The 109832-nt window shown below is 63.3% G+C and carries 116 protein-coding genes, 1 tRNA gene and 1 pseudogene (2 of these 118 running past the window's edge); 49 read left to right on the top strand and 69 right to left on the bottom strand.

Going from position 1 to position 109832, the window contains the following annotated elements; genetic code table 11:
- Positions 1-757, bottom strand: partial view of an MATE family efflux transporter gene (locus NKJ09_RS10330; RefSeq protein ID WP_352484348.1) — the 5' portion only. 647 nt of this gene lie to the left of the window's left edge; 757 of the gene's 1404 nt are visible here — the first part of the coding sequence; its start codon is at positions 755-757; the stop codon falls past the left edge of the window.
- A gap of 229 nt (positions 758-986) precedes the next feature.
- Between NKJ09_RS10330 and NKJ09_RS10335 the strand changes: the two genes are divergently transcribed.
- Entirely contained in the window at positions 987-1568 is a 582-nt protein-coding gene (locus NKJ09_RS10335; RefSeq protein ID WP_352495113.1) for a histidine phosphatase family protein, read from the top strand.
- A gap of 14 nt (positions 1569-1582) precedes the next feature.
- On the opposite strand, the gene NKJ09_RS10340 is transcribed toward NKJ09_RS10335, so the two are convergent.
- The 9 genes from NKJ09_RS10340 to gcvA all read right to left on the bottom strand — a co-directional run bounded on the left by NKJ09_RS10340 (position 1583) and on the right by gcvA (position 11698).
- The gene (locus NKJ09_RS10340) at positions 1583-3169 is read right to left on the bottom strand and encodes an FGGY-family carbohydrate kinase (protein ID WP_352495050.1); all 1587 of its coding nucleotides are present in this window, start codon (positions 3167-3169) and stop codon (positions 1583-1585) included.
- Positions 3166-3849, bottom strand: coding sequence for an HAD family hydrolase (locus tag NKJ09_RS10345; RefSeq protein WP_352484350.1), 684 nt, complete (start codon positions 3847-3849; stop codon positions 3166-3168). The genes NKJ09_RS10340 and NKJ09_RS10345 overlap by 4 nt, the downstream gene beginning before the upstream one ends.
- Positions 3850-3864: 15 nt before the next feature.
- A complete protein-coding gene (locus NKJ09_RS10350) occupies positions 3865-5343 on the bottom strand; it encodes a mannitol dehydrogenase family protein (protein WP_352495051.1) in 1479 nt (492 codons plus the stop codon).
- Between the two features lie 70 nt (positions 5344-5413).
- The gene (locus NKJ09_RS10355) at positions 5414-6184 is read right to left on the bottom strand and encodes an L-iditol 2-dehydrogenase (RefSeq protein WP_352495052.1); all 771 of its coding nucleotides are present in this window, start codon (positions 6182-6184) and stop codon (positions 5414-5416) included.
- Positions 6181-7185 (bottom strand): ABC transporter ATP-binding protein, encoded by a 1005-nt coding sequence (locus NKJ09_RS10360; protein ID WP_023722527.1) that lies wholly within the window; start codon positions 7183-7185, stop codon positions 6181-6183. The genes NKJ09_RS10355 and NKJ09_RS10360 overlap by 4 nt, the downstream gene beginning before the upstream one ends.
- Before the next feature lie 50 nt (positions 7186-7235).
- A complete protein-coding gene (locus NKJ09_RS10365; RefSeq protein ID WP_352484354.1) occupies positions 7236-8060 on the bottom strand; it encodes a carbohydrate ABC transporter permease in 825 nt (274 codons plus the stop codon).
- A gap of 208 nt (positions 8061-8268) precedes the next feature.
- Positions 8269-9141 carry a carbohydrate ABC transporter permease gene (locus NKJ09_RS10370; protein ID WP_031195183.1) on the bottom strand — a complete coding sequence of 291 codons (873 nt, stop codon included), beginning with the start codon at positions 9139-9141 and terminating at the stop codon, positions 8269-8271.
- 113 nt (positions 9142-9254) lie between these two features.
- Positions 9255-10565 carry an ABC transporter substrate-binding protein gene (locus tag NKJ09_RS10375; protein WP_352495053.1) on the bottom strand — a complete coding sequence of 437 codons (1311 nt, stop codon included), beginning with the start codon at positions 10563-10565 and terminating at the stop codon, positions 9255-9257.
- A 221-nt stretch (positions 10566-10786) separates the two neighbouring features.
- The gene (gene gcvA / locus NKJ09_RS10380; protein WP_023722531.1) at positions 10787-11698 is read right to left on the bottom strand and encodes a transcriptional regulator GcvA; all 912 of its coding nucleotides are present in this window, start codon (positions 11696-11698) and stop codon (positions 10787-10789) included.
- Between the two features lie 110 nt (positions 11699-11808).
- Here gcvA and NKJ09_RS10385 point away from each other — a divergent pair, with 110 nt between their 5' ends.
- Entirely contained in the window at positions 11809-11994 is a 186-nt protein-coding gene (locus tag NKJ09_RS10385; protein WP_352495054.1) for a hypothetical protein, read from the top strand.
- 75 nt (positions 11995-12069) lie between these two features.
- On the opposite strand, the gene NKJ09_RS10390 is transcribed toward NKJ09_RS10385, so the two are convergent.
- Positions 12070-13029: a sugar-binding transcriptional regulator gene (locus NKJ09_RS10390; protein WP_023722533.1), complete on the bottom strand. Its 960-nt coding sequence runs from the start codon at positions 13027-13029 to the stop codon at positions 12070-12072.
- 258 nt (positions 13030-13287) lie between these two features.
- On the opposite strand from NKJ09_RS10390, the gene NKJ09_RS10395 reads away from it, so the two are divergent.
- Complete coding sequence (locus tag NKJ09_RS10395) at positions 13288-13920, top strand: HAD family hydrolase (protein WP_023722534.1); 633 nt, start codon at positions 13288-13290, stop codon at positions 13918-13920.
- Between the two features lie 282 nt (positions 13921-14202).
- Here the strand turns inward: NKJ09_RS10395 and NKJ09_RS10400 are convergent, their stop codons facing one another.
- The 7 genes from NKJ09_RS10400 to ureC all read right to left on the bottom strand — a co-directional run bounded on the left by NKJ09_RS10400 (position 14203) and on the right by ureC (position 19790).
- Positions 14203-14970, bottom strand: coding sequence for a class II aldolase and adducin N-terminal domain-containing protein (locus NKJ09_RS10400; RefSeq protein ID WP_023722536.1), 768 nt, complete (start codon positions 14968-14970; stop codon positions 14203-14205).
- An 86-nt stretch (positions 14971-15056) separates the two neighbouring features.
- Positions 15057-15698 carry an urease accessory protein UreG gene (gene ureG / locus NKJ09_RS10405; protein WP_023722537.1) on the bottom strand — a complete coding sequence of 214 codons (642 nt, stop codon included), beginning with the start codon at positions 15696-15698 and terminating at the stop codon, positions 15057-15059.
- Positions 15695-16135 carry a DUF3995 domain-containing protein gene (locus tag NKJ09_RS10410; protein ID WP_023722538.1) on the bottom strand — a complete coding sequence of 147 codons (441 nt, stop codon included), beginning with the start codon at positions 16133-16135 and terminating at the stop codon, positions 15695-15697. The genes ureG and NKJ09_RS10410 overlap by 4 nt, the downstream gene beginning before the upstream one ends.
- Positions 16132-16803: an urease accessory protein UreF gene (locus NKJ09_RS10415; protein ID WP_352495055.1), complete on the bottom strand. Its 672-nt coding sequence runs from the start codon at positions 16801-16803 to the stop codon at positions 16132-16134. The genes NKJ09_RS10410 and NKJ09_RS10415 overlap by 4 nt, the downstream gene beginning before the upstream one ends.
- Positions 16796-17380 (bottom strand): urease accessory protein UreE, encoded by a 585-nt coding sequence (locus NKJ09_RS10420; RefSeq protein WP_352495056.1) that lies wholly within the window; start codon positions 17378-17380, stop codon positions 16796-16798. The genes NKJ09_RS10415 and NKJ09_RS10420 overlap by 8 nt, the downstream gene beginning before the upstream one ends.
- A gap of 56 nt (positions 17381-17436) precedes the next feature.
- The gene (locus NKJ09_RS10425) at positions 17437-18030 is read right to left on the bottom strand and encodes a hypothetical protein (RefSeq protein ID WP_352481502.1); all 594 of its coding nucleotides are present in this window, start codon (positions 18028-18030) and stop codon (positions 17437-17439) included.
- 47 nt (positions 18031-18077) lie between these two features.
- On the bottom strand, positions 18078-19790 hold the full coding sequence (gene ureC / locus NKJ09_RS10430; protein ID WP_502895920.1) for an urease subunit alpha: 1713 nt from the start codon (positions 19788-19790) through the stop codon (positions 18078-18080).
- A 179-nt stretch (positions 19791-19969) separates the two neighbouring features.
- Here ureC and NKJ09_RS10435 point away from each other — a divergent pair, with 179 nt between their 5' ends.
- The gene (locus NKJ09_RS10435) at positions 19970-20353 is read left to right on the top strand and encodes a hypothetical protein (protein WP_023722543.1); all 384 of its coding nucleotides are present in this window, start codon (positions 19970-19972) and stop codon (positions 20351-20353) included.
- A gap of 126 nt (positions 20354-20479) precedes the next feature.
- On the top strand, positions 20480-20974 hold the full coding sequence (locus tag NKJ09_RS10440; protein ID WP_023722544.1) for a hypothetical protein: 495 nt from the start codon (positions 20480-20482) through the stop codon (positions 20972-20974).
- A 26-nt stretch (positions 20975-21000) separates the two neighbouring features.
- Here NKJ09_RS10440 and NKJ09_RS10445 read toward each other — a convergent pair whose 3' ends face one another.
- From NKJ09_RS10445 to NKJ09_RS10465, 5 genes are read right to left on the bottom strand one after another with little or no spacing between them, the layout of a single operon-like run.
- On the bottom strand, positions 21001-21306 hold the full coding sequence (locus NKJ09_RS10445; RefSeq protein ID WP_023722545.1) for an urease subunit beta: 306 nt from the start codon (positions 21304-21306) through the stop codon (positions 21001-21003).
- A gap of 8 nt (positions 21307-21314) precedes the next feature.
- On the bottom strand, positions 21315-21908 hold the full coding sequence (locus tag NKJ09_RS10450; protein ID WP_031195187.1) for a HupE/UreJ family protein: 594 nt from the start codon (positions 21906-21908) through the stop codon (positions 21315-21317).
- Between the two features lie 35 nt (positions 21909-21943).
- On the bottom strand, positions 21944-22201 hold the full coding sequence (locus NKJ09_RS10455; RefSeq protein ID WP_023722547.1) for a DUF1272 domain-containing protein: 258 nt from the start codon (positions 22199-22201) through the stop codon (positions 21944-21946).
- A gap of 23 nt (positions 22202-22224) precedes the next feature.
- Positions 22225-22527 carry an urease subunit gamma gene (locus NKJ09_RS10460; protein ID WP_023677011.1) on the bottom strand — a complete coding sequence of 101 codons (303 nt, stop codon included), beginning with the start codon at positions 22525-22527 and terminating at the stop codon, positions 22225-22227.
- 28 nt (positions 22528-22555) lie between these two features.
- Positions 22556-23398 carry an urease accessory protein UreD gene (locus tag NKJ09_RS10465; RefSeq protein WP_502897820.1) on the bottom strand — a complete coding sequence of 281 codons (843 nt, stop codon included), beginning with the start codon at positions 23396-23398 and terminating at the stop codon, positions 22556-22558.
- Between the two features lie 202 nt (positions 23399-23600).
- Between NKJ09_RS10465 and NKJ09_RS10470 the strand changes: the two genes are divergently transcribed.
- The 3 genes from NKJ09_RS10470 to NKJ09_RS10480 all read left to right on the top strand — a co-directional run bounded on the left by NKJ09_RS10470 (position 23601) and on the right by NKJ09_RS10480 (position 25909).
- Positions 23601-23855 carry an acyl carrier protein gene (locus tag NKJ09_RS10470; RefSeq protein WP_023677013.1) on the top strand — a complete coding sequence of 85 codons (255 nt, stop codon included), beginning with the start codon at positions 23601-23603 and terminating at the stop codon, positions 23853-23855.
- A gap of 4 nt (positions 23856-23859) precedes the next feature.
- On the top strand, positions 23860-25068 hold the full coding sequence (locus NKJ09_RS10475) for a beta-ketoacyl-[acyl-carrier-protein] synthase family protein (RefSeq protein WP_352495057.1): 1209 nt from the start codon (positions 23860-23862) through the stop codon (positions 25066-25068).
- Positions 25069-25204: 136 nt separating this feature from the next.
- Positions 25205-25909: a glutathione S-transferase family protein gene (locus NKJ09_RS10480; protein ID WP_352481499.1), complete on the top strand. Its 705-nt coding sequence runs from the start codon at positions 25205-25207 to the stop codon at positions 25907-25909.
- A gap of 20 nt (positions 25910-25929) precedes the next feature.
- On the opposite strand, the gene NKJ09_RS10485 is transcribed toward NKJ09_RS10480, so the two are convergent.
- Complete coding sequence (locus tag NKJ09_RS10485; protein WP_352481498.1) at positions 25930-26055, bottom strand: hypothetical protein; 126 nt, start codon at positions 26053-26055, stop codon at positions 25930-25932.
- Between NKJ09_RS10485 and NKJ09_RS10490 the strand changes: the two genes are divergently transcribed.
- A complete protein-coding gene (locus NKJ09_RS10490; protein ID WP_352495058.1) occupies positions 26042-26329 on the top strand; it encodes a hypothetical protein in 288 nt (95 codons plus the stop codon). The two genes, NKJ09_RS10485 and NKJ09_RS10490, sit on opposite strands and share 14 nt — an antisense overlap.
- A gap of 43 nt (positions 26330-26372) precedes the next feature.
- On the opposite strand, the gene NKJ09_RS10495 is transcribed toward NKJ09_RS10490, so the two are convergent.
- Together NKJ09_RS10495 and NKJ09_RS10500 are read right to left on the bottom strand one after the other, a co-directional pair.
- A complete protein-coding gene (locus tag NKJ09_RS10495) occupies positions 26373-26993 on the bottom strand; it encodes a nucleoside triphosphate hydrolase (protein WP_352495059.1) in 621 nt (206 codons plus the stop codon).
- Positions 26994-27338: 345 nt separating this feature from the next.
- Positions 27339-28445 carry a hypothetical protein gene (locus NKJ09_RS10500; RefSeq protein ID WP_352495060.1) on the bottom strand — a complete coding sequence of 369 codons (1107 nt, stop codon included), beginning with the start codon at positions 28443-28445 and terminating at the stop codon, positions 27339-27341.
- Positions 28446-28694: 249 nt separating this feature from the next.
- Here NKJ09_RS10500 and NKJ09_RS10505 point away from each other — a divergent pair, with 249 nt between their 5' ends.
- Positions 28695-29588, top strand: a complete 894-nt coding sequence (locus NKJ09_RS10505; protein ID WP_352515753.1) for a D-alanyl-D-alanine carboxypeptidase family protein — start codon at positions 28695-28697, stop codon at positions 29586-29588.
- Positions 29589-29622: 34 nt separating this feature from the next.
- Here the strand turns inward: NKJ09_RS10505 and NKJ09_RS10510 are convergent, their stop codons facing one another.
- Positions 29623-30432, bottom strand: coding sequence for an AraC family transcriptional regulator (locus NKJ09_RS10510; RefSeq protein WP_352495062.1), 810 nt, complete (start codon positions 30430-30432; stop codon positions 29623-29625).
- 205 nt (positions 30433-30637) lie between these two features.
- Here NKJ09_RS10510 and NKJ09_RS10515 point away from each other — a divergent pair, with 205 nt between their 5' ends.
- From NKJ09_RS10515 to NKJ09_RS10550, 8 genes are all read left to right on the top strand, one after another.
- Positions 30638-31558 carry a zinc-binding dehydrogenase gene (locus tag NKJ09_RS10515; protein ID WP_352495063.1) on the top strand — a complete coding sequence of 307 codons (921 nt, stop codon included), beginning with the start codon at positions 30638-30640 and terminating at the stop codon, positions 31556-31558.
- Positions 31559-31711: 153 nt separating this feature from the next.
- Positions 31712-31788, top strand: a tRNA-Arg gene (locus tag NKJ09_RS10520).
- A 114-nt stretch (positions 31789-31902) separates the two neighbouring features.
- Positions 31903-32604: a very short patch repair endonuclease gene (locus NKJ09_RS10525; protein WP_352609253.1), complete on the top strand. Its 702-nt coding sequence runs from the start codon at positions 31903-31905 to the stop codon at positions 32602-32604.
- A gap of 241 nt (positions 32605-32845) precedes the next feature.
- Positions 32846-34177: a DNA cytosine methyltransferase gene (locus NKJ09_RS10530; protein ID WP_352495065.1), complete on the top strand. Its 1332-nt coding sequence runs from the start codon at positions 32846-32848 to the stop codon at positions 34175-34177.
- Positions 34178-34216: 39 nt separating this feature from the next.
- On the top strand, positions 34217-36022 hold the full coding sequence (locus NKJ09_RS10535) for a DUF262 domain-containing protein (protein WP_352495066.1): 1806 nt from the start codon (positions 34217-34219) through the stop codon (positions 36020-36022).
- 1 nt (position 36023) lies between these two features.
- On the top strand, positions 36024-38873 hold the full coding sequence (locus NKJ09_RS10540; RefSeq protein ID WP_352515752.1) for a Z1 domain-containing protein: 2850 nt from the start codon (positions 36024-36026) through the stop codon (positions 38871-38873).
- Complete coding sequence (locus tag NKJ09_RS10545; RefSeq protein WP_352515751.1) at positions 38870-39928, top strand: PD-(D/E)XK motif protein; 1059 nt, start codon at positions 38870-38872, stop codon at positions 39926-39928. The genes NKJ09_RS10540 and NKJ09_RS10545 overlap by 4 nt, the downstream gene beginning before the upstream one ends.
- 147 nt (positions 39929-40075) lie before the next feature.
- A complete protein-coding gene (locus NKJ09_RS10550) occupies positions 40076-40309 on the top strand; it encodes a hypothetical protein (protein ID WP_352495068.1) in 234 nt (77 codons plus the stop codon).
- A 100-nt stretch (positions 40310-40409) separates the two neighbouring features.
- Here NKJ09_RS10550 and NKJ09_RS10555 read toward each other — a convergent pair whose 3' ends face one another.
- Both NKJ09_RS10555 and NKJ09_RS10560 read right to left on the bottom strand, forming a co-directional pair.
- Entirely contained in the window at positions 40410-40724 is a 315-nt protein-coding gene (locus NKJ09_RS10555; RefSeq protein ID WP_352495069.1) for a hypothetical protein, read from the bottom strand.
- Positions 40725-40796: 72 nt separating this feature from the next.
- Entirely contained in the window at positions 40797-41315 is a 519-nt protein-coding gene (locus tag NKJ09_RS10560) for a metallophosphoesterase family protein (protein ID WP_352495070.1), read from the bottom strand.
- Between the two features lie 253 nt (positions 41316-41568).
- Here NKJ09_RS10560 and NKJ09_RS10565 point away from each other — a divergent pair, with 253 nt between their 5' ends.
- Together NKJ09_RS10565 and NKJ09_RS10570 are read left to right on the top strand one after the other, a co-directional pair.
- Positions 41569-41898 carry a hypothetical protein gene (locus tag NKJ09_RS10565; RefSeq protein WP_352495071.1) on the top strand — a complete coding sequence of 110 codons (330 nt, stop codon included), beginning with the start codon at positions 41569-41571 and terminating at the stop codon, positions 41896-41898.
- 139 nt (positions 41899-42037) lie between these two features.
- Positions 42038-42531, top strand: a pseudogene (locus NKJ09_RS10570) (DNA-3-methyladenine glycosylase).
- Between the two features lie 32 nt (positions 42532-42563).
- On the opposite strand, the gene NKJ09_RS10575 reads toward NKJ09_RS10570, so the two are convergent.
- Positions 42564-43016 (bottom strand): DUF3606 domain-containing protein, encoded by a 453-nt coding sequence (locus NKJ09_RS10575; protein WP_352762710.1) that lies wholly within the window; start codon positions 43014-43016, stop codon positions 42564-42566.
- Here NKJ09_RS10575 and NKJ09_RS10580 point away from each other — a divergent pair.
- Complete coding sequence (locus tag NKJ09_RS10580) at positions 42994-43494, top strand: EF-hand domain-containing protein (protein ID WP_352495074.1); 501 nt, start codon at positions 42994-42996, stop codon at positions 43492-43494. The two genes, NKJ09_RS10575 and NKJ09_RS10580, sit on opposite strands and share 23 nt — an antisense overlap.
- Before the next feature lie 183 nt (positions 43495-43677).
- Positions 43678-44007 carry a hypothetical protein gene (locus NKJ09_RS10585; RefSeq protein WP_023720480.1) on the top strand — a complete coding sequence of 110 codons (330 nt, stop codon included), beginning with the start codon at positions 43678-43680 and terminating at the stop codon, positions 44005-44007.
- Between the two features lie 31 nt (positions 44008-44038).
- On the opposite strand, the gene NKJ09_RS10590 is transcribed toward NKJ09_RS10585, so the two are convergent.
- The 12 genes from NKJ09_RS10590 to NKJ09_RS10645 all read right to left on the bottom strand — a co-directional run bounded on the left by NKJ09_RS10590 (position 44039) and on the right by NKJ09_RS10645 (position 56396).
- Positions 44039-44872 (bottom strand): SMP-30/gluconolactonase/LRE family protein, encoded by an 834-nt coding sequence (locus NKJ09_RS10590; protein ID WP_352481464.1) that lies wholly within the window; start codon positions 44870-44872, stop codon positions 44039-44041.
- A 13-nt stretch (positions 44873-44885) separates the two neighbouring features.
- Entirely contained in the window at positions 44886-46661 is a 1776-nt protein-coding gene (locus NKJ09_RS10595; RefSeq protein WP_352495076.1) for a CoA-transferase, read from the bottom strand.
- Entirely contained in the window at positions 46658-47443 is a 786-nt protein-coding gene (locus NKJ09_RS10600; protein WP_352495077.1) for an enoyl-CoA hydratase/isomerase family protein, read from the bottom strand. Before NKJ09_RS10600 ends, NKJ09_RS10595 begins: the two co-directional genes overlap by 4 nt.
- Before the next feature lie 2 nt (positions 47444-47445).
- Entirely contained in the window at positions 47446-48651 is a 1206-nt protein-coding gene (locus tag NKJ09_RS10605; protein ID WP_352495078.1) for a CaiB/BaiF CoA transferase family protein, read from the bottom strand.
- Positions 48652-48668: 17 nt separating this feature from the next.
- Positions 48669-49454 carry an SDR family NAD(P)-dependent oxidoreductase gene (locus NKJ09_RS10610; RefSeq protein WP_352481461.1) on the bottom strand — a complete coding sequence of 262 codons (786 nt, stop codon included), beginning with the start codon at positions 49452-49454 and terminating at the stop codon, positions 48669-48671.
- A gap of 1 nt (position 49455) precedes the next feature.
- Positions 49456-50451, bottom strand: a complete 996-nt coding sequence (locus tag NKJ09_RS10615; RefSeq protein WP_352481460.1) for an ABC transporter permease — start codon at positions 50449-50451, stop codon at positions 49456-49458.
- Positions 50452-50481: 30 nt separating this feature from the next.
- On the bottom strand, positions 50482-52014 hold the full coding sequence (locus tag NKJ09_RS10620) for a sugar ABC transporter ATP-binding protein (RefSeq protein WP_352481459.1): 1533 nt from the start codon (positions 52012-52014) through the stop codon (positions 50482-50484).
- Positions 52004-52981 carry an ABC transporter permease gene (locus tag NKJ09_RS10625; RefSeq protein ID WP_352762714.1) on the bottom strand — a complete coding sequence of 326 codons (978 nt, stop codon included), beginning with the start codon at positions 52979-52981 and terminating at the stop codon, positions 52004-52006. Before NKJ09_RS10625 ends, NKJ09_RS10620 begins: the two co-directional genes overlap by 11 nt.
- A 128-nt stretch (positions 52982-53109) precedes the next feature.
- Positions 53110-54141, bottom strand: coding sequence for a sugar ABC transporter substrate-binding protein (locus NKJ09_RS10630; protein WP_023720489.1), 1032 nt, complete (start codon positions 54139-54141; stop codon positions 53110-53112).
- A 23-nt stretch (positions 54142-54164) separates the two neighbouring features.
- The gene (locus NKJ09_RS10635; RefSeq protein ID WP_023720490.1) at positions 54165-55016 is read right to left on the bottom strand and encodes an IclR family transcriptional regulator; all 852 of its coding nucleotides are present in this window, start codon (positions 55014-55016) and stop codon (positions 54165-54167) included.
- Complete coding sequence (locus tag NKJ09_RS10640; protein ID WP_352495079.1) at positions 55016-56158, bottom strand: extracellular solute-binding protein; 1143 nt, start codon at positions 56156-56158, stop codon at positions 55016-55018. The genes NKJ09_RS10635 and NKJ09_RS10640 overlap by 1 nt, the downstream gene beginning before the upstream one ends.
- A 67-nt stretch (positions 56159-56225) precedes the next feature.
- Entirely contained in the window at positions 56226-56396 is a 171-nt protein-coding gene (locus tag NKJ09_RS10645) for a hypothetical protein (protein ID WP_023720492.1), read from the bottom strand.
- 369 nt (positions 56397-56765) lie between these two features.
- On the opposite strand from NKJ09_RS10645, the gene cyoA reads away from it, so the two are divergent.
- The 7 genes from cyoA (at position 56766) to NKJ09_RS10680 (ending at position 62833) form a co-directional block, all read left to right on the top strand.
- Positions 56766-57683: a ubiquinol oxidase subunit II gene (cyoA, locus tag NKJ09_RS10650; protein WP_084642829.1), complete on the top strand. Its 918-nt coding sequence runs from the start codon at positions 56766-56768 to the stop codon at positions 57681-57683.
- Between the two features lie 2 nt (positions 57684-57685).
- A complete protein-coding gene (gene cyoB, locus NKJ09_RS10655) occupies positions 57686-59692 on the top strand; it encodes a cytochrome o ubiquinol oxidase subunit I (protein WP_023720494.1) in 2007 nt (668 codons plus the stop codon).
- Positions 59689-60342: a cytochrome o ubiquinol oxidase subunit III gene (gene cyoC / locus NKJ09_RS10660; protein WP_023720495.1), complete on the top strand. Its 654-nt coding sequence runs from the start codon at positions 59689-59691 to the stop codon at positions 60340-60342. The genes cyoB and cyoC overlap by 4 nt, the downstream gene beginning before the upstream one ends.
- Positions 60339-60767 (top strand): cytochrome o ubiquinol oxidase subunit IV, encoded by a 429-nt coding sequence (gene cyoD, locus NKJ09_RS10665; RefSeq protein WP_023720496.1) that lies wholly within the window; start codon positions 60339-60341, stop codon positions 60765-60767. Before cyoC ends, cyoD begins: the two co-directional genes overlap by 4 nt.
- 273 nt (positions 60768-61040) lie before the next feature.
- The gene (locus tag NKJ09_RS10670; RefSeq protein WP_023720497.1) at positions 61041-62246 is read left to right on the top strand and encodes a DUF3182 family protein; all 1206 of its coding nucleotides are present in this window, start codon (positions 61041-61043) and stop codon (positions 62244-62246) included.
- 9 nt (positions 62247-62255) lie between these two features.
- Positions 62256-62594, top strand: coding sequence for a SpoIIAA family protein (locus NKJ09_RS10675; protein WP_352481452.1), 339 nt, complete (start codon positions 62256-62258; stop codon positions 62592-62594).
- 23 nt (positions 62595-62617) lie between these two features.
- On the top strand, positions 62618-62833 hold the full coding sequence (locus NKJ09_RS10680) for a hypothetical protein (RefSeq protein WP_352481451.1): 216 nt from the start codon (positions 62618-62620) through the stop codon (positions 62831-62833).
- Positions 62834-62875: 42 nt separating this feature from the next.
- Here NKJ09_RS10680 and NKJ09_RS10685 read toward each other — a convergent pair whose 3' ends face one another.
- Both NKJ09_RS10685 and NKJ09_RS10690 read right to left on the bottom strand, forming a co-directional pair.
- Complete coding sequence (locus tag NKJ09_RS10685; protein ID WP_352481450.1) at positions 62876-63199, bottom strand: hypothetical protein; 324 nt, start codon at positions 63197-63199, stop codon at positions 62876-62878.
- A 190-nt stretch (positions 63200-63389) separates the two neighbouring features.
- Positions 63390-63827 carry an Lrp/AsnC family transcriptional regulator gene (locus tag NKJ09_RS10690; protein WP_352495082.1) on the bottom strand — a complete coding sequence of 146 codons (438 nt, stop codon included), beginning with the start codon at positions 63825-63827 and terminating at the stop codon, positions 63390-63392.
- A 129-nt stretch (positions 63828-63956) separates the two neighbouring features.
- Here NKJ09_RS10690 and rocF point away from each other — a divergent pair, with 129 nt between their 5' ends.
- Together rocF and ocd are read left to right on the top strand one after the other, a co-directional pair.
- Positions 63957-64877, top strand: coding sequence for an arginase (gene rocF, locus NKJ09_RS10695; RefSeq protein WP_352481448.1), 921 nt, complete (start codon positions 63957-63959; stop codon positions 64875-64877).
- 3 nt (positions 64878-64880) lie between these two features.
- On the top strand, positions 64881-65948 hold the full coding sequence (gene ocd / locus NKJ09_RS10700) for an ornithine cyclodeaminase (RefSeq protein ID WP_023720502.1): 1068 nt from the start codon (positions 64881-64883) through the stop codon (positions 65946-65948).
- Positions 65949-65964: 16 nt separating this feature from the next.
- Here the strand turns inward: ocd and NKJ09_RS10705 are convergent, their stop codons facing one another.
- Positions 65965-66126 carry a hypothetical protein gene (locus NKJ09_RS10705; protein WP_023720503.1) on the bottom strand — a complete coding sequence of 54 codons (162 nt, stop codon included), beginning with the start codon at positions 66124-66126 and terminating at the stop codon, positions 65965-65967.
- Positions 66127-66397: 271 nt separating this feature from the next.
- Between NKJ09_RS10705 and NKJ09_RS10710 the strand changes: the two genes are divergently transcribed.
- From NKJ09_RS10710 to NKJ09_RS10725, 4 genes are all read left to right on the top strand, one after another.
- Positions 66398-68347 carry a PrkA family serine protein kinase gene (locus NKJ09_RS10710; RefSeq protein ID WP_023720504.1) on the top strand — a complete coding sequence of 650 codons (1950 nt, stop codon included), beginning with the start codon at positions 66398-66400 and terminating at the stop codon, positions 68345-68347.
- Between the two features lie 19 nt (positions 68348-68366).
- On the top strand, positions 68367-69689 hold the full coding sequence (locus tag NKJ09_RS10715; RefSeq protein ID WP_023720505.1) for a YeaH/YhbH family protein: 1323 nt from the start codon (positions 68367-68369) through the stop codon (positions 69687-69689).
- Positions 69689-71227 carry a SpoVR family protein gene (locus NKJ09_RS10720; protein ID WP_023720506.1) on the top strand — a complete coding sequence of 513 codons (1539 nt, stop codon included), beginning with the start codon at positions 69689-69691 and terminating at the stop codon, positions 71225-71227. The genes NKJ09_RS10715 and NKJ09_RS10720 overlap by 1 nt, the downstream gene beginning before the upstream one ends.
- A gap of 78 nt (positions 71228-71305) precedes the next feature.
- Positions 71306-71797, top strand: coding sequence for a DUF1772 domain-containing protein (locus NKJ09_RS10725; protein WP_352481447.1), 492 nt, complete (start codon positions 71306-71308; stop codon positions 71795-71797).
- A gap of 120 nt (positions 71798-71917) precedes the next feature.
- On the opposite strand, the gene NKJ09_RS10730 is transcribed toward NKJ09_RS10725, so the two are convergent.
- Together NKJ09_RS10730 and NKJ09_RS10735 are read right to left on the bottom strand one after the other, a co-directional pair.
- A complete protein-coding gene (locus NKJ09_RS10730; protein ID WP_023720508.1) occupies positions 71918-72163 on the bottom strand; it encodes a hypothetical protein in 246 nt (81 codons plus the stop codon).
- Positions 72164-72212: 49 nt separating this feature from the next.
- Positions 72213-74213: a protein-L-isoaspartate(D-aspartate) O-methyltransferase gene (locus NKJ09_RS10735; RefSeq protein ID WP_352481446.1), complete on the bottom strand. Its 2001-nt coding sequence runs from the start codon at positions 74211-74213 to the stop codon at positions 72213-72215.
- Between the two features lie 300 nt (positions 74214-74513).
- Here NKJ09_RS10735 and NKJ09_RS10740 point away from each other — a divergent pair, with 300 nt between their 5' ends.
- Positions 74514-76925, top strand: coding sequence for a phosphoketolase family protein (locus tag NKJ09_RS10740; RefSeq protein WP_352495084.1), 2412 nt, complete (start codon positions 74514-74516; stop codon positions 76923-76925).
- Positions 76925-78106 carry an acetate/propionate family kinase gene (locus tag NKJ09_RS10745; protein WP_023720510.1) on the top strand — a complete coding sequence of 394 codons (1182 nt, stop codon included), beginning with the start codon at positions 76925-76927 and terminating at the stop codon, positions 78104-78106. Before NKJ09_RS10740 ends, NKJ09_RS10745 begins: the two co-directional genes overlap by 1 nt.
- Positions 78107-78154: 48 nt before the next feature.
- On the opposite strand, the gene NKJ09_RS10750 is transcribed toward NKJ09_RS10745, so the two are convergent.
- Together NKJ09_RS10750 and NKJ09_RS10755 are read right to left on the bottom strand one after the other, a co-directional pair.
- Positions 78155-79237 (bottom strand): sensor histidine kinase, encoded by a 1083-nt coding sequence (locus NKJ09_RS10750; RefSeq protein WP_023720511.1) that lies wholly within the window; start codon positions 79235-79237, stop codon positions 78155-78157.
- A gap of 133 nt (positions 79238-79370) precedes the next feature.
- On the bottom strand, positions 79371-79586 hold the full coding sequence (locus NKJ09_RS10755) for a KTSC domain-containing protein (RefSeq protein WP_023720512.1): 216 nt from the start codon (positions 79584-79586) through the stop codon (positions 79371-79373).
- Between the two features lie 129 nt (positions 79587-79715).
- Here NKJ09_RS10755 and NKJ09_RS10760 point away from each other — a divergent pair, with 129 nt between their 5' ends.
- Positions 79716-80318 carry an alpha-ketoglutarate-dependent dioxygenase AlkB gene (locus NKJ09_RS10760; protein WP_352495085.1) on the top strand — a complete coding sequence of 201 codons (603 nt, stop codon included), beginning with the start codon at positions 79716-79718 and terminating at the stop codon, positions 80316-80318.
- A 55-nt stretch (positions 80319-80373) separates the two neighbouring features.
- Here the strand turns inward: NKJ09_RS10760 and NKJ09_RS10765 are convergent, their stop codons facing one another.
- Positions 80374-80838: an NUDIX hydrolase gene (locus tag NKJ09_RS10765; protein WP_023720514.1), complete on the bottom strand. Its 465-nt coding sequence runs from the start codon at positions 80836-80838 to the stop codon at positions 80374-80376.
- 137 nt (positions 80839-80975) lie between these two features.
- Here NKJ09_RS10765 and ku point away from each other — a divergent pair, with 137 nt between their 5' ends.
- The 4 genes from ku to NKJ09_RS10785 all read left to right on the top strand — a co-directional run bounded on the left by ku (position 80976) and on the right by NKJ09_RS10785 (position 84299).
- A complete protein-coding gene (gene ku, locus NKJ09_RS10770) occupies positions 80976-81809 on the top strand; it encodes a non-homologous end joining protein Ku (RefSeq protein WP_352481441.1) in 834 nt (277 codons plus the stop codon).
- Positions 81810-81902: 93 nt separating this feature from the next.
- Positions 81903-83303, top strand: a complete 1401-nt coding sequence (locus tag NKJ09_RS10775; protein ID WP_352495086.1) for a PAS domain-containing HWE histidine kinase family protein — start codon at positions 81903-81905, stop codon at positions 83301-83303.
- Between the two features lie 75 nt (positions 83304-83378).
- Positions 83379-83750 carry an avidin/streptavidin family protein gene (locus tag NKJ09_RS10780; protein ID WP_023720517.1) on the top strand — a complete coding sequence of 124 codons (372 nt, stop codon included), beginning with the start codon at positions 83379-83381 and terminating at the stop codon, positions 83748-83750.
- A gap of 132 nt (positions 83751-83882) precedes the next feature.
- Complete coding sequence (locus NKJ09_RS10785; RefSeq protein ID WP_023720518.1) at positions 83883-84299, top strand: HD domain-containing protein; 417 nt, start codon at positions 83883-83885, stop codon at positions 84297-84299.
- 31 nt (positions 84300-84330) lie between these two features.
- Here NKJ09_RS10785 and NKJ09_RS10790 read toward each other — a convergent pair whose 3' ends face one another.
- Positions 84331-84741, bottom strand: a complete 411-nt coding sequence (locus NKJ09_RS10790; protein WP_023720519.1) for a DUF427 domain-containing protein — start codon at positions 84739-84741, stop codon at positions 84331-84333.
- Positions 84742-84922: 181 nt separating this feature from the next.
- Between NKJ09_RS10790 and NKJ09_RS10795 the strand changes: the two genes are divergently transcribed.
- The 3 genes from NKJ09_RS10795 to NKJ09_RS10805 all read left to right on the top strand — a co-directional run bounded on the left by NKJ09_RS10795 (position 84923) and on the right by NKJ09_RS10805 (position 87993).
- Positions 84923-85738: an endonuclease/exonuclease/phosphatase family protein gene (locus NKJ09_RS10795; RefSeq protein WP_023720520.1), complete on the top strand. Its 816-nt coding sequence runs from the start codon at positions 84923-84925 to the stop codon at positions 85736-85738.
- A 64-nt stretch (positions 85739-85802) separates the two neighbouring features.
- Positions 85803-87203, top strand: coding sequence for a phospholipase D family protein (locus NKJ09_RS10800; RefSeq protein ID WP_352495087.1), 1401 nt, complete (start codon positions 85803-85805; stop codon positions 87201-87203).
- A 472-nt stretch (positions 87204-87675) separates the two neighbouring features.
- The gene (locus NKJ09_RS10805) at positions 87676-87993 is read left to right on the top strand and encodes a DUF768 domain-containing protein (RefSeq protein WP_023720522.1); all 318 of its coding nucleotides are present in this window, start codon (positions 87676-87678) and stop codon (positions 87991-87993) included.
- Between the two features lie 20 nt (positions 87994-88013).
- Here NKJ09_RS10805 and NKJ09_RS10810 read toward each other — a convergent pair whose 3' ends face one another.
- The 13 genes from NKJ09_RS10810 to NKJ09_RS10870 are packed head-to-tail and all read right to left on the bottom strand — an operon-like array spanning position 88014 to position 99854.
- Positions 88014-88268 (bottom strand): cytochrome C oxidase subunit IV family protein, encoded by a 255-nt coding sequence (locus tag NKJ09_RS10810; RefSeq protein ID WP_023720523.1) that lies wholly within the window; start codon positions 88266-88268, stop codon positions 88014-88016.
- Entirely contained in the window at positions 88265-88891 is a 627-nt protein-coding gene (locus NKJ09_RS10815; RefSeq protein WP_352495088.1) for a cytochrome c oxidase subunit 3, read from the bottom strand. Before NKJ09_RS10815 ends, NKJ09_RS10810 begins: the two co-directional genes overlap by 4 nt.
- Before the next feature lie 8 nt (positions 88892-88899).
- A complete protein-coding gene (gene ctaD, locus NKJ09_RS10820; protein WP_023720525.1) occupies positions 88900-90537 on the bottom strand; it encodes a cytochrome c oxidase subunit I in 1638 nt (545 codons plus the stop codon).
- Complete coding sequence (gene coxB / locus NKJ09_RS10825; protein WP_023720526.1) at positions 90534-91505, bottom strand: cytochrome c oxidase subunit II; 972 nt, start codon at positions 91503-91505, stop codon at positions 90534-90536. Before coxB ends, ctaD begins: the two co-directional genes overlap by 4 nt.
- Positions 91502-92254, bottom strand: a complete 753-nt coding sequence (locus NKJ09_RS10830; RefSeq protein WP_352481433.1) for an SCO family protein — start codon at positions 92252-92254, stop codon at positions 91502-91504. Before NKJ09_RS10830 ends, coxB begins: the two co-directional genes overlap by 4 nt.
- Complete coding sequence (locus tag NKJ09_RS10835; protein WP_352495089.1) at positions 92251-92703, bottom strand: hypothetical protein; 453 nt, start codon at positions 92701-92703, stop codon at positions 92251-92253. The genes NKJ09_RS10830 and NKJ09_RS10835 overlap by 4 nt, the downstream gene beginning before the upstream one ends.
- A complete protein-coding gene (locus tag NKJ09_RS10840) occupies positions 92696-93832 on the bottom strand; it encodes a hypothetical protein (protein WP_352481432.1) in 1137 nt (378 codons plus the stop codon). The genes NKJ09_RS10835 and NKJ09_RS10840 overlap by 8 nt, the downstream gene beginning before the upstream one ends.
- Positions 93829-94362, bottom strand: coding sequence for a c-type cytochrome (locus NKJ09_RS10845; RefSeq protein ID WP_352495090.1), 534 nt, complete (start codon positions 94360-94362; stop codon positions 93829-93831). Before NKJ09_RS10845 ends, NKJ09_RS10840 begins: the two co-directional genes overlap by 4 nt.
- A 2-nt stretch (positions 94363-94364) precedes the next feature.
- A complete protein-coding gene (locus tag NKJ09_RS10850) occupies positions 94365-94892 on the bottom strand; it encodes a DUF3341 domain-containing protein (protein WP_352495091.1) in 528 nt (175 codons plus the stop codon).
- Positions 94889-96256, bottom strand: a complete 1368-nt coding sequence (nrfD, locus tag NKJ09_RS10855) for an NrfD/PsrC family molybdoenzyme membrane anchor subunit (protein WP_352495092.1) — start codon at positions 96254-96256, stop codon at positions 94889-94891. Before nrfD ends, NKJ09_RS10850 begins: the two co-directional genes overlap by 4 nt.
- Entirely contained in the window at positions 96249-98735 is a 2487-nt protein-coding gene (locus NKJ09_RS10860) for a 4Fe-4S dicluster domain-containing protein (RefSeq protein WP_352762724.1), read from the bottom strand. The genes nrfD and NKJ09_RS10860 overlap by 8 nt, the downstream gene beginning before the upstream one ends.
- Positions 98726-99214, bottom strand: coding sequence for a TAT-variant-translocated molybdopterin oxidoreductase (locus NKJ09_RS10865; RefSeq protein WP_352762727.1), 489 nt, complete (start codon positions 99212-99214; stop codon positions 98726-98728). Before NKJ09_RS10865 ends, NKJ09_RS10860 begins: the two co-directional genes overlap by 10 nt.
- The gene (locus NKJ09_RS10870; protein ID WP_502898993.1) at positions 99198-99854 is read right to left on the bottom strand and encodes a cytochrome c3 family protein; all 657 of its coding nucleotides are present in this window, start codon (positions 99852-99854) and stop codon (positions 99198-99200) included. Before NKJ09_RS10870 ends, NKJ09_RS10865 begins: the two co-directional genes overlap by 17 nt.
- 249 nt (positions 99855-100103) lie before the next feature.
- On the opposite strand from NKJ09_RS10870, the gene NKJ09_RS10875 reads away from it, so the two are divergent.
- The 3 genes from NKJ09_RS10875 (at position 100104) to NKJ09_RS10885 (ending at position 103094) form a co-directional block, all read left to right on the top strand.
- Entirely contained in the window at positions 100104-100340 is a 237-nt protein-coding gene (locus NKJ09_RS10875; protein WP_352495095.1) for an FAD-dependent monooxygenase family protein, read from the top strand.
- A gap of 62 nt (positions 100341-100402) precedes the next feature.
- Complete coding sequence (locus NKJ09_RS10880; RefSeq protein ID WP_352481428.1) at positions 100403-101374, top strand: SDR family oxidoreductase; 972 nt, start codon at positions 100403-100405, stop codon at positions 101372-101374.
- Positions 101375-101378: 4 nt separating this feature from the next.
- Positions 101379-103094 (top strand): HAD family hydrolase, encoded by a 1716-nt coding sequence (locus tag NKJ09_RS10885; RefSeq protein ID WP_352495096.1) that lies wholly within the window; start codon positions 101379-101381, stop codon positions 103092-103094.
- Between the two features lie 47 nt (positions 103095-103141).
- Here NKJ09_RS10885 and NKJ09_RS10890 read toward each other — a convergent pair whose 3' ends face one another.
- The 3 genes from NKJ09_RS10890 to NKJ09_RS10900 are packed head-to-tail and all read right to left on the bottom strand — an operon-like array spanning position 103142 to position 107063.
- Positions 103142-105421, bottom strand: coding sequence for a xanthine dehydrogenase family protein molybdopterin-binding subunit (locus NKJ09_RS10890; protein WP_352495097.1), 2280 nt, complete (start codon positions 105419-105421; stop codon positions 103142-103144).
- 3 nt (positions 105422-105424) lie between these two features.
- On the bottom strand, positions 105425-106447 hold the full coding sequence (locus NKJ09_RS10895) for an FAD binding domain-containing protein (RefSeq protein ID WP_352481425.1): 1023 nt from the start codon (positions 106445-106447) through the stop codon (positions 105425-105427).
- A gap of 1 nt (position 106448) precedes the next feature.
- Positions 106449-107063 carry a (2Fe-2S)-binding protein gene (locus tag NKJ09_RS10900; RefSeq protein WP_352495098.1) on the bottom strand — a complete coding sequence of 205 codons (615 nt, stop codon included), beginning with the start codon at positions 107061-107063 and terminating at the stop codon, positions 106449-106451.
- A gap of 176 nt (positions 107064-107239) precedes the next feature.
- Between NKJ09_RS10900 and NKJ09_RS10905 the strand changes: the two genes are divergently transcribed.
- A complete protein-coding gene (locus NKJ09_RS10905) occupies positions 107240-107683 on the top strand; it encodes a PPC domain-containing DNA-binding protein (protein ID WP_352495099.1) in 444 nt (147 codons plus the stop codon).
- A 10-nt stretch (positions 107684-107693) separates the two neighbouring features.
- On the opposite strand, the gene NKJ09_RS10910 is transcribed toward NKJ09_RS10905, so the two are convergent.
- Both NKJ09_RS10910 and NKJ09_RS10915 read right to left on the bottom strand, forming a co-directional pair.
- The gene (locus tag NKJ09_RS10910; protein WP_352495100.1) at positions 107694-108956 is read right to left on the bottom strand and encodes a DUF763 domain-containing protein; all 1263 of its coding nucleotides are present in this window, start codon (positions 108954-108956) and stop codon (positions 107694-107696) included.
- Between the two features lie 201 nt (positions 108957-109157).
- A protein-coding gene (locus NKJ09_RS10915; RefSeq protein WP_031194456.1) for an MgtC/SapB family protein crosses the window boundary here: on the bottom strand, positions 109158-109832 show its 3' portion. It continues 30 nt past the right edge of the window; only the last 675 of its 705 coding nucleotides appear in the window; the start codon falls outside the window, past its right edge — the gene reads right to left on this strand; it ends in the stop codon at positions 109158-109160.

Consider the following 109832-nt stretch of genomic DNA (forward strand, 5'->3'; position numbering starts at 1 on the left):
GCCGCAGCAGGCCCTTGAAGCGCGGCCAATCGGCCCGCCAGAAGCGTCCGAACAGACGATAGCGCCGGAATTTCTTCTCAAGCATCACCACCGCCGCCATGCCGGCGAACATTAACGTGCTGGACAGCGTGGTGGCGAGGCCGGAGCCGGCGATGCCCATCGATTGGATGCCGAGATTGCCGAACATGAACAGCCAGTTGAAAAAGGCGTTGCAGGCGACGGCAACGAAAACGATGATCAGTGCCCAGCCCGGCCGCTCCAGCGCCGAAATGAACGAGCGCAGGACGATGTAGCCGAAAAAGGGCAGCACCGCCCATTCGAGCCAGCGCAGATAGATGCCGGCCTGATGCGCCAGCGCCGGTTCCTGACCCATGGCCAGCAACACGGCCTCGCCGTGCCAGAGAAAGACCCAGATCGGAATGCAAATGAGGATCGCCAGCCACAGACCCTGGCGCACGGTGCGGCGCAGGTCGCGCACCGAGTGGCGGCGACGGCCGAGCTCGGTCGCCATCATCGGCGAGGTCGCCAGCATCAATCCAAGTCCAAAGATCAGCGGCATGAAGTAAAGGTTGGCACCAAGCGCACCGCTGGCCAGCGTGTCCGGCCCCAGCCGCCCCATCATCATGACGTCGGTAGCGGTCATCGCGGTCTGACCGAGATTGGTCAGCACCATCGGCCAGGCGAGCGCCAGCATCGCCCTGATTTCCCGACGCCAAAGGTTTTCCGGCGCGCGAGCGTCGGCTTCGATCGCAGACATTTTTTCCGCCTATCCGATTGCGGCACGTCGGCAAGAGCCGGAAGCCGCGTCTCAGCGCGGAAAATGGCCAAGATCGGCCGGATTCCGCATTACGACGGGTTTGTCTATGAAATGGGCACCGGTGGCAAGAGGCTGACTTGCGGAAGGGTTAAGCCAGTCGGCTCAATGCAGGCTATTGGAGAGGCCATGGAAGCCGCTATGGTCACGGTGGATTCCTTTGAAAGGCAGCCTGATGAGCGCGTTTCCCGAAATCTATCTGGTTCGGCATGGCGAGACGGAATGGAGTGCGTCCGGAAAACATACCGGCCGGACCGACATACCGCTGACGCCGGCCGGCGAGGATGCGGCAAGGCGGGTCACTGAGCGGCTAAAGGGTCTATCCTTCTCGGCGGTGTGGTCGAGCCCGTCGCAGCGCGCCTTCAACACCTGTGCGCTGGCCGGCTTCGGCTCGTCAGGCGTGAAGAAGGACGATCTGGCGGAGTGGGATTATGGTGCCTATGAGGGATTGACCACCAAGCAAATCCTTGCCGAGCGTCCCGGTTGGCGGCTCTTTCGCGACGGCTGCCCGCGCGGCGAGTCCGCCACGGATGTAGGCTCGAGGGCGGACCGGATCGTCAGCCAGTTGCTCGAGGCCAGCGGCAATGTCCTGGTCTTCTCAAGTTCGCATTTCCTGAGGGTGCTAGCCGCACGCTGGCTCGGCCTGCCACCGCAAGACGGCGCGCTTTTCGTGCTGGCTACCGCCAGCGTAAGCGTGATCGGTTATGAGCACGGCCTTGACGAACCGGTCGTCCGGCGCTGGAACCAGAGATAGCCGCCGATCCCGATCTATCGGATCGCGTCCAGCGCCTGCCTTTGCCGATGCATCTCGAGAAACACGCGGTAGTCGCGATCGAACCGGCCGGCGGCAGCCGGATTGGGCTCGCGCGTCCTGCCGCCTTGCTGCATGGCGACGCAAGCGGCGTTCAAATCGGGAAAAAGCCTGGCAGCGGTGGCGGCAATCATGCCGGTGCCGAGCAGCACCGCCTCGTCCGCCAGCGGCTCGACCACCGTGCATCCGGTGGCGTCGGCATAGAGCTCCATCAGCAAGGGGTTCTTGGTGTGGCCGCCGGTGACGTGCAGCGTGTCGATCAGATAGCCGTTCTCGTTCAGCGCCTCCAGCACATGGCGGACGCCAAGCGCGATGCTGACGGCGGTGCGCCAATAGAGCTTGCACAGACTGTCGAAGGACGAATCCAGCGTCAGCCCGCTGATGACGCCTACGGCATGCGGGTCGGCGAGCGGCGAGCGGTTACCGTGAAAATCGGGCAGCACATGCAGCCTGGCGGCGAGGTTGTCTCCTTCAGCGGCGCGCAGCTCGGCGACGCGGCGGGCGATCCTGGCATGCATGGCGGCATCCGGCTCGCCGCCGGCGCCATGCCAGCGGATGATGTGATCGAGCAGCGCGCCGGTGGCTGACTGGCCACCTTCCGACAGCCACAGGCCGGGAAGGGCGGCGCCATAGTAAGGACCCCAAACACCGGCGAAAGGCTGCGGATCGGGCGACATCGCCATGACGCAACTCGACGTCCCGGCGATCAGGGCCAGATGGCGGCCGATATCCTTCGCGTTGCCGGCGAAGCCTCCGAGCACGCCAAGCGCGCCGGCATACGCATCGATGACGCCTGCACCGACCCGGCATTTTTCGGTGAGGCCAAGCTCCGCCGCGGCTTGCGCGTTAAGCGCACCGATATCGGCACCGACCGGGCTTGCCTTTTCCGGCAGATTGCCGTGCTCGAAAAGGTCGCCGAGCCCGACGGCTTCGAAGAAGTCGCGCCGCCAGCCGGTCGCTTCATGGGCAAGATAGGTCCATTTGGCGGTCAGCGTGCATTGTGAACGGGCGAGCGAGCCGGTTGCCTTCCAGGTCAGGAAGTCGGTGAGGTCGAATAGGTAGCCGGCTTCGTTCCATGTTCCGGGCAGGTTGCGCTTCAGCCACATCAGCTTCGGCGTCTCCATTTCCGGCGACATGACGCCGCCGATATAGTCGAGCACGGCATGGCCGCTTTCGGTGCATTCGTCGGCCTCGGCAATGGCGCGATGATCGAGCCATACGATGGTGTCCCAGCGTCTTTCGCCTGATACCGACACGCTGAGCTGGCCGCCATGCCGGTCTCGCACCACCAGCGAGCAGGTGGCGTCAAAGGAGATGCCGACGATATCCTCAGCCTTCACGCGCGCCTTTTCGCGGGCAGCGCGGACGGCCATGCACACCGCCGACCATATATCCTGCGAATCGTGCTCGGCGTGGTCGGCTTTCGGCTGTTGCATGGCGATCGGGTGCTCGGCGCGGCCGAGCAAGGCGCCACCGGTGTCGAGAATGCCGGCACGGGCGCTTCCGGTGCCGACATCGACCGCGCAAACGAAACTGTTGGTCAAGGTGTTCTTGCTCTCGCTCCCAGGCCTGCAATCAGATCGGGCAATTGCAGCATGTCAGCGAATATAAAGTCCGGCTCACTCGACGCAAGCCGCGCTTTCAGTGCCGGGTTGCCGGTGTGCGAGCCCCCGGTGAAGGCAAGGACGCGCATGCCTGCCACCCGCGCCGCTTGGATGCCGGCCGGGCTGTCCTCGACGACGAGGCAGTTTCGCGGGTCCGCTCCCATTTTAGCAGCCGCATGGAGAAAAAGATCGGGCGCCGGTTTGCCCCGCGCCACCATGGCAGCGCTGAACAAATGCGGCTCCAGCAGCCCAAGCAACCCCGTAACCTTGAGCGCATAGCGGATCCGCTCCAGCGTGCCGGAGGAGGCGACGCAGCACGGCACGCCGAGCTTCGGCAGGACCTGTGCCATGCCTGGCATCGGTTTCAGCTCCTGGCGAAACTTGCGCATCAGTTCGGAGCGCATCTCGGTCAGATGCTGGTCGGTGAGATCGAGCCCGAAGTCGCTTGCGAGGATTTCGCGGACGCTCTTCATGCTCTTGCCGAGGAAGTGCTCGTAGGCAACGTCCTCGCTGACGTTGCCGCCGGCAAGCGCGATCATCTCCAGCAATGCCGAGACGGACAGCATCTCGCTATCCACCAGCACGCCGTCACAGTCGAAAATGACCAGTTCAGGCGTCATCGCGCTGGATCGGCTTCAGAGGTCGCCGGCGAGATAGCGCGTCAGTGTCGCGCGCGCGCCGTCCGCCCACAGCGATTTGAGCGCATGGGCGAACGCTTCGGCGAACGGCGGCGAGCGGCCGACATCGCCATAGATGTCCTCCATGGCAAGCCAGGCGGCAGGCATGTCCCTGGCCGCCTTGGCCGTCCCCTGCAACCGGCCCCAGTTCGGGTCGTTGGGCTCGGTGACGGCACCGGAATCCGTGGTGCCGAAGCAGTAGCGACACCAGAGCGCAGATTCCAGCGCCAGGCCGGTGACACTTTTGCCAGCCTTCAGCCGGTCAGCGATGGTCGGAATGATGAATTTCGGCTGGCGGTTAGAGCCGTCGAGGCAAAGCCGGCGTATGGTGTCGCCGATCTTCGGATTGGAGAAGCGGTGCTCGATGAGCTGGTAGTAATCTTCGAGGTCGGTGTCCGGAACCGGCGGCACGGTCGGGATGATTTCGTCATGCTCGAGCTTGTCGAGGAAGCCGCGTACCAGCGGCTCCTGCATCGCCTCATGGACGAAATGGATGTCCATCAGCCCGGCCGGATAAGCGATGGTCGCATGGCCGCCATTGAGGATGCGGATCTTCATCAGCTCATATGGCGCGACATCGCTGACGAACTGCACGCCGACCTGTTCCAGCGGCGGGCGGCCGTCGATGAAACGATCCTCCAGCACCCACTGCTTGAACGGCTCGCAAAACACCGGCCAATTGTCGTCGAGGCCGAACTCGCTGGAGAGAATGCCGCGCTCGCGGTCGGTGGTGGCCGGCGTGATGCGGTCGACCATGCCGTTGGGAAAGGCGACGTTTTCGCTCACCCAGTTTGCCAAACCTTCGTCGATCAGCCGCGCCAGGCCGACGACGCCATCCGAGGTGACGTGGCCGTTATGGGGGATGTTGTCGCAGGACATGACGGTGAAGGGCACGATGCCGTCGGCGCGGCGGCGCAGCAGCCCGGCGAGGATGAGGCCGAAGACGGTCTTCGGCGTCGCCCCCGGGTCAGCGTCGGCAACGATGTCGGGATGTGTCGGATTGAAGACGCCGGAAGCCGGATCGATGAAATAGCCACCCTCGGTAATGGTCAGGGAAACGATCTTGATCGCCGGATCGGCAAGCCGCTCGACGATTGCGGGCGCGTCGCCCGGCATCAGGAAATCGATCATAACGCCGGTGACGCGCGCGCTCATATGGCCGCTGTCCTGCTCGACCACGGTGGTCAGCCAGTCCTGTTCCTGCAGCTTGCCGCGGCCGACCTTCTCGCCCTCGAAGACGCCGGCGCCAACGATGGCCCAGTCGTGGCCGACGCCCGAATTGAAGAGGTCGTCGAGATAGACGGCCTGATGCGAGCGATGGAAATTGCCGACGCCGAAATGCACGATGCCGGCCTTGAGCGCGGCGCGATCATATTTCGGGCCGGCGACCTTGGGCGGCAGCTTGGCGAGTATGGAAGAAGAGAGTTTCACGGACATCTGCTTTACCCTTTAGCGGGACGACTCTTCCCCCCGTGGAGGAGACGGGGAGAAGAGCGCCTTCGCCCCCTCAACTCATCCACTGGCCGCCATCGACATTGTAGGTCTGGGCAACGATGTATTCGGCCTCATCGCTGGCCAGGAACACCGCCATGCCGGTGAGGTCTTGCGCCGTGCCCATGCGGCCATAAGGCACGGCTTCGCCGACCAGCCTCTTCTTTTCGCCTTTCGGCCGGTTCTCGAACTTGGCGAACAGGGCATCGACGTGATCCCAATGCTCGCCGTCGACGACCCCCGGTGCTATCGCGTTGACATTGATGCCGTGCTTGATCAGGTCTAGCCCTGCCGACTGGGTGAGCGAGATGACCGCCGCCTTGGTGGCGCAGTAGACGGCGACCAGCGCCTCGCCGCGGCGCCCGGCCTGGCTTGCCATGTTAATGATCTTGCCGCCCTTGCCGCGGGCAATCATCGAACGGGCCGCAGCCTGAACCGTAAACAGTGTGCCGGCGACGTTGACCGAGAACAATTTGTCGTAGCTCGCCTTGCTGATCTCGACGACCGGCGCCAGGTCGAACAGCGCAGCGTTGTTGATCACGATATCGAGGCCGCCGGCCCTTGTCTCGACCGCCTTGACGGCCGCATCGATCGACGCGAGATCGGTGACGTCCAGCTTCACCGCGTAGGCGTTGCCGCCGATTTCCGAAGCCGTCTTCTCGGCAGCCTCGAGATTGATGTCGCCGATGGCGACGGTCGCGCCCTCCCGCATGTAGGCTTCGGCAAACGCCCTGCCGATGCCGCGCGCCGATCCGGTGATCAGCGCCGATTTACCTCCGAGCCTCATTGCAGCATCGCCTTCCCATCGGCGCCAAAACGATGCAGCTTGGTCTTGTCCGGTGTCAGATAGATTGTGTCGCCGTGATGGGCGGCAAGTTCGCCGTCGGCACGCACCGTCAGCTGCCCGACACCATCCGCCTGGACGTGCAAAAACGTGTCGGAGCCGAGATGTTCGGCAACGCCGACGGTCGCCTTCCAGTCGCCTGACGTCTTCGAAATGTTCATATGCTCCGGGCGGATGCCGACTGTCCTGGCGCCATATTTGGCGGCCGGCTCGCCTTCGATCAGGTTCATCTTCGGCGAGCCGATGAAACCGGCGACGAACAGGTTCTTCGGTGTCTTGTAGAGCTCCATCGGCGAGCCGACCTGCTCGATATTGCCGGCGTTGAGCACGACGATTTTGTCGGCCATGGTCATGGCCTCGATCTGGTCGTGGGTGACGTAGACCATGGTGGTCTTGAGCTGGTGATGCAGCTCGCTGATCTCCAGCCGCATGGTGCCGCGCAGCGCCGCGTCGAGATTGGACAAAGGCTCGTCGAACAGGAAGGCGGAAGGCTGGCGCACGATGGCGCGGCCGATGGCGACGCGCTGCCGCTGGCCGCCGGAGAGCTGGCCGGGGCGGCGATCTAGGTAGTTGGTGAGGTTCAAGATGCGGGCGGCGTCCTTCACCTTCTTGTCGATGGTCGCCTGGTCCTCGCCCGCCATCTTCAGGGGGAAAGCGATGTTCTTGGCCACCGTCATATGCGGGTAAAGCGCATAGGACTGGAACACCATGGCCAGCTTGCGCTTGGCCGGCGCCTCGCCGGTGACGTCGCGGCCATCGATGATGATGGTGCCGCCGCTGGTGTCCTCCAGGCCGGCAATCAGACGCAACAGCGTGGACTTGCCGCAGCCCGACGGGCCGACGAAGACGACGAACTCGCCGTTCTCGATGACCAGGTCGAGGCCGGGGATGATGGACGTCGCCCCGAAGGATTTGGAGACGTTCTTGAGCGTGATGTTTCCCATGATTTCCTCCCCCGAAGGGCTGTTTTTCGTTTTGCGTCAGGCGATGCCCGTTACTTTACCGCCCCAAACGTCAGGCCGCGGACCAGCTGCTTCTGGCTGAACCAGCCCATGATCAGGATCGGCGCGATCGCCAGTGTCGAGGCGGCCGAAAGCTTGGCCCAGAACAGCCCCTGCGGACTGGAGAAGGAGCTGATGAAAGCGGTGAGCGGCGCTGCCTCGGTGGTGGTCAGCCGGATCGTCCAGAACGCCTCGTTCCAGGCGAGGATGATGTTGAGCAGCATGGTCGAGGCGATGCCCGGCACCGCCATCGGCGTCAGCACGTAGATGATCTCGTTCCAGAGCGATGCGCCGTCCATGCGCGCCGCTTCCAGGATCTCGCCCGGGATCTCGCGGAAATAGGTGTAGAGCATCCAGACCACGATCGGCAGGTTGATCAACATCAGCATGACCATCAGGCCGATGCGGCTGTCGAGCAGTCCTGTATCGCGGAAGATCAGATAGATCGGGAACAGCACGGCGACGGCCGGCATCATTTTGGTGGAAAGCATCCACATCAGGATGTCCTTGGTGCGTTTGCTTGGCGAAAACGCCATCGACCATGCCGCCGGAACGGCGACAAGCAGAGCCAGGACGGTCGAGCCGACCGACAGGAACACCGAGTTCAGGAAGAATTTGAAATAACCGTTCTGCGCCTGGACCTCGGAATAGCTCTCCGTGGTTCCCGACGGGAACAGGTTGAAGCCCTGGATGGCCTCCTGCTCCGATTTGAACGAAGTGATGATCGTATAGAGGATCGGGAAGAAGATCAGTAGCGCGACGATCCAGGCGGCCGCGGTCGCAATCGTCTTGTGCTGGGTGGTGACTGCACGTGCCATCGTCAGGTCCTCCCGTATCGGCGATGTTGGCGGCAGGGTCGACCCCCACTCCGGTTTGCTGCGCAAACCACCTCTCCCCCGATCGACGGGGTAGAGGAAGGGTGCGGCTTCGATGCAGGCGTTTCCTCTCCCCCGGGCAGGGGGAGAGGTGTCCCGCGCAGCGGGACGGAGTGGGGGTGGTTCAGCGCACGTGCCATCGTTTCCTCCCTTATTTATCCAAATTCTTGCCGACGGCGCGCATGGCGAAGAAGGCGACGATGTTGGCGAGAATGACTGCGATGATACCGCCGGCGGACGCCTGGCCGATTTTGAACTCCAGCAATGCCTTCTGGTAGACGAGGAAGGGCAGGTTGGTGGAGGCATAACCCGGGCCGCCATTGGTGGTGACGAGGATCTCGGCATAGACCGACAGAAGGAAGATCGTCTGGATCAGGATGACCACGGTTATGGCGCGCGACATATGCGGCAGCGTCAAATAGATGAAGCGGCTGATGAAGCCGGCGCCGTCCATTTCGGCGGCTTCCTTCTGCTCGCCGTCGAGCGACTGAAGCGCGGTCAACAGGATCAGCGTCGCAAACGGCAGCCACTGCCAGGCGACGATGATGATGATGGCCAAAAGCGGGTGCTGCCCGAACCAGTCGATCGGCTGCCCGCCGAAGAAGCGCGCAATATCGGCGAAGACGCCGTATTGCGGATGCATGATCATGTTCTTCCAGACCAGTGCCGCCACCGGCGGCATGACGAAGAACGGCGAGATGACGAGGATGCGGACGATGCCCTGTCCCCACATCGGCTGATCGAGCAGAAGGGCCAGCAAGATACCGCCGATCACCGTGATCAAAAGCACGCTGACGACGATGGTGAGCGTGTTGAGGATCGACTGCAGGAATGCCGGGTTGGAATAGAACAGCGCGTAGTTCGAAAACCCGACGAAGCCGTCGCGCATCGGATTGAGCGGATTGTACTGCTGGAAGGAGAACCACAGTGTGAATGCCAGCGGTACAATCATCCAAACCAGCAGCAGCACCACGGATGGCGCCATCATGAAGCGGGCAAGCGAACGGGTCTGCTGAGTAGCCATGACGGTCACCCTTCGAGGTCAGCCAAGTTTTCAGCGGTGTGAAAGCCGGCCGCCCGAACTGGGATTCGGGCGGCCGTTGCCGGTCGCCATTGGCAACCGGCACCGGGAGGAGCCTACTTGATGTAACCGCCCTCGGTCATCGTCGCGGTGGCGGCGTCCTGCGCCTGCTTCAGGGCGTCGTCGACGCTCGACTGGCCGGCAAGTGCCGCCGAGAAGAGCTGGCCGACAGTGGTGCCGAGGCCCTGGAACTCAGGAATGGCGACGAACTGGACGCCGACATAAGGCACCGGCTTGACGGTCGGATGCGTCGGATCGGCGGAGTTGATCGAGTCCAGCGTCATCTTGGCGAAAGGTGCTGCCTTCTGGTACTCGGGATTGGCATAGAGCGAGGAGCGCGTTCCCGGCGGAACGTTGGCCCAGCCTTCCTTCGAGGCGACGAGCTCGGCATAATGCTTGCTGGTAGCCCAGGATACGAACTTTTGAGCGGCGTCGGCCTTCTGCGTGCCGGCGGGGATGGCCAGCGACCAGGCCCACAGCCAGTTGCCGCGCTTGCCGAGGCCATTGTCCGGCGCCAGCGCATAGCCAACCTTGTCGGCGACGGTGGAGTTCTTCGGATCAGAGACGAAGGAAGCAGCGACGGTGGCGTCGATCCACATGCCGCATTTGCCCTGCTGGAATAGCGCCAGGTTTTCGTTGAAGCCGTTGGATGATGCGCCCTCGGGGCCATCGGCCTTCATCAGGTCGACATAGAACTGCAGCGTGTTCTTCCACTCGGGCTGGTCGAATTGCGGCTTCCAGTTCTCGTCGAACCAGCGCGCGCCGAACGAGTTCGACATGGCGGTCAGGAAGGCCATGTTCTCGCCCCAGCCGGCCTTGCCGCGCAGGCAGACGCCGTTCACGCCGTTGGCGCGGTCGGTCATCTTGTCGGCAGCCTGCTTGATGAAGTCCCAGGTCGGTGCATCGGGCATCTTGAGCCCGGCCTTTTCCATCAGATCCTTGCGGTACATGACGAAGGAGCTTTCGCCGTAGAACGGCGCGGCGTAGAGCTTGCCGTCGACCGACAAGCCGCCGGCAATGGCCGGGATGATGTCCTTGACGTCATAGTCGTCGCCGAGCTTGTCGAGCGGCAGGAGCCAGCTCTGCTTGGCCCAGATCGGCACCTCGTAGGTGCCGATGGTCATCACGTCGTATTGGCCGCCCTTGGTGGCGATGTCGGTGGTGACGCGCTCGCGCAGGACATTTTCCTCGAGCGTGACCCACTGCAGCTGGATGTCGGGATTCGTTGCGGTGAAGTCGTCGGTCAGCTTCTGCATGCGGACCATGTCGCCATTGTTGACCGTGGCGATGGTGATGGATTCGGCATGCGCGGCGAAAGCAAGCGCGCTGGCCGGCAACAGGCCTAGGGTGAACGTGCGAAGTTTCATCAAAATTCCTCCCATGAACCAAGATGAGCATTTGCCTTGGCTGTGAGCAATTACTCACTTGCCGCAAATTATGTCAAGCCGGATTCGTTGCTGCAGCGCAGCACGCGGTCTCGTGCAGCGGCAAGCCTGGGACACTCGCGGTATATGTGGAGAAGGGTTGGGTCGGGCTCATCGCGCCGTCAAAAGCCGGAGCTTTGCTGTCCGGGTGGCCTGGATTCGGCCTACTGGCAAGCGATCTCGTTCAGGATCCAATCACGAAAGGCGCGGATCTTCGGCACGTTGCGCCGCGCTGTCGGGTAGACCAGCCAATAGGCATGGCCGTCGTCACCAACAAGATCGAAGGGCTGAATCAGGCGGCCGTCGGCAAGTTCGGTCTTGAACAGCGCCTTGGTGACGATCGCCACGCCGTGGCCGGCAATCGCGGCATTGGCCTCGTAGGCCTGCGCGCCCATGCTGGTGCCGGTGCGTTTGGCCAATTCCGCGACCGGCAGGCCGGCGGCGGCAAACCAGTCCCGCCACCAGATGTCGCCCGGGTCGAGGATCGGCAGCCGTAGCAGGTCGGCCGGTTCGTTGACGCCGCCGATGCTTGCCGCGAGCTTTGGACTAAGGACCGGCGTGAAGTCGGCCCGGAACAGCATATGGGTCTCGACGCCCGGCCAATTGCCGCCGCCGGAGCGGATGGCGATGTCGATATCCTCTCTGGCAAAGTCGACAACCCTGTTCGAGGTATCGACGCGCACCGCCAGCGACGGATGCGCGACCTGGAACGAGCCGAGATGCTGCGCCAGCCAATTGGAGGCAAAGGTCAGCAGCGTCGAAACGCAAAGCACGCCATCGGCGCCGGTGCGCGCGGCGGCATAGGCGCCGCTCAACAGCGCGAACGCTTCGCTGACCGCGGGCGCCAGGCGTTGGCCAGGTTCGGTCAGCACGATCTGTTTTGGCTGGCGCAGGAACAAGGGTGCGCCGATGCGCTCCTCCAAAAGCTTGATCTGATAGCTTGCCGCCGCCTGCGTCATGCCAAGCTCCTGGGCGGCCTTGGTGAACGAGAGATGCCGCGCCACCGCCTCGAACACCCGGATCGCCTGAAGCGGAGGAAGCTGCGAAACCAGCTGTCGTGAATTGAGCTCCGGCATAAGCCCTCCTTATGGGCAATGATCGACGTTTGATTGGCGGCACCGGCCGGTCCTACCGATATTCCGTGTTGAAGATCAATTACGCCTAGAGATAGCGAAGGCTGACGATCATGACCACATTACAGGAAAAGCTGCTTCTTGCTCCAGCCCATGGCTGGTTTTCACGGCTGGCGCGGGGATTGGCAAGGCACGCGGCGCGGAAACGGGCCTATCTCGACGTCCGGGAACTGCCGCCGCATCTCCAGCGCGACATGGGCTTCCTCGACGGCAACGATCCTTGTGGCCGGCACCAATAATGTCGCTCGTTTTATCGAGGGTTCAGCTGCGTTTCGATTTCACCTGATCGTTTCCGACCGCCAGCGGCTCTGAGATCATGCGCCGGCCAGCAAGGCGGCGGCGGTCCGCTCATCGGTGATGAGGCCGTTGACCAGCCGCCGGTTGACGGCGGCGAAGATGCCCGGCAGCTTGCGGTCGCCCATGGCAAGCGCGATCACCAGCGACTTTTCGCGCGACGGCAGCGGTGCCGACGAGACCCGGTCGTTGGTGATGCCCTCGATCATGCGGCCGTCACGATCGAATACCCAGCCGACGATCTCGGCGACGCCGCCGGCCTTCTGCAGCGCCTTCAATTCACCCTCCGAAATGAAGCCGTCCTCGTAAAGCGGCGCCTTCGGGCCAAGATCGCCGATGCCGACAAAGGTGACGTCGGCCTCGGCCGCAAGCGCCAGCGTCGGCTGGATCATCGGCTGGCTGAGCAGCATCTCGCGCTCCTCCGGCGAGGAGGCGATGACCGGCAAAGGCATCGGAAACGAGCGCGCCTTGACCCTGTCGGCCATGGTGAAGATGACGTTGTAGAAGGCCGCCGAACCGTCTGGCGAGATATTGCCGGTCAGCGACACCACCTTGTGCTGCGGGCATTCCATCGGCGGCAGCTGCTCGATCGCGGCCTTCAGCGTGCGGCCGGTGCCGATCGCCATGACGATCGGTGTGGGCGACCGCAGCCGCCGTTCGATCTCCGCCGCCGCCGCCTCCGCGACCCCGATGACGGTGGAGGACGAAGAAGGGTCGCTCGGCACCACCTCGACCAGATCAAGCGCAAAGCGCGATTTCAGCCGTGCCGCAAGGTCGAGGCAATTGGCGATCGGATGGTCGACGCGCACCTTGATCAACCCTTCGGAGACCGCGAGCGACACCAGCCGCTGCGCCGTCTGCCGCGAGATGCCAAGCGTGGCGGCGATCTGGTCCTGGGTGTTGCCTGCGACATAATAGAGCCAGCCGGCGCGCGCCGCATCGTCCAGCCTGTTGCCGCCGCTATCCTGCCGCGAATTCAAGGTCCTGCCTCCCTACTCCGCCGACCATAAGGGGCGGAGCCTCATAGTTTCGCAGGGAATGAACTTGCGCGCAATTGCCTATTGCAAGAGCAATTGCTTAGGGTCCCGGATCTGGTATTTCAAGCGAGGCGGCCATCGCCGACGCAGTCTCTCAAAATAATCCGGGCAGTGTTGGTCGCACGGGCTCAGTTCTCGCAGCCGCGGCGGTTTATCTCCCACGCTAAACGCTTTAAGGGATTTTGGAGAATGGAGCCTTGCATGACGCTGAAAGCGGTTTTCTGGGATATGGACGGCACGCTGGTCGACAGCGAACCGCTGCACGAGGCGGCGCTGATTGCGGCGCTGCACAGCGTTGGCATCGCCCCGCCAACCGACCTGCATGAGCGGGTGCTCGGCATCGCCGCATGGCCGGTCTACGAGATGCTGCGCGACGAGTTCGGCCTCGACCTGCCTTTCGACGACTGGATCGTGCGCAAATACGATCACTATCTGCCGATGGCGCAAACGCTGAGGCCACGCAGCGGCGCGATCGAGATTTTCAACGAGCTGCGCAAGCTTGGCGTGGAGCAGGCGGTGGTGTCCAATTCGGACAGGCTGATCGTCGACGCCAATCTGCGCGCGGTCGGCCTTTTCTACCCCGGCATGAAGACCATCAGCCGCAACGACGTGCGCGAAGGCAAGCCGCATCCCGAGCCATTCCTGCGCGCCGCCTGGCTGGCCGGCGTCGATCCCGCCGAGGCCGTAGCGGTCGACGACAGCATGACCGGCGCCACGGCGGGGCTGGCGGCGGGAATGAAGACGGTCTTCTGGCCGGAGGCGCCGATGGAAGGGCCGCCGGGCGCGATTGTCATCAACAGCGCCGACGAATTGCGAGCCCATCTGGGACTTTAAGCTTGGCTGAAAAGGCCGCCTCAAGCTAGACTTCCTGCAACGCCGATGATTGGCGAAACCAGCGATGACAGCGTCCTTCTCCCCGTCATTGTACGGGGAGAAGTGCCCGGCAGGGCGATGAGGGGCGGCGCCGAGCTTGACAATTAACGCCCCTTTCCGGGCGCATTGAGATCACTGGCAGGCCGAGTTTTGAGTTCGTCGCAGGCTTTCGGGCGCTTGCGCTGCCCCTCATCCGCCTGCCGGCACCTTCTCCCCGTATAGCGACGGGGAGAAGGGCGCAGCTCAGTACCGGTAGACAGGCTCCTGCTCGTCGAGGATCGCCTTCAGTTCGGAGAGGTGGCGTTCGGCCTGGCCCGGATAATCTTCCTGTTCCCTTGCCGCTTTCTCGGCGATCTCGTCCGACAATACCCGCAGCGGCCGGCCGGTCCACAGCGCCTTGATGTAGGTTTCGGCGGCGCGCTCGAAATAGAACATGCGGTTGAAGGTGTCGGCGACGCTGTCGCCGATGACCAGCACGCCATGGTTGCCCATCACCATCACCTTGACCTTCGGGTCGACAAGAAGCTGCGAGCAGCGCTCGCCCTCTTCCTCGAGGGCCAGCCCGCCATAATGAGCGTCGACGACATGGCGGTTGAAGAAGATCGCCGAGTTCTGGTCGACCGGCGGCAGCGTCGAGTCGGCGAGCGAGGCAAGCACGGTGGCGTGGATCGAGTGGACATGCATGACGCAGCGCGCATGACGCACGTTGCGATGGATGGCGCCGTGCAGGCCCCATGCCGTCGGGTCGGGCGCATTCGGGCCTGTCAGCGTGTCGGGATCATTGGCGTCGATCAAAAGCAGGTCGCTCGCCTTGATGCGCGAAAAATGCACCTGGTTAGGGTTCATCAGGAATTGCGAGCCATCGTCGTTGACCGCCAGCGAGAAATGGTTGGCCACCGCCTCGTGCATGTTGAGCCGCGCCGTCCAGCGGAAGGCGCAAGCGAGGTCGACGCGCTCCTCATAGAACGGCAGGTTGGTCAGCACTTCCTTCTGCAGGCGCGTGATGCTCATCGTATGTCTCCGCGAATGGAGCGAGCATGCCGCGCGGCTGGAACACCCGCAACCGATTTCGTTTGGTGCAGGCGAGCGCTGTCGCCTTACGCCGCCGTGCTGGTGGCGGTGCCGGCTCTCAGCCCGCCCTGTTCGACGATGAAATCGATCACTTCCTGCAGTCCCTTGCCGCGCGACAGGTCGGTGAAGCCGAACGGCCGTTTGCCGCGCATGCGGGCAGCGTCGCGTTCCATGACGTCGAGATTGACGTTCACATAGGGCGCAAGGTCGCTCTTGTTGATGACCAAGAAATCGGACCGGGTGATCGCCGGTCCGCCCTTGCGCGGAATCTCCTCGCCCTGGCAAACCGAGATGACATAGAGCGTCAGGTCGGCAAGGTCCGGCGAGAAGGTGGCGGCGAGGTTGTCGCCGCCCGATTCGATGAAGATGATGTCGAGATCCGGGAATTTTTTGGTCATTTCGGCAATCGCCTGCAGATTGATCGAGGCGTCCTCGCGGATGGCGGTGTGCGGGCAGCCGCCGGTCTCGACGCCGATGATGCGATCCTCGGGCAGCGCCTGGAGGCGCGCCAGCATCATGGCGTCCTCCTTGGTGTAGATGTCGTTGGTGACGACGGCGATCGAGAACTCGTCGCGCAGCGCCTTGCAGAGCTTTTCGGTGAGCGTCGTCTTGCCGGAGCCGACCGGACCGCCGATGCCGATGCGAAGAGGGCCGTTCGGGGATATCATGCGGGGAACTCCGTGAAGGCAAGGATGGCGAAGCCGAGGCCGATCAGCAGGCACAGCGGCGAATAATAACGCAGATCGAGCCGCGCGAAAGGTTGCTCGGGCGTCAGCCGGCGCCACCACGGCGTGAAGCCGGCAATGCCGCGCGCCAGGAAAACCAGCGCGATGAGCAGCGACGTGGCGGCAAGCCCGGCCTTGGGAAAGGGCGTGGCAAAGATGCCCTCGAGCGCCATCGGCCACAGTGTCGCCAGGCCGAGGCAGGCGGCAACGGCGAAGCTGGCGAAGGGTGCCGGCATTTCGTCGACGCCATGAAAGCCGATGACGGCGCGGGCGCAGGAGGCAGCATCCCTGCCCGGCCAGATGCCGCCAATGGCCCAATAGACATGCAGCGCGGTGATCAGCAGCAGGACCAGCGAGAGGGCGAAAGCGAGGACGATCATGAGCGGAACAGCCGCGAATACTGGGTCTCGTGCCTACTCGCCGTGATGTCGGAGATAAAAGCGCAGCCGCCGAGATCGTCGAGCGTCGAGCCGGTAGCGCGGGCCGCGGTCGCCAAGGCCAGCGGCTCGAAGCCGGCGAGCAGCGTCATCGCAGCACTCTGGCCGACGACACCGAGCCGGATCGCTGCCTGGACGAGGTTGGAAAAGAAGGCCTGCAGGAAGGCGCCCAGCGCGTCCCGCAGCATAAATCCGTGGCCGCCGGCGACGGCACCGACGGCGACGCAATAGGCACATTCGGCCGGCAGGCGGTCCAGCACCTGGCACGGCCAGGCCGAGGCCGCCTTCAGGAAGGCGGCGCCCTGCAGCATGGTTTCGGCATGACGCTCGCGCGAGCCGGCTAAGGCCTCGCCGAGCGCAGCGACCTCGACGAGATCGCCGGCTTCGCGCGCCCGGCGCCAGCTTTCGGCAAACAGCACCGCATCGTTCCAGCCGGAACCCATCTCGACCAGCGTTTCCAGCCACGCGGCGAGGTCTTTGCTGTCGGCAACCAGCCCGGCATGCACGGCTTGTTCCAGGCCATGGCTGTAGGAAAAGCCGCCGACCGGGAAGGAAGGCGACAGCCACGCCATCAGCCGCAACAATGCAATGTTGGAAGGCTGGTCAGTCATGGTCATGGTCGTGCGAATGGCTGTGGGAATGCGATTCGCTATGGCTATGAGAATGCGCTTCGGCGTGGCTGTGCGTATGCGCCTCGGCATGAGCATGGCCGTGCCCGCCATGGCCGGAATAAGCGCCGCGCACCGGCTTGAACGGCTCGGAGACGTCGCTCACAATGGCGCCCAATCCCTCCAGCATCGCCTTGATGACATGGTCGCGCAGGATGAGGATGCGCCCAGCTTCGATTGCGGCGGCGAGATGGCGGTTGCCGATGTGCCAGGCAAGCTCGGCCAGATGGACAGGATCGCTGGCCCTGATGTCGTAGAGCGGCTCCTCGGCCGCGATGATCTCGATTTGGCGGCCATCCTCCAGCACCAGCCGGTCACCATGGTTCAACGTCACCGGTTCGGGCAGGTCGACCAGCACCTTGTCGCTACGGGCCGTTTCGATGGCGCGACGGCGCAGATGCCGCTCGTCATGAGCAAGCACTGCGCTGTCATATGGCGTAGTGGTTCCGGCTTCGCCTGCGGCCAGGACGGAGACGGCGCGCGGGAATTTGGTGAAGTCGGTGCGAATATCGAGCTTCATGTAAGACTGCCTTTCGCAAAAAGCCTAGACTATCCGGTCCGCCGCCCCAATGGGGCTCAGACGATCGTGTCGAAGAGCCGCAGGATGAACGATATCTGATAGACGAGCGCGCCGGCGACAAAGGCGATGTGAAAGCGGCGGTCGCGCAGCAGGATCGCAATGACGCAAAGCGCGACGAAAACCGGCGTGCGGATCAGATATTCGATGCCGAAATGGGCGAAATGCTCCGGCCCTTTCAGCAGCGTGTCGATCACGTCGAGCAGATAGGTCGCCGCGAGCAGGCCGAAGAACCAGGCCCGGCGCGAATAGAAGAAATCCTCATAGCTGGTGTAGTCCAGCATCGAATCCGGGAACAGCAGCGCGCAGAGCAGGAACAGCGTGACGGCGTAGAAGATGATGAACAGGTATTTGCCGAAGGTCCAATTCTCGATCTGGAACAGGCCGAACTCCCACCACCAGAAATGCACCAGCATCAGAAGCACCGACGCAACCCAGGCGAGGTGCACGGGATAGAGCCGGTACTGGCCGGGATGCTGGACGATGCGGGCGAGCCCCGACAGCAGCCGTGTGACGCCAAGGCCGATCACCATGCCCAGGACAATGCGGATATGCGGGAAAATGTCGTGGGCGTAAGGGAGTTGCTGGTCCATAGGCCTGGCGCGGCATGTTCTACATCGGTCGTTCTAACGCCTATGGTTCAGAACAGGAAGTAGCGTTGCGCCATCGGCAGCACGGTGGCCGGCTCGCAGGTGAGCAACTCGCCGTCGGCGCGGACCTCGTAGGTTTCGGGGTCGACCTCGACATGCGGCGTGGCGTCGTTGAGCACCATCGAATGCTTGCCGATGCCGCCGCGGGTATTCTCGACCGCCACCATCTGCTTGTCGACGCCGAGCCTGCCGCGCAGGCCGGCGTCGAGCGCGGCTTTCGAAACGAATGTCACCGACGAATTGGTCATCGCCTTGCCATAGGCGCCGAACATCGGCCGATAGTGCATCGGCTGCGGCGTCGGGATCGAGGCGTTGGGATCGCCCATCGGGGCGGCGGCGATCATGCCGCCGATCAGCACCATGTCCGGCTTGACGCCGAAGAACGCCGGATTCCACAGCACGAGATCGGCGCGTTTTCCCACCGCCACCGAGCCAATGTCCTTCGACAGGCCATGCGCGATGGCCGGATTGATGGTGTATTTGGCGATGTAGCGGCGGACGCGGAAATTGTCGTTGTCGCCGGTCTCCTGCGGCAGCGAACCGCGCTGGCGCTTCATCTTGTCGGCGGTCTGCCAGGTGCGGATCGCGACTTCGCCGACGCGGCCCATGGCCTGGCTGTCCGACGAGATGATCGAGAAGGCGCCGATGTCGTGCAGAATGTCTTCGGCGGCGATGGTTTCCTTGCGGATGCGGCTTTCGGCAAAGGCGATATCTTCGGGGATCGACGGCGACAGATGGTGACAGACCATCAGCATGTCGAGGTGTTCGGCCAGCGTGTTGACCGTGTAGGGGCGGGTCGGATTGGTCGAGGACGGAATGACGTTGGGCAGGCCGCAGACCTTGATGATATCAGGTGCGTGGCCGCCGCCGGCGCCTTCGGTGTGGAAGGCATGGATGGTGCGGCCCTTGATCGCCGCCACCGTGTTTTCGACGAAGCCGGACTCGTTCAGCGTGTCGGTGTGGATCATGACCTGCACGTCGTAATCGTCGGCGACCGACAGGCAGCAGTCGATTGCAGCCGGTGTCGTGCCCCAGTCCTCATGCAGCTTCAGCGAGCAGGCGCCGGCGAGCACCATCTCCTCGAGCGCGGCAGGCAGCGACGCGTTGCCCTTGCCCGACAGGCCGATATTCATCGGGAAGGCATCGAAAGACTGGATCATGCGTGCCAGATGCCACGGGCCAGGCGTGCAGGTGGTGGCCAGCGTACCGTGCGCCGGGCCGGTGCCGCCGCCGAGCATGGTGGTGATGCCCGACATCAGCGCTTCCTCGATCTGCTGCGGGCAGATGAAGTGGATATGCGCGTCGAAGCCGCCGGCGGTCAGGATCTTGCCCTCGCCGGCGATGATCTCGGTGCCGGGGCCGATGATGATGGTGACGCCGCCTTGAGTATCCGGATTGCCGGCCTTGCCGATCGCGGCGATACGGCCGTCCCTGAGGCCGATATCTGCCTTGACGATACCGGCGGTGGCATCGACGACCAGCGCATTGGTGATGACGGTGTCGACCGCGCCTTGCGCGCGCGAAACCTGGCTCTGGCCCATGCCATCGCGGATGACCTTGCCGCCGCCGAATTTCACCTCCTCACCGTAAAGGGTGAGATCCTTTTCGACCTCGATGAACAGTTCGGTGTCGGCGAGCCGGACCTTGTCGCCAACGGTCGGGCCGTACATCTGCGCATAGGCGGCGCGGGTGATTTTAGCCATCAGCAATTGCTCCCGAAATACAGCCCGAAAATACCGCTTGTCGAAGCCGGGACCCACATTGCCGCCATCCTATGGTCACGCAATGACCCGCTGAGCGACACTTTCCGATCCCATTTGGCGGTTGAGGTGGGCGGGCCACCCCAAAACGACCATTTGCCAATCGATGGAAAGGAACATCCATGCGCAAAACGACCCTTCTGGCAGCCGCCGCCACGCTGGTGCTCGCAACCGCCGCCAGCGCCCAGCAACAGCCTGCGCAGCAGCCCAGTCCGGCGCCGGCCGCTCCTGCTCCTGCCGCGCCCGGGGCGCAGCCGCAGGCGCCCACCATTCAGGCGATCAATGTCGTCGATATCAAGGATCTGCCGGCGGATACTCAAGCCAAGGTCAACGAGGTGATCGCTAAGCGCAGCGATGCCGATTTGCAGAAGCTGCGCGGCTCGATCGACGCGACACCGGAGGTCAAGTCCGCGCTCGAAGCGAAAGGACTCACCTCGGCGCAGGTGATCGCCGCCAGCATGAGCACCAATGGCGCGCTGACGCTGATCACCAAGAAAGCCAGCTGACGAGGCGAGGCGGCGGGCCGGCGCCCGGTCAGCCCGCCGCATCGCAAAGGGAACCTTCACAGGGGAAGTTACGTTTCGGTCCTGTCGCCCTGACACAAGCCTCGAAAAGGAGCCTGAGAACGAGCGATGGCGATCACCACCTTCTCCGACACCAGATGGCTGCATGGGATTGCTGCGACCGCGTTTCTGGCAGCCAGCATTCCGCACGCCGCGCTGAACGCGCAGAGCCTCGATAGCGCCGAGACCGTCAACCGGATCGTCGGCTCGGAGGTCGGCCAGGAAGAGACCAAGACAAATGCGGAAGCCGGCAAGGTCAGCTCGGCGATCGACCGCACGCGTGAAAACATCGCTGTCGTGCGCAAGACGTCCAAGCTCGACAAGGTCGATATCGTGTTTCTTACCGACGCCGCGCGCACCGAAGGCGGCCCGCCGCCGGCGATCGAAAACAAGGTCAGGCAACATCGGGACGACATTGCCGAGCTGCGCAAGGAGATCGAGGCGAACGCATTGCTGTTCAACGCCATCGACTCGCGGAGAGTGCAAACCGAGGACGTTCTGGCGGTGGAATTCGACGATCCGGGAAAGGTCGTCATCTATGCGGCGGCCAAGCCGCCCGGCTGAGCCGAAACTGCTCGACGCCTTCGATCTCACAGCTTGCCCATGATCTTCTGCTGAAATCCGTAGACCTCGCGCTTGCCGCCGAACGGCACCAGGGTAACGTCACGCTCCTGCCCCGGCTCGAAGCGCATGGCGGTGCCGGCAGCGATGTCGAGGCGCATGCCGCGGGCCTGGTCGCGATCGAATCTCAGCCCTTCATTGGTCTCGAAGAAATGATAATGGCTGCCGACCTGGATCGGCCGATCGCCGCTGTTGGCTACCTTCAAGGTGACGGTCGCCAGACCCTTGTTCAGCTCTATCTCGCCGCTTGCCGTGATGATTTCACCTGGGATCATTGCGGCCCTCACAGGACGCCGAAAGCAAGGCCGGCGCCAATCGTGGCACAGGCGGCCCCGGCGACGCGGGCAAGTCCGCGGAAGCGCCAGCCGAGGTTGAAACCGGCAGTGATGCCGACGGCGTGGAGCAGCGCGGTGGCGGCGGCAAAGCCCGCCATGTAGCCGAGCCCACCCGCATTTTCGGGCACCTCGGTGCCGTGGGCATAGCCGTGGAACAACGCGAACAGGCCGATGACGGCGACGCCGGCCGAGACCGGAAGGTCGACGGCGAGCGCAACCAGCAGCCCGAGCACCACGACGGACGCCAATATGGCCGGCTCGACGAAAGCCATCGGCACATGCAGGATGCCGAGCGCGCCGCCGGCCAGCATGATGCCGACGAAAGCCAGCGGCCATGCCCAGATCGCTTTGTCGCCCTTGAGTGCTGCCCACAGGCCGACGGCAATCATCACCGTCATGTGATCGAGGCCGGAGAGCGGGTGGGTGAAGCCGGCGGTGAAGGACGAAACCGTGCCGTCGCCGACATGGGCATAGGCTGGCCCAGCTGCCGCCAGCAGCAGGACCGCCGACAGCGTTGTGCGTTTCATCGTAGCGGGGATCATCGGCGTACCTTCCATCTTCGAGATCATCATGCCTCTCACGCGGCCTTGCGGGCCGGGCCGCAGCCCTCTGCCTTGAGAATGCGCTGGGTCGAGGCCGGATATTTCTTCAGCATCGCTGCCGGACGGATCGGGCGGGCCGAGAAGTTGCCGCCACAATTCGGACAGGCGCCGCCGAGCACGTTTTGGGCGCAGTCCGCGCAGAAGGTGCATTCGAAGGTGCAGATCACCGCATCTGTCGCATCGGGCGGCAGATCCTTGTCGCAGCATTCGCAGTTGGGACGCAGCTCAAGCATTTTCCTCTCCTCGCCTTTGGTGATTATCTGATCGGTTCGTGCACGGTCACCAGCTTGGTGCCGTCGGGAAACGTCGCCTCGACCTGCACATCGTGGATCATTTCGGCAATGCCTTCCATCACCTGCGCCCGGGTCACGACATGGGCGCCGGCCTCCATCAGCTCGGCGACCGCGCGCCCGTCGCGGGCACCCTCGACGACGAAATCGGTGATCAGCGCGATCGCTTCCGGGTGGTTGAGCTTGACGCCGCGTTCGAGCCGCTTGCGGGCCACGATCGCCGCCATGGCGATCAGCAGCTTGTCTTTCTCCCTCGGCGTCAGATTCATGCTTTTTCCTGCAGTGGCATAATCGAAATCAGAGTGACCATAATTTGGGCAGGCCCGCCCGCCCGTTGAGCAATTCGACAAGCGGCACCAGCCGCTTGCGGAGCTGGTAGCCGTCCTCGGCGAACAGCCTCGCAAGAAGCTTGCCAGATTTCCGCACACTCCAGAAACTGACGCCGCCCTGGCCGCCGACCATGCCCCGGGCCGGCTCGAGCAAAGCCTCTGCCCGCGGCGACACCATCAGCAGCGTCGCCACGGCGATGCCGCCACCGGCCACAGCCGTACGGTTCAAGGTGGCCGCAATGTCGGGCCCGATGCGGAACTCCTCGGCATGGACCAGCGCTCCGTCCTGGCGAACGCGCCAGCGGTCGTGGAAATAGCCTTGCGCTGCCCGTTCGCCCATGGCCAGGCGGCCGAAGACAGTAGCCTCCAGGATCAGCGCCTCGGCTCCGGCGGCAAGCTCCACGTCAAGCGTGCGGGCAAAGACCGAGCGGTCGAAGACGATGGTTTCCTGCGGCAGCCAGGCAATGTGGCCGCCTTCGCCGACGGTCAGTTGCACCCGCACTTCGGCGCGATCGGATGCGGCGCGGTAGATTTTCTCGCAGGCCTGCGTTGTTATGGTTGCTGAGGCGCCGGCACCGACATCGACCTGCCAGGCGAGACGGTCGCCACCGGTCAGCCCACCGGCAGTGTTGATCAGGACAGCTTCGAGCGGATCGGCCGAGACTGCCGGCATGCGGATCTTGGCCGAGCCGTCCTGGTACAGGCGCCGAAGACGCGTGCGGCCTCCGTTCCAGTCGCAGCCAAGCCGCGCGACGCCGGCAACGCGCTGGGCCGGCGGCACCGAGCTCAAGCTATATGCGATCGTATCCACGACACCAACGTTAAGCACTGCGGCGGCTTTGTCGATATATAGCTTGTTGCTTGACAGCGTTTCGGTTTCTATAGAGGGAGCCACCTTGGTACGGTCATCGGCGCCTGGCGGGGGTAAAAGGCGACGATGACGACGTAATCGAGGACAAAAGGGGCGCTGATCAGTTGGCGTCGGGAAACGACAGAGTTGGGGAAGAAACCGAATGGCTGACCAGCTGGCAAACGATATCATCGCCAAGATCAAGGCTCATGCCGAGCCGGGCGGCGAGGAAATCACCACCAGTACCGAACTGACCGCCCTTGGCATCCATTCGCTGGAACTGACGGAAATCATCTTCGATCTCGAGGAAGAGTATGGCATCGAAATCGAGATGAACACGGTCGATGCCTGGAGCAATCTGAAGAATGTCGGCGACATGGTCGAGGCGGTTCGCGCGCTGATCGCGAAAAAAGCCTGACTGAATGCACAAGCGCATCGTCATCACGGGCATCGGCGGATTATGCGGCCTCGGCACCAACGCACCAGCAATCTGGAACGAGATGCGCACCGGCCGTTCGGCAATCGGTGCGATCGTCAATTCCGAGCTGTATGACCTCAAGGTCAGGGTCGGCTGCGAAATCAAAACGCTTCCCGATCACGGCATCGACCGCAAGCAGGTCGTGTCGATGGACCGCTTCAGCCTTCTGGCGACGATCGCCGCGCGGGAGGCGGCACAGCAGGCGGGATTGAACCTGCACGCGGCCAACACCTATCGGATGGGCACCATCGTCGGCGTCGGCGTCTGCGGCTGGGAGGCAATCGAAGAGAGCTATCGCGCCATCCTGCTCGAAGGCAAGAACCGCGCCGGCATCTTCACCGTGCCGAAAGTAATGCCGGGCGCTGCCGCCGGCCACGTCAGCATGAATCTTGGTCTGCGCGGGCCGGTCTTCGGCATCACCTCTGCCTGCTCGTCATCCAACCACGCCATTGCCTCGGCGGTCGACCAGATCAGGCTCGGCCGTGCCGACGTCATGGTCGCCGGCGGCACCGATGCGCCGCTGGTCTGGGGCATCCTCAAGGGCTGGGAGGCCCTGCGGGTATTGTCGCCGGACACCTGCCGGCCGTTTTCGGCCGATCGCCAAGGCCTTGTGCTCGGCGAGGGTGCGGGCATGGTGGTGCTGGAAACCTATGAGCATGCCATGGCGCGCGGCGCCGCCATCCTTGCCGAAATCGCCGGCGTCGGCCTTTCCGCCGACGCCTCCGACATCGTTGCGCCGACCATCGAAGGGCCGGAGGCGGCGATGCGCTTCTGCCTCGTCGATGCCGGGCTCAATCCGGAAGACGTCGACTATCTCAACGCGCATGGCACCGGCACCAAGGCCAACGACCAGATCGAGACGGCGGCGATCAAGCGTGTCTTCGGCGGCCATGCCTACAAGCTTTCTATCTCCTCGACCAAATCGATGCACGCCCACTGTCTCGGCGCGTCCGGCGCGCTGGAAATGATCGCCTGCGTGATGGCGATCCGCGACGGCATCGTGCCGCCGACCGCCAACTATCGGGAAGCCGACGCCGACTGCGATCTCGACATCACGCCGAACGTGGCGCGCGAGCGCGCGGTGCGCACCGCGATCAGCAACAGCTTCGCCTTCGGCGGCACCAATGCGGTGCTGGCGGTCAAAGCCGCCTGAACCGCACCCCTTGCCGGGTTTCGTCGGGGCCGGTGAAACTTTCCATGCGCATATTGATCGCGCCAGGCGTCGCGCCTAACTCTCTGCGACCCGCCGTGACCGCGCCGTTCGGGGCGCCCCCCGACCAGGAGTTTCGATGACCGATCTGTCCGCGTTTCCGATTGCCACGCGCTGGCCGGCAAGCCATCCCGACCGCATCCAGCTTTATTCGTTTCCGACGCCGAACGGGGTGAAGATATCGATCGCGCTGGAGGAACTTGGCCTGCCGTACGAGCCGCATGCCGTCGACATCGGCAAGAACGAGAGCTGGACCCCGGAATTCCTGTCTTTGAACCCGAACGGCAAGATACCGGCGATGATCGATCCGGACGGCCCGGGCGGAAAGCCGATCGGCCTGTTCGAATCCGGCGCCATCCTGCTCTACCTCAGCGACAAGACCGGCAAGCTGGTCCCGGCAGACGCAACGCTGCGTTACGAGACGATCCAGTGGGTGTTCTTCCAGATGGCTTCGATCGGGCCGATGTTCGGCCAAGTCGGGTTCTTCCACAAATTCGCCGGGCGCGAAATCGCCGACAAGCGCCCGCTGGAACGTTATCGCGACGAGTCGCGACGGCTGATCGGCGTCCTCGAAACGAGGCTCAAGGGCCGCAGCTGGATCATGGGCGACGATTACACCATCGCCGACATTTCGATGCTTGGATGGGTGCGCAATCTGATCGGCTTTTATGAGGCACGGGAACTCGTCGGTTTCGACGATTTCCCCAGCGTCGGCGCATGGCTGGAGCGCGGCCTTGCCCGGCCGGCGGTGCAGAGGGGCCTCACCATTCCGGCCAGAGCCTGATCGAAGCCAGACTGGCCCGGCTATTTTGCCTTGGTCCGGGGTTTCGAGCCCTTGCCGACTACGGAAGCGGCAAGCGAGGCCGCACCTTTGGCGGTCGCAAGCACGGCACCGGCGGCGACGTTGGCCGTCGTTTTGACGGTGCGCATTGCGCTGCCTGCGATCGATCCTCTGCTGCTTGCCGGCTTTTTGGGCTTGGGTGCAGCGGCTTTGGCCGCGGCAGGCACCACCTTCTTCGGCGCCGCCTTGCCAAAGCTGGGCTTTGCCGCGTCCTTGGAGCGGGCCGCCACTGCCGGGCCGGCGCTGGTTTTCGCTCGCGTTGCTTTTGATCGTGTTGCCCTGCCCTTGGCGGGCGCAGGCTTTCTTGCCATGGTTTCCATCGAACTGTTCCCTCATGCGGCACGATTGCCGTGTCCGGGATAACGGCCTGAAAGTGTTAAGGTTCCGGCCGAACAGTCCTTACAGATCAGGCCTGTTCACCAACCACCAGGTCGGCGGGCCGCCGACGGGCAAGCACGCGATCGATGTTCGGCATGTCGTTGGAAGCAATCCAGGCGCGCGCGTCCTCGTCGGACCGGCCGTGCTCGTGCCATCGCTCCAGCAGTCGGCGCTCGAGGTCGGCGCGCGGCACATCGACAAAGATCGAGAAGTCGAACAGCGGCGCCAGCCGCGTCCATGGCTCTTCGTCGAGCAGCAGATAATTGCCTTCGACCAGGATGAATTTGGTGTCGGCGGCGATGATCGCAGCGGCGGCGCGCGACAGCTCCATGCTGCGGTCGAAGACCGGGATCGCGATATCCGGCTCGCCGGCGCGGATGCGCTTGAGCAGCGTTTCGAAGCCGGCAAAATCAAAGGTTTCCGGGGCACCTTTTCGTTGGCGAAGGCCGCGTCGCTCGAGCACGACATCATCGTAATGGAAGCCATCCATCGGCACGACTTCCGCCGTGCCTTCCGGCAGCAGGTCGTGCAAGCCTGCCGACAATGTCGATTTGCCGGCGCCGGGCGGACCGGCAATGGCAACGATGAAGCGCGGCGCCTTGCCGGCGCGCTTGAAGATGGCAGCAGCAATATGGGCGATCTCGGACATTGGAGCCTTTCTGGCTGAGTGTTTTCGATCTTGGCGACAATTCGCGGGAATTTCAAACCCGAGATTAGTTTCCTCGCTCAGGGATTTTGACCGTCCGTCGGCAAATCGCAAAGCTTTGAGATTGCCCGAAACGATCGTCCCTTTCGTCATCCTGGGGCGGAGCAAGGAGCGAAGCGACGCAGCGCAGACCCCGGGATCCATGCCGTGACATCAGGGCGCCTCAGCGGCGCAGAATTCTGTTCCGCCGCATTCCTCGACGACGGTCGCGGCGTGGATCCCAGGGTCTCCGCGACGTCGCTTCGCTCCTGCTCCGCCCTGGGATGACGAAGGTGGGGAGGCGAGCTCTCAAGCTGGGGCCGACCTGCCGATCCGCAGGAAGTCGCTGTCGAAGCCAATGTCGCGCACGGCGCCGTCGGCGGCCAGGATGCGCATGCGGCCCGGTAAGCTCGCGACGTCGCGCGGCGGCTCGCCGGATGGCCACGGCAGTGCGCCGATGACATGGCGGAACGAAAAGCTGCGCCCTTCAGAAAGGGCAAACGCGGTCGCCACGCCTTCGCGCTTCAGCCAATTGTCGCCGAGCGATGCGGCGTGGCCGACGGCCGTGCGGCCGTCCTCGATGCCGAGCACGCCGCGGTGGCGGCCGCTCCACGGCGCATAATCGCGCCCGCCATTGCTGACCCACAGCATGGTGACCGGCAGTTCGGCTGGGTTCTTCAGCACCAGCACGAGATCGGCTTCCGCCTGGCGCGCCAGCGCGGTCCAGCCCGGCCCGCCATGATCGGCCTCGACCAGCGTCACGAAGTCCTCACGCTGCTGGTCCATGCGATAGCCGGTCAGGTCGATCGTGCCGCCGCCGGCGGCGGGAAAGCGCGTCAGGTCGGCTGTCCGCGCCGGGTAGGCGAGCAAAGAGCGGCCGCGGGCGGGATCGGGCTCCGGCGCCTCATTAGGCGTCGCGGCAAAGCGCTTCGGCGAGAAGGCCAGCCTGCCGCCGGTCGTCATCACCGTCATCGGGTGGTGGGCGACGGGAATGGCGCCGGCGCCGCCGGAAAAGACGTGCTCCTGATAGAGAAACGGATGATCGTCGCGCAAGGTCAGGATCTTGTCGACGGTCGCGCCCATGACCGGGCGCTGCAGACGGAAGACGGCGCGCCAGCCATCGGCCGTTGCTGCGCTGTCGACGACGTCCCAGCGACTATTGGCCGGCCAGCCATGCAAAGGTGCCGCTTCGACGTCGCTGGTCGAGAACGGCGCGCAGAGGAAATCGCCGGACAGGTGGACCGTCCCTTCAGGCAGATCTTTCGGCAGCGTCTCGCGCGGCTCTTCGACCCAGGGTGCGCGATGCAGCGGCTTCAGCCAACGGCCGTCGATCTCGATCGCCATGTCGGCGAGATGGCCGACGGCAAGATCAACCGATACCGAAATCCCCTTTGCCGTAATCGTGACCGTATCCATGTGCGCACCTACCGATTCTGCCAGCCCGATTCTGGCGGCCCGATTCTGCCGGCGCCAGCAAAGCCCACTCGCCGCCCCTTGCGCAAGCGCGGCGGCCGGCAATTCGCATCGGACGGCTTGGCACAGCCGCCACGTCTGCCTGTGGACAGGGCACCATTCCAGGGCGCGACGATATTAACCAAATGGACTGTGCCTTGGCGTTAAGATAGCTTCGCCTCGTCTCAGAAACAGCCTGCCTTCGGAACTGACTTGTCCGCCTTCCGGTTCTTCCCGCTCATCTACAAATGCATCGCGGTGCTGACGCTGCTGCTGTTTGCGGCCGGCTGCACGACGGTGACGCCGCCCGACAGCGTGCTGGCGGTGCCGGCGCCGCCGCAGAAATATGCCGCGATGGTCATCGATGCCGGCACCGGCAAGACGCTGTTCGAGGTCAATTCGACGGCGCCGCGTTATCCGGCGTCGCTGACCAAGATGATGACGCTGTACCTTCTGTTCGAGGCGCTGGACCAGGGCCGTATCAGCAAGGAGACGCAAATTCCGGTGTCGGACAACGCCGCCCGGCAGCCGCCGACCAAGCTGCGGTTCAGGCGCGGCGAGACCATCGACGTCGATTCGGCGATCCGCGCCATCGTCGTCAAATCGGCCAATGACGTGGCGGTCGCCGTTGCCGAATATCTCGGCGGCAGCGAAGAGGCGTTCGCCGGCATGATGACCGCCAAGGCGCGCCAGATCGGCATGAGCAGCACGGTATTCCGCAACGCCTCGGGCCTGCCGGACGGCGACCAGCACACGAGCGCGCGCGACATGGCGGTGCTCGGCATGGCGCTGCACGCCCGCTTCCCGCAGCATTTCCACTATTTCTCCGAAAGCGACTTCATGTTCCGCGGCAGGCTGGTGCGCGGCCACAACGACATGCTCGGCCGGGTGCGCGGCGTCGACGGCATCAAGACCGGCTACATCCGCGCTTCCGGCTTCAACATCGTCACCTCCTATAATGCGGACGGGCACCGGCTGATCATCGTGGTGATGGGCGCCGACAGCGCGCGCCAGCGCAACGACCATGTCGAGGCGCTGATCCAGCGCAGCCTGTCGACGGGGACGGCGAATGCGACGACGCGGCTGTTGTACGCCGAGCAGCAGTGAGGGGTGACGTCCGGCGGGCGGCGAATCAGGGCGCTCATCGGGCGACAAACGCAGAACCGCCGTTTTGCGCGACACTGCTGAGATACTTTGCCGGCGGCTTGCCAAGCGCTTTCTTGAACATGGTGATGAAGGCGGTGACCGATTCGTAACCGAGATCGGCCGAAACCTGCTGCACGCTGGCGCCGGAGGCCAGCTCGCTCAATGCGACGATCAAATGCATTTGCTGGCGCCAGCGCCCGAAGGTCAGCCCTGTCTCCTTTACCACGAGACGTGCGAGACTGCTCTCGCTGAGCGCGACGCGATTGGCCCATTCCGCCAGGGTGCTGCGGTCGGCAGCATCTTGCGCCAACGCCGCCGCGATACGCCTCAAGCGCGGCTCGGACGAGATCGGCAAATGCAGCTGCTGGACAGGCATGCGCGGCAGTTCGGCGAGCAGTACCCTGGTCAGGAGCTCGCTCCTGGCGTCATCGTCCTCACCGCGATCCGCCAGCTCGATGATGAGCTCGCGCAGCAACGGCGAGATCGAAAGCGTGCAGCACCGGTCCGGCAGCTCGGCAGCTCCCGGCTCGATATAAACGAAGAAAATCCGGGCATTGGCGGTCGCGACATTGCTGTGCTCCATGTTGCCCGGAATCCACACCGCGCAATGGGGCGGCACCATCCACAGGCCGCTGGGGACGCGGCATGTGACGCCGCCGCCGAGCGCGAAGACGAGTTGGCCTTTGCGGTGGTGGTGGTCCGGCACCTCTGCCCTGGTTTCGGTAACGTCAACGCGCACGGCGATTGCCGAGGCGAGGACATCATCCGGATCGAAAGGCCAGGGGTAGCGGAGAGGCTGTCTCATATTGACTGATTTTAGCGATCAACTGCCAAGGTATCTAAATTACTCAAACAGGAAAGTCGATAGTTTAGGGCCTTGAGTAACTCAGAAGACGACAGGGCGGGCTTCCAGATAGTCATACCCTGCTTGCGTTCTGAACGTCGGACCAACAAGCCCGGCGCACGAAAACAGACTGGCGTCCCCCATGCAGCAAGAAAGGACGATACCAATGCTCGCCTTGGTCACATCTTCCGACAGAGCCACCGGGCTGAAACTCGCCGAGCTTGGCGAGCCCGAGCCCGCCCCGGACGAGGCGCTGGTCTCGGTCCGGGCAGTCTCGCTGAACCGCGGCGAACTGCGCCTGCTCAAGATCCGTCCGAACGGCTGGGTGCCTGGCCAGGACGTCGCCGGAATTGTCGAGCGCGCCGCGGCCGATGGCTCCGGGCCGCCCATCGGCACCCGGGTTGCGGCGCTGGTCGACGAGGCCGGGTGGGCCGAGCGTGTCGCCGTTCCAACCGACCACCTCGCCGTGCTGCCGGACGGCGTCAGCTTCGCCGCCGCCGCCACCGTTCCGGTCGCGGGCACGACCGCGCTGCGAACCCTGCGCCTCGGCGGCGACCTGGCCGGCCAGCGGGTCCTGATTACCGGCGCAAGCGGCGCGGTCGGCCGTTTCCAGATCCAGATCGCCCGCCAGCAGGGCGCGTCGGTGGTGGCGGTCGCCGCCACCCGGCATGCCGACGATCTCCGCGGCCTCGGAGCCGAGCGCGTCGTCGAAAGGATCGAGTTGGCCGACGGACTCTTCTCGCTGATTACCGAGTCGGTCGGCGGCGACAGCCTCGCCCACGCCATCGAACGCGTCGCGCCCGGCGGAACCGTCGTCATGTTCGGCTCGAGCAGCGGCGAACTCACGCCCATCGGGTTCCGCCAGTTCGTGCCGGGTCACGAAGGCGCGCGGCTGCAGACCTTCGCCTACTACACTTCCGGTCCGGAGGTTGGCGCCGACATCGGCTCGCTGCTCGCGCTGATCGCAGCCGGCCGGCTCGAAACGCGCGTGGTCCTGACCGTCCCGTGGCGGGACGTCGGCCGGGCTCTGGACGCGCTGCGGCAGCGAAGCATCAGCGGCAAGGCAGTGCTCACCATGACGGAATGAGCAGGCGCGGCCGCCGGACGGGACACCGTCTGGGCTGCTGCGCAATCTGAGCCCGTCCGCGATTGCCCGTTGAAGCCGGCGCCTGCTTCCGCTAAGAAGCCGTGGCTGGCCGGTTTACCGGCTGGTTCGTTTTTGGGATCACCGATCCTGAAGGCACCCGTAGCTCAGCTGGATAGAGCGCTGCCCTCCGAAGGCAGAGGTCACAGGTTCGAATCCTGTCGGGTGCGCCAGTTCTGCCCATTCCACCACGCCAACACCGAAAAAAATACCGCCAATCGCCGCCGGAACTACGCCCGTGGGAAGAGCGGGAAATAGCCAGAAGGCGACAAAGCCTAGTAACGGCGGTGATCGACGGTGAAAAAGTCCGAATCGCTTACGGTCGAATGGCGTATTTGGACCCAAGGCAGAACTCGCATGTTCGTCGTTGGACGACCGTTGTGCGCCTCATGTCGGCCATAGAGTTCAGCTTTGCCGCTGCCCGAAAGCAGACATCGCGGGCGGCGACATCGGAGGTCGCGGTTGCGCCAACCCAGATTGTATGGGAAGCCCGTATCGATGAGTACAGCGTCGTTGAGCAGGGTGGTATCAATGGCTTCTCGTATGTCCGAATCGTAAGGGTAGCCATTCGTCGCATGAACGTGCTGTTTCCCGATGTTCCCGTGATCGTAAGGCGACGCATGGCGCGCATTCGGGGCAAGGCCACGCGCCCAGAGTTGCTTGTCCGCCAGACTGTGCGAGCGCTGGGCATCGGCTATCGGCTTAACCGTCGAGACTTGCCAGGATCACCGGATCTCGTTTTCAAGGGGCGCAAGAAGGTCATCTTCGTGCACGGGTGCTTCTGGCATCAGCATGGATGCAAGCTTACGGGCAAGGCGCCTCAGAAGCGCGCCGAGTACTGGGCCCCCAAGCTCAAGCGGAACGTAAAGAGGGATCAGGAGGCGCAACAGCGCCTAGAAGAACTCGGCTACCGTGCCCTCACGATTTGGGAATGCGAGGTCAGCAGCCCAAGTCTGCCAGAACGGATAGCGAAATTCCTCAAGACCTGAATTCTTCGTGCATTTTGATGAATTTTGGTGCATCCTGGTGTGGGGAGGCTGATATGGCAGGGCTGACGCAACAGAAGCGATTTACAGTTTCGGTAGATCGAGCCGACTACGAAGCTCTTCAAGAGCTCGGCCGGTCTGTGAGCCCGCCGGTCAATCTGCAGTACCTCGTCCGACTCGCAGTTCGGAATCTGCTCGAACAGCACGCATCCAAGCAACTCACCTTTCCTCTGGAGAGGCGGTAATGAGGTTCATCGACCTCTTCGCCGGCCTGGGCGGATTCCACCAAGCGCTCGAGAGGCTCGGACATGAGTGCGTGTTCGCGTCCGAGCTCAATCATGACCTGGCGAACCTTTACGAGCGGAATTTTGGGATCAAACCCCATGGGGATATTCGTGAGGCGTACGAGTTAGTCCCGGCGCACGAAATCCTGTGTGCGGGCTTTCCCTGCCAGCCTTTCTCCAAGGCCGGAGACCAACTCGGTTTTGACTGTCCGCAATGGGGCGACTTGTTCGACTACATGGTCAAGATCCTTCAGCGGCATGAGCCTCGGTTCCTGATTATTGAGAACGTGCCTAATATCATGCGTCACAACGGCGGGAAAACGTGGCAGCGCGTCCGCCAACGCCTCCGCGACGTTGGCTATGACATCGACTCCTCCTTAATGTCACCGCACATGTTCGGCGTGCCGCAGTTGCGCGAGCGCGCGATCATCGTCGGCGCGCGCGATAGCCTCGGCAGCTTCGAGTGGCCCACGGCGACGCATTCGGCCGAGGAGGTCGACATTCGATCAATCCTAGATGACCGGCCAGACGACGCGAAGTCTCTTCCGCCGGCGTTCGTCGCCTACCTTCAGGAGTGGCAGCGGCTGCTGGATGCGCTGCCTGCGGACGCGGAGTTGCCGTCATTCCCGATCTGGGCAATGGAGTTTGGCGCTACCTACCCGGCTCGGACAGGGACCCCTATCGGCCACGGGCTCTCGGAGATCCGCTCCTTCAGCGGCGCATTCGGGAAACCGCTGCGCGACATGACCGACGCTGAGGTCTTAGAGGCGATCCCGCCGTACGCGCGTGACGTGAACCCGACCTTCCCAGAATGGAAGATTCAATTCATCGAGCAGAACCGCCGCTTCTATCAGCGGCATAAGGCGGTGATCGATCCGTGGCTCCCGTCTATCCGATCCTTCGCGCCAAGCTTCCAGAAGCTTGAGTGGAACTGGAAGGGGGGCCCGCGCGACCTCAACCAGTGCATCATCCAGTTCAGGGCGTCAGGCATTAGGGCGAAGCGCCCGACGGCCGCGCCATCGTTGGTGGCATTGACGACCAGCCAGGTCCCTGTCATTCCATGGGAGCGGCGTTACATGACGATGCGCGAGTGCGCCCGGCTGCAAAGCATGGACAAGCTTGCGCATTTGCCTGAGACGCAGACTGCGGCCTTCAAGGCGCTCGGAAATGCGGTCAATGTGGATGTGATCGCGGCGGTCGCAAGCGCGCTGCTCAGCGATAGGGAGCAGAAGGTTGGCAGCCTAAGGCTGCCGCTCGGCCGCCCGCCGACCCCGCTAGAGGCTGCCGCCTGATCGCAGGGACAAAGACCAGGCTTGGAGGGGAACGAGGCGTTGGAAGATCTAGACTTTGACCAGGTTGCGACGCTTCTGTCTGAGCTGTCGCTGCCGAGCGCGATGCCCAAGCTGACCGGCGGCCGGAAGGGTTCGAACGCCTTCGATGCCAATGAGATCGATTTCGCGTCCAGCGCTTGGCTCGCGCGCATCGTCGAGGTCGCGACCTGGCTGAACCTTGACGCCACCTTTGAGCAGGAGGATTCTCCTAAGTCCGTCGCAATCAAGCTGTTCGATGAGCTCTCGCTGGGAAAGGCCGAGGCCAGCTTCCAAATGGAGGACGGGCACGTCCTGCTGACCGAGATGGGCGCGCAAACGCTTGGGGAGCGGCTAAGTCGAGCGGTTAGCAACCGCGCCAACTTTCTCCAGATGCTTGACGAGGAGTTGTCGGTTGCCGCCGCCACCGAGGCTTGGATCGATGCTTGGAACGAGGCGCCTCCGACCGAGCCGCTGTCGATCAACGCCAAGGTCGACAAGTGGCGCATCAACGAGCTTGCCGGCATCGCTGAGCTTGGGGAGCTTGACCTCAACCCGAGCTATCAGCGCGACTTTGTGTGGTCGAACGCGGACTCGCAGATGCTGATCGAGTCGATTCTGCGCGGCATCCCGCTACCCTCGATTATTCTCGCGCGCGTCTCGAATAGCTCCAGCTTCCAGATCGTCGACGGGAAGCAGCGCCTGACTGCCATACTGCGATTCATGGGGAAGCATCCAGAGGGCATGGAGAATGCCAAGCGGATGAAGGAGCCCCAACTCTTCTCGACGAACTTCGGACTGTTCGCGCGTCGCAACAATCTGCGCGCGACCGAGGTCCGCGAGAATTACTTCCCCTTCAAGACTAAGAAATATCCGGCGGACGATCCGCTCGCGCCGCTGGGTGGCAATTATTACTGCGACATAAGGGATCAAAAAGTCAGGATCGCCGGCGAGTCCGTCTCGGTCGGCAATCTGTTTGAGCGAGCGGCGGGAGACTACTTCATCCCGGTGCTGATTTACCGAGACACCCTCGTCCGCGACATCCATAAGGTGTTCCGCCTCTACAATCAGCAGGGCATGAAGCTGAACGCGGAGGAGATCCGCAACGCGGTTTTTAATCACCTGATGATCTCGCGGCTCATGCTCTTCGTCAGCGGCGACCGGCCAGAGCCCGAGATCGCGCCTGAGCTTATCGAGGCCGGCATCGATCCCACGACGGCCCATGAGAACATCAAGGCTCTTGGCTTTGGCATCACGCGCTTTCGTCGGACCAAGGTCCTGCTCTGGACAGTGGCGACGCTGATCCTCAAGCCTGCCCAGGGACCGGATAGTGCATACCGGACGCCGTCGACCGCGAGCCACATCGATGAGTTCCTGCGCTCGATTGATGACAAGCGCTTGGCGCAGTTCCGGTCCAAGGGAACCCTTGAGAACCTTGCCAATGACCTGATCGCCGCGCTGGAGTTGCATCAGCTCTCGTCCGACGCCTGGCATCCGAAATTCCGCCGGAAGGGCAAGAGCGAGATGGCGTCTCGTTGGGAGGAACTGCCCGTCGTTGCCAGCCTGCTTGCCTGCCTGATCCTCGTTATCACCCGCCAAGAGCCCAAGCTCGAGCAGGGAATCGACGAGGTTCGCGATCTTACCTCGAAGATGGTCGGGCCGCAGAGCACGCAGAACAAAACGCAGTGGGCGCATATCGCCAACGCATCGACGAGCATCCTCGAGACGCTCGGCGTCAGCATGGCCGACGCAGACGCGACAGTGAGGGATCGCTACGGCGACAGCGCGATCGATGCACTGCTCGAGATCCGCAAGATTCCGATGATCTGAGATGGCGGTAGGTGATCCCAGTCTCGGCCCGGCTGCGATCGTCCCGGTCGGCGCGACCAGCGACGCGCCCGATCCAAGGGGCGGCTCGGCCATCGGCGGAGAGGCGTGGTGGTCGCGCTATCGCGCGAGCGTCGAGGGCCACCTGTCGCCGACGGCGCTCTCGGTGCTTGAGGCAGATGCGCGCTACATCATCGGGAAGGCGCTTCCTCGTGCGAAGGACAGGCTCGATAAAGCGGCATGGCCAGAATCTCGGGTGCGCACCGGCATGGTTGTTGGCTCGGTCCAGTCGGGTAAGACGGCGAGCATGCTCGGCGTTGCTGCGATGGCGCTCGACGCGGGGGTCGACCTCCTGATCCTCCTTGCCGGCACGCGCGTCAGCCTCTGGCTCCAGACGTACGAGCGGCTGCTTGCTCAACTGGACGGGTCGACTGCCGACAGTGCCTATCGCCGGCGTGCCGAGCGGCTGATCCTGCCCCAGCCTGCCGACATTCTTCACAAACAGCGGGCGGACCCGGCGCGCTACCTACAGCGGCCGCTCGCGCGACAGGCCTTGAGGGCTGGGCGGCCAATCATCTGCGTCATCCCAAAGGAGGACGACCACCTGCTCACGCTCCGGCGCTTCCTCGCTGACATGATTAGCGACGATTACCTGGATGCCTGCGGCCACCCCTACTCCATCCTCCTCCTCGACGACGAGGCGGATGATGCGAGCGTCCTAGACAGCGATCGATCGCAGAAGATCACGCCTAGGCTGATCACTGCCTTGTGGAGTGGCGACACCGACGAGGCGACGACGCGGCACGTCAACATGCTGGCGACATACGTCGCCTATACTGCGACGCCGCAGGCGAACTTCCTCCAGGCAACGCACAACCCGCTGAGCCCCAGGGACTTCAACGCAGCGCTGCGCACGCCAGGCGCGACCGGCGCGGTGGTGCCGCGATCGCTCACATATGTCGAGCCTGCGGGGGTCCGCTCATATTATTGCGGTGGCGAAATCTTTTATGAGTGGCTGCGCAAGGCCGGTGACGGCGCCCTCTGCCACACGGCGTTGTTCCCTGATCTCACGTTCGGCGAGACCGAGACCGAGCTTGCCGGAAGGCGCGACGCCCTGCGCTGGACGATGTTGTCCGATGCCTTGCGCTGCTATCTCGTAGGCGCCGCGGTCCGCAGCCTTGCGCCTGGGTGGGAGCACGCCTTCAATCATGCGCGGGCCTTCACCTCCGCTGAGGAGGCACTGATCGCGGCGCGAGGACCGCATACCATGCTGATCCACCCTTCGGCGCGGAAGGAGGACCATTTCAGCACCGCTGTCGACGTCGTTCGCTGGGCTATGGCGATGCCGGGCCGCGAGGCCGAGGTCGAACTCCACGAGGGGGCTGAGGAGCGGCTGGAGGTCTCGGCAGATGGTCTTGAGCGCCGGCTGTCGCATGAGGAGGCGGAGTGGTCGGCCTGGCTCAGCCGGTTTGAGGCGTCGCGGATCGCGCTCGCCACCCTACCGCAGGTGCCCTATGCGTCGATCTCCGCGGCGGAGTGGCCAAAGGTGCGGACGGCGCTGATCGAGCGAGTCTTCCCGAACGTGCGCCTGCGCGTGCTCAACAGCGACCCAGCATCGGATGATCGGCCACGCTTCGAGATCGCCGAGGACGAGGCAGGCTTCCATGTTCCGGCCGACAGCCTGTCGATCTTCATTGCCGGCAACGTGCTATCGCGCGGGCTAACGCTAGAAGGCCTGACCACGAGCCTGTTCCTGCGCGGCGCGGCGGAGCCAGCGGCGGATACCCAGATGCAGATGCAGCGCTGGTTTGGCTATCGCGGCGGCTTCCTGCCGTTCTGCCGGGTCTTCACCTACGAGGATCAACTGCAGTTGTTCCGACGCTATCACATCAACGACAATGCGCTAAAGACGGAGGTCATGTCGTCGATGGACGCCGGTGAAGATACGAACGGCCCGGCGCTGGTACTGCAGGGCGCGGCGTTCGTGGCGACGAGCAAGGTCGAGGCGCGCAAGGTGCCGCTCTCCCCGGGGCCGCGTCCGTCGATCCGGCTGGTCGAGGCCGAAGATGGCGACCTTGCCCGGCACAATATCGATATTGCGGTCGACCTGCTCGGCGATGGCCAGTGGGTGCCGCTTAGGGATGACAATGGCCTTGAGCGCGGGGTCATCCGAACGGAACCGGTCAGCCTACGGATGCTGGCCGGAACGCTCGACAAGCTGCGCTACTCGCACCACGACCCTGACCCCGGCAATGAACTGAGCCAGCGTTGGGAGCATTATGCGCGGCTTCTGGGCATAGACGATCCGCTGTTCACGCCGCCGATGCACAACTCTCAGGACTATGGCGCTGAGCCGCAGTCGTGTCCCTACTCGATCGCGGCCTACCTCAGGCTCTGGTCGTGTCTCACGGGAGACCACTCGGCACCGGGCTTCTATCCGACCGACCGGCCTGAGGTGCCCTGGAATTACGCAGATACGCTGCGCACAAGCACGCCAGAGTTCTACCTTGCCTTCCGGCACGGTCAGAGCAATGCGCGAGACTCGCGGCTTGCGGCGAAAGGCATCAAGGCGGTGACCCGCGATCGCGTGGCCAATGGTCGAGCGCTGCAGACGCTATGGGGTACGCGCGGCTATGGTGGCAGCTACTTCGGGGATGAACTCATCGATTACTACTTCCATAAAACCGCGCCGGTGCCGAGTATTCAGGGCGGCGCCAGTTGGCGGCCGCGCGGGCACCCAGGACTCGCGCTTCTTCACGTCGTGAGCGCACCCGAACTTCCAACGGACCTGCTCGCCATCGGCTTGGGGCTCCCGCATGGCGGCCCCGACCATATCGCGGCGCTGCGCGCATGAGCGACCTCCATTTCGAGGCTCTGCGCGCCGACCTAGAAGAACTCGGCGTTCCAACTGGCCAAGCCCGCCGAATGCGTTGGGTGGCGACGTCCCTCGCGGTTGGGCGCACGGCGTCGGGCGATTATGAGGTCTTCATCCGTGGGCCCGAGTTGCACGCCGCATCGTCGTTGGTACGTCGGCATGTTCAGCATAGCCAATGGCGCCCCGAGGAGGGAGGAGAGCCCTTCCCTGCGAGCCGGATCGTGCTGCCTGCGGCGCCGCACTTCGGGTCGATCGCAGTGCTAATCGCGATCGAGCTTTTGCGCGCCGGCGTCGCCGGACCGCAAGGCCCGCAGTCGGCATTCACCGACGTCGAGCCGATCATTGAGATGGCGATCCGGCGCGGCGCACTGTCAGAGAGTGTGATCATCGGCCTGGTCGGCGAGTTGGCCGTCTTGCGTCAACTGGTTCTCGCGCGCGGCGATCGTCCGGCGCTAATGATGCGCACGCTCGATTGCTGGCAGGGCTGGCAGCATGGTGGCCGCGACTTCCGGATCGGCGAGCACTCAATTGAGGTGAAGACGACGCAGGCGAGCGCTTCGATCCACGAGTTCAGCGGCCTGCATCAACTTGAGCCGAGGCTACTTCCCTCTGGGTCGATGGAACAGTTGCATCTGATGAGCATTGGCTTGGCCGCCTCAAGCGCGATGGGTGAGACGCTACCATCGATGGTGAGCAGCATCGTAACATTGTTGACGAAAGGGACGGCTGGTCCCGACGTCGCGGACGAGTTCCTGCATCGCGTCTCGCTCTATGGCGGCCAGCCAGGAGGCGGCTACGTGCACGCGACGATGCAGGAATGGAGCGTCTACGGCACGCGATATGCCCACACGTTCCTGCCGCGCCTCTATCGCGTGGATGATCCGGCCATGCGCCTGCTCGGCCGCGATATGCTGGCGGAGACGTTCGTCCAGGCGCAGGGCCTCTCGTTTACTATGCATATCCCCGAGCACGTTTCGGCCTTCAATCCGGCGCCAAGTTGGGAGGCCGAACTAGAGTCGATGGATCTTTCCTGATCAGGATCCCAATTGCCCACCTGAGCGTCTCCGACTGGTGGCGGGACGGACTCCGCCCGCACATGGCACCCTTCCACTCAGCCTTGCCTGGAACCCAATCGGCTTAGAACGATTTGTTTGTGGGTAGATCTTAAAGGGAGAAACCCATTGCCCGCACCACCCGAAATGGATGTCGTCCTCGAAAAGCTGCCTTTGAGGATCGGCGCCTATATCCCCGACGACTTGCTGGAGGACTGGTTTGCGCCGGGGACGGGCATGAATCCGGTCAGCAAGGAGGCGCTTGCCGCCGCGAAGAATTACGGTTGGCGCTTCGAATGCGAGTTCAAGCACTACCCCGACCGCAAGGAGGGCGTGTTCTGGAAGTGGGTGCCGGCGATCTGACCGGCCCTGGAGCGGTTCATCGTTTCACGGAAACGCAGAGAACCGGTCTATGACGCAATTCCGGACGGAAAACCGTTTCACACCTTTTTCCTGGACTTGCTCAGCCTCCGCCGATCGGCGTCGTCACCTTGCCGGTTCCGCCGCATTCGGGGCAGGTGCGGCCGTCGATCATGCCTGACCCCGCACAGCGGCGGCAAATATTCTCGCCAGCGCCGGGAATGCCTGCGGGAACTCCGTCCGCGTTGGTTTGGCCGGCTTGCCCGGGGTTGCCCAGCAGCTTGTTTCTCAGCCGGGCGACCCAGCCTTCGTCGACCTCGAGCGGTTTGCTGCTGTCGTCCGGCAGGCCTTCGCCGGATTGGCCGATGGTTTCATTGCACGGCCGGTCGTTCGCGCCTGTCGTGATCTTCTGAGCCATTGCATTTGCCTTTACGCCTTGCAATTTCGAACGCCTCAGCCCCGCGGAGGTTCCGGTAGCGGCCAGCCGCCTTCAGCCGGGTTTTGTCCGAGCCGCCCTTCGGCCGCGGCTGGCAAGGATGGTGGTTAGCGTGACCGGACGAAAATCCCAGCTGTCGACGCCGACGTCATACTGACGCGTGACCGGGGTGAGCCTGCCGTGCGAATGGCCATGCAGGTCGATCGATTTCCTGCCGATCTGGTTCCAGGTGCGAAAAGGGTAGTGGCAAAGGATCAGCAGACTGCCGTCCAACGTCAGCTCCTTGTAGTGTTGCGTGCTCGCCCAACCCGTGGCGTCGATGGTGGCCGCAGCATCGTTGTTGCCGATGACCAGATGCTTGCTGCCATGAAGAGACGACAGAAGCGACGACACGAATGCGGCCGATCCCCTGGCAAAATCGCCGAGGTGCCAGATCTCGTCGTCCGGCCGGACAGTTTCGTTCCACAACGCAATGAGCGCCCGATCATGCTCCGCCAGCGAGCCGAACGGGCGGCGATCGATGCGCAAAATGCGCGGGTCGCTGAAATGCGTGTCGGCGGTGAAGTAGATCATGCGCGCTCGCTGGGGCCCGTTGTCGAACTGCCGCGCATGTAGGCGCGTGGCGCACCAAGTCCATCTTGCTCTCCCCAATGCTTGCTCAACCCGCTCGATCGTCGGTTGTTCCTGTAAACAGGCCTAGGCGGCTTCCGCTTGTTGGAACTTTAAGAAGGGGGAACTTTAAGAAGGGGAACTTTGAAACGGGGGAACTTTGAAATGAGACGCAGGTTAGAATGCTTGAGGCCGATGCTCTGAAAGGACCTCGACGATGACCGACGCAGCACCTCTTGGGCGAAGCCCGGCTCAAGCGCGGGGCGATATCGACGCCGGGCGCGAAGGGGATAAGACACCGGGGATCGACCCAGCCGCGGCTCCCATGGAAACGGACGCGGAATCAGCCGGCAGCGTTCCGGCAAAGGATCGGTCTGCGCCTCATGAAAAGCCGGAGTTCACCAACCAGGCGAGCTATGCCAATGCGATGCGTCCGCTGAAGGATGAGCCCGACGTCCAGCCGCGCCGATATGGGCCGGTGCTGGTGATTGCCGCCATCGTCGTGCTGGCCGCTGCGGTTTTCATCGGCGCAGCGATGCTGCTCTGAATACAACGCAGTGGCTGGACATTTTGCTTCCGGTCCGGGACCTTGTTGCCGCGCAACGTTCAGGCGCGATCGAGTCTGCTGCACATTGACCACCAACCATCAATTCTTTGCCCGAGACGCTACCATCGTCGCGCGCGACATGATTGGCGCCACGCTGCTCTTGCATGGCGTTGGCGGCATCATCGTCGAGACCGAGGCCTATCGCCCGGATGACCCGGCTTCGCATGCTTTCGGTGGCAGGACGGTGCGCAACGGCGCAATGTTCGGCGCCCCGGCAGCGCCTATGTCTATCGCTCCTATGGCCTGCATTGGTGCCTCAATGCCGTCTGCCTGCCCGGCAGTGCCGTGCTCATCCGCGCAATCGAGCCGCAATCCGGGCTGGACGTGATGCGGGCCAATCGCGGCCTTGACGATCCCCGGCTGCTTTGTTCGGGACCGGGTCGCCTTTGCCAGGCGCTGGCAATCGACAAATCCCATGACGGGCTGCCGCTGGACGCGCCGCCATTCGAATTCAGGCTGCCCGGCGACGCCAGCGCCATTCTTACAGGCCGCCGGATCGGCATTTCCAAGGCTGTCGATGCGGCGTGGCGGTTCGGCCTTCGCGGTTCGGATTATTTGAGCCGCAAGTTCTGACGCCGCGGCAGCGGCAGAGTAGCTGCCACGCATCACTCCTTGTCGAGATGCATGGGCGTTGTCTGTTGGCGGGCTTCCCTGGTCACCTCGTCGGCTCCGGCAGGTGAAATCCCTCGCAACGCCTTCGCGGCTTCGATCAGGCGCCCGCGATCATTGCCGAAGCTCTTGATCAGCTGGCGAACCTGGTCGGCGGTGATGCCGTTCTGTTGGGCAAAATACTCGACTTCACGTTCATCTTCCGCGGAAACGCGATCGCGGTCGCGGAAATCTCGCTTGCTCTTGTCGTCAGCCATTTTTTCCTCCTGGTGAAGCTTCGCATCACTGGCAACGTGGGCAAGCGGCTTTCGTTGCCGCGACCAGGCGGACTTTTGCGCCGTCGTGCCGACTGACCAGGAACCATGAGGCGAGCAGCCGGTTTGGCTTGGATGCAGCGGCCCACAATTCATACCGATGGAGATTACGATGACGCTCGCAAGCAAAACCACTGTAGTTGCCGCGGCGCTGGCCATGTTGGCCGCGCCGGCATTCGGCCAGACGAGCCCGCCCGCGGCGCCGGCGCCGGATCGTGGCGCCGAACAGTCGCCCGCAGTGAACGGGCAGGACGCCATGCGCGATATGATGCGCCAGATGATGACCGAAATGCTGGAGGAGAGAATGCAAGAAGATCGCGCGCCCCGGGCAGAACGGCGAGGTCACTGGCATCGCGACTACAGGATGGGCCCGCCCCACCGAGATTGGGAGACGGGAGGGCGCGGTGGCATGGCACGCGGGATGCATGGCGCGAGGATGCGAATGATGTTCGCCATAGTAGATGCGGACGGCGATGGCGCGCTTTCTCAGAGCGAAGTCCAGGATTTCGTCGGGCGGATATTCAACGCCGTCGATGAGGACGGTGACGGTAGCGTCGACATGCAGGAAATCCGGTCCTTCTTCCACGGAGCAGGCGCCGAGGATCAGGAGTAAGTCTCCTACGGGTCGGCAGGAGGCCTGTCTGGAGCAGCGCGAGCTACGTCGGCCGGGGAGGATGAAAAGTCGCTGGCAACGGGATACCAGGCTGCCAGCCGGGGAGATGCGTTCCTTGGCTGGCCTTGCCGAACGCCGCGGACCAATCAGACCAGCAGGAATTCGTTGACCATGACAGAGAAAGTGACAGAGAAAACCCCGACCATCGCCCGTGTCTGGCGTGGCAGAACCTTGCCTGAGAAGGCCGACGCCTATGAAAGCTACAATTACGAGGCCGGCATCAAGCCGCTGGTCGAGAAGGCGCTGGGCGTGCAGACCTTTCGCGAGGACACGCCGACCCATTCGGAATTCGTGACGATTTCCTATTGGGAAAATGTCGAGGCGATGGCGGCGTTTACCGGTGGCGATCCGACAAAAATCCACCATCTCGAGCGGGACGAAGAGTTCCTGATCGAGCTGCCGTCGCGGGTGCAGGTGTTGCGCATCCGCTCCAGTCACGGCCGCCTGCAATAGCCCTGAGGAGCGCCGCCCTGTTCGGCCCGACCTAATAAATCGCCGTCAGGTCGATTTCGGTAATGTGCCAGCGGCCGAGATTTGAGGTGTAAAGCCTGTCGCCCTTGAAGGCGATGTTGGTGGGATGGGCGAGCGTCGTTGCCGCCGGATCCTCGATCAGCACTTCGAGCCCGCTATCTTTTCGCCAACGATAAATGCGGCTCGGCTCGTAGCATGAGATGAACAGCGAACCGTCCGGCGCGAAGGCAACGCCATCGGGGACGTTGTTCACGCCGTCCACGACGAGCTGGCGAGGTCCTGCCGTGCCGTCGGCACGGATCGGCACATAGCTGACGCAGGCCGCATGGCTTTCCACGACGTAAAGCCCATTCCCACCCGGCGCCATCGCCATGCCGTTGGCGAAGGCCATGGTCTCGCTACACCACAGGCGGCCTTCGCCGGTCTTCAACTCGTAGCGAAAAATGCCGGAGCGGCTGTCTTCGCCGAGGCTGTCGGAAACGTAGAGCCAGCCTCGTGCCTCGTCGACGATCGGATAGTTCGGCACGCGGATGCCAGCCGAGGCGAAGCGCTCCATATGACCCGTTCCGGCATTCCAGCGAAAGATCGCCGAATGCCTGAGATCGCAAGCGAAGCAGTTGTCCGCGCTATCGAAGGCGATGCCGAGCAGAAAGCCCTCTGTGCCGCCCATGTGCTCGACCGAGCTGCCATCGGCGGCGAGGCGCAGCAGGTCGCCGGTTTCGGTGCCGCACCAGATCGAGCCGTCGCGATGGATGGCCACGCCTTCCGGATGGGCGACGCGCGGGCTGGTGAAGATGCCGTCGAAGAAGACCTTCGCGGCCGACATTTCGAGCAACGGCTTTGCCATGCGCCACCCCTCTTCAGCCTGTTGCGGTATGCGACCGCTGCACGGCAATACAGCGCTCGACCATCAGCCGGTCGGCCGCCAGGATCTCGGCGATAAGCGCGCCACGCTCCTTGGCGCTGACGAATTCGAGACGCCGCAGGCCAAGCGGGTCGATGCGGTTTCGCAGGATGTCGAGCGTCTCGTTCGAGGGCAGCGGAACCTCGCGGCAATCGGCATCGAATGTCAGGGCGAAGCCGGTGGCATCCTGGACCTGCTGGCGCGTCACGCCCGGCATGGTCTCGACGATGACCAATTGCCGGCTCTCCCGGTCGAGCCGAAAGATGCAAAGATCGGTGAACACCAGCGCCGCGCCGGTCCGATAGCCCATCGGCTCGCGTTCGGCCTCTGTCAGCAAGCCGCGCGCCGAGCTGGCGATCTCGACGGTGTCGACCAGCGACTGCGGGGAGTGGCGCGGGACGTAGAGCAGATAATCGCGATGCATGTTGGCGACATCAGCCATGCCGCCCTGCCCGGGCAGCCGGATGAGGCTGCCGTCGCGCTTGCGCAGCGCAATGGTGTTGACGCGCCCGCGTCGGTCGACCTGGGCGGCACCGACGATCTCATGCGTCACGGCGCCGGCCTGGTAATAGGTCGAATAGGTGTCGTCGCCGCCGGCATGGGCCACCGCTGTCTCGCAATCGAGGCTCTCGATCAACGACAGGATCATCGGGCTCGGCGCTATGTCGAGATGACCGCAACTCATCGTCGCGATGATCATGTCCGGCGCGTGCGTCGCCTTGGCCAGCCGGTAGGCGACATTGGCGAGCGGCGACACCGCGCCGGCGCTGGCAAAGCTCTCATTGTCGAGCTCGGCGGCGATGCGGGCAGCGATGATCTCGTCGATGGATGCCTTCTTTTCGCCGTGCACGAGCCCGGGCATTGCGAGGACTGTTTCAGCGCGGACTTTCGCAGCGTCTTGAACCCGCTCCGGCACACCTTCCGAAGGCACGCTCAGGCTGTCCGCCAAAGGTATCTCCTTGGCCGCCAACGCTCCCGCCAACGCTTGATAATCCGTCACATAGAATGGCAGGCAGGAGGCGGGATAGGCGCCGCCTGGCGCCAGCGCTATGGCCGACACCTGGTTGCGGGTCAAAATGTTTTGGCGACCAGCATGGCGCAGCGCTCCGACAGGGACGATCTCCTCGACCGTGACCAGCACCTGGCGCGCCGCGCCGGCCATGGCGAAGTCCAGCGCCCGTGGTCCGATGATCTGGACATTGCCGCTCTGGTCGGCACGCTGAGCATGGACGACGAACGTATCGAGCCGCAAGGCCGGGATGACCCCGGTCGTGATTCCGTCGACCGGATCGGGCGCGGCGATCGCGCCGGGCACGCGAGCCAGCATATCCGAACCCTGCGGAAGCTGAAACGGCATTGACGGCAGGTTCTGCTGCGCTGCCCGCAACGCCTGGATCATGGCCAGCGCGGTCCAGTCGCGAATCGGCACGGCATTCGTCTCGGCAGCCGCGCGGAAGCGGGGCGGCAGGCCGAAAATATCGAGGCTGGAAAAGCAGAGGTCGATTTCCGCCACGGCATTCGGTTCGAGAAGCAGTTCGAGCGGCAGGCCGCCGGCCCAGCAGACGTAGCGCAAATCCCGTACGCCCAACCGCGCGATGGCGCGCAGCAGGGCGATCGGCAGCCGGGCAAAATGATGGCCGCCGACGCCGAAGACGTCGCCGCCGCCGACCATCGCGGCCAGCCCCTCGACATCGGTGAAGCGCGGCCGGTTCGGCTTGATCAGAGACGTCATTTCGCAGCCTTGGCCCGTGCCGCGCTCTTTTCAGCGAACGCCTTGACGCGGCGCTGGCCGATCTCGCTGCGGTAGAGACCACCCAGGACATCGCGTTCCATGGCAAGACCGTCGGCCAGATCGCCCGACACGGCATGCGCTGTCAGCCCTTTCAGCCCGTCGATCGCTGCGGCCGGTTCGGCGGCGATCATCTCGGCGAGTTCCAGCGCCCGCGGCATCAGCCTTTCGGCATCGACGATCTCGTTGACCAGACCGGCGCCGACGAACTCGGAAGCCGGCACGATGGCGCCGGTCATCAGCAGCAGATTGGCGCGGTTGCGGCCGAGCTTCTGGACGCTGCGCTGGGTGCCGCCGCCGCCGGGCACCAGCCCGAGCTTGATCTCGGGCAGGCCGAGCTTCGCGAACTGGTTGGCGATGACGATGTCGCAGCACAGCACCAGCTCCATGCCGCCGCCGAGCGCAAAGCCGTTGACCGCCGCGATGACCGGCTGGCGGTTGTTCTCGACCGCCGCATACATGCGTGTGCCCGCCATCTGGAAGGCGTCGAACTCGGCAGCTGTCTGGGCGGCGTATTCCTTGATGTCGGCGCCGGCCATAAAGCCGCGCCCCTCGCCGGTCACCACGATCGCGCCGATACCGTCATCCTGCGACAGCGCCTCGAAAACCTCGGTGATCTCGCTTTGCATCAGCCGGTTCATGGCGTTGAGCTGATCGGCGCGCCGGAAGGTGACGACCGCGACGCGCCCGGATATTTCCAAGGTGAGTGTCTGGTAACCGCTCATCGTCAGGCAGCATCCACGGTCATGTCGCCGGACGCCTCAAGCGCTGCAATCTCATCGCTGGAGAGGCCGAACTCGGCCAGTATCTCGCGGCCATGCTGGCCGACCAGCGGCGCCGGCCGTTCTATGGTAGCCGGCGTCTCGCTCATCTTGACCGCCGGCGCGACCACCCTGACCTTGCCGCCGCGCGGATGATCGTAGCTGGTGATCATGCCCAGGTGCTTCACCTGCGGGTCTTCGGCTGCGCGGCGGATGTCTTTCACCTCGGCACACCAGATGTCGGCCGCCAGCAGCCGCGCCAGCAGATCCTGCGTGGCAAACTTCCTGGTTTCGGCGTTGACCTTGTCGAACACCTCGTCGCGCTTGTCGAACAGCGTCTTCAGATCGTCGTAAACAGCAAGCTGCGGCGCCTCTAGCACCTCGTACAGCGCCTTGAACGGGCTCATGGCGATCGACACATAGCCGCCGTCGTTCGCTTCGTAGATACCGAACGGCGCCTGCATGCCGGGGTGGCCGATGCCTGAATTCGGGCGCACGAAATCCTCGCCGAGATTGAGCACGGCGACATATTCCTGGTTGAGATGCGCCAGCATGCCGGCCAGCAGATTGACCTCGATCTTCTGGCCCTTGCCGGTCTTCTCGCGATAGTAGAGCGCCGACAGGATGCCGTAGACCATGTTCATGGCACCGATCTGGTCGGCGAGGCCGGCGCCGGCCGGAACAGGAGCCTGATCGCCGCGGCCGGTGTTGGAAATCAGCCCGGACAGTCCCTGGATCAGCATGTCCTGGCCGGGGCGCTCGACATAGGGGCCTTCCTCGCCATAGCCGGAGCCCGAGCAATAGATAATGGCGGGATTGACCGCCCTGAAATCCTCGTAGCCATAGCCGAGCCTGGCGAGCACGCCGGGGCGGAAATTCTGCACCACCACATCGGCCTTCTTCGCCATGTCCATGATGATGGCATGCACCTTGCGGCTCTTCAGATTGAGCGCGATGGAGCGCTTGTTGCGGTTCCAGGCGAGGAAATTCGGGCTTTCGGAGCCGCCGACCCATTTGGCGAAGAAGGTCATGCCGCGGAACATGTCGCCGGCGCCGGCACGCTCGATCTTGATGACGTCGGCGCCCATGTCGCCGAGCAGCTGCGTGGCGAACGGCCCTTGCAGCAGATGGCTGAAATCGAGAATGCGGACGCCTTCGAGGGCCTTGTTCATTTTTGTCTCGTTGGTTGTCAAAGCAGGTCGGGTACGTAGCGGGGTGCTGCGGTGAGGCCGCCGTCGACGCGCAGGTCGGTGCCGGTGGTGAAGCCGGCGGCGTCGGAGGCGAGATAGACGGCGGCTTCGGCCACTTCGGACGGTTTGCCGATGCGGCCGAGCGGATGCATCTTCACCCAGGCCTTGGCGAGGTTGCCGCCGATCTCTTTGACCAGTTTGTCGTTCATTGGCGTGTTGATGGTGCCGGGCGAGATCGAGTTGACGCGAATGTTGAGCGGGCCGAACTCGACCGCCATCTGGCGCGTCATCGCCATCACCGCACCCTTGGCGCCGGCATAGGCGGTCCAGCCGTCGAGCCCGATATGACCTTGCGCCGAGGCCATGTTGATGATCGAGCCGGATTTCTGCGCGATCATGTGCGGCAGCGCATATTTGCAGCCGCGGAACACGCTGGTCAGGTTGACCGCGATCAGCCGGTGCCACTGCTCGTCGCTCATTTCGTGAACCGGCATGCCGCCGATGGCGATGGCGGCATTGTTGACCAGAATGTCGAGATGGCCGGTCTTGGCGACGGCTGCGTCGATGAGGGCGGCGATATCGGCCTCCTCCGCCACGTCGCAATGGACGTAGTCGGCGCGGTGGCCGGCGGCGCGCAGTTCCGCCGCGAATTTTTCACCCTTCTCGTCGGCGATGTCGCCGAGGACGACGTGCGCGCCCTCACGCGCCATCGCCTCGCTGATCGCATGGCCGATGCCGTCGGCGGCGCCGGTGACGATTGCGGTTTTCCCTTTGAGACGATCCATATCAGCCTCCAATGGCACGCCGGCGCTTCGCTTCGTCGAAGGCGACGGCGGCAATGATGATCACGCCGGTGATGACCAGCTGCCACTCGGTCGGCAGGCCGAGACCGCGCAGGCCGTTGGACAGGAATTGCAGGATCAGCACGCCAAGCGCCATGCCGGTCAGGCTGCCGATGCCGCCGGCAAGGCTTACGCCGCCAAGCACGGTGGCGGCAACGACCTGGAACTCGAAATTCAGCCCGGCCGTATGTTGCGCAGAGCCGACGCGGGCGGCCAGGATGATGCCGGCAACCGTTGCTAGCAGTGCGCTGATGATGAAGCAGATGAACTTGACGCGGCGCACGTCGTAACCCGCCAGCCGTGCCACTTCCGGATTGCCGCCGACGGCATAGATCTGCCGTCCGAACGGCCGGTGCTGCATGATGTAGGCGAAGACCGCGAGCAGGACGATGGCGATGACCGCCGAATAGGGAATGACATTGAACAGGCGGCCGTCCGACAGCGCAATGAAGCTGTCGAGCGCGGCATCGTCGGGGATGGCGCGCTGGCCGGTGTAGAGATAGACGCCGCCGCGCATGATGAACATCGTGCCCAGCGTCACGATCAGCGAGTTGATGCCGGCATAGGCCGTCAGATAGCCGTTCACGACGCCGATGATCAGCCCGAACAGCAGCGCACCACTGATGCCGAGCAGCAGCGAGTTGGTTTCGTTCATGATGATGATCAGCGGCAGGGCGATGGTCGCCAGCAGCGACCCTATCGAGATGTCGACCTCGCCGGACATGAAGACGATGGCGCAGCCGATGCCGGCGGTGAGCGCCAGCGACGCCTGACCGAGCACATTGGTGATGTTGCGTACCGAGAAGAAGTTCTCTGCCGTCAGGGAAAAGAACGCAATCACCAGGATCAGGCAAAGCAGCAGGGCGAGCTCCTGCCGCGCCAGGAATCGTGCCAGCATGGATGGCCCGGCTTTGATGGACTGGGTGCCTGCAAGACTCATCGCTTGCTCCCTTTGCGAAGCGTCATCATCTTATCCGATCGCCGCATTGAGGATTTTCTCCTGCGTGGCCTCGTCGCGAGGCATGATCGCGGTGAGGCGGCCTTCGCACATCACCGCGATGCGGTCGGCAAGGCCCAGCAGCTCAGGCATTTCGGACGTCATCATGACGACCGCCAAGCCTTCGCCGGCGAGCCGGTCGATGAGCGCGAAAATCTCCGACTTGGCGCCGACGTCGATGCCGCGGGTCGGTTCGTCGACGACGATCACCTTAAGACCGCGCATCAGCCAGCGCGAGATCAGCACTTTCTGCTGATTGCCGCCGGACAGATTCTTGACCAACTGAAACAGGCTGGGCGTCCTGATGCGAAAACGGTCGACATAGTCCTCCACCGCCTTGCGTTCCCTGGCCTTGTCGACGAAGCCCATTCTGGCGAAGGCACCGAGCGAGGCGAGGCTGGCATTCTGGTAGACCGGCAGCTCGCCCATCAGCCCTTCGCTCTTGCGATCCTCGGTGAGCAGTCCGATGCCGAGCCGGACGCCGGTGTGCGTGTCGTGCGGCAGCAGCCGGCTGCCATCGACCGAAATGGCGCCGGAAGTGATCGGGTCGTAACCGACGATGGCCTTGGCGAGCTCGGTCCGGCCGGCCCCCATGAGGCCGAAGAAGCCGAGGACCTCGCCGGCATGCGCCTCGAACGATACGTCCTTCAGTTTCTTGGCGGTGCTGAGCCCTTCAACCGAAAGCGCTACCTTGCTGCCCGGCGCACTGCGCTTGCGCGGGAACAGGTTTTCGATGCGCCGGCCGATCATGTCCTGGATCAGCGTGTCGTTGGTGTGCTCGCCGATCGGCCTGGTCGAGACGTGACGGCCATCGCGCAGCACGGTCACGGTGTCGGCGATCTCGAAGACCTCGTCGAGCTTGTGGCTGACATAGAGCACCGCGATGCCGAGAGCGGCCAGCCGGCGGATGACGGTGAACAGCAGCGAGACCTCGTTCGGCGTCAGCGAGGAGGTCGGCTCGTCCATCACCACGACGCGGGCCTCATGGGCGAGCGCGCGGGCGATCTCGACCATCTGCTGCTGGCTGACCGGCAGCGATCCCGTGCGCGCTGCCGGGTCGACGTTGAAGCCGATGCGCTTGAACAGAGCGGCCGCGTCGGCGCGGATCTTCTTCCAGTCGATCGAGCCGCCTTTGCCGGTCGGATAGCCCTCGAGGAAGATGTTTTCGGCGACGCTGAATTCGGCGATCAGCGCGATCTCCTGGAACACCACCTTGATGCCCGCTTTCAGGCTGTCGCGCGGCGACTTGATGTCGGCCTCGCGGCCGCGCAGGCGGATGGTGCCGCCATCCTTGCCGTAGACCCCGGCCATGATCTTGATCAGCGTCGACTTGCCGGCGCCGTTCTCGCCCATCAAAGCGTGGATCTTGCCGGGTTCCAGGGTTAGATCGACATTGTCCAGCGCCATCACGCCGGGAAAGCGCTTGCCGATGCCGCGCATCTCCAGCGCCGGCACGCTTTTGTCGACGGCCGCGGTTTTGCCGGGATGGAGGAAGTCAACCGACATTGGCTCTGTTCCGGACGATGTCGAGATAGGTCGCCAGGATGATGACGATGCCCGGCACCACCATCTGCAGGTCCTGGTTCCAGCCGAGGATGATGATGCCGTTGTCGATGACCTTCAGCACCAGCACGCACGTGCCGAGCAGCGAGCCGCGGCCGCCAAGCAGGCTGGTGCCGCCGAGGATGACGGCGGCAATCACAGTCAGCTCGAAGCCGCGGCCGGCGGTCGGCTGGCCGGCATTCATCAGCGACGACAGGATCATGCCGGCAATGCCGACGCAAAGGCCGGTGACGACGAAGGCGAACAGTTTCAGGCGTTGCGAGCGCACGCCGGAGAGGCGAACCGCTCGCTCGTTGGCGCCGACCGCGTAAAGATAGCGGCCGAGCGTGGTGAAGCGCAGCGTTGCCGCGGCCAGCGCGAAAATCAGCGCGGCAATCACCACCGGCAGCGGGATCGCGCCGATATAGCCGGCGCCGAGATCGGTGAAGCTTGCAAGCCGGTGGTGGTTCTGCACCGCTTCGCGGGTGAACAGATAGACGCCGCCCTGCAGCATCATCATGGTGCCGATGGTGGCGATCAGCGAGTTCACCTTGAGCCTGGTGACAACCAGCCCGTTGAACAGGCCGACCGCACCGGAAAAGGCGAGCGCCGCCAGCAGGCCGAGCGTCAGGCTGTGCGTTGAATTGAGTACGGCCATGCCGATGCAGCCGACAAAGGCCAGCGACGCACCGACCGACAGGTCGACTTCCGCGGTGATGATCAGCATCGTCATGCCCGAGGCGACGATCAGCACCAGCGCGCATTGGCGCAGGATGGCGATGATGTTGGCCTCGGAATAGAATTGCGGCGCCGCAATCGAAATGGCGATGCAGAGCACGGCCAGGATCACGCCGAGCACCAGCTGGCTGCTGCCCAGCAGCTGGCCGCCGATGAAACGCCTTGGCGCGGAGGATTGCGTAAGCTCGCTCATGTCCATTTCATTTTCGGGCAGCGTCGCCGTTTGGAACTTGCCGGCCAAAACAGGGCGGTTGACCTGTTTTCCCGTCTGCATCCGGTCCGATGCCCTTCCCGCCGCGCGGGAAGGGCTACCCGGAATCCTTACTTCTTCAGGTCAGCGGAAGTTTTCATGCATTTTTCCGGTGGCTGGAGCGCATTGACGGCATCCCATTTGATCGTTCGTGTGGTGCCGTCGTAGTCGTAGAACTTCTTCCAGTCGTCGCCGTTCATCGGCGCGGTCGGGCTGACGATGTGTTCCGGCACCTCTTCGCCGTTGAAGAGCTTAACCGCTGCATCGATGGCGGTGTAGCCTTCCTTTTCCGGGAACATCGCGGCTTCGATGCGATAGGACGGCTCGTTCTGCATGGCATTGATGAAGGCGAGGCCTTCGCCGCCGGTGCCGACCGTCAACAGGCCATCCTGCGACTTGCCGGCCGCTTTCCAGGCCTGGAGGCCGCCGAGCGACGAGGAATCGTTGATGCCGTAGATGATGTTGATGTCGGCGTTCTTGGCAAGTGCCGCCGAAGAGACTTCGAGCGCGCGGTCCGGATTGCCGCCGCCGTCGAGGTCGTGGACCATGACCGCGTCGGGGACGATGGTCTTCAGGCCGTCCATGAAACCCTGCGAACGCAGCACCGTGGCGGACAGCAGCGGCAGGCCGACATTCATCACCTTGGCTTTGCCTTCGAGCTTTTCCTTGGCGTATTTGCCGGCTTCAACGCCGGCGGTGTAGCCGGTGTCGTAGTCGCAGATCGCGACCATGGTGGTCATGCCCTTGACCGGATTGCCTTCGAGCACGACCGGAACGTTGTTGGATTTCGCCTGGCGCAGTAGCGGCACGACGCCTTCCTCGTTGACGGGCGTGACAATCAGCACGTCGACGCCTTTGGCCATGAAGTCTTCGGCGGCGGAAACCTCCTTGGCGATGTCGAGATTGGCGTCCTGCACCTCGAGTTCGATGCCGAGTTCCTTGGCGCGGGCCTGCATGCCCTTGATGACGTTCTGATACCACTCATGCGTGGCGTAATTGGTGACGTAGCCGATGCGCTTCGGCATGTTTTCGGCGTGTGCCGCGGCGGCGCTCAGAGCCAGCGCGGCCGCCGAGACAAACAGCATTGATTTGGACCAGTTCATGTTTCTTCTCCCTGTATTTCTTGTCAGTTGCTGAACGGATAGTCCCGCCGTTCCGGGTCGGCACGTGGAGAGTTGGCAGCTTCGCCCGCGCCCAGCGCCGCCGATATCGTCTCGGCCGCCGCCTTAGTCCGTTCAAAGACGGTGCTGCGATCGAAGCGGGCGGCCTTTTGCGGCAGGAACGGGACAGTGAGCGCGGCAATGACCGCGCCGGTATGGTCGCGCACCGGCATCGAGATGTTGGTGCAGCCCTCGACAGCCAGCGAAGCGCGCATTTCATAGCCGAGCCTTGCGACGTCGTTCAGCCGCGCTTCGATTTCCGCCCGGCTGCCTTGGCCTTCGCCCGCAGCGACGATCCGCTCGACGATACGGTCGCGCTCGGCGCGGCTCGAATGCGCGAGCAGCACCGCGCCGGAGCTCGTCTCGAGGATCGGGAAATGCGAGCCGAGGGCAACCGAATAACGCATCGGCAAAGGCGAATCGATCTGCAGCACGACCAGCGCGCTCTCACCTTCGCGCACGACCAGATGGCAGCTCTGGTCGGCATTGGCGGCGAGGCCGCGCATCACCGGCAGCGCGCATTCGACCAGGCGGTTTACCGGCGGATGCATATGCGCCAGCTCGAATAGCTTCAGCGACAGGCGGAAGCGGTCCGATAGCGTCCGGAAAATGTAGCCGCGCTTCTCCAGCAGCAGCAGGATGCGGTAGATCTCGTGAATGGAGCGCCCCATTCCGGTGGCGATCTCTGTCTGGGTCAGCGGCTCGCCGCTGGCAGCCATGAATTCCAGGATATCGAGCGCCTTCTCCACCGCCGGCACGCGATAGCCGTTGCGGCCGCTTTCGCCTTCGTCGACGATCTGGGCAATATCGGTGGCCATTACGCGACGCTCCGTTGCGGCTGGCCATGCCTGGTCTCGCGATAGAGCCGGTTCAGCCGATCCGCGAGCTCGGCCGCCGGCAATTCGCCGGCGATGGCCGCGGCAGCATGAGGGGCGCATTGGCGGAAGAAGCTGATGAAGCCCGTATGGGTCGGGCGCAGATAGGAGGCTTCGATCGTCGCCAGCGTCGAGGCGAAGAAGCCGCCCGAGAGCGCGTTGACCTCGGCATCCTGCCACGCCGCCAGCGATCCCGGCTGTCCGCCGGATTTCACATAGTCGCCGCGCTGATAGCCGGGCGAGCACAGAAACAGCGCGTAATCGATGGCTGCCTGCTTGTGTTTCGATTGGGCGCTGACGCCGATGCCGGCGCCGCCGAGCAAGGCGCCGGCGGATCGCGGCGTCGGCACATCGGCGAAGCGCAGATACGGCCTGTCTGCCTTGAAGGCATAGTTCACATAGCCGAAGGCGAACGGCACGTAGACCACATCGTCATGCGCGATCATATGATCGTAGCAGCGGATCGGGTTCCATTTCGGCGAATCCGGATGCGACAGCGCCGCAAGCTGGCGCAATTGCCCAACGGCCTGCTCGATTTTTTCCCTGGCAATGAACTCGTCGCCGTCTTCCCGCGGTTCGCCCAGCGTCAAAAGCAGGCACATGGCGTCAGTCGGCACCAACGGCAGCCCAAGCCATTTGCCGTCCTTCAAGGCGCGCCGGCCGAGCTCCAGCACCTCGTCATGGCTGCGCGGCAGCGGCCCGTAGCGCTCCAGGAGATCGGGGCGATACGAGGCAACCTGGCAGGCAGCATCGATCGGCAACGCCCATTGGCGCCCGTCCCTTGCGTAGGATTGCCAGGATGCGCCGACCGAATCCCGTTCGAAGCCGCGGCGCTGCTCAGCCGACAAATCGAACGGCACCATCAGCCCGCCTTCGGCAATATCGCCGATGAACGGATGGTCGAACACGACAAGATCATAGGCGCCGAGCACCGGACCAAGCGCGCCCTCGCCGAACTCGTAGAGGCTGCGGCGGTCCCATTCGATCTCAAGACCGGGATTGGCGGCACAATACGGCCCGATGCTGGCGTCGAGCGGACCCCAGCAGCGTCGGTGATCCCACGCGAGACCGCGCAGTCTTGTCATGCCCGAAATTCCTCCCTGAACCGCCCAGCCGATTAGTAGCAACTATTTTCACCTAGACAAGTAGTTTTTACATACGCAACCAGTCTCGACTTCGTTTGGCAGGGAAACCGCCCCAACCGCCGCTGGTGCGCATCGCATTGTCGCCGGCCTTCAACCAAAGGCTGCGACGGGTCTGGCTTTTTGGAACTTTCGCGACGAACATACGTTCGGTTGGCGCAACCATCTTGAGCAGCATCATTGGGCAGCGTCACTGGATTCAGCGCCGAGTCGTAGGGAGCGGACGAAATGGCCCAACTGTGGGCGCGGCCATGAACCGGTTTGCCGCCTTGGCATTCGCCACGTTTCTGGCGATAACGTCGATCTGGGTACTGTTTCTGGTTTCTTAAGATTTGGCTTTGGTTGCGTGGGATTTGCCGCTGGTTTGTTAGGATTTGGAGGGGTTCTCGACAGGTTGACCGCTTAACGACATCCACGGCATGTGGTTCTGCCAGCCGGAGCCGCGTGCGTGAAGAAACTGTCGCCAGGAGCACACCGGCGCGCACATTCGGGGTTGGCAGCCACGCTGCCTGCAACGTTCCAATCGGTTTTCAGGAAACGGCGAGATCTCATGTTGCTGAGGGCGATCGTTCGAAACTGTGCCGTTCTTGGCCGCGTCGGCGCGACGACGCTACTTGCCGGGCTGCTTGCCGGCTGCCAGGGCGGCGTGCTCGACCCTCACGGGCCAGTCGGCGCGGCGCAGCGCACGATCCTGCTCAATTCGGTTGCCATCATGCTGGCCATCGTCATCCCGACGATCGTGGCGACGCTCGGCTTTGCCTGGTGGTTCCGGGAAACCAACACAAGAGCGCGGTATCTGCCGGAATGGGCCTATTCCGGACGCATCGAACTGGTGGTCTGGTCGATCCCCATCCTCGTCATCCTGTTTCTGAGCGGCATCATCTGGATCGGGTCGCATGACCTCGATCCAATGAAGCCGCTGGATTCCCAGCAACAGCCGCTTGAGGTGCAGGTCGTCTCGCTCGACTGGAAATGGCTGTTCATCTACCCCGAGCAGAATGTCGCGAGCATCAACCGGCTCGTGGTGCCGGCGGGCAGGCCGGTGCATTTCTCGCTTACCTCGGCAAGTGTCATGAATGCGTTCTTCGTGCCTCAGCTTGGCGGCATGATCTACACGATGAACGGCATGACGACGCAGCTTCACCTGCAGGCGGATCAGCAGGGCGAATTTTATGGGCGGTCGGCCCACTTCAGCGGCGACGGTTTTCCAGGCATGCAATTCGTGCTGCATGCTGTCGCGGTCGACGCCTTCGACGCGTTCGTCAATTCGGCGCGAAGCCAAGGACAGGCACTCGACAGGGCCAGCTACCAGGAACTGGCCAGACAGAGCCTGGACGTGCCGCCTTCGACCTATCGCTCGGTCGAGCCGGACCTTTTCCATGAGATCGCGACGCAGGGCGTTCCGCCCGCGCCCGGCCCCCAGGCCGGTCGCCCCGAGCCGAGCGTATCGCCCAAGACAGGAGGCTGACAATGCTCGGAAAATTGAGCTGGGACGTCATCCCGTTCGATCAGCCTCTGCCGATGATCGCCTCGGCGGTCGTCGCCCTGGCAATCCTCGGCGTGCTGGCCTGGGTCTTCCTGGCCGGCCATTTCCCCTATCTGTGGCGCGAATGGATCACAAGCGTCGATCACAAGCGGATCGGCGTCATGTACACGCTGCTGGCGCTGCTGATGCTGCTGCGCGGCTTCAGCGACGCCGTCATGATGCGGTCCCAGCAAGCCCTCGCCTTCCAGGCGCCCGGCTATCTGCCGCCCGACCACTTCAACCAGGTCTTTTCCGCCCACGGCACCATCATGATCTTTTTCGGGGCGATGCCGTTCGTCATCGGCCTGATGAACCTGGTCGTGCCGCTGCAGCTCGGCGTCCGCGACGTTGCCTTTCCGACGCTCAACTCGGTGAGTTTCTGGCTCACCGCCACCGGTGCGTTGCTGGTCAACATCTCGCTGGTGATCGGCGAATTCGCGCGTACCGGATGGCTGCCCTATCCGCCGCTCAGCGAGACCGCCTACTCGCCGGGCGTCGGCGTCGATTATTATCTGTGGGCGGTGCAGATAGCGGGCGTCGGAACGCTGCTCACCGGCATCAATTTCGTCACCACGATCCTGAAGATGCGGGCGCCTGGCATGAGCTACCTCAGCATGTCGATGTTCTGCTGGACTTCACTCGCCGCCAGCCTGCTCATCGTCGCCGCCTTCCCGATCCTCACCGCCACGCTCGCGATGCTGACGCTCGACCGCTATTTCGGCTTTCATTTCTTCACCAACGAAGCCGGCGGCAACATGCTGATGTTCGTGAACCTGATCTGGGCCTGGGGCCATCCCGAGGTCTACATCCTCGTCCTGCCGGCATTCGGCATCTTCTCGGAGGTCATCTCCACCTTCTCCAGCAAGCCGCTGTTCGGCTACCGCTCGATGGTGGCCGCGACGCTCTTCATCTGCATCGTCTCCTTCATGGTGTGGCTGCACCACTTTTTCACCATGGGCGCCGGCGCCGACGTCAACGCCGCGTTCGGCATTGCCACCAGCATCATCGCTGTCGGTACCGGCGTGAAGATCTACAACTGGATGTTCACCATGTATGGCGGCCGCATCCGCTTCGCGACGCCGATGCTGTGGTCGCTTGGCTTCATGGTGACGTTCGTCATCGGTGGCATGACGGGCGTGTTGCTGGCCGTGCCGCCAGCCGATTTCCTGCTTCACAACAGCCTGTTCCTGGTGGCGCATTTTCACAACGTCATCATCGGCGGTGTGCTGTTCGGCGCCTTCGCGGGATATACCTACTGGTTTCCCAAGGCATTCGGATTCCGGCTGCACGAGGGCTGGGGCAAGCTGGCCTTCTGGCTGACGCTGATCGGCTTCTACGCCACCTTCGTGCCGCTCTACACCGTCGGCCTGCTCGGCATGACCCGCCGCATGCAGCATTTCGACGTGCCGGCCTGGTATCCCTGGGTGCTGGTTGCCGGCGCCGGCATGTTAATCACCACCGCCGGCGTGGTCGCCCAGATCATTCAGCTCGTCGTCAGCATCCGACAGCGCGCGGCGCTTCGCGATGTCACCGGGGATCCCTGGGACGGGCGTTCGTTGGAATGGGCCACACCCTCGCCGCCGCCGGTCTTCAACTTCGCCGCGCTTCCGCATGTCGAGGGCGAAGAGCCCTACTGGAGCATCAAGCAGCGGGCACGCGAGCAAAACCGGCTGCGCGACGAGCCTGAATACGAGCCGATCGAGATGCCGCGCAACAGTCCCACCGGGTTCATCTGCGCCTTCTTTGCGACCGTGATGGGTTTCGCCCTCATCTGGCACATCTGGTGGATGGTGGCGCTCGGCGCGCTCGGTGCTTTCGCCACCTTCGTCGTATTCGCGTGGCGCGACATACCCGAATACGTCATTCCTGCCGCCGAAGTCGCCCGGATCGACCGCGCCAACCGAAGTGCCCGCCGCGAGGCGCTGGCCACGTATACGGGGCCAAGGCCATGACCGCGATCGACGTTCGAGAGCGTGACCCCTACCACCTCGGCCATCGCGGGCACGGCCATGCCCCCGGCCATGGCGACGGCGGACCGGCACCGATCCGGATCGTCGTCGGCTACGGCTTCTGGATCTTCCTTCTGAGCGACATCGTGATGTTCTCGGCCTTCTTTGCGGCCTACGCTGTGCTGGCGGGCAAGACGGCGGGCGGACCAAGCGGAGCCGAGCTGTTCGACCTGCGCAACGTCGCGATCGAGACGGCGGCCCTGCTGTTGTCGAGCTTTACCTGCGGTCTCGCCAGCCTCGCCGTGACCGCGCGGCGAAGCTCCTGGTTCTATGTTGCGATGGCTCTCACTTTCGTGCTCGGCGCCAGCTTCATCCTGCTCGAGCTCCGCGAGTTCGCGCATATGATTGCCCGCGATGCCGGACCGACGCGCAGTGCTTTCCTGTCGGCGTTCTTCACGCTGGTGGGATGCCATGGCCTGCACGTGACGGCGGGGCTGCTGTGGCTGCTCACGATGATGGCGCAGATCTTCGCCAAGGGATTCCGCGACGATATTCTTCGGCGTTTCATGTGCTTCAGCCTGTTCTGGCACGCCCTCGACATCATCTGGGTCGCCCTGTTCACGGTGGTCTATCTCCTGGGAGCAAGTCGATGAGCAATGCTGACGACCGCCATGCGCAAAGGCGCGACACCGATGGCCTGGAGCGCTACGACATCGATACGGCGCCGGGTGACGAATACCTCGGCGACGCCGAGGTCGGATCCGGGTTACGCGGCTATGTGATCGGCCTCGGGCTGGCAACGCTGTTGACCATCGCCTCGTTCTGGTTGCTCGGAACCAACCTTATATGGGCACCGGGCATCCCGGTGGCGCTGATTGTGCTGGCGATCGCGCAGATGGGCGTGCATCTCGTCTTCTTCCTGCATATCACGACGGGGCCGGACAACACCAACAACGCCCTGGCGCTTGCCTTCGGCGTGCTGATCGTCGTCCTGGTGATCGGCGGCTCGATCTGGATCATGGCCAACCTCGACCACAATTTGATGCCGACGAATGCGATCATGAACATGAACCGCTAGTGACAGTTCCGGCCGTTGGCCGCAGTTCATGCGACAGCCAGCTCGGTCTCAAGCCCGTTCGAATGTGTCGACGACCTCGGCCGCTCCCAGGGCGCGGGGCGCGGCCTCCTTGAGCACATCCATCACCCTGTCTGAGGCTCCCGCATAAAAACCATGAGCCGCCGATGTTCCGATCGCCGCAACTCGGTCAAACCGGATAGCGCGCCGTTGCCCGGAACATTCGCCGAGGAAGCGGGTTTTTCGGTTCGGACGCATCGCCGCGGAATAACGGCAATGGGCCCGGCAATGGACGAAGGGCGGCGCGACATGACCGGGCTAAGCGGCACACAATCGGGCGGAGCAAAAGGTGTTGTGGTCGCGTTCTCCGCGCCGGGCGGCGAGACCATCTATGCCCACGAATGGGAGACCGTCGCTGCCGTCGCGCGCACGATTGCGGCGTTGAAGGGATTTTCCTTCCGCCAGGGCCTGCGTGACTGGGGCGGTGACAACGGCGGGCTGTATTTCGTGCCGGACGACAGCCTGCTTGCCGCCGATGCGGTCCAACTGGGCATCAACGGGCCCGACGACCTCTTCGGCGGTGTGGTGCCCTGGCGCCTCGCAACCACCAAGGCCATAACCCACGAGCTGGTGGACGGGTCGGCGGCACGGCCAAAAGATTGGCCAACCGGCTTCGGCAGCGCCGTCGGCGCGGCCGTACTGCCAGGCTACACCGCATTTTCACGCGATGACGCGCTGCGCGCAGCGGAACGTCTGCTGCAGCTCGGGCTGGTCCGGTTCAAGCCACCGCGCGCTTCGCGGGGCCGCGACCAGCACACCGCCGCGACGGTCGCCGATATCGAAAGGCTGCTGGAACGATATCCATCCTCCGACCTAAGCGAATACGGGCTTGTTCTCGAAACGGAGCTTCGCGACATTGTCACGCTGAGCATTGGCAGAACCGCGATCGACGGAACATCGGTCAGCTATTACGGCGTGCAGCGGATGACCGCCGACAATGCCGGACAGCCCGTTTACGGCGGATCCGATCTGGTCGTCGTGCGCGGCGGATGGGAAGCGCTCGACAGGCTGCAGCTGTCTCCGGCGCTGACTTTGGCTGTGGCGCAGGCGAGGACCTACGACGCGGCGATGCTTGGCCATCCCGGATTTTTCGCCTCGAGGCGCAACTACGACATCGGCCAAGGTGTCGATTCCTCGGGCATCTGGCGATCGGGTGTGCTGGAAGCCAGCTGGCGGATCGGCGGCAGCAGCACGGCAGAGCTTGCGGCAATGGAGGCCATGACGCGTGACCCCGACGTACAGCTCGTGCATGCGTGCGCGGTCAAGCAATTCGGCAACACCGCGCAGATGCCGCTGAATGCAGAAATCCACTTCCACGGAGAGGACCCCGTGGAGGGCCAAATCACGCGTTATACCGTCGTCACGCAGGCGATCCGAGGACCGGTCAGGAAGCCAGCCGATCGTCATTTTAGGTCGAAGTGAAACACGCTTTTGGCAGGGAACATCCGCGAATGGCCCGAGTTTGTTTCAGGCAGCCAGCCAATCCCGGCCATCGAAGCGAAACTGAGCGACCACAAGGACATCGGCGTCCTGACTGACCTTACCGATTTCGAAGACATGACGGCTGGCGCCTTACGGCGCGACCTGCAGTATGGGCTGAGCAAACTCCGCGAGCTCCACCGCTTCAAACGTGCCGCCGTGATTTCCGACAAGCAGTGGATCAAGGCAGCCACGGAAATGACGGACGCGCTGTTTCCGCAACTCGAGGCGCGGGTGTTCCCGGAAGACGAAAAGGCTCAGGCCCTGAAATGGGTAGCGGCCGTACAATAGCGGCGTTGCCTGGAGGAGTGGCCATGCCCTACGACAAACGACAGGATCCGGAAGGCCTCTGGGAGGTCTATGACAGCGAGAGCGACGAAGCCGTCGTGGTCGGCGGGTTGCCGCTTTCCGGTCTCGACGAGAGCGAAGCCGGTGAAGCGATTGAAAAGCTCAATCGGGGCGAGCTGACGTCGGACAACATCCCCGAGACGGTTCGGTCAGGGTGGCCTCCGACCAAGGACGGATTGTGATGACAACCGGACGGACGTCACCGAGGACGACCGGTCGCGGATCTACGGCGAGGCCTTGACGCCTAACGCGCGGGCCTTGTCCTCGAAGTCGTCGCGAATGTCCTCGATCGTCGGCAGATGCAGGCGTCGCAGCTGGGCGTGCAACTTTTTGGCAGCGTCGGAATTCAGGTCGCGCTTGAAATTGGTCGCGACCTCCTCAGCCGAGCCGTAACGGCGATAGCGCTCGATCTCGGTCTTCGTGGCCTGCTGAACATGTTCGAGCATCTTGCGCTCGGCATCGGATTTTCCGTCGGGTTTGGCCCGCATGACCGGATTGAAGGCTTTGCTGATAACGAATTCGACGAGTTCTTGCTGGGCGTGAGCCATGCTTGTTCTCCCTCGAAGAAGGCCTGTGTGGGCTTGGAACGGTTTCGCGGAAACGCCGAACCGCTCAATCTTTTTGTTTTGACGCAATTCCGAACGGAAAATCGTTCCACGCTTTTCCTGGAATTGCTCTAACCGCGGCAGCAATTGAAGGTTCCGTAGCTTCGTTACCGCTACAGGTCACGGGCGAAGGTCACAGCCGCGCTTTGGTGGTGCGCGGCGTTGCCAGGAGCAGGCTTGTTTCGCTGCCGGTAATTCCGGGGATCAGGCGGATACGTCTCAGCACCGCATCGAACTCGCTCAGCGTCTGGGTTCCGAGTTCTATCACCAGATCCCAACGGCCATTGGTGGTGTGGATCGTCGAGACCTCGGAGAAGCCGCCCAGCGCCCGGATGACGCGATCTGCGGCATGGCCTTCGATTTCGATCATCATGATGCCACGCACCCGCTGATCGACCGCGTCGGCGCGTAGAATGACGGTGTAGCCGACGATGCCGCCTCCTCTTTCAAGTCGCTCGATCCGGGACCTTACCGTTGCCCGGGAGACACCCAGGCTAACGGCAAGGTCGGAAATGCTGCGCCGGGCGTCATGCCGCAAAGAGGTGATGATCTGCTCGTCGAGCCGGTCCATGATTGCTCACAACGGAAGTAGATGCTGCCACTATGGTAAGGCACTTCGACAAATTTACCAATTTGATATGTTCATTCTGCCAGCGATGCGGGGTTCACTAAAGGCATCGTAATTTGGTGGGGTACGAGAATGCACTGCGTGATCGTGGGAGCACCGATCCAGGCCGGCTCTGGCCGGATGGGCTGCGAGATGGGGCCGAGCGCGCTGCGCACGGCCGGTCTGGCCGGCGCGCTGACCGAGCTTGGCCATACGCTGACCGACCTCGGAACGATTGTCCCTGCCGACATGCGCCCTGTCGTACACGGCAACGCGGTGGTGAAGGCGCTGCCGGAAATCGCCGCCTGGACGGCAGCGATCAGCGAAACCGCCTATGCTGCGAGCGCCGACGCAATGCCGATCTTTCTCGGCGGCGACCACAGCATTTCGGCCGGCACGCTCGCCGGCATTGCCCGCCGGGCAGCGAATGCCGGCCGGCCGCTCTTCGTGCTGTGGCTCGACGCCCACCCCGATTTTCATACGCTCGACACGACGACCAGCGGCAATCTGCATGGCGTGCCGCTGGCCTATGCCAGCGGGCAGCCCGGCTTCGAGGGCTATTTCCCCCGCCTCGCGGCGCAGGTGGACCCGGCTCGCATATGCGCGCTGGGAATCCGCAGCGTGGACCTGGCGGAACGGGATGCGTTGCGCAGAGCCGGCGTGACGGTCCACGACATGCGTTCGATCGACGAGCACGGCATCGCGCAACTGCTTCGCGCCTTTCTCGAACGGGTGAGCGCCGCCAACGGCATGCTCCATGTCAGCCTCGATGTCGATTTTCTCGACCCGTCGATCGCGCCGGCGGTGGGCACCACCGTTCCCGGCGGCGCCACCTTCCGCGAGGCGCATCTGGCGATGGAAATGCTGCATGACAGCGGGCTCGTCACCAGTCTCGACCTGGTCGAACTCAACCCCTTTCTCGACGAGCGCGGCCGCACCGCCACGCTTTTGGTCGACCTGACCGCAAGCCTGATGGGCCGGCGGATCATGGATCGCCCGACGAGGGGGTTCTGAGCCATGACCGTCAATTTGAACATCGTTCCGTTCGTCAGCGTCGACCGCATGATGAAGCTGGTGCTTGCCATCGGCATCGAGCGCTTCCTGGTCGAGCTTGCCGCCTATATCGAAGAGGATTTCAGGCGTTGGGAGCTGTTCGACAAGACGCCGCGCGTCGCCTCGCACAGCATTGACGGCGTCATCGAGCTGATGCCGACCAGCGACGGGCAGCTTTACGGCTTCAAATACGTCAACGGGCATCCGAAGAACACGCGTGACGGCCGCCAGACCGTGACCGCTTTCGGCGTGCTTGCCGATGTCGGCAACGGCTATCCGATGCTGCTTTCGGAAATGACCATCCTGACTGCCCTGCGAACGGCGGCCAGCTCGGCGGTCGCGGCGAAATACCTCGCTCCTGGGGCCGCCAGATGCATGGCGATCATCGGCAACGGCGCGCAATCGGAATTTCAGGCTATTGCGTTCAAGGCGCTGCTTGGCGTCGACAGGCTGCGCCTCTACGATATCGACCCGGCGGCCTCGACCAAATGCATGAAGAACCTTGCCGGCATGGGTTTCGACATCAAGCTCTGCGCGTCGGCGCAGGAGGCCGTTGAAGGTGCACAGATCATCACCACGGTAACCGCCGACAAGCGATCGGCAACAATCCTGACCGACAACATGGTCGGGTCCGGCGTGCACATCAACGCGGTCGGCGGCGACTGCCCGGGCAAGACCGAGCTGCATCGCGACATTCTGCTGCGCTCGGATATTTTCGTCGAATATCCGCCGCAGACGCGCATCGAAGGCGAGAGCCAGCAGCTCGATGCGGACCATCCGATCACCGAATTGTGGCAGGTGATGACAGGAAAGGCAGCAGGCCGGACGGACGCCGGACAGATCACGCTGTTTGATTCCGTCGGCTTTGCGATCGAGGATTTTTCCGCGCTACGCTACGTCCGCGATCAGCTTCAGCGGACCGGCCTTTACGAGGAACTAGACCTTCTGGCCGATCCCGATGAGCCGCGTGACCTGTTCGGCATGCTGCTGCGCGCCGAAAAAGTGGCCGGGCTGGCGGTTGCCCGCAGCTGAGCTGCGATCCCGTCGGTCAGTCCTTCTTTTCCTGGTACAGGCGCTCGGTCGCGCGCTCGCTTTCCCTGCGCTCCGCCGGGCCGCGACGGCGCTGGGTGAGCAGGGCGTAGGCGATCAGGATTGCCAGCAGCAGTGGACCGCCTGCAACAACGAGCAACCACAAACTAGTCTCAAACATCGAACCGTCTCCTTTCCCTCACAACCGGGAAGGACCAGAACCGTTCCTCCGTCTTGTCGGAGGTCGCCCGCACCGCGTGGCGTGATTCAGGATTTTGTGCCTCGAGCAGGACGTTCCACGCCTTGTCGGCATGCAGGATGCTCTTATCTAGAGTCTTATCATTCGGTCACAGGCACTCTCTGCAAAGTGAAGGGAACCACAAGGGCTTTCCGACATTTGGTTGTTCAAGAGACAAACGTGCAGCCACACCGGCTCCGGGGCTAGGAATACCATGCGTGAGAATCAATCCGACGTCTTCGATCTGTTTTCCGAGGTTTACAAGAATGCGGCGCAGGAGGAGATAAGCCTCCAGCAATATCTGCTTGCCTGCCGCGAGGACAAGTCGATGTACGCCTCGGCGCCCGAGCGGATGGTCGAGGCGATCGGCGAGCCGACCTTTGTCGATACCAGCAAGGACGAGCGGCTCGGCCGTATTTTTTCGAACCGGACGATCAAGATCTATCCGACCTTCGCCGATTTTTACGGCATGGAGGATACGATCGAACGTATCGCCGGTTATTTCCGCTATGCCTCGCAAGGACTCGAGGAACGCAAGCAGATCCTCTATCTCCTCGGCCCGGTCGGCGGCGGCAAGTCCTCGCTTGCGGAGCAGTTGAAAAGGCTGATGGAGCAGCGTCCGATCTATACGCTGAAGGTCGGCGGCCAGGTCAGCCCGGTCTTCGAATCGCCGCTCGGGCTGTTCGACCCCGACCGCATGGGCGACCTTTTGGAGGACAAATACGGCATCGCCCGGCGGCGGCTGAACGGCCTGATCTCGCCCTGGGCGGCCAAGCGCCTCGACGAATTGTCCGGCGACATCTCCAAATTCAGCGTCGTCAAGCTGATGCCGTCCAGGCTTCGCCAGATCGGCATCGCCAAGACCGAGCCGGGCGACGAGAACAACCAGGACGTTTCGGCCCTGGTCGGCAAGGTCGACATCAGGCAGCTGGAAAACTTCAGCCAGTCCGATCCGGACGCCTATTCCTATAGCGGCGGCCTGAACCGGACGACGCAAGGACTGCTCGAATTCGTCGAGATGTTCAAGGCGCCGATCAAGGTGCTGCATCCGCTGCTGACCGCGACCCAGGAAGGCAGCTACAACGGCACCGAGAATTTCGGCGCTTTCCCCTATCAGGGCATCATCGTTGCCCATTCCAACGAATCGGAATGGCTGCAGTTCAAGAACAACAAGAACAACGAGGCGTTCCTCGACCGCATCCTGGTGGTCAAGGTGCCGTATTGCCTGCGCGTCACCGAAGAGCGGCAGATCTACGAGAAGCTGTTGCGCGAAAGCGAATTGGCCTCCAGCCCCTGCGCTCCGGAAGTGCTCGATATCCTCAGCCGGTTCACCGTTTCGACCCGCCTGGCCGAACACGACAATTCGCCGCTCTACACCAAGATGCGCGTCTATGACGGCGAGAACCTCAAGGAAACCGATCCCAAGGCGAAGTCGGTCCAGGAGTACCGAAACGCGGCCGGTGTCGATGAAGGCATGACCGGCGTCAGCACCCGCTTTGCCTTCAAAATCCTGTCGCAGACCTTCAACTACGACACCGAAGAGGTCGCCGCCGATCCGGTGCATCTGATGTACATCCTGGAAGAGGCGATCAAGCGCGAGCAGTTCCCGAAGGAAACCGAGGCGGACTATCTCGATTTCATAAAGTCGGAGCTCGCCACCCGTTATGCCGAGTTCATCGGCCACGAGATCCAGAAGGCCTATCTGGAATCCTACAGCGAATACGGCCAGAACCTGTTCGACCGCTACATCGCCTATGCCGATGCCTGGATCGAGGATCAGGACTTCAAGGATACCGATACCGGCCAGATCCTCAATCGCGAGGTTTTGGACAACGAACTGTCGCAGGTCGAAAAGCCGGCCGGCATCGCCAATCCCAAGGACTTCCGCAACGAAGTGGTGAAGTTCACGCTGCGCGCGCGGGCCAGAAACCACGGCCGTAACCCGTCATGGACAAGCTATGAAAAGCTGCGCGAAGTCATCGAGAAGCGGATGTTCGGGCAGGTCGAAGATCTGCTGCCGGTGATCAGCTTCGGCTCCAAGCAGGACAGCGTGACGGAGAAGCGGCATACCGAATTCGTGCAGCGGATGATCCAGCGCGGTTACACCGAGCGCCAGGTCCGCCGGCTGGTGGACTGGTACATGCGGGTGAACAAGGCGGGTTGAAGCCAGCCCGGGGTAACATATGCCGATCTTCATCGATCGCCGACTGAACCCGAAGGACAAAAGCCTCGGCAACCGGCAGCGTTTCCTGCGGCGGGCGCGCGAAGAGTTGAAGCGCACCATCCGCGATCAGATCCGCACCGGCAAGATCGCCGACGTGGACGCCGAGCATGCCGTTTCGATGCCGGCGCGAGGCACCGGCGAGCCGAGCTTCAACGATGCCCGGAACAGCGGCAGCCGCCAGCACGTCCTGCCCGGCAACAAGCATTTTGCCCCAGGCGACCGGCTGCCCAAGCCGGGCCAGGGCGGCGGCATGGGATCCGCCCCGGGGAGAACCGAATCGGAGGACGATTTCCGTTTCGTGCTGTCGCGCGAAGAGGTGCTCGACCTCTTCTTCGAAGACCTCGAACTGCCTGATATGGTCAAGCTCAACCTCAAGGAGATCCTCGCCTTCAAGCCGCGCCGGGCCGGCTTCGCCGCGACCGGCTCGCCGACCAACATCAATGTCGGACGCACGATGCGCAACAGCCATGGCCGCCGCATAGCGCTCAGGCGTCCCAAGCAGGAGGCGGTCGACGCTGTCGCGCAGGAGATCGCGACGCTGGAGGCCAAGCCGCAAAACGCCGAGATGCGGCAGCGCATCGTGGCGCTGCAGGAAGAGCTTGAGCGGCTGGAGCGCCGCCGCAAGCGGATCGCCTTTGTCGATCCGGTCGATATCCGCTTCAACCGCTTCGACGCCCAGCCGGTGCCGAACGCCAATGCGGTGATGTTCTGCCTGATGGACGTGTCCGGTTCGATGGGCGAACGCGAGAAGGATCTGGCCAAGCGCTTCTTCGTGCTGCTGCACCTGTTCCTGAAGCGGCGCTATGACCGGACCGAGGTCGTCTTCATCCGCCACACGCACGAGGCGCAGGAGGTGGACGAGGAAACCTTCTTCTACAACACCCAGAGCGGCGGCACGGTGGTTTCCACGGCGCTCGAGGAGATGCACCGCATCGTCGAGCAACGCTATCCCAGCCGCGAATGGAACATCTATGTCGCCCAGGCCTCGGACGGCGACAATTTCGTCACCGATTCCGAGCGCTGCATCGCCCTTCTCGACGAACAGATCATGCGGCTTTGCCAGTATTTTGCCTATGTCGAGATCCTCGACGAGCGTGAGAGCCACATCTTCGGCGCTACCGACAACGGCACGTCGCTGTGGCGTGCCTACAGTGCGGTCAAGCTGAGATGGTCGAACTTCCAGATGAGCCGCATCGCCACGGCGGCCGACATCTACCCGGTTTTCCGCCAACTCTTCGCCAGACAGCCGGGTTATCAAAAGAGCGGTGAAAGAGGGGGCTGATGGCGAGCAAATCCGGGTTGCTGTTTTCCGGTTCCGACTGGGATTTCAGGACGCTGTCGCGCGCCTACGAGACCATCGAGGCGGTCGCCACCGAAGAGCTCCACCTCGACGTCTATCCGGTGCAGATGGAGATCATCTCGTCCGAACAGATGCTCGACGCCTATTCCTCTGTCGGCATGCCGCTGATGTACCGGCATTGGTCGTTCGGCAAGCACTACCTCTACCAGGAATTGCTCTACCGCAAAGGTGGGCGAGGGCTGGCCTACGAACTCGTCATCAATTCCAATCCCTGCATCGTCTATCTGATGGAGGAAAACACCATGGCCCTGCAGGCGCTGGTGACGGCGCACGCGGCGCTCGGCCATAACCATTTCTTCAAGAACAATTATCTTTTCCGGCAGTGGACGGACGCCGGCGCCATCCTCAGCTATCTCGACTTTGCCAAGGGCTATATTGCCCGCTGCGAAGAGCGGCACGGCGTCGATGCGGTGGAAGAGATCCTCGATGCCGCACATGCGCTGATGGAACAGGGCGTGTTCAGATATCACCGGCCGCCGAAGCTGTCGTCGGAAAAGCAGCGCGAGGGGATTCGCGAGCGCCTGGAATACGAGGAACGTTCCTACAACGATCTGTGGCGCACGCTGCCGCCTTCCAAGGACGGCACCAAGGTCCGCGAAACGGATACCATGACGGAGCGCAAGAAATCGCTCAAGCTGCCCGAGGAGAACCTGCTTTATTTCCTGGAGAAGAACAGCCTGATCCTGGAACCGTGGCAGCGTGAGGTCATCCGGATCGTCCGCGTGATCGCGCAGTATTTCTATCCCCAGCGGCAAACGCAGGTGATGAACGAGGGCTGCGCCACCTTCGTGCATTACACGCTGATGAACCTTTTGTTCGACCGCGGCCTGATCGGCGAAGGTGCCATGCTGGAAATCCTGCGCAACCATTCGAACGTGATCTTCCAGCCAGGGTTCGACGATCCGCGCTTTTCCGGTATCAATCCTTACGCGCTGGGTCTCGACATGATGCAGGACATCCAGCGCATCTCGACCGCGCCGACGGCTGAGGACCGCGACTGGTTTCCCGATATCGCCGGCAATGGCGACTGGCGCCAGACCTTGCTGGACGCCTGGGCCAACCATCGCGACGAGTCCTTCATCCGCCAGTATCTGAGCCCTACCCTGATACGGAAATGGCGGTTCTTTGTCCTTGCCGATGCCGCCAACGACCCGCATTACGAAGTCGCCTCGATACACAATGAGCGCGGCTACGAGAGCGTCCGCGCCGCACTCGCCCACAGCTACGACATCGGCGCCAGCCGGCCGGACATCCAGGTGGTGGACGTGGACCTGCTCGGCGACCGGCATCTGCGCCTGCAGCACAAGGTCAAGGACGGCATCGTGCTGGAAGGCGGCAGCCGTGACGCCACGCTGCGCCATATCCGCAAGCTCTGGGGCTACGAGGTCAGCATGGTCGCGGTCGACGCGCAGACCGGCGCCACACTCCACGAACGGTCGACCAGCCAGATCGGGGAATGACCGAACCGGCCTGCAGGGAAGTCGGGTGGCGTCGCCTTTACCGGATCACCAACCACGCTGTGGTCAGGGAGCAGGAACATGCGCGTATTGATGATCGCCGCCCTTCTTCTGGTCGCTGTCACGATGGCGCTGTCGCTTGCGCACGCTTTGGAGTTGCCGGGCAAGTTGCGCCTCAAGGAGGCTACCTACAAATCAGTGCAGGCGATCTACTATCCCGGCTTCACGATCGGCGGGTTTGCCGAGATCGGCGGCATCATTGCACTCGCCATCCTGCTCTACCTGACGCCTTATCCAAGCGCTCGATTCTGGTGGACCTTGGCGGCGCTTGTCTTCCTGCTGGCGGAACATGCGACCTATTGGTTGGTCACGCATCCCGTCAATAATTTCTGGGTGCAAGACGTTGCCATGCCGCAATCAGCCGCGACGTTTTTTTCAATGTTTTCTCGAAAGCAGACCGGCGACTGGAGAGATTTGCGCAACGTCTGGGAGACTTCGCATGTCGCCAGGGCAGGCCTGGCGATGCTGAGCCTCGTCTCAATTGCTGTCGCCGCGACATTTTTTGCTGAATAGCGCCGAGGGGATCAAGACGGCGCCCTCGTCCGCCAATTTGCGGCCACGAACGCTGCATCCGTCAGATCGGGGAACGGGAACCGGCGCCATACTGTCTTAACGTTAAGCGATCCCGCCGTTTCAGCGGTCGGCGCGATGCTTGTTGTGGGCGCTTTCCTGGTGCTCGCCGCGGATGATGTTGCGGTCGTCGGGATCGGCAATGTCCTTGGGGTCCGATCTGAGCTCGGCACCGCGCCGGAACGCCTCGCGCTCTTGCCTGGTCTTTTTCAAATCCGCTTCCGCGTCGAAATCCTTGCCAGCGTTTTTCGTGTTCTCGCGCTCTTCGATGATGCGCAATTGCTGCTCATGAGTCTTCTTTCCGGCCATTGGTGACGTCCTTCTTTCGATTTTCCGCTTCCCCCAGGGTCCAAATTCGCTACAGCCCGAAAGGATAGGTCTCGGGAAGGCCTGTCCCCGCATGTTCCGGCCCAAGCGGCGTCACGGCACTGGTTTCATCGAACCAGACGAAAGCATCGAACTGGCGGGCGAGCGAGGCATCCGCATAGTGGCTGTGCAACTCGGTCTCCGGCCGGTAGATAACGCCGATAAAGCGTTCCAGCCGGCGCTCCAGAAGCCGTTGGCGTAGCGTGTCGTCGCGCTCGAAATCGAGCAGGAAAGGCGAGACGCCGCTGTCATGGCAAAGCCGCTCATAGCTGTCGTTGTGGGAAGGACGAACCGGTTTCACTTCCATGTCGCCGTCCCAGTCGGTGGCGGCGGCCACCGTCCCGGAATGCGTGCTGAGCCCAATCAAGGCAACCTCGTCGCCAAAACGCTGGCGGCAGAGCTGGCCGATGTTCACTTCGTCCCTGACGATCCCCATCTCGGTATAGCGGGCATCGCCGATATGGGAATTATGTGCCCACACCACCGCCTTGGCGGCCGGGCCGCGGGCCTGCAGCAGGTGCTCCAGTGTTTCGAACATGTGGGTGTCGCGCAGGTTCCAGGACTGCGCGCCGCCGTAATACATGGTGCGGTAATAGCGTTCGGCGGAGGCGACCAGGCGGGCGTTTTGGGTGGCGTCGAGGAAATCGATGCCGTCCTGCTGCGCATAGTCGAGCTCTCTGGAAAGCAGTTCCCGGCATTGCTCGAGCACGGCCTTCTCGCATTTCTGGTAGCCGGAGGTGAGTGCGACACGGCCATAGGTGGCCGGGTCGTTCTGCCACGGCGTCAGGCAGCCATAGCGCTCGCGTGCGATCCTTGCCGCCTGCGGATCGATCCGGTCGAGATATTGCAAGACCGCCGCGATCGACCCGCCCATATTGTAGATGTCGAGGCCATAGAACCCGGCCCGCCGGGAGGATATCCTGATCCGCTCATTATGCTCTCGCATCCAGTCGACGAACGCCGCGACGTCGGTGTTGCGCCACATCCAGGTGGGAAAGCGCTGGAACGGCGGATCGGCGCCCGGCCGCGGTGGCCGGTGACGGACGTAGCGGTCGATCGCCGCGGCATCGGGCCAGTCGGCCTCGACCGCGACGATGGTGAAGCCATGCTTCTCGATCAGCCTGCGAGTGATCGCGGCGCGCGCGCGGTAGAACTCCGACGTGCCGTGGCTGGCTTCGCCGAGCAAGACGACGCGGCGGTCGGCAAACCGGTCGAACAGCGCACCGAAGGCGGGATCGTCGAAATCCGGAAGCGGTTCGGCGGCGGTCGCTATCATCTGCGGCAGGCTGCTTCTGCGCTGATGCCGGTGCGGAAGATCGGCCGCTATTTGGCTGTCGCTGCCTGGCTCGCCCCAGCCTTGCTCGCCGATCAGTGGAACAAACCGCACGCCGCCGAAATCCTCCTCGGTGTAAGTTGCTGCGCCAGTCCGGGTGACTTTGAGCAGGCGCTGCGAGTCGAATTCGTCGCCGACCGGGATGATAAGCCGGCCGGCGACGTCGAGCTGTTCTTGCAGGGCGAGCGGTGCGCCGGGCCCGGCGGCCGCAACCAGGATCGCATCGAAGGGTGCCGCCTCGGGCCAGCCCTTGGTGCCGTCGCCGGTGCGGACTTCGATATTGTCGTAGCCAAGCTTTTTAAACCGCTGCCTTGCCGTTTCAGCCAACGCGGCGTGGCGCTCGATCGTGTAGACGCGTTCGACGATCCGGCTCATTACGGCAGCCGCATAGCCCGAGCCGGTGCCAACCTCGAGGACGTGGTCACCGGCTCCGATCTCCGCCATTTCGATCATCAACGCAACGATGTAGGGCTGCGATATCGTCTGACCTTCGGCGATCGGCAGCGGCCCGTCCTCATAGGCAAATTCTTCAAAACCAGGCTCGACGAAAGCCTCGCGCGGCACCTCGCGCATCGCCTGAAGGACATTGCGGTCGCGAATGCCACGGCGGCTTAAGTGAATGTCGACCATTTGGTTGCGGGCATGGGAGAGATCGAGCATTTTTCTGCTCCTCCTATGGGCCTCCGCCACAATCGCCCAAGCTGCTCAAACGGCACTTTGGCCGGTCCATGTCCCAGGGCCTCGGCAGTCCGCCTGGATTCATACAATGCGGTGCACCTTCCTAACCGTTGGCAAGCCCCGAGGTTCCCCAAAGACCGACCCGCTTTTGTCGGGCTCGCCAGGTTGCAGGATCGGCAAGCGGCGCTGGCGGCCGCCCAAACTTATTTCGAGGCAAATCCTTTCTCCGGCGCGACGCCACCCCAGATAACGACGGACGAGGGGTATTCCGGAGGCATTTCTATGAACGACGAGGCCCGCACCACTGCGCAAACAACCGGCCTTGACCAGATCGATGTGATGGACCGCTACTGGCGCGCCGCGAACTACATTTCGGTTGGCCAGATCTATCTGCTCGACAATCCGCTCTTGCGCGAGCCTTTGCTGCCCGAGCACATCAAGCCGCGGCTGCTCGGCCATTGGGGCACGACACCCGGCCTCAATTTCATCTATGTGCATCTGAACCGGATCATCCGTGAACGTGGTCTCGATGTTCTGTTCATCTGCGGTCCGGGTCACGGCGGCCCGGCAATGGTCGCGAACACCTGGCTCGAGGGGACCTACAGCGAGATCTATCCCGAGGTCGGCAAGGACGAAGACGGCTTGCGAAAGCTGTTCCGGCAGTTCTCGTTTCCCGGCGGAGTGCCGAGCCACGCGGCTCCGGAGACGCCCGGCTCGATCCACGAAGGCGGAGAGCTCGGTTATGCACTGGTCCATGCCTTCGGCGCCGCCTTCGACAATCCGAACCTTGTGGTCGCCTGCGTCGTCGGCGACGGCGAAGCCGAGACCGGTCCGCTCGCCGCGGCCTGGCATTCCAACAAGTTCCTGAACCCGGCATCCGACGGCGCCGTCCTGCCGATCCTGCATCTCAATGGCTACAAGATCGCCAGCCCGACGATCCTCGGCCGCATGGAAGACGAGGCGTTGCGCAGCCTGTTCCTCGGCTATGGCTACGAAACCTTCTTCGTCGAAGGTCATGAACCTGCTGCGATGCATCGGGAGATGGCCCGCACGCTCGATACCGTGCTCGACCGGATCCACTCCATCCAGGAGCCTGCACGAGCCGCGGGCTGGAAGGGAGAGCGGCCGCTGTGGCCGATGATCGTGCTGCGCAGCCCAAAGGGCTGGACTGGGCCGAAAGAGGTCGACGGTAAGAAGGTCGAGGATTTCTGGCGTTCGCACCAGGTACCGGTATCGAACGCACGCGGCGATGCGGCGCACCGCCAGATCCTCGAAGACTGGATGCGCAGTTACGAGCCGGAAAAACTGTTCGATAAAGGCGGCCATCTCCTGGCGGAGCTCGCGGCGCTGGCACCTACGGGGTCACGACGCATGGGCGCAATCCCCTACGCCAATGGCGGCCTGCTGAAACAGGACCTCGTGCTTCCCGACTGGAAAGGCCTGGCGCTCGACGTACCGCGTCCGGGCGGCACTGTGGGAGAGGCGACGCGCACGGTCGGAAGCTATCTTCGCGACGTGGTCCGCTTGAACGCCGAGGCCAGGAATTTCCGGCTGATGGGACCGGACGAGACATCCTCCAACCGCCTCGACGACGTGTTCGAGGTTACGGACCGCGTCTGGATGGAGCGGATCGAGCCCTACGACGTCCATCTTTCCCGTGACGGCCGCGTCATGGAAGTGCTCAGTGAACATCTTTGCCAAGGCTGGCTGGAGGGCTATCTGCTGACCGGCCGCCATGGCCTGTTCTCGTGCTACGAGGCGTTCGTCCACATTGTCGATTCCATGGTCAACCAGCACGCCAAATGGCTGAAGACCTCCGGCGAACTTGCCTGGCGCAAGCCGGTCGCCTCGCTCAACTACCTGCTGACCTCGCATGTCTGGCGGCAGGATCACAATGGTTTCAGCCATCAGGACCCGGGCTTTGCCGATTTCGTCGCCAACAAGAAGGCCGACACGGTCAGGCTCTATTTCCCGCCCGACGCCAACACGCTGCTGTGGATCACCGACCATTGCCTGAAAACCTTCAACCGCATCAACGTCATCGTCGCCGGCAAGCAGCCGGCGCCGCAATGGCTGTCCGCCGAAGACGCGGAAGCGCACTGCAAGGCCGGTGCCGGCATCTGGGAATGGGCCGGGACGGTTGCCAAGGGCGAAGATCCGGATGTGGTTCTCGCTTGCGCCGGCGACGTGCCGACGCTGGAGACGCTTGCCGCAGCCGACATCCTGCGCTCAGGCATTCCGGACCTGCAGATCCGCGTCGTCAATGTCGTCGACCTGATGATTTTGCAGTCGAATTCCGAGCATCCGCATGGCTTTGCCGACGACAGATTCGACGCGCTGTTCACCAAAGCCAAGCCGGTCATCTTCGCCTATCACGGCTACCCCTATCTCATTCACCGCCTGACCTACCGGCGCGCCAACCACGACAACATGCATGTGCATGGCTTTCGCGAGGAAGGCACGACGACGACGCCGTTCGATATGGTGGTGCTCAACCAGCTCGACCGCTATCATCTGGCGCTCGCCGCGATCGCGCGCGTGCCGGGGCTGGCCGAGCGGGCGAAGGATCTTGCCGCGGCGCTGCATGGGAAATTGGCTGAGCACACGGCCTATGTCCGCGAACATGGCGAGGACATGCCCGAGATCCAGAAATGGTCCTGGCCACAGGACAGCGCGACGAGGGCCGGCGATTGATGCGACGATCGATCCTTGCGTTGAATGCCGGCTCGTCGAGCATCAAGTTCCGACTTTACGATCTTGCAGCGTCCGCCGAGCTGGATCTTGCCTCGCGCGGTTCACTGGATCTGGGCGATGCGCCAAGGCTGACCGCGAAAGCCGCCGATGGGGAGCTGCAGTGCGATCGGCCACTTGCCGCAGACGCATCACGCGACATGGGCATCGGCCAGATGCTGCAATGGATCGAGAACGAACTTGGCGGAAGGAAACTGATCGCCGCCGGACATCGCATCGTCCATGGCGGACGCGAGTTCGTCGAACCTGTCCGCCTGATGCCGACAATTATCGAGGCTCTCGACAGGCTGACGCCGCTTGCGCCACTGCACCAGCCGCGCAGCCTCGCGCCGATCCGGGCGCTTGCCGCGTTGCGACCCGACCTGCCGCAGGTCGGATGCTTCGACACGGCCTTCCATCGGACCATCGAGCCTCTGGTCAGCCGTTTCGCGCTGCCGCGCCACTATGAGGCAGACGGCATCCACCGCTACGGCTTTCACGGGCTTTCCTACGAATATGTCGCCGGCCGGCTCAAGCAGATATCGCCCGATCTGGCGGCGAAAAGAACCATCGTCGCCCATCTCGGCAACGGGGCGAGCCTGTGCGCCATGCGCGACGGGCGAAGCGTCGATACGACGATGGGCTTTTCGGCGCTTGACGGCCTGGTCATGGGCACACGCTGCGGCGCCATCGATCCGGGCGTGCTTTTGTACCTGCTATTGGAAAGAGGGATTTCGGGAGAGGCGCTGCAAGACATGCTCTACGAGGAATCCGGCCTGCTCGGCGTGTCCGGCATTTCCGGCGACATGCGCACGCTGGAAGCCAGCGACGACCGCCGGGCGCGCGAAGCGGTGGAGCTTTTCGCCTTCCGCGCCGCCAGGGAGATTGCCGCCCTCGCCAACACGCTGGGCGGGTTCGAATGCCTGGTGTTCACCGGCGGCATCGGCGAGCACTCGGCTCCGGCCCGCAAAGCGATTTGCGACAGGCTTGGCTGGCTCGGCGTGGCGATCGACGAGGCAGCCAACAGCTCCCATGCCGCGCTGATGAGCCAGGCGGAGAGCAAGGTCGAAGTCCGCGTCGTGGCGACCGACGAAGAAGGTGTCATCGCCCGCCACACGCGCAAGGTAATGGAGGGGCCCGGCTGATGCGGATGGCCTCGAATGACCCCGCTTGCGGCAGCCCTGCTCGTGCGGCTACGAAGCGAGCGCGGCCGATCTGTTGAAGACGATGGTCACTCGCGTTCCTTTGCCGGGGGTCGAGTCCACCTCGAACCGGGCTTTGGCGTTCTCGGTCAGCGATTGCGCGATCAACGCTCCGAGCTTGCCGGGTTTCGGCCAGGTCTCGCCTTCGGGCAGGCCGATGCCGTCATCGGCGACAACGATGCGAAAGCCGTCGCCGTCGACAACACTGCGCAGCGTGATTGTCCCGCCTTCGCGACCCAGAAAGGCGTGTTTCAGCGCGTTCGTCAAAAGCTCGTTGACCACCAGGCCGGTTGGCATCGCCACGTTGATGGACACGGGATAGGTGTCGACCTTCATATCCAGCCGGATGCCTTGCACGGCGTGCGACGTCATCACTGCGGAAGCGATCTGGCTGAGATAGACGCCGAGGTCAACTTCGGCCTTCTGTTCGTCGGCCGACAGCGCCTGATAAAGAATTGCGAGTGCATCGACGCGGCCGGCGAGACGCTCGAAGCGTTTCTGATCGGGTGACGCCGCGCTGCGGGCCTCCAACCTGATGAGAGCCGTGATCATCTGGAGATTGTTTTTCATCCGATGCTGCAATTCGCGCAGCAGCATGTCCTTTTCACGGATGCGTTGTTCGAAGGCCTCGCTGTCGCTTGCCTTGTGCGCGGTGACATCGACAAGGGCGACCAGTCGAAAGGACCGTCGCCCGCGCTCGTCCTCGATCAGGTTCGAATAAACGTCGACCATGACCGGCTCTGTGCCGGCACGTTGCATCCTGAAAGTCCCCGCGCGATCGATATCCTCGACGATGGCCCGGGCCAGCGGCCGGTCCTTGTATTCGCCCAAGCCTTGTCCGCTCAGCGCAGCCCAGTTGCGGCGCTCCAGCTCTGCGACGGAAACGCCTGACAGTTTCTGGAACTCGGAATTGACGTAAACAACACGTTCATCGCCGCCCAAATCGGAAATTGCGATCGCAATCGGCAGCTGGTCGAGGAACCTTTTATAACTGTCACTGTCCAGGGCGCCCGCCAGGTCGAGGTTGTCGAGCAATTGCTGGAGCTGCTCGGTTTTTTCGGCTTCGGCGGACATTCCAGGCTTTCGATGTTTCGGGTAGGACCATGGTCAATATCAGGTCGCTCGCCAACTGCGAAGTCCGCTCGTTGCCACCGCGCGGCGAGGCGTGGCGGAAAGCCGAGATCGTGGTTGAGAAGCGGCTGAAGGCTCAGCTCGAATGGCTCTGCTCGACCAGATGGTATTTGTACCGGTCGCGAATATGCTCGTTGAAGAACCGGCCCTTCGCCGAGGCTTTGCGGAACGCGGCGTGGACTTGCGGCGGCACGTCCTCGTAATCATAGCGGCTTCCGCTCGGGACGAACCATACGGAGAGTACCCTCGTCGCCGGCTGGTAATCGATGTTTCTGATCGCAGTTGAAGGCATCCTCGACAGGTCCAATGCTCGGCAGTGCTCAATTCCATGCCGTCGTGGGAATAACCCTGCACGGAGAGCGAGGTTCCTTGCTGCCGAAGCAGCCTTGCCGCTACGGGCTGGCTTCACCAAATACGGTTGATGCCATCGCCCAAGACATCGGCTGCAGCCCGCCAGGGCGATCTCTTTGCCGCCGCCGCCGACCTGCCGGAAGGATTCCGCTACCGGCCCGAACTGATCACGCCGGACGAAGAAGCAGCGTTGGCAAGCCAGCTCGCAAGCCAGCCATTTCAGGCTTTCGACTTTCATGGCCATCTGGCAAACCGGCGGATAGTCGGCTTCGGGCTGCGCTACGACTACGACCGGCGCGCAGTCGTCGAGGCACCGCCGATACCCGGCTTTCTGCTGCCGCTCAGGGAAAAGGTTGCAGCCTTTGCCCGCCTGCCCGCCGAGACCTTCGTGCAGGTGCTGATCAACGAGTACCGGCCGGGCGCCGGTATCGGCTGGCACCGCGACAAGCCTCACTTCGAGGCGGTCGCCGGCGTTTCCCTGCTGGCCGCGTGCAGCTTTCGCCTGCGCCGGAAAAACGGCACGCGATGGAACCGCAAGACGGTCACCGTCGAGCCAAGATCGGCCTATCTGATGACGGGCGCCGCGCGCAGTGAATGGGAGCACAGCATCCCGCCGGTTGCCGAGCACCGCTATTCGATCACGTTGCGCACGCTGCGGCCGCAACGCGCTTAAAGCAGAGCGGTGAGGAAGCCCAAGCACTGCCCTTAAGAACTGGGCTGAAACAAATTCATCCGTCGCCATGCCGACTGGCAAAGTCCGCCAACATGGCGCGCTGGCCTTTCAGGATCTTATGGTTGGCTTCAGGCAGGGAGAACCAGCCCGCTCTGTCGACTTCGGCGAATTCCTTCATCGAGCCGGACCTTGGCGGCCATTCCATGACGAAGGTGTTGCTGCTGATGGCGTCGCTGTCGAAATCCGCCTCGACGCACCATGCGATGACGAGCTTGCCGCCCGGCTGCCGGTAGCTGCCAAGGTGTTCGAAACCTCCATCGATGGCGACGCCGAGTTCCTCTTCGGCCTCGCGTTTTGCCGCCGCTAGCTCGTCCTCGTTCTCGTCGATCAAGCCCTTCGGGATCGACCATGCGCCGTCGTCCTTCTTCGCCCAGAATGGGCCGCCCGGATGCACCAGCAAGACCTGGAAATGTCCTTCGCTTCGGCGAAAGATCAGCAACCCTGCGCTGCGTTTGGCCATTGCGCTATTCCCCTGACGAAAATGAAACGAACGTTCTCGTCCGGGCGGGCCTATGGAATAGCCTGCCACGGCGGAACGATTTCCGCTCGCAGCCGTTCCGTCCGTTCGGCAAATGAGTGATCGACTGAGTGATCGACATGGCGACGCCACGAGCTGCCTGGAAGGGCTTTATGAAAGTCGGATCTGTTTCCTGTGGCGTCAAGATCATCGGCGCCGTCAGCGAGGCCGAGAAAGTGCATTTCAGGATCCTGAACCGCAAGGACGGTCTTCCGGTCAAGAGCGCCTATATAGACGAGGAGACCGGCGACACGGTCGAGGCGGCCGAGCAGGTAAAGGGCTACGAGGTCGAAAAGGGCGAGTTCATCCGCATTGAGCCGGACGAAATCAAGAAACTGAAGATGGTATCGCAGCATACGCTCGAGATCGGCGAGTTCGTGCCCACCGCCGAAATCGACGCACGCTACCTCGAAAAACCCTACTATCTCGTTCCGGCCGACGCGCCCTCCACGGAGGCTTTCGCGGTGATCCGGGACGCCATGGCCAGGAAAAAGGTAGCAGCCCGCTCCTGCGTCGTACTGTACCAGCGTGGCCGAGAGGTGCTGATCCAGCCGCTGGGCAAGGGCATGGTGATGACTGAATTACGCAACCACAATGAAGTGGTCGCGGCGGACGCGGTGTTCGAAGGGCTGAAGGATCGCAAGGTCGATCCGGAGATGCAGGAAATCGCGCAATTGCTGATCGACAAGAAGCCGGCCAAATTCGACCCGTCGAAGTTCGAAGATACTTATGAACAGGCGCTGGTTGCGATGATCGAAGCCAAGCGCAAGGGCAAGAAACCGCCCAAGCCGGCACCCGAGCCGAGGACGAACGTCGTCAATCTCGCCGATGTTCTGCGCAAGAGCCTGGCGCAAGAAGGCGGCAAGGCTCCGAGCAAAGGTCCGGGAACGGCCGCGAAACGCAAATCAGCCTGAATGTCCGAAAGCAGCCCGAACGGAACCGAAAACGCTCGCGCGCATTTAGATGACGACGCAATCCGTCGGCAAGCCAAGCGGAGCGGGGGACTGGTGGACGTCGTTGAACTAAAGACTGGCGGAATCCCGCAAGTTTCCTCCGCCGATCTGATGCAGGCGTTGCCTGTGGCCGTCTACACCACCGACAGACAAGGCTACATCACCTTCTTCAACGAAGCCGCTGCCGATCTTTGGGGATATCGTCCGGTTATCGGCCAGGACCGCTGGTGCGGTTCATGGAAGCTTCGCCACCTCGACGGGGGACCGATGGCGCACGACGAATGTCCGATGGCCGTTGCCTTGCTGGAAGAGCGGGACGTTCGTGGGGGCCGGGCGATCGTCGAGCGGCCGGACGGCCAGTTCATCCCGTTCAGCGCGCACCCGGCCCTGCTTCGCGATGCGACCGGCGAGGTCGTCGGCGCCATCAACACCTTGCTCGACCTCCGCACGCAGGCGCTGGCTGACGACGTCGGCATAAGGCTCGCTGCCATCGTCGAATCCTCGATGGACGCGATCGTGTCGAAAGACCTGAACGGCATTATCACCAGCTGGAACGACGCCGCACAACGCCTGTTCGGCTACACGCCCGCCGAGGCGATCGGCCGCCCGGTGACGATCCTCATCCCGCCCGACCACCTGGATGAGGAAGCCATGATTATCAGCCGCATTCGCGCCGGCGAACGGATTCCCTCATACGAGACTATCCGGCAGCGCAAGGACGGCACCCTGGTACCGGTTTCGCTCACCATCTCGCCGATACGCGACGGCATCGGGCGTATCATCGGCGCCTCCAAGATCGCGCGCGACATCAGCCCGCATAAGGAGAGCGAACGGCGCATCCGCACACTCATGCGCGAAGTCAACCACCGCGTCAAAAACCAGTACTCGGTGATCGTCTCGATGATCCGCGAGACCAGCAAGCTGGCGGGGACGCCAGAGGCTTTCCTTTCACAGGTCCGGGAACGCATCATGGCGCTTTCGGAATCGCACGATCTGCTGGTCGATGCCGAATGGCGCGGCGCGACTATCGGCGAATTGATCCATGCCCAGACCAAGGCCTTCGCGACACAGGCCCGTCTGTCGATGAGCGGGCCGATGATCATGCTGCAGCCGAACGCCGTGCAATATCTCGGCATTGCCTTTCACGAGCTGGCCACCAATTCGGTAAAGCACGGAGCGCTGTCGCGCCATGACGGACGGGTCGAGGTCGAATGGACCGTGATGCCAGCCGCCGATGGCAGCGACGGCTTCCGCCTTGTCTGGCGGGAACTGGACGGGCCATTGGTGGATGAAAACACGCGACGCGGTTTCGGAACGGTTGTGCTCAAACGCGTCACGCCGCAGGCGCTCAGCGGCACCGGACGCCTGGAATTCGACAGGAGCGGCATCACCTGGACGCTGGAGGCGCCGCTGCACTTCGTGCAGATGTCGATGACTGGCATCGCGGCTGATTGAAGGCCGCTACACCGGCCGCGGCTTGGCGGCCGTGTGGCAACGCAATCCCTGTGGAGGCAATCAGGAGGAGCAACGATGAGTTGGCTGGGCACCTGGCGGAACCAGTACGGGTCGGTGGTCGAAATAACCGGCGAAGAAGGCGGACGGATCAGCGGAACCTTCAGGACGGCGCTGGAGGACAGCGCCTTCTTCGGCATGACGGTGCCGCTGTTCGGTGCCTGCCATGGAGACGTCATCGGATTCACCTGCGCGGCCGAAGGGCGGGTCGGAGCCGCAGCGGTGAGCTATACCGGCATACTCAGGAACGGGAAGCTGGAGATGCTGTGGCACACTGTTGCCGATGCCGCTTTGTCGGCGGAAAAGGAAGGGGCGCCGGCCCGAGCCAGGAAACTCCCCGCCTGGCGCGCCTTTGGAACCAGCCTCGACAGTTTTGAACGCGTCTCCTGACGTGTCGCGCCTGCTGCGGCGGCATTCAGCACGCAAGTGAGGGAGCAGGGCGTCCCGTTGTGCATCGGAACTCGCGCTGACTATGGCGCGTTGGTGCGCCAGGAATGCGCTGTTCGTTACGGGGTCGATCCGATGAGCGTGCTGTATCGCGCGGCAAAAATCGCCGAACAGGCCCATGCCGCACAGGCGGACAAGACTGGAAGGCCTTATATCGAACATTGCCGCCGGGTCGTCGATGCCGTCGAAACGCTCGACCAGAAAGCCATCGCCTATCTTCACGACGTCATCGAAAAAGGCGACGGCTGGAACCGCGACCGGCTTGAGGCGGCCGGGTTTGGACCGTCCATCGTATCTGCCGTCGATGCCATGACGCGGCGGCCGAACGAGGACGATGCCGCCTTCGTTCGCAGGGCCGCGGCTAACCCGCTGGCATTGCCGGTCAAGCGCGCCGATCTCGCCGACAATCTATGGCAGGCACGGCAGATCGGTGCCTCGACGGCGAAATACGAAGACGGCCTGCGCATCCTCAAGGAAGAGTTCCCGAGCTGACGGAAAGCTGGCGGCTATCGCCGATGTGGGTCTACTCGGTGACGTGCGGCGTGTGCCGCTTGTCTTCCGCGGGATCGGCCTCGATCCGCGCCCGGTCGGGATCGAACGCACCATGGCGGGCGATCGCCAATGCCGGGGTGTCGGGCGTCTCGTAGGCCCACATGAAGTCTTCTGCCGACGAACCGACCGCATGAACACGCCAATAGCTTGCCGTGCCCTTCAGCGCGCCGTGGCTCGTTGTGTTCGTCTTCTCCAACAGGTCGAAATAGATGTCCTCGAAGGGGATGTAGAAAACCGGATCATGGCCGTCTTCATAGAGCAGCTTTGCCCGCTCGCTCGACGCGATAATGGCATCGGAGAACCGAACGGTCACAGTTCCATCGAACGGGACAATCCTGAGCGGGCCTGGGCGGGGGGCGGAATCTGCGGCTAAGGACTGCATTCGACTTCTCCGTTGACTGCGCTGCCTTCCCGAAACGTGTTGTTGCCCGTCTGAGTTCCAGACCGCGGGCGCGCCGAGGCCGGTGGTGGAACGGTTTTGCAAGGTCGTCGTTGTTTCAGACCTCCGCACGCGCCATAATCGCAATGGCCGCCACTCGCCGACTCAACCGCAAATGGACCACATGCTGGATCGATCGCCTACCCTCCCAAGGTCGCTTGGCGCTGCGCTGCGAAGGGAAGTGCCGCGGTTTACGGCACCCGGCAGTGAAATTTCATGCACCACGGTCGCATCCTACAATGTGCATAAATGCGTCGGCACCGACGGCAGGTTCGATCCGGAGCGGGTCGCGGCCGTGGTCAAGGAGCTCGATGCCGATATCATTGCTTTGCAGGAGGCCGACGAAAGGACCGGAAGCAGGCAGGGATTGCTGGATCTCGCAGCACTCGAGCGCGACAGCGATCTCGTCCCCACACATGTCCCGGAAAACCGCCGCAGCCATGGCTGGCATGGAAATCTGATCCTGGCGCGACGCGGCGTGGTCGAAAGCGTGAACCAGATCCGGCTGCCCGGCCTCGAGCCGCGCGGCGCGGTTATCGCGGACCTGGAGCTGAAGGGCGTCTCGCTCAGGATCATAGCCGCGCATTTCGGCTTGCTGCGGCGCTCGCGCTCGCAGCAAGCCAACGCGCTTGTCGAAGCCACGCACCCGGTTCTGCGGCCGACAATCTTGCTCGGCGATCTCAACGAGTGGCGCGTCCGCAACAGGTCTTCGCTGCTGGCCCTGCTGCCGCATTTCGGTCCGATCGATGCGGTTCTGCCGAGCTTTCCGTCGCGCTTTCCGCTGTTTGCGCTCGACCGCATCCTGGCCAGGCCGCCGCACCTCATTTCCAGCATCGAGGTGCACAAGACGCCGCTGGCGCAGCGCGCCTCCGACCATCTGCCCATCAAGGCCCGCCTGAACCTGGACGCGATAAGGCAGCCGCGACTGCAACCAGAATGAACCTGAAGGGTTGTTAGTCAGATTTTCAGATCGTTTGCTTCGCTGACGTTCGCCGGTGCATTTCATGGATACAGCCATTTCGCGGTTTGCCCAGGACAAGATCGCGGCCGGTAATAGCGGACTGCTGCTGATCGCCGACAATTATGACGCGTTTGCCGCGCGAATCCTTGCCGCGCGCAGTGCTACCAGCAGCCTCGACCTGATGTACTATCTCTGGCACGACGACCATAGCGGCCGGCTGCTTATGCAGGAGGTCGTCAAGGCGGCGGAGCGCGGTGTCCGCGTCCGCCTGCTGCTGGACGATATCAATCCGCGCAACAGCGACGCCGCTTACCTGGCGCTCAACAGCTACAAGAACATCGAGCTGAGGCTATTCAACCCCAGCGGCATGAGGAACGGCAGCATCTTTCGCTCGCTGGAGATGGTCGCCCGGCTGTTTGCGATGACCCGCCGCATGCACAACAAGGCCTGGATCGCCGACGAGAGCCTGGCCATCGTCGGAGGAAGAAACATCGGCGATGCCTATTTCGACGCTGCGGAGACGAATTTTCGTGATCTCGACCTGTTGCTTCTCGGTCCTGCCGTAGGGCAGACGATGCAGATCTTCGAGGCGTTCTGGAATTGCGAGGCGGCAAAGCCGATCCAACTGCTCAATCCGGCTACGGCGGGCTCGCGCGCCGATTTCCTCGACAATCTCGATGCGACCGCGGACGGCCAGCTTTTGAACAGCCTGCGTGCCTGGCGCACGATCACGGAGTTCATTGTAGCGCACAGCGACGTCTGCTGGACGAAAGGCGTTCGCGTCATTTCCGATCCGCCGGAAAAGGTGCGCGGCAAGAGGCGCAGGAACTGGCTGACAAAGGAGCTGCTTCCCGCTATCGCGGCGACCAGGCAGCGCCTCGAAATTGTCTCGCCCTATTTCATCCCCAGCCGCACCGGGTTGGCCATCCTGTCGAAGCTGGTGGACCGTGGCGCCGAGGTTGCAATCCTGACCAACTCGCTCGCCGCGACGGACGTCGCCGCCGTGCACGGCGCCTATGCCAAATACCGCCGCAAGCTGCTTAAAAAGGGTATCCAGCTTTTCGAATTGCAGCCATTCGACCGCCAGGCCAACATCTCCGTTTTCGGCTCAAAGGGAGCCAGCCTCCACACCAAGGCCTTCACGGTCGACGACACGTTGGGGTTTGTCGGTTCCTTCAATTTCGATCCGCGTTCGGTGTCGTTGAATGCGGAAATGGGCGTGCTTTTCCATGATACCAATCTGGTGATGGAGTTGCGCCGGCGGTTCGAGCGCGAAAAGTCGGCGCAGACGAGCTACCAGCTGGTCTTGGACAAAGGCGCCTTGCGGTGGCTCGGCATGGCGGATGGCGAGATGCGGCAATACTCGCATGAACCCGAGGCCAGTCTCTATCGGCGCATCGTTGCAGCGCTGGTTGGATGCCTGCCTATCGAATCGCAATTGTAGAGGCGACGGATTTGCCGGAACGGAACTCTTTGCTGGAACGGAACTCCGGGATGACGAGTTGTAACCGTTGTCCGGAGCATGCCGATGAAGACCACGATATACAGTTTTCTTGCCGAGCTCTTGCCATTCTGGATGGCGCATAAACGCAAAATGCGCGCCGACCGTGTCGCTGAGCGGCCGACACGATCTGCCGCAGATGACGATGTTCGGCCGTCCGGCGACCCGAATCGCGCAACACCGGCGCGACGGCGCAACGCGTCTTAGGGCGGGATGCCTTCAAATTACATCCCGCTCCAACTGTCTGGTTAGCCGCATTTCTGCGACGCCAAATGATTTCCCTGGCTGCAAAGCTCTAGCTCCTTGGCGATCACGCTATTGTCAAGTATCGCTATTCGAAATCCGGCGTTGCCAAGCATCCATTTTGCAGCACGTACGTTAATGGCACTACAGTTTGCCGCTACAGGTGAGCCCCATGAGTGATAGTGCGATAGAATTCTTGCAGGACTGGATTCACGAAAACGTTCATGTGCCGCCGCCTCCGATCAGGCTTGAAAGAGAGGCGGAAATCCTCGCCAGGGAATGCGAGGAAGAGGCGGCCGACGCCGGCGTACCCATCGAAGACATCGAGGAAGAGGTTGGCGACCTCAAGGATCTGCTCGTCGCCAAGCTTGAAGACGCAGCCGAGGACGAGGCCCGGCATCTGAATGGCGATGGCCAAAGGGCTTCCATGCCGGCGGCCGAGCAAAAGCCGTCCGTGCAAAGCCGTTCCGGAGCCGCTGTAAGGGTATGAACGAGGTGCGCCGCTTCGGCCTATTGTCCGATCAGCGTCAGCCCGAACAGGATCATCAGCCAAAGCCCGGCAGCAGCGACCGCAAGACACGGCAGGACGCCGGCGCTGGCCAGATGCATGAACAGGATGGCGATGACGGCAGCCTTGGCCGCGGCGATCGTCAGGTTGAGTGCCGAATTGAAGGCGCCAAGCGCCAGGAAGGACGAGCCGACAGTCAGGGCCAGCAAGGCCAGAAGCCCGACATAGGCAAGCGTGAGTTTGCGGAACTCGCTCATCTGTTGATCAGATAGAGGACGGGGAACAGGAAGACCCAGACGATATCGACGAAATGCCAATAGAGGCCGATTGCCTGCACGCGGCGGAACCGGCTGGCCTCGATCGTGCGCGGCCACAGAGCGAGGATGCCGCCGATGACGATTACGCCGCAAATCAGATGCAAGGCATGCAGTGAGGTCATCGCGAAATAGAGGCCGAAGAAGAATTCGGCATGGACAGGATCCGGGCCCTTATAGATGAAAGGCGCGCCGAGCACCGGCGCCAGCCCTTCGCCGAATTCCCTGGCGTACTCCGTCGCCTTGATCGCCAGGAAGACGACGCCGAGCAGCGCCGTCGCAGCCAATGCCCGGCCGGCGGCGCGCCATCGCCGCGCGGCCGTGTACATATGGGCGAGCGCCATGGCGAAACTGCTGGTGATCAGGACGACGGTATTGGCCGTGCCCAGTGGCAGCGACAGATGCTTCGCCGCGCCGGCGAAGGCGTCGCCATAACTCAACCGGGCAAACATGAAGACGAGCAGGATGGCGCCGAACAGCATCGCCTCGGAGCCGATGAACACCCACATGGCAAAGCTGGCGGCTGCCGTTTCGCGAGCCGGCCGGTCGAAGGCGATGCTTGTCATCGGTGACTTCAAACCAGATCCTCCACCGGGTCCGACCGTTTCTCGGTCAGGCCTTTCATCGGATAATCGTAGGCTGGCCTGGTGACGGTCGGCATGCGATCGAAATTATGCGCCGGAGGCGGCGAGCTTGTTTGCCATTCGAGCCCGGTGGCTTGCCATGGATTATCCGGCGCCCGCGCGCCTCGAAACAGCGACCACGCCAAATAGAGCAGCGGCATCAGATAGCCGATCGCCAGCACCACGGCGCCTGCCGACGACAGGATGTGCCAGAAAGCGAATTCCGGCGGATAGGTATGGTAGCGCCGCGGCATGCCCAAAAAGCCGAGCACATATTGCGGAAAAAAAGTCAGGTTGAAGCCGATGAAGGTCACAGCCGCGGCTATACGGCCCCAAATCTCCGAATACATGCGGCCGGTGAGCTTCGGCCACCAGAAATGCAGCCCGGCCATGTAGGCGGTCACCATGCCGCCGACCATGATGTAGTGGAAATGGGCGACGACGAAATAGGTGTCGTGAACGTGGACGTCGACGGCGAGGGCGGCAAGGAAAAGGCCGGCCAGCCCGCCAAAAGTGAATAGCGCCAGGAAGAACAGGGCATAAAGCATCGGCGTCTCGAAGCTGATTTCGCCCTTGCGCAGCGTCAGGCTCCAGTTGAACACCTTTATCGCCGATGGGATCGCGACGCAGAAGGACAGGAACGAAAACACCACGCCGGCATAGGCCGACTGCCCGCTGACGAACATGTGGTGGCCCCAGACGAGAAAGCCGAAGACGGCGATCGCCATTGAAGCCAGGGCGACGGCCTTGTAGCCAAACAGTGGCCGGCGGCTGAAGCACGGCAGCACTTCCGAGACCACCCCCATGCCCGGCAGGATCATGATGTAGACGGCGGGGTGCGAGTAGAACCAGAACAGATGCTGGAACAACAGCGGATCGCCGCCGAGGTCGGGATTGAAGATGCCGATGCCGAAGACGCGCTCCAGCACGATGAGGATCAGCGATGCTGCAAGCACCGGCGTTGCCAGCACCATCACCAGGCTGGTGGCGTACAGCGTCCAGACGAAGATCGGCAGCCGGAACCAGGTGAGGCCGGGCGCCCGCAAGGTGTGGACGGTAACGATGAAATTGATGCCGGTCATGATTGTCGAAAAGCCGACGATGAAAACGCCAAATGCCGCGGTCGAGACAAAGCCGTTGGCATAGAGCGTCGACAGCGGCGTGTAGAAGGTCCAGCCGGTGTCGACGCCGCCCAAAAGCACCGAGGCGAGCGCGAACAGGCTGCCGAACATGAAGACATACCAGCTGGCCAGGTTGAGGCGGGGAAAGGCAAGATCGCGCGCGCCGATCATCAGCGGCAACAGGAAATTGCCGAGCGTCGCCGGGATCGACGGCACCAGAAAGAACCATACCATGATGATGCCGTGCAGCGAAAACAGCCGGTTGTAGACATCGTCGGAGACCAGGTCGCCGGCCGGCGTCGCAAGCTCGATGCGCATCAGCACGGCAAACGCACCGCCGAGGAAGAAGAAGGCCGTCAGCGAGACGAGATAGAGCCACGCTACCCGTTTGTGGTCGGTTGTCAGCAGCCAGGCGCGCGGCCAGGCACCCTCACTGAGATAGTTTGCCGGCGCCAAATCGCGATTCATTGCGGCGCCTCGCTGTTTGCCGCCGGGAACGAGGGAAATTGGAACGAAAGCGACTTGAGATAGGCCATCAGCATCTGCAACTCGGCTTCATCGACCAGACCGTCGAAGCTCGGCATCACCGGCTGGTAGCCGGCGGCGATTTCCTTGTTCGGGACAAGGATCGAATCGCGCAGATAGCGTTCGTCGGCGATGACCGTCTGCCGGTTCGCCAGCGCCACCGGCCGGCCGAAAATCCCATCGAGGCCGGGCGCCCGCACCTTACTGGAATTGCCATGACAGCCGGAGCAGCCGAGCGCGCGGAACAGTTTCCCGCCGCTCGCGGCGAGGCTTTCGCCTTCATCTTGGCTGCCCAGCCACGACGCATATTGCTCCGGAGCCAGCACCGTTACCCAGCCGCCCATTTCGGAATGCTGGGTGCCGCAATATTCGGCGCAGAACAGATGGTAGCGGCCCGGTTCGGTGGCAATGAACCAGACGTTGGTGGTGCGTCCCGGCACCGCATCCTGCTTCACCCGAAAGGCCGGCACATAGAAGGAGTGGATGACGTCCTGCGATGCCAGCGACACCACCACCGCCTTGCCGACCGGCACGTGCAGCTCGTTGATCTCACGCTGGCCGCCGGAATGGCGGAACTCCCACATCCATTGCTTGCCGAGGCCGGCGATCTCGATAGCGTCCGGCGGCGGATGGTCGCGCCGCACAAACAGGACTGCGCCCCAGCCGAAGAAGATGAAGGCCATCACCAGGCTGGCAATGCTCCATGTCATCTCCAGCGGCAGGCTGCGGGCACGCGCCCCGGTACGGTCGGCGGCGGAGCCGACGCGATATTTGACGGCGTAGCCGACCACGAGAACGGTCAGGAACAGGCCGAGCGCGGCCGCGAAGGCCAGCAATGTATAGAACAACGCATCGATGCTGCTTGCGATCGACGAGGCTTCCGGCGGGAAAAACCGGATACCGAAGCTCACGCCCGCCTCCTGCGCGCCAGCTGCAGTATGGCCGTCGCCAACCCCACCACCATCACGATGCTGGCGAGCTTCAAGGCAGCCCAAATCGCCGGCGTATATTGCCCCTTAGAGGTATCGAAGCCGGCGCAGAGCAGGAAGGCATGATCGGCGATCGAGCCGAGCTTGCCGGAAGATGCCTCGACAAGGGCAAGCTTAAGATCGCGCGGCGTGAAGCTCAGCGCCGGCAGCACCTGCGCTATCCGGCCTTTCGGCGTCAGCGCGATGACGGCGATCGGATGGGCGAACTGGTCGATCCTGGCGCGTGTGTCGAAGCTGATGCCAGCCTCCGCCGCAAGGGCGGCACCGGCGCCGTCGGCACTGGTCAGGAACCGCCATGCCGACAGGTTCCTCGCGTCGGCCACAGCGGCGACGGTGGTTTGCGCATCGCTCGCATCACCGGCCGTGTCGGCGGCATCGATCGAGACGAACAAAGCGCGATAGGTTTCGGGATCGAGCGACGTCTTTTTCAAATCCGAAGCGACCGCCTGTTGGGTCACACCACAAAGGTTCGGGCATTTGTCATAGCCGAAAATCAGCAGCGCCGGCCGGCCCGCAAGCGTTTGGCCGATCGTGCGCTGCACGCCGGATGCATCACGAAACACCCGGTCGAGGCTGAGCTGTGCGCCGATCTCGGGATCGAAGGCCGGGCGTGCGACGGCTGAGGCGGGCAGCACCACGAGGAGGGAAAAAGCGGTTAGCCAAGCCTTCACGGCCGGCCTCCCTGGCCTGGCGCGGTCCGGCAGCGAGCGGCCTGTGGCGCGCGTGGTATCTCGGCCTCGACCAATCCGCAGTCGGCGCCGGCGGCCGCCGGCGGCTGCCCCCAGTTCGGCAAACCGTGGCTGACGATCGCCCACATGGCGTCCTCGATCGGAATGCGAGCAATGCCGGCGGCGCGGTCGACCCAGCCGACTTTGTTCAGTGCCTGCTCCTCCGCCTTGCGGAAGGCGGCTAGGTCGTCTTCCGGAAAGCGCTGCAAGGCGGGACTGGCTCGGTTGCCGGCCGACGATGGCCCCGGCAGCGGCCACAACGGTCTGGTGTCGAAGACGAGCCCGAGGACGATGGCTGATGCCGCCAGGAACAGCAGCAAGCCGGCCGCGAAGGCAAGCAGCGCGCCCGGCCAGATATCGCGCGTTTCGGGATGGCGGGCCGCCCTAGCCATGCGCCGGCCCCCGGCGCCAGAAGCCGATACCGTCCGGCCGGCCAAGCACGAAAAGCAGCAGCGCAAGCCAGAGGCCGCCGGCTCCTGCCAGCGCGGCAAGGTCGCACCAGAACGCTGTCACACCGCCACCGGCAAGCGGCGGTCTGATCCGCCACAGGACATCGACATAATGGCCGGCCAGCACGATGCCGCAGATCGACAGAAGGCCGGCATGGCTGCGCTTTAGATCCCGGCTGAGCAACCCGGCAAAGGGGATCGCGAATTGCAGCGCAATCAGCAGCCAGAGCAGATATTGCCAGCCATTGCTGCTGCGAATGAGGTACCAGCGGATCTCGTTCGGCAGGTCGCCGCCCCAGGTCACCAGCCATTGCATGAACGACAGGTAGGCCCATAGCAGCACGAAGCCGAACAGCATGTTGGCCAAATCCTCGCTCAGCGCGACATCCTCCTCGCCGCCCGGCATGACCTCGATCGAGCGGTTCGCACACAGCACCGTCATTGCCAGAGCGTAAGCGCCGACGACTTCGGCGGATGCTTCCAGCAGCGCATAGATCGTCGAGGAGAACTCCGGCTCGAGCGAGAGCATCCAGTCGATGGCAAAGATCGTCACCGTCAGCCCATGCGCAATCAATCCAGCGGCATAGGCCTTGCCGCGGCCGGCGCTGCCGCGGCCGCTATCGGTCGTTGTCCAGTCGAGCACGCGCCACGCCAGCACCAGCCAGATCGCAGCGCAGGCGGCAAAGCGCAACAAAAAGAACGGAACGTTCAGATAAGAGAATTTCAGGCGCACCGTCTCGGGCAATGCAGCCGCGTCGGCACTCGCCCAGGGAAAGACCAGGTCGAGCCTGGGCAGAACCGGCAGCAGCAGAAGCAGCGCCAGCGGCAGCGTCGTGACCAAGCCGCGTAGCGGCTGGCGGATTGCCTCGCCCCAGCGGCCACCGGTCAGCCCATGCACCATCAGGATGGTCAGCGCACCGAGCGGCAGGCCGAGCAGGAACAGCGCCGCAGGCAGCCAGCCGGCCAACATGGCTCTGAGGTCGAAGGCCAATCCCGCGGCGCAAAGCACAAGTCCGGCGGCGGCCACGGCAAGCGCCGGCAAAATCAAACGTTCGGTGGCAAGCCGCATCATCGATCTGGCTCCGCATTGAGCTCGGCGCGGAGGCTTTCCGGCAGTTCGGCAATTGGCGCCTCGCGCGAATATTGCAGGGCGCGGATATAGGCGACGATCGCCCAGCGGTCGGCAGGCGGGACGCGCGCCGCGTAGGAAAACATGGCGCCATAGCCGTAGCTGATGACCTCATAGAAATGCCCGTCACTCGCCTTGCGCAGCGCGTCCTGATGATAGGTGGGCGGCGCTGGAAAGCCACGCTCGACGACCATGCCGTGGCCGTCGCCGGTGCGGCCGTGGCAAGGCGAACAGAAGATGTCGAAGCGCTGCCGGCCTCGCCGCAGCAGCGTCATGGTGACCGGATAGGGAAACGTGTCCGGCACCGGCGAAAGATCGGCATCGCGTGCGACCGTGTCCTCGGCCGGCGCCCGCGCCGACATGCCGTTGGCGAACTGGTTGCTCTTTTCGAGCGGATCGTAGCGCGGCTGGTCCTCCATGTCCTGCCGGCAGCCGGCGAGCAGCAAGGCTGCCGCCAGCAGACTCGTGCGCATGTTCACGCCTCCACCTCCTCGACGGTTTCGGCGCCAAGCCGGGTCAGCTGGCCCTTGGTCACGCCCTTGCGGAACTTCGGATCGGCGGCTTCGACGAGCAGGTAGAACTTGCCGCCGCGCGCGTAGGTGAAGCTCGTGGCATTGAAGACCGGGTGGTAATATTCGGGCAGGCGATTGGCGGCCAGCCCGCCGAAGAATGCGGCCAGCGCGGCGCCAAGTATCGCCGCCTCGAAGGCAATGACGAGAAAGGCCGGCCAGGAATGCAGCGGCCGGCCGCCGACATTGAGCGGATAGTCGATCTCGACCGAATAGAGGATCAGCCCGTAGACAAACACCGCGCCAGCGACGGCGCCGCCAAGGATGGCCCACGGCAAGCGCGTCTTGCGCATGCCGAGCATCTCGGCCAACCCACGCACATGGAATGGCGAGAACGCGTCCATGCGCCGGTAGCCACGCGCCCGCATGGTGCGGACCGCCTCGGTCAGCGCTTCGGGATCGGCGAAAGCCGCGATGACGCCGTAAAGTCTCATCCTGCGCTGCCCCTTTCCTCGGCCAGCTCCTCGACCTCGAAGATGGTGATGGCCGGGAGGATGCGGATGAACAGGAAGACCAGTGCTAAGAAGGTGCCGATCGAGCCGAACAGGATGCCGAAGTCGAGCCACCTCAATGACTGCTCGCCCCAGGACGACGGCAGGTAATCGCGGCTTGGCCCGGTGACGACGATGACATAGCGCTCGATCCACATGCCGACGTTGATGATGAGTGCAATGGCGAACAGCCCCGGCATGTTGAGGCGCACCCGTCGGAACCAGAGCAATTGCAAAACTGCGCCGTTGCAGGCGAGCATGGCCCAGAACAGCGGCGCATAAGGTCCGAAGGCGCGCTGCCACATCATCGTGCGCTCGTAGATCTCGCCCGAATACCAGGCGAAGAAGGCCTCGGACGCGTAGCCATAGATGACGATCATGCCGGCGGCGATCATCAGCTTGGCGGCATTGTCCATGTGCCGCGGCGTGATCAGATCCTGGACCGAAAACGCCCAGCGCAGCGGGATGGCGATGGTGAGCACCATGGCGAAGCCGGACAGCAGCGCTCCGGCAACGAAATAGGGAGGAAAGATCGTCGAGTGGAAGCCCGGCGTGATGGCGAAGGTGAAGTCGAGCGAGACGATCGAATGCACCGAGACGACCAGCGGCGTGGCCAGTGCCGCCATCAGGAAATAGACCGTCTGATAGCGCGCCCAATGAAAGGCCGAACCGCGCCAGCCGATTGCCAGTATGCCGTAGAACAGCTGCGCCGGGCGCGATTTCGCTCGGTCGCGCAGGACGGCGAGATCGGGCAGCAGGCCCATATACCAGAACATCAGCGAAACGCTGGCATAAGTGGCGATCGCCGCGAAATCCCAGACCAGCGGACTGCGCCATTGCGGCCAGTGCATATGGGTGTTGGGCAGCGGCAGCAACCAGTAGAAGAACCACGGGCGGCCGAGATGCAGGATCGGGAAAAGCCCGGCCATTGCAACGGCAAACAGCGTCATCGCCTCGGCAAAGCGATTGATCGAGGCGCGCCATGGCTGGCGCAGAAGCAGGAGCACGGCCGAGATCAGCGTGCCGGCATGGCCGATGCCGATCCACCAGACGAAATTGCCGATCATCGTGCCCCAGACGACGGGGACGTTGATGCCGTAGGCGCCAACGCCGACCGAGATCAGATAGGTGATCGAATAGAGGAAGATGAGGACGAAGACGAAGCAGGAAAAAAAAGCTGCCCAGAAATAGCGCGGCAGCCTGCCGTCGAGGACGATCGCACTGATACGGCCGCTGATCTCCGGAAGGTCGTGCCTGCCACGCAGAACGGGCAATGCGCCCGGTTTTGCAGCAAAAGCCTCAGCCATCGGCTTTCCCGCCTGACGAGAGACGGCCATTGATATTTTTGATCTTGCCGAGATAGGTGGTGCGCGGTCGCGTATTCAGCTCCTCGAGCAAGGCGTAGTGATGCGGTGCCGCTTTTTCCTGCGCCACCCTGGCGCCCTTGCTGTTGAGATCGCCGAAGACGATCGCCTGCGTCGGGCAGGCCTGCTGGCAGGCGGTCACCACCTCGCCGTCGGCGATGGCGCGGTTTTCGATCTGAGCCTTGATGCGCTTTTCGGAAATGCGCTGGACGCAGTAGGTGCATTTCTCCATCACGCCGCGCGAACGGACGCTGACGTCTGGATTGTGCACGGCCTGTTCAGGTCCCGCGGCATCCTTGTCGAATTCCTGGAAGTCCAGGAAGTTGAAGCGCCGCACCTTGTAGGGGCAGTTCTGCGAGCAGTAGCGCGTGCCGATGCAACGGTTATAGACCTGCGCGTTGAGCCCGTCATGGGTGTGGGTGGTGGCGTTGACCGGACAGACGACCTCGCACGGCGCCTTCTCGCAATGCATGCAAGGCACCGGCTGGAAAAAGACCTCGGGATCGTCGAGCGGGCCGAAATAGTAGCGGTCGATCCGCAGCCAATGCATCTCATGGCCGAGTGCCGACTCGTCCGGCCCGACGGTGGCGATGTTGTTTTCCGCCTGGCAGGCAGAAACACAGGCCATGCAGCCGATGCATGCCGACTGATCGATCGACATGGCCCAGGCTTCCTGGCTGTATTGCCAGTCAGGATAGAGCGACTCGCTTGGCGTCGGCGGCACGCCGTCGCGCACGAAGTACGGATTTTTGCGAAAGGCATCGAGCGAGGCATGGCGAACGATCGCCCTGCCCTCCATCGCCTGGTGGTGTTGTGTGGTGATGACCCGTGCGCTGCTGTGGCGCGGCGTGATCATGGCGCCATAGACGATCCAGGGAGCCTCAGGGCTTCGCAGCCTGTACGCGTCGTGGCCGTCAGCGAGTGCTGCCACCGAACCGAGCTTCCGGCCGAAACCCAGAGCAAGCGTCACGGTGTCGTCGGGATGGCCAGGCATGATCCAGACCGGCGCATCGATGTCCATGCCGTTCGAGGCGATATTGACGACCCGGCCGTTTTCCACCTGAAGCCGCCCGGCTGTCGCCGGCGACATCAGCACTGCATTGCCCCAGACGACCTTGCTCAGCGGCCGCGGCAGCTCCTGCAGCCAGGCCGAATTGGCATTGCGTCCATCGCGCAGCCAGGGATCGGCAACGAAACGGATTTCGACGCCTTTTGCCGCTTCGATGCGCGGCTTCAGGCCGCGCAAATCCGCAGGCATCGCAACATAGACTGGAGTGCTGGCACTGCCGGATACAAAGCCGTCGCGAAGCACCTCTCGCCACGCGGCATTGTCCAATGTTTGCGCCCATGTCCGGCGGACGAGCGGCAGGGCAGAAACAGCGAACTCGCCGCCAAGCACGGCGAGGAGTTCATGCACCGTCCGCCCCTGGTAAAGCGGCCTGATCAGCGGCTGCACCATCGACGCGGTTCCGTCATAGGCGCGCAGGTCACTCCAGCTTTCGAGGTCATGCGCAGCAGGAATATGCCAGTGTGCGACGAAGGCGGTTTCGTCGCGATAGAGGCCCCAGTGGACAAGAAGCTTCAGCTGCGAAAACACGTCGTGGACATCAAGTCCCGCAGGCGCAGTGTGGAGAGGATTGGCGCCAAGTATGACAACGGTGTCGATGTCCCGCGCGGCGATCGCCTGGCAAAGACGCGCGAGGTCGCCCTCGATGGGCATCGCGACGGGCGGCTCGATCAGTTCCACTGTGTTGCCAAGCGCACCAAGCCGCGCATTCATGGCAAGAGCCGCGGCATGGACGAACGGCGTTTGATGGGCGCCCGGCACGATCAGCGCCGAGCGGCCGGCCGCCTTCAAGTCGTTCGCGGCGGCAGCCAGCCAGGTCGGGTCCAATGCCAAGGCGCTTGGCGCCGCTTCGCCGCCAAGCACGGCGCTCAGCGCCGCTGCGACGGTTTCGACCTCGCTCGGCCGCACCGGCCGGCGATGATCGGCGGCAGCGCCGGTGATAGTCGGCGTCGACTCCACCGCATAGAGCCGGCTCATCGTATCGTCCGCCCGGCGCACGCGGCGTCTTGCAGCGAAATCACGGGCGTAGGCGAGACGACCGGGGCCCTCGCCCAGGAAATCCGCGTCGAGACTGAAAATCACGTCGGCGCGATCAAACCGGCAGACCGGTGCAAGCGCCCTGCCGAAGAGGGTCTGTGTGGCTTCGGTGCCGGACGGCGTCGCCAGGGGATCGTGCCGGAACAGCCTCAGCCTGGGATAGCGCGCGCGCAGCGCCTCGAGCTGGGCCTTCATGGTGGGCGAGGTCGTTGCTTCGATCAGCAGCGCCGTGCCAGCTCCAGCGAGCCGCGAGGTGAGCTCGGCCATGTCGGCAAGGAAGTCGTCATAGGCTGCGGGTTCGCCATGCTTCAGCGGCATGCGCGAGCGATCGGGTCGAACAGCGACAGCACCGCCGCCTGCATGACAGCGTCCGTCGCGCCGCGCGAGGCCGGATGGTCGGGATTGCCTTCCACCTTGGTCGGCCGGCCCTCATGGCTTTCGACCACCGCACCGATGCCGTAGCCGTCACTCGAAAGCGTGGTCGCGTAATAAAGCGGCCGGCCGGGAACGATGTTTTCCGGCTGGCGGATATAAGGCAGGATGTCCTCGGCCCGGCTGCAGGCGGCAAGCCCTGACAGCGACAGCGATGCACCCATCAGCTTCAGCAGCGTGCGCCGGTCGAGCCGCGCCGGGATGCGTTCGGCGATCGAAGGAAATTCGGCATCGACGAAGCGGCGGAATTCCGGTGTATCGGCGAGCTCGTCGAGGCTCCGCCACAGCTCCGGACCAGGCGAAAGCCGTTCGCGCAGGCCGGCCACGTCTGGAGCCGCAATCGGCTTGTCAGCGGTGGCAGACATAGCAGTCGGTCATGGTCTCGGGGTGGATATCGAGAAGGCTGATGAGCGACCGGCGGATTTCGACGATGCCGGCCGGCGGCTTCCAATGCATCAGGAACACGTCCTGCGGCGGACGCAAATTGGGCTCGGGATCGCGATGGCATCCCAGGCACCATTCCATCGACAGCGCGTGCGCCCGCCGTATCAGCGGCATGTCGTCGACCTCGCCATGGCACGTCTCGCAGGCGACGCCTTTGGCGATATGGATCGAATGATTGAAATAGACGAAGTCGGGCACACTGTTCACCCGCTGCCACTGCAATGGCTGCCCGGAGGCAAGGCTCGCCCGTACCGGCGCCAGCATGTCCGCGTTGGTGAAGAGCTGCGAATGGCAGGTCATGCACACCTCCGTCGCCGGCAGACCAGCCGATGACGAAGTCTCGACGCCGCTATGGCAATAACGGCAATCGAGGCCGAGCTCGCCGACATGGTGCCTGTGGCTGAACGGCACTGGTTGCGCCAACGGCCGGCCAACGCCGGTGACGAAGTCCGAACGCAGGATGGCGGTACCGCCGAGAGCCGCAAAGATGGCCATGAAACACGCGCCCCACAGAGCGAAGCGTGAAATGCCGTTGGCGCTCCTTGAAAAGACCTGCGGCATCCCCTCGCCGATTTCACATCCAGCAACCGTATCCACCCCCCCAAAGCCCCTAACTGCGGCTGCGTGGGTAAGTTCCGGCCGGGGCAGCGGAGATCACAGAATGGTTACCCCGCCCTGGCCCATCGGGTCGGGCTGACCGGAAACCATCGAACACTCCATGCGTTCGGATGAGGTCACGTTTCGTTTCACCCGGACAACCATCATGACCATCCCCGACCTCCATCCCATTCGCCGCTGGGCGCGCGCGGCATGAATCTCGCCGCATCATTCGCCAGGCGTTCCGTCGAAGGCACGCTGGCCGGCTACACAAGCGAACGCCACCCGATAGGGCGACGGTGGATCACCCTCAGCGAGCGCATCCTGTCAATGGCCCGGTCGGACAATGGCATCATGCAAAGCTTCAGGAACGCGGCCTTCAGCGTCGTCGGCCATCTACCGCGGCTGCAACGGCCGCTGCTGGAGCGGTTCGCCGGGCTGAAGGAATGAAGTGGTCGCATAAACCTTTTCGCCGGACGTGCGTTGTTGGGTTTCAAGCCAGGGAGATGACCATGCAGATGAAATCGGAAATCGCCGGCGAGGCCGCCAAGCAACGGCACATCCAGCGCCGTATCGACGAGAAGGACAAGTCCAAGTCCAAGGGCAAGCCAAAAGGCGCCATGCAGGCCGGTGCCCGCAAATATCCCGAGCCGCCCTTCCCCGAACAGCACCAGCCGAAGCCGGGGCATGAATGGGCGATCGAGCCGGCGCCGCTTTACGATGCGCCATTTTATATCGGATCGAAAAAGCTCGACGGCAAAGTGGCCGTCATTACCGGCGGCGATTCAGGCATCGGCCGCGCGGTGGCCGTGCTCTATGCACGTGAAGGCGCCGATGTGGCGATCGTCTATCTGTCGGAGGACAAGGACGCCGAAGAGACCAAAAGGGCCGTCGAAACCGAAGGCCGGCGATGCATCCTGATCAAGGCCGATGTCAGCGAACGCGGCCACTGCCACAACGCGGTGGCTGAGATCGTGCAGCAGTTTGGGCGGATCGACGTGCTGGTCAACAACGCCGCTTTCCAGGTCCATTCCAGCGATTTCAGCGAGCTGACCGAGGAGCATTTCGACACCACGCTGAAGACCAACCTCTACGGCTATTTCCACATGGCGCAGGAGGCCGTTCCGCACATGAAACCCGGTTCGGCGATCATCAACACCGGTTCAGTGACCGGCATCGAGGGATCGAAGCAACTGGTCGATTACTCCATGACCAAGGGCGGCATTCATGCCTTCACCCGCGCGCTCTCGGGCAACCTTGTCGACAAGGGCATAAGGGTCAACGCCGTGGCACCAGGCCCGGTTTGGACGCCGCTCAACCCCTCGGACAAGGAAGCCGGCGATGTTTCGAAATTTGGCGCCGACACACCGATGAAACGACCGGCACAACCGGAAGAGATCGCGCCAGCGTATGTGTTCCTCGCCTCGCCGCACTGCTCGAGCTACATCACCGGCGAGATATTGCCAATCGTCGGCGGCTACTGACGACATGTATTTCATAGCCTTGGCCACGGACTACGACGGCACGCTGGCGCATGAAGGGATTGTCGCGGAAAAGACCCTTGCGGCGCTTCAACGCTTCAAGAAGAGCGGCCGCAAGCTCATTCTCGTCACCGGGCGCGAGCTGCCCGACCTGAAACGCGTCTTTCCCGAAGTCGCGATCTTCGACAAGGTGGTCGCGGAAAACGGGGCGCTGATCTACACACCGGCCAGCGAGGAGGAGCGGACGATATCTCCGCCGCCCGCCCCCGAGTTCATCGCCAAACTCAGGAAACACGGTGTCAAACCGCTTTCGGTCGGACGCTCGATCGTCGCCACCTGGGAACCGCATCAGGTTACCGCGCTCGAGGTCATCAAGAAATTGGGGCTGGAGCTGGAAATCATCTTCAACAAGGGCGCGGTGATGATCCTGCCCAGCGGCATCAACAAGGCGACCGGGCTGACAGCCGCGCTTCAGGACCTCAGATTGTCGCCGCACAACGTCGTCGGTGTCGGCGACGCCGAAAACGACCACGCCTTCCTGCGCGCCTGCGGCTTCAGCGTCGCCGTCGACAACGCACTGCCGGCAGTCAAGGATACGGCGGATCTCGTGACACGAGGCGCGCGCGGAAAAGGCGTCGAGGAACTGATCGCCAAGGTGGTCGAGCGCGATCGCGAGCTTGTGCCAAGCCGCGATGGCATTCTGCTTGGCTCGGACGATGGCAAGGAGGTGTATCTGTCGCCAACCGATACGGTGCTGATCGCCGGCAGCTCGGGCATCGGCAAATCGACCTTGGCGACCGCATTGACGGAGCGTTTTGTCGAGAGAAAGTTCCAGTTCTGCATCTTCGATCCGGAAGGCGACTACGATGGCCTCGAGGGCGCCGTCCGGCTGGGCGACGGCTCGAACCCGCCGACGAAGACGCAGTTGCTCGATCTCCTGGAGAAGCCGGACAACAATCTGGTCGTCAACGGCCTGGCGCTGCGCGTCAACGAGCGGCCGGACTTCTTTGCCGACCTGCTGCCGGGCCTTGGCGGTGTTCGCTTCCGCACCGCGCGACCACACTGGCTGATCATCGATGAGGCGCATCACCTCTTGCCGAAGCGGCGCGACGACACGCCAATGGTTCTGGCGATGGAATTGCCGGGCACGATCCTGATCACCGTTCATCCGGATGCGATCTCAACCGAAGCATTGCGGCTGGTCACCGCCGTCATCGCACTCGGCCCCAAGGCGAAAAAGGTCGTCAAGACGTTCTGTCGCGAGACCGGCACCGAACCGCCAAAGGACAAGGATCTGAGCTCTCCAAAAGACGAGCACGTGCTGTTCTGGCGGCCGCAGGCGCACAAGAAACCTGCCATGGTCGAGCCGATCGAGCCGCGGCAGTCGCTCAAGCGCCATAGCCGCAAATATGCCGAGGGCCAGCTCGACGAGAAGGGCAGCTTCTATTTCCGCGGCCCCGACCATGCGATGAACCTGCGCGCCCATAATCTGATGATTTTCGCCCAGATCGCCGAGGGCATTGACGATAAGACCTGGGAACATCATTTGCGCGCCGGCGACTATTCCAAATGGTTTCGCCACCAGATCAGGGATAAGGAGCTGGCGCGCGAAACCGCCGAAGCGGAGAAAGACGACACACTTTCGGCGCAGGAGAGCCGCAACCACGTCCTGGACGCAGTGCGCCGCCGCTATACCGCGCCCGCCACCGCGCCGAAGGAATAGATGCAAACTGCGCCTAGCCGGTCCGAAGCCGGGCTGAGTTGGAGAGGTCAGACGATCAGGTGATCGATCCTGATCGGCAGGTCGCGAATGCGCTTGCCGGTGGCGTGGTAGACCGCGCTCGCGACCGCCGCGGCGGTCCCGACATTGCCGAGTTCGCCCAAACCCTTGACGCCGGCCGGGTTCACCTCGTGGTCAATCTCCGGAACCAGTATCACTTCCAGCTGCTTCACGTCGGCGTTGACCGGCACGAGATAGTCCTGCAGGTCGCGATTGACGTAGCGCGCATGACGCTTGTCGATTTCCGTCGCCTCGTGCAAGGCTTGGCCGATGCCCCAGATCATGCCGCCCATCAGCTGGCTGCGAGCGGTGCGGGTGTTCATGATGCGCCCGGCGGCAAAGGCGCCGACGATGCGCGGGACGCGGATCTCGCGCGTATGGCTGTTGATGCGCACCTCGACGAATTCCGCGCCAAAGGCGTATTTCACCGAATCCTTGTCCTGGTCGCCGCCGTGGAACTCCGATTGCCCGGCATAGAGCTTCTTCAGCGCCTCCGGTGACGATCCCTTTGGCGCGAATTCGGCATATTCCTCGATCGCACCGATCTGCATCGTCTTGAAAACATCCGACAGCTTGGCCGATTTGCCGTTGTCCGCGACGATTTTCTCTTGGCTCATTTCAAGCTTGGCGTTGCCGGACCCGGCCAGCGGCCCGGCTTCGGCGACGGCCGCGGCGAAGAGCTTTGCGCGGACGGCATCGCAGGCCTTCAGCACCGCCGAGCACACGCTTGCCGTCGAAATCGACCCGCCGGACACCGGTGCCGGCGGCAAGGCGCTGTCGCCCATTTCGACGCTGACCTTGTCCATTTCTATCCCGAGCCGTTCGGCTGCCATCTGCGCTGCCACCGTGCGCACGCCGGTGCCGATCTCATGCGAGCCGCATTGGACGCGAACCTCGCCGTCAGTGGTCAGGCGGACGCGGGCGGCGCATGGCGCAGCCGCCGTCGGATAGATTGCGGTGGCGCAGCCCATGCCGACCAGCCAGTCGCCGTCACGCATCGAGCCAACCGCGGCCTCGCGCTTGGACCAGCCGAAGGCCTCGGCGGCCTGGTCGTAGCATTTCACGAGCGAGCGGCTGGAGAAGGGCTTGCCGCCGATCGGCTCCTTCTGCGGCTCGTTGACGCGGCGGAACTCGACCGGGTCCATGCCGAGCGCCACCGCCATCTCGTCCATGGCATTTTCCAGCGCATAGACATAGGGCGTCTCCGGCGGCGAACGCATGTAGCCAGGCGTATTGCGGTCGGCATGCACTAGCGAGACGTGGGTCAGCACCGAGCCGTAATCGTACATGCGTCCGGTGGCCGAAGTGCCACCGACGACATAGGGATCGGGCCGCGACGTGACTTCCCAGCCTTCGTGTGCAAAGGCGGTGATGCGGCCGTCCTGGTTTGCGCCGATGCGGATGCGGTGCCGGGTCTCCGCCCTGTAGGTCTGCGTGCCGTACGCCTGAATGCGGCTGACGACGCAGCGCACCGGCCGGCCGACGCGGCGGGCCGCAACGGCAACGATCGCCGTGCGGGCCGTCATCGGCCCCTTGGAGCCGAAGGCGCCGCCGACATAGGGACTGACGATCCGCACATTGGCCGGATCGATCTTCAACTGCCGGGCGAGCTCGGCCTTCCAGCCGGTGACGTTCTGGCTCGGTTCATAGACCGTGAGCTGATCGCCCTGCCAGACCGCCGTCGTCGAGAACAGCTCGATCGGGTTGTGGTGCTGGGTCGGCGTCGAATATTTCTCGTCGATCTTCACTGCGGCTGCGGCATAGGCAGCATCGAAGTCGCCGGCTTTGACGTCCTCCTTGAACAACGGACTCTTGCCGGCGGCCGGCTCCATCTCCGTTCCCCTGGAATCGAAGCCGGCGCTGGGCGTCTCTTCGGCGTAGTCGGCGCGGATCAGGGCGGCGGCTTCCTCGGCCGCCTCGAATGTTTCGGCCACCACCAGCGCGATGATCTGGCCGTCGTGGAAAATGGCCTTGTCATGGAGCGGCGCGATCGAACTTGCACCGGTGTTGCCGAATTTCGGCTTGTCGATGCCGTCCATGTCGCCGACGCTGACGATATCGAGAACGCCGGGCACCTTACGCGCCTTTTCGAGCCGGACGGCGGTGATGCTGCCCTTGGCGATGCTGCTGGTAGCAAGTGCGCCATAGGCCATATTGGCGGTTGGAAGATCGGCCGAATAGCCGGCCTGTCCGGTGACCTTCAGGCGGGCATCGATGCGCGGAACGGGATTTCCCATGTTCTCTTTCGGCGCGGGAGCAGCTTGGTTCATGGGTCAGACCTTCATGTCGCGCGTTTCGAGCAGTGCCCGCACAAGCGTGCGCTTGCCGAGCGGTATCTTGAACGCATTGTGTTCGCGCGGTTTCGCCTCGGCGAACGCGGCTTCGGCGGCAGCTTCGGCCGCCTCATCGTCGAGTGCCTTGCCGCTCAGTGCTTCCTCGGCCGCCTTGGCCCGCCATGGCACGGTTGCCACGCCGCCGAGCGCAATGCGCGCCTGGCTGACGGTGTCGCCGTCCATATCCAGAGCCACGGCCGCCGAGGCCAGCGCGAACGCATAGGACTCGCGGTCGCGGATCTTCAGGTAGCGTGAGCGGCGGCTCCAGGCGCCAAGCGGCACCTCGATGGCCGTGATCACCTCGTCGGAGGCCAGTTCGGTCTCAACGTTGGGCGTATCTCCCGGCAGGCGATGTAGCCTCGAAAACGCTATCTTGCGCATACCGCGCCTTGCCTCCACCTCGACCGTCGCGCCGAGCGCGATCAGCGCTTGGGCGAAATCGCCGTGGTAGGTGGCGATGCAGGCGTTGCTGGTGCCAAGGACCGCATGTTGCCGGTTGAAGCCTTCCATGGCCGCGCAGCCGGAGCCCGGCTCGCGCTTGTTGCATGGCCAGGAGGTCTCGCGAAAATACTCGCACCGCGTCCGCTGCAACACATTGCCGGCCAGGCTCGCCATGTTGCGGATCTGGCCGCTGGCGGCGAACTTCAGGCTTTCGGCAAGCATCGGGCAAAGGCGCTTGATCTCGCCTGTGTCAGCAGCCTCGCCCATGCGGACCAGCGCGCCGAAGCGGATGCTGTCGTCGCCGACCTCGATCTGCCGCAGGGCCCTGTCACCGAGACCATTGAGATCGACCAGCCGTTCCGGCCGGGCCACGCCAAGCTTCATGTAGTCGGCCAGATTGGTGCCGCCGGCGATGAATTGCGCGGCGGCCTCGGTCGGCGGAACACCCTCTGCGGCAAAACGGGAAGCAATGGCGGCCGCCGCGGACACGCTGGCCGGTCTCTCGTAAACGAAGGGGCGCATCTCAGGCTTTCCTTGTTTCGTCCCGGGCCTGCACGATGGCCGCGACTATGTTGGGGTAGGCAGCGCAGCGGCAGAGATTACCGCTCATATACTCGCGGATATCGTCCTCGGAGCCGGCATGGCCTTCGTTGATGCAACCGATGGCGGACATGATCTGGCCGGGCGTGCAGTACCCGCATTGGAAGGCGTCATTGTCGATGAAGGCCTGCTGCATCGGATGCAGATTGCCGTCGGCGGAAGCGAGCCCTTCCACCGTGGTGATCTCATGGCCCTTGTTCATCACGGCGAAGCTCAGGCACGACAGCACCCGCTTGCCGTCGACAAGAACGGTGCAGGCCCCGCACTGGCCGTGATCGCAGCCTTTCTTCGTGCCCGTCAGGCCGACATGGTCGCGCAGCGCGTCGAGCAGGCTGGTGCGATTGTCGAGGGCGAGATTGTAGGGCTGCTTGTTGATGCGCAGTGAAATCGCCGACAGATCGCGCGGCTCGGCCGAAGCGGCAGGTTGCGGGGCGGCGGCTTTTGCCGACGTGGCCATGAGCGGCCCTGCCGCAGCCGCCGAAACGGATCCGGTCATGAAACTGCGTCGGCTCAGGCTGGCAACGGGGGGTTCGGACATGGCTGGCTCCCGGCTGGCTGGGTCTCAAGCCGGCCGAACCAGTCACGCAAGGCAAGGTTCCTCCGCCTCACGTGGCTGTGATCCTATGTTCATCCGAACCGTGCCGGGGAACTCTCGAGCCGGCTTGCCGTTCAACCCCGATCGGACAGAACCGAAATGGCGTCTGGAGCGAGATCATGAAGTCACAGATTGTTGCCGAAAGCGCCGGCCAAAGAACATTCGTCGTTGTGCTTGATCCCGGCGAAGAGGCGTTTGCGCAGCTGGCCTCGTTTGCGGCCGACCACGGCGTTGGCAGCGCGTCGCTGACCGCGCTCGGCGCTTTCGAAAGGGCAACTGTCGGCTGGTTCGACCCTAGGGAAAGGACCTACCGGAAAATTCCCATCCGGGAACAGTGCGAGGTGCTGAGCGCGATTGGCGATGTTGCCATCGGCGACGACGGCAAGCCCAGCCTGCACGTCCATGCCGTGCTCGGATTGAGCGACGGCAGCACAAGGGGCGGCCATCTACTCGACGGTATCGTGCGGCCGACGCTCGAGGTCACGTTGGTAGAGACGCCTGGACATCTGCGCCGCAGGCACCGTCCCGAACTCGGTGTCGCGTTGATCGACCTGGAGGCTTGATCCGAGCCGATCACTTCGTTGATTTAACTGCGGTCGTTTCGGGGGCGACTTCCCAACCGAAGACGCTGCGGCCGCCGAGCAGATGCGATTGGTCGAACTCCCCGGCGACGATTTCCTTCAGGCTTGGTCCGGTGACATAGCGCTCGACCTGCCGCGACTGGTCGTCCAGCCGCCGCAATGCGCCGATCTCTTCGTCACGGCCGAGCCTGGCCTTCTGGACGGCCGACTTCAGCACGCCTATCGTCTCGTCATAGACCTTCAGCGGCACAGGGAACGGATGCCTGTCCTTGCCGCCATGCGCCAGCGAGAAACGCCCTGGATCGGAAAAACGGCACGGCGCGCCATGCACGACTTCGGCGACCAGCGCCAGCGCCCGCACCGTGCGCGCGCCGACATTGGGCACCAGGAGAAGCCCGGCGAAATCTGTTGGGCCGCGCTCGGCCGCCGCCGCGATGTTGCCGTGCAGGCGGCGCATGACGACATCGCTTTCGCGTACATCGTGGTGCGCCGGCATCACCAGATGCGGCAGCAGCTTTTGTGCCGGCTCCGGCGCTGGCGCCGAACCCCGCTCCAAAGCGGCAAGCTCCCTCACGATGCGATCCGGTCCAAGATCGTGCAGAAGGTCCAGTTGTCCCTGGCGCGACGCTTCGGCGCGGCGGTCTGTCAGGTTGACGATCTCGCCCTGGTTGGCGCCTTCGATGGCGGCATGCGGCTGGTCGACAAAGCTCTTCAGGCCCTCCGACAGCCAGTGATAGCGGCGCGCCACCTTGCTGTCGCCGTTCATGCCTTGCTGCACCACCACCCACTTGCCGTCATCGGTGACGATGAAGCCGTGCAGATAGAGATCGAAACCGTCCTGGACCGCGGCGCTGTCCACCTTGGCGACAAGCCGGCTGGCAGTCGCCAGGCCCTGCCCGTCGAGGCCGACACGCTCGCCGATCAGGGCAAGCTCGTGCGGGGTCTTGCGCGAATGCGCGCCGCGGCCGCCGCAAACGTGAATGCCGAGCTCGCTGGAAAGCGGCGACAGGCCGCGCTTCAAGGCACCGACGACGCTGGTGGTGATGCCGGAGGAGTGCCAGTCCATCCCCATCACGGCGCCAAAAGACTGGAACCAGAACGGATGCGCCAGCCGGCGCAGCAATTCATCGCGGCCGTAATGGTGGATGATCGCCTCGCACATGACCGCGCCAAGCCGCGTCATGCGGTCGCCGAGCCATTTCGGCACGCGCCCGCCGTGAAGTGGAAGGTCAGCACTTCCCGATCGCTGTGCCACGCTCTTTTGCTTGCTCCTTGAGTCCTGCCTCGACAGATAGGTATCGAAAGTGCCGCGAAGAAGCGATGGCCTGATTCAGGCCGCGATCGTTGCGAGCCGCTAGAGCTGTTCCAGGAAAAGTGTGAAACGGTTTTCCGTCCGGAATTGCGCAGAAACAAAGCGATAGAGCGGTTCGGCGTTTCCGTGAAACGATGAACCGCTCTACCGGGCAGGCTCGCTGAGGAGATCAAACTTCTGGATCTCGCAATGCTCGCCCACCGATGCCAGCAGGTCCATTGGCGGTGCGCCAGTGTCGGGCCGCCTCCAACTGATCTCGAACGAGAACACAGGGTCCTTGAGATCTGGGCGCCTCTCTATTGCGACGAGGCGTGCCTGGTAGCCAAGCGGCCCGATGAGCGCATCGAGCTCCTGTCGAGCCGCGGCCTTCCACGTCAGTGCCAACTGGGCATGGTGTTCGCGCGACATTCGAAGGTCCACCCATTTCAGGACCAGCAAAGTGGCCAGCGTCAGCGCCGTGCCGGCCGCGCCCAAGCCGTATTGGCCACCACCGAAAGCCAATCCGATCGCCGTCATCACCCACAACGTGGCCGCTGTGGTGACCCCGCTGACAAGATTGCCGCGGCGAAGAATGGCGCCACCGCCGATAAAGCCGACGCCGGTCAACACGCCCAGCGGAAAGCGCAGGACGTCCATCGATGCAAACGAATCCGGGTGCTTGCCAACGGTCTCCAGCAGAATACTGGCCTGGATCATTGTGATGGCGGCGGCCAATCCCACCAGCACGGTGGTGCGTAGCCCCGCCGCGTGCCCGCGCGCCTCCCTGTTGAGGCCTATCAAAAGGCCTGCGAGCGCGGTCAGAAGCAGCCGTGCCGCGAT

The organism is Mesorhizobium sp. M0189, assembly GCF_040322135.1.
Classification (GTDB): Bacteria; Pseudomonadota; Alphaproteobacteria; order Rhizobiales; family Rhizobiaceae; genus Mesorhizobium.

Bases quoted from the DNA above. Each gene is read 5' to 3' on its own strand.
- NKJ09_RS10840 (WP_352481432.1), bottom strand. From the start codon at position 93,832: ATGATGCGGCTTGCCACCGAACGTTTGATTTTGCCGGCGCTTGCCGTG.
- NKJ09_RS10615 (WP_352481460.1), bottom strand. From the start codon at position 50,451: ATGAGTCTTGCAGGCACCCAGTCCATCAAAGCCGGGCCATCCATGCTG.
- NKJ09_RS10540 (WP_352515752.1), top strand. From the start codon at position 36,024: ATGGCGGTAGGTGATCCCAGTCTCGGCCCGGCTGCGATCGTCCCGGTC.
- cyoB (WP_023720494.1), top strand. From the start codon at position 57,686: ATGCTCGGAAAATTGAGCTGGGACGTCATCCCGTTCGATCAGCCTCTG.
- NKJ09_RS10610 (WP_352481461.1), bottom strand. From the start codon at position 49,454: ATGGATCGTCTCAAAGGGAAAACCGCAATCGTCACCGGCGCCGCCGAC.
- NKJ09_RS10805 (WP_023720522.1), top strand. From the start codon at position 87,676: ATGAGTGATAGTGCGATAGAATTCTTGCAGGACTGGATTCACGAAAAC.
- gcvA (WP_023722531.1), bottom strand. From the start codon at position 11,698: ATGCCGGAGCTCAATTCACGACAGCTGGTTTCGCAGCTTCCTCCGCTT.
- NKJ09_RS10560 (WP_352495070.1), bottom strand. From the start codon at position 41,315: ATGATCTACTTCACCGCCGACACGCATTTCAGCGACCCGCGCATTTTG.
- rocF (WP_352481448.1), top strand. From the start codon at position 63,957: ATGCACTGCGTGATCGTGGGAGCACCGATCCAGGCCGGCTCTGGCCGG.
- NKJ09_RS10705 (WP_023720503.1), bottom strand. From the start codon at position 66,126: ATGTTTGAGACTAGTTTGTGGTTGCTCGTTGTTGCAGGCGGTCCACTG.
- NKJ09_RS10545 (WP_352515751.1), top strand. From the start codon at position 38,870: ATGAGCGACCTCCATTTCGAGGCTCTGCGCGCCGACCTAGAAGAACTC.
- ctaD (WP_023720525.1), bottom strand. From the start codon at position 90,537: ATGAATCGCGATTTGGCGCCGGCAAACTATCTCAGTGAGGGTGCCTGG.
- NKJ09_RS10620 (WP_352481459.1), bottom strand. From the start codon at position 52,014: ATGTCGGTTGACTTCCTCCATCCCGGCAAAACCGCGGCCGTCGACAAA.
- NKJ09_RS10415 (WP_352495055.1), bottom strand. From the start codon at position 16,803: ATGACTGACCAGCCTTCCAACATTGCATTGTTGCGGCTGATGGCGTGG.
- NKJ09_RS10765 (WP_023720514.1), bottom strand. From the start codon at position 80,838: ATGGCCAAACGCAGCGCAGGGTTGCTGATCTTTCGCCGAAGCGAAGGA.
- NKJ09_RS10580 (WP_352495074.1), top strand. From the start codon at position 42,994: ATGACGCTCGCAAGCAAAACCACTGTAGTTGCCGCGGCGCTGGCCATG.
- NKJ09_RS10455 (WP_023722547.1), bottom strand. From the start codon at position 22,201: ATGCTTGAGCTGCGTCCCAACTGCGAATGCTGCGACAAGGATCTGCCG.
- NKJ09_RS10360 (WP_023722527.1), bottom strand. From the start codon at position 7,185: ATGGGAAACATCACGCTCAAGAACGTCTCCAAATCCTTCGGGGCGACG.
- NKJ09_RS10670 (WP_023720497.1), top strand. From the start codon at position 61,041: ATGGGCCCGGCAATGGACGAAGGGCGGCGCGACATGACCGGGCTAAGC.
- NKJ09_RS10495 (WP_352495059.1), bottom strand. From the start codon at position 26,993: ATGTCCGAGATCGCCCATATTGCTGCTGCCATCTTCAAGCGCGCCGGC.
- NKJ09_RS10555 (WP_352495069.1), bottom strand. From the start codon at position 40,724: ATGGCTCAGAAGATCACGACAGGCGCGAACGACCGGCCGTGCAATGAA.
- NKJ09_RS10450 (WP_031195187.1), bottom strand. From the start codon at position 21,908: ATGATCCCCGCTACGATGAAACGCACAACGCTGTCGGCGGTCCTGCTG.
- NKJ09_RS10690 (WP_352495082.1), bottom strand. From the start codon at position 63,827: ATGGACCGGCTCGACGAGCAGATCATCACCTCTTTGCGGCATGACGCC.
- NKJ09_RS10895 (WP_352481425.1), bottom strand. From the start codon at position 106,447: ATGCGCCCCTTCGTTTACGAGAGACCGGCCAGCGTGTCCGCGGCGGCC.
- NKJ09_RS10605 (WP_352495078.1), bottom strand. From the start codon at position 48,651: ATGAACAAGGCCCTCGAAGGCGTCCGCATTCTCGATTTCAGCCATCTG.
- NKJ09_RS10370 (WP_031195183.1), bottom strand. From the start codon at position 9,141: ATGGCTACTCAGCAGACCCGTTCGCTTGCCCGCTTCATGATGGCGCCA.
- NKJ09_RS10480 (WP_352481499.1), top strand. From the start codon at position 25,205: ATGACCGATCTGTCCGCGTTTCCGATTGCCACGCGCTGGCCGGCAAGC.
- NKJ09_RS10565 (WP_352495071.1), top strand. From the start codon at position 41,569: ATGACCGACGCAGCACCTCTTGGGCGAAGCCCGGCTCAAGCGCGGGGC.
- NKJ09_RS10500 (WP_352495060.1), bottom strand. From the start codon at position 28,445: ATGGATACGGTCACGATTACGGCAAAGGGGATTTCGGTATCGGTTGAT.
- NKJ09_RS10425 (WP_352481502.1), bottom strand. From the start codon at position 18,030: ATGGACCAGCAACTCCCTTACGCCCACGACATTTTCCCGCATATCCGC.
- NKJ09_RS10740 (WP_352495084.1), top strand. From the start codon at position 74,514: ATGAACGACGAGGCCCGCACCACTGCGCAAACAACCGGCCTTGACCAG.
- NKJ09_RS10720 (WP_023720506.1), top strand. From the start codon at position 69,689: ATGGCGAGCAAATCCGGGTTGCTGTTTTCCGGTTCCGACTGGGATTTC.
- NKJ09_RS10475 (WP_352495057.1), top strand. From the start codon at position 23,860: ATGCACAAGCGCATCGTCATCACGGGCATCGGCGGATTATGCGGCCTC.
- NKJ09_RS10410 (WP_023722538.1), bottom strand. From the start codon at position 16,135: ATGATCGTCCTCGCTTTCGCCCTCTCGCTGGTCCTGCTGCTGATCACC.
- NKJ09_RS10795 (WP_023720520.1), top strand. From the start codon at position 84,923: ATGCTGGATCGATCGCCTACCCTCCCAAGGTCGCTTGGCGCTGCGCTG.
- ocd (WP_023720502.1), top strand. From the start codon at position 64,881: ATGACCGTCAATTTGAACATCGTTCCGTTCGTCAGCGTCGACCGCATG.
- NKJ09_RS10595 (WP_352495076.1), bottom strand. From the start codon at position 46,661: ATGACGTCTCTGATCAAGCCGAACCGGCCGCGCTTCACCGATGTCGAG.
- nrfD (WP_352495092.1), bottom strand. From the start codon at position 96,256: ATGGCTGAGGCTTTTGCTGCAAAACCGGGCGCATTGCCCGTTCTGCGT.
- cyoC (WP_023720495.1), top strand. From the start codon at position 59,689: ATGACCGCGATCGACGTTCGAGAGCGTGACCCCTACCACCTCGGCCAT.
- NKJ09_RS10735 (WP_352481446.1), bottom strand. From the start codon at position 74,213: ATGCTCGATCTCTCCCATGCCCGCAACCAAATGGTCGACATTCACTTA.
- NKJ09_RS10680 (WP_352481451.1), top strand. From the start codon at position 62,618: ATGCCCTACGACAAACGACAGGATCCGGAAGGCCTCTGGGAGGTCTAT.
- NKJ09_RS10870 (WP_502898993.1), bottom strand. From the start codon at position 99,854: ATGCCGCAGGTCTTTTCAAGGAGCGCCAACGGCATTTCACGCTTCGCT.
- NKJ09_RS10640 (WP_352495079.1), bottom strand. From the start codon at position 56,158: ATGACAAGACTGCGCGGTCTCGCGTGGGATCACCGACGCTGCTGGGGT.
- NKJ09_RS10790 (WP_023720519.1), bottom strand. From the start codon at position 84,741: ATGCAGTCCTTAGCCGCAGATTCCGCCCCCCGCCCAGGCCCGCTCAGG.
- NKJ09_RS10460 (WP_023677011.1), bottom strand. From the start codon at position 22,527: ATGAATCTGACGCCGAGGGAGAAAGACAAGCTGCTGATCGCCATGGCG.
- NKJ09_RS10725 (WP_352481447.1), top strand. From the start codon at position 71,306: ATGCGCGTATTGATGATCGCCGCCCTTCTTCTGGTCGCTGTCACGATG.
- NKJ09_RS10385 (WP_352495054.1), top strand. From the start codon at position 11,809: ATGACCACATTACAGGAAAAGCTGCTTCTTGCTCCAGCCCATGGCTGG.
- NKJ09_RS10860 (WP_352762724.1), bottom strand. From the start codon at position 98,735: ATGCCGCTGAAGCATGGCGAACCCGCAGCCTATGACGACTTCCTTGCC.
- NKJ09_RS10645 (WP_023720492.1), bottom strand. From the start codon at position 56,396: ATGATGCTGCTCAAGATGGTTGCGCCAACCGAACGTATGTTCGTCGCG.
- ureG (WP_023722537.1), bottom strand. From the start codon at position 15,698: ATGATATCCCCGAACGGCCCTCTTCGCATCGGCATCGGCGGTCCGGTC.
- NKJ09_RS10435 (WP_023722543.1), top strand. From the start codon at position 19,970: ATGCGCAAAACGACCCTTCTGGCAGCCGCCGCCACGCTGGTGCTCGCA.
- NKJ09_RS10395 (WP_023722534.1), top strand. From the start codon at position 13,288: ATGACGCTGAAAGCGGTTTTCTGGGATATGGACGGCACGCTGGTCGAC.
- NKJ09_RS10750 (WP_023720511.1), bottom strand. From the start codon at position 79,237: ATGTCCGCCGAAGCCGAAAAAACCGAGCAGCTCCAGCAATTGCTCGAC.
- NKJ09_RS10745 (WP_023720510.1), top strand. From the start codon at position 76,925: ATGCGACGATCGATCCTTGCGTTGAATGCCGGCTCGTCGAGCATCAAG.
- NKJ09_RS10875 (WP_352495095.1), top strand. From the start codon at position 100,104: ATGAATCTCGCCGCATCATTCGCCAGGCGTTCCGTCGAAGGCACGCTG.
- cyoD (WP_023720496.1), top strand. From the start codon at position 60,339: ATGAGCAATGCTGACGACCGCCATGCGCAAAGGCGCGACACCGATGGC.
- NKJ09_RS10365 (WP_352484354.1), bottom strand. From the start codon at position 8,060: ATGGCACGTGCAGTCACCACCCAGCACAAGACGATTGCGACCGCGGCC.
- NKJ09_RS10800 (WP_352495087.1), top strand. From the start codon at position 85,803: ATGGATACAGCCATTTCGCGGTTTGCCCAGGACAAGATCGCGGCCGGT.
- NKJ09_RS10515 (WP_352495063.1), top strand. From the start codon at position 30,638: ATGCTCGCCTTGGTCACATCTTCCGACAGAGCCACCGGGCTGAAACTC.
- NKJ09_RS10685 (WP_352481450.1), bottom strand. From the start codon at position 63,199: ATGGCTCACGCCCAGCAAGAACTCGTCGAATTCGTTATCAGCAAAGCC.
- NKJ09_RS10815 (WP_352495088.1), bottom strand. From the start codon at position 88,891: ATGACAAGCATCGCCTTCGACCGGCCGGCTCGCGAAACGGCAGCCGCC.
- NKJ09_RS10845 (WP_352495090.1), bottom strand. From the start codon at position 94,362: ATGCGCACGAGTCTGCTGGCGGCAGCCTTGCTGCTCGCCGGCTGCCGG.
- NKJ09_RS10755 (WP_023720512.1), bottom strand. From the start codon at position 79,586: ATGCCTTCAACTGCGATCAGAAACATCGATTACCAGCCGGCGACGAGG.
- NKJ09_RS10900 (WP_352495098.1), bottom strand. From the start codon at position 107,063: ATGTCCGAACCCCCCGTTGCCAGCCTGAGCCGACGCAGTTTCATGACC.
- ku (WP_352481441.1), top strand. From the start codon at position 80,976: ATGGCGACGCCACGAGCTGCCTGGAAGGGCTTTATGAAAGTCGGATCT.
- NKJ09_RS10600 (WP_352495077.1), bottom strand. From the start codon at position 47,443: ATGAGCGGTTACCAGACACTCACCTTGGAAATATCCGGGCGCGTCGCG.
- NKJ09_RS10760 (WP_352495085.1), top strand. From the start codon at position 79,716: ATGCCATCGCCCAAGACATCGGCTGCAGCCCGCCAGGGCGATCTCTTT.
- NKJ09_RS10890 (WP_352495097.1), bottom strand. From the start codon at position 105,421: ATGAACCAAGCTGCTCCCGCGCCGAAAGAGAACATGGGAAATCCCGTT.
- NKJ09_RS10590 (WP_352481464.1), bottom strand. From the start codon at position 44,872: ATGGCAAAGCCGTTGCTCGAAATGTCGGCCGCGAAGGTCTTCTTCGAC.
- NKJ09_RS10375 (WP_352495053.1), bottom strand. From the start codon at position 10,565: ATGAAACTTCGCACGTTCACCCTAGGCCTGTTGCCGGCCAGCGCGCTT.
- cyoA (WP_084642829.1), top strand. From the start codon at position 56,766: ATGTTGCTGAGGGCGATCGTTCGAAACTGTGCCGTTCTTGGCCGCGTC.
- NKJ09_RS10880 (WP_352481428.1), top strand. From the start codon at position 100,403: ATGCAGATGAAATCGGAAATCGCCGGCGAGGCCGCCAAGCAACGGCAC.
- NKJ09_RS10785 (WP_023720518.1), top strand. From the start codon at position 83,883: ATGAGCGTGCTGTATCGCGCGGCAAAAATCGCCGAACAGGCCCATGCC.
- NKJ09_RS10635 (WP_023720490.1), bottom strand. From the start codon at position 55,016: ATGGCCACCGATATTGCCCAGATCGTCGACGAAGGCGAAAGCGGCCGC.
- NKJ09_RS10355 (WP_352495052.1), bottom strand. From the start codon at position 6,184: ATGAGGCTCGGAGGTAAATCGGCGCTGATCACCGGATCGGCGCGCGGC.
- NKJ09_RS10485 (WP_352481498.1), bottom strand. From the start codon at position 26,055: ATGCGCACCGTCAAAACGACGGCCAACGTCGCCGCCGGTGCCGTGCTT.
- NKJ09_RS10730 (WP_023720508.1), bottom strand. From the start codon at position 72,163: ATGGCCGGAAAGAAGACTCATGAGCAGCAATTGCGCATCATCGAAGAG.
- NKJ09_RS10835 (WP_352495089.1), bottom strand. From the start codon at position 92,703: ATGGCTAGGGCGGCCCGCCATCCCGAAACGCGCGATATCTGGCCGGGC.
- NKJ09_RS10400 (WP_023722536.1), bottom strand. From the start codon at position 14,970: ATGAGCATCACGCGCCTGCAGAAGGAAGTGCTGACCAACCTGCCGTTC.
- NKJ09_RS10445 (WP_023722545.1), bottom strand. From the start codon at position 21,306: ATGATCCCAGGTGAAATCATCACGGCAAGCGGCGAGATAGAGCTGAAC.
- NKJ09_RS10780 (WP_023720517.1), top strand. From the start codon at position 83,379: ATGAGTTGGCTGGGCACCTGGCGGAACCAGTACGGGTCGGTGGTCGAA.
- NKJ09_RS10850 (WP_352495091.1), bottom strand. From the start codon at position 94,892: ATGAGACTTTACGGCGTCATCGCGGCTTTCGCCGATCCCGAAGCGCTG.
- NKJ09_RS10470 (WP_023677013.1), top strand. From the start codon at position 23,601: ATGGCTGACCAGCTGGCAAACGATATCATCGCCAAGATCAAGGCTCAT.
- NKJ09_RS10710 (WP_023720504.1), top strand. From the start codon at position 66,398: ATGCGTGAGAATCAATCCGACGTCTTCGATCTGTTTTCCGAGGTTTAC.
- NKJ09_RS10440 (WP_023722544.1), top strand. From the start codon at position 20,480: ATGGCGATCACCACCTTCTCCGACACCAGATGGCTGCATGGGATTGCT.
- NKJ09_RS10530 (WP_352495065.1), top strand. From the start codon at position 32,846: ATGAGGTTCATCGACCTCTTCGCCGGCCTGGGCGGATTCCACCAAGCG.
- NKJ09_RS10865 (WP_352762727.1), bottom strand. From the start codon at position 99,214: ATGTCTGCCACCGCTGACAAGCCGATTGCGGCTCCAGACGTGGCCGGC.
- ureC (WP_502895920.1), bottom strand. From the start codon at position 19,790: ATGGCTAAAATCACCCGCGCCGCCTATGCGCAGATGTACGGCCCGACC.
- NKJ09_RS10420 (WP_352495056.1), bottom strand. From the start codon at position 17,380: ATGAAGCTCGATATTCGCACCGACTTCACCAAATTCCCGCGCGCCGTC.
- NKJ09_RS10905 (WP_352495099.1), top strand. From the start codon at position 107,240: ATGAAGTCACAGATTGTTGCCGAAAGCGCCGGCCAAAGAACATTCGTC.
- NKJ09_RS10885 (WP_352495096.1), top strand. From the start codon at position 101,379: ATGTATTTCATAGCCTTGGCCACGGACTACGACGGCACGCTGGCGCAT.
- NKJ09_RS10350 (WP_352495051.1), bottom strand. From the start codon at position 5,343: ATGTCCGTGAAACTCTCTTCTTCCATACTCGCCAAGCTGCCGCCCAAG.
- NKJ09_RS10810 (WP_023720523.1), bottom strand. From the start codon at position 88,268: ATGAGCGAGTTCCGCAAACTCACGCTTGCCTATGTCGGGCTTCTGGCC.
- NKJ09_RS10510 (WP_352495062.1), bottom strand. From the start codon at position 30,432: ATGAGACAGCCTCTCCGCTACCCCTGGCCTTTCGATCCGGATGATGTC.
- NKJ09_RS10625 (WP_352762714.1), bottom strand. From the start codon at position 52,981: ATGAGCGAGCTTACGCAATCCTCCGCGCCAAGGCGTTTCATCGGCGGC.
- NKJ09_RS10715 (WP_023720505.1), top strand. From the start codon at position 68,367: ATGCCGATCTTCATCGATCGCCGACTGAACCCGAAGGACAAAAGCCTC.
- NKJ09_RS10630 (WP_023720489.1), bottom strand. From the start codon at position 54,141: ATGAACTGGTCCAAATCAATGCTGTTTGTCTCGGCGGCCGCGCTGGCT.
- NKJ09_RS10345 (WP_352484350.1), bottom strand. From the start codon at position 3,849: ATGACGCCTGAACTGGTCATTTTCGACTGTGACGGCGTGCTGGTGGAT.